Raw genomic sequence first — 115,343 nt, forward strand, 5'->3', positions numbered from 1 at the left:
CGAGTACCCGGTCCGACTCAGAAAATCCCCGATCAGCGACCTGGCCCACGACGGAGACGAGGCCCTGCTCCACTCACCCAGCTCCCAGAGCCTGAGGCTAGCGGCCGTGCTCCGCGATGAAGCCCTCTACAGTCTCTCTCACCTCCGGTGCAACAGGCTTTCCTTGGAAGTAATCCTCCAACTGCGAGCCGACGGAAGACCTTATCTGCTGCAGGTCTTCGTCCGAAACAATCCAGGACCGCCCTCCCCAGATGAACAAATGCATATTGGCAGGAATATCTGCCCACTGACCAAGGCCATTGTTTCCATAGGAGTAGTCAACCGTCGAATTCATCCCGGTGACCTGGATCTTCACCGTTGGAGCGAGGGTGCCACCACGCGAGAAATGACTACTCGTTCCCACGGAGTCGATGAACGACTCCACGAGCCCGCCCGGCATGACGTAGTGTGAGTACACCTCAAACTCGCCGGCCGGCTGATTGTCGTTGGGTGAGTACGGCCTGCCAGCCGGAAAATTCAAGTTCGTGGGGTTTCCGAGCGCAAGTCCGGAACCACCGTTCAATGGTTGGAAATCACTCCGGATACCATTGCCGACGAAAGCATAGACACCCTCCGGACCGTCCATCCCCGAGGCGAACGTCTGACGATGACTGATGGTGAAGAGATATGTTTTTCCATCTTTGAAAATAAACTGGGGGCGCTCGGTCTGATCGGTGACGCAGTTCGCCGACAGGATGGGTGGCAGAAACTCCCACTCGGTCAGCGCTTCATTTTTAGCCTTCGCCAATCCGATGTTACCGATCTGGTAGGTGGCACCAGACGCGTTTACCGCGTCAACGCTCTCGGCGAAAGGATCACCAGCCCCATAGCCGAGATCGTCCTTCGTGCATCGAGCCGCTTCTCGAGAAAAGGCCGAGTTCCCCTCGAATACCATGTATGTGTCGTTAGGGTGTGCTGGATCCTTGAAGGTGAACGGATCGCGAAAGTTGTAATAGCGGTTTTGTTGCGCGTTTTGATAGAAAGAACCGTCGGGATTGAGCAATTGCTGCACCTGATCGAATCCGCTGAACGATACACCGAAAGCGTCGGCCTGGACGTGACCCACGCTCAGGACGATACGGGAATCGTAGGGTTTGATGTCCCGACCGGCGCCATCCCGGTAAAAAGCGACGTCGGTGAAAAATAGGTTGACTTGACCATCCCTGGATATGCGCGCGGAGCCTGACCACTGGGTCTGCTGGCTGAAGGACCGGTCGGCGAAGATCTGATCCGTCACTCCGTTGCGGAAGACGAGACCGCCGTAGGTCCAACCGCCATTCTGCGGCCTTGCGGACTCGGGAAGATTCGCTGGACGGTAGAAGTACCCGATCTTGGCGGAAGTGTGACGGTCATCGAAGCGGATGCTGCGATCAGCGACGAGCGAATAAATGATCTCCCACCCGTTCACGGAATACTGGTTCCCGTTTTCGTCCGCCAGGGGCCACGTATCCCACACCCAAACTTTTCCGTTCGACATGTCTGGGAAGTCCTGTGGAACGGTCGGCATCGTCAACGATGTCGGCATGGAGTTCTCCCTCGGCGGGGCAGACGGGTCTGAGAGGCGCTTGATTTGGCGGGCATCCGCACGAGTCCATTTCGACGTGAAGTTGCCCTCTGGAGCAAAAGCCTGCTGTGAATGAACCGTCGGCTGCGGCCCCTTCTGAAGTGATTCCGCAGCCGCCCCCGGCCCGCCCCCGGCGAACACCGAAGCGCACAGCGCGCTACACGCAAAAATTACCAGAAGGGAACGACGTGGACGACGTTCCCTCATTTCCTTGGTCATGACCGACCCCTTCGATATTGAGCAGCGCAACCATAGTCGTCTCCGGCTAGAAGAGGGTCGTGGAATCTGCGATGACCCCAGCTGTGGGGGCGCCCGGTGCCGTTGCTGTCGGCCAGCCGGGGCCCGTGTCGACGGGCTGCCGGCGCTGGTAGGCGGTCGCGGCGTTTCGCGCGCGCACGTCGGCGGCCTCGTTCATCCGGTGGTTCGCGTGCCCCTTCACCCACTCGAAGGTGACGGCTCGGCCCCGCAGCTCCTCGTCGAGCGCCTGGATGATCTCGACGTTCATCACCGGTTTGCCGTCGGCCTTGCGCCAGCCCTTCCGCTTCCAGCCCGGTAGCCACTCGGTGCAGGCCTTAATCGCGTACTGGCTGTCGCAGAGGATGTGCAGCGGCTCCTCCTCCTGCGCGGTCGCCCGCAGCAGCTCGAGCACCGCGGTGAGTTCGCCGATGTTGTTCGTGCCGTGCGACCAGCCGCCCGCGGCCCAGCGCTCGTCGTCCACGTACCAGGCCCAGCCGGCGGGGCCGGGGTTGCCCAGTGCGGACCCGTCTGCGGCGGCGATGATGCTCACGTTCGTTTCTCCTCGTGCTCTCGGTACTCGCGCCGGTGCGGCGCCCTCCGAGGGTAGTCGGCCTCCACCCCGGGACGGGGAGGACGGCGTGTGCCGAGGGCGTCCCCGCGGTCGAGGAAGCCACAAGCGCCCGACTGCGCGCACTGACCCTGTCGGTGTGCATGACACACCGGCCGCATCGGTGTGAGTTCTTTCACGCCTTTTCTGGATCGAAAACAGGATTCTTTCCTACCTTCTTTGTATGGTCGCCGCTGCGCGGTGCTCGTCACCGGACAGCGACAGTAGTGAAGGAAATCGAAGGTGGAGTCAGGGGTTTCGATCAAAGTTGTTTGCCCACATCGCGTCGATCGCGATGGTAGGAGGTCTTCTCGCTCCAGCCGCAGTGGCGGACGAGAACAGTACGAGTGGCGAAGTGCGCATCGGAGTCATGATCGACGGCGTTCTGACTCCGGCCGACCCTGCTGACATCGCCGCGGCGACCGCCGGCCTCCCCGACCGGTCTTCTGGACAGGGCGGCGACGCGACGCCGCAGCTGATCGACTGGAACCAGTGGTTTGGCTGTTTCAGCCTGAACCATGAAGACGACGTGTTCGCGCAATACGTGCACTGGTGGGACGGGGAATCCCAGGACGTCAGACTGAAGTGTGGGACCGGCGGGGCGAAGACTGGGTGGGGTTATAAGCACATCCGGGGGGAGCACGAGCGGAACTGGCAGGATGAATTCGACGCGGCGCGAGCGGCGGGTTGGGATCCGAGGAACGATCGGATGGAGTCCTGGGACGATCTGATGTCCTTCTCCACGGGGCAGGCCATTCGCTATCCTGAGTTCCGCGGTGGAAACACTGTCAATAAGAGTCGTTGCGCGGTGAGTGAGGTCATTTTCTATCGTGTCAATTCCGGAGAGCGCGTGTATTCCTTTAGAGTACGCTCCGCCTGGGCGAGTGATAGCGACCGCTTGATTACCAGTTTCCCCCAGAAAAAGGAGATTTGCTGAATGAACGATAATTTCCGGGAAGTGCGATTCTTCCCCGACCTAACCGCTTCCTTTTGTCTCTGGGCGTCGAAGGTGGAGAACATCACCCCCACGGCGACCGAGCTCGGTGCGAGCCAGGAGCTCGAAGACAGGATCACGGCGTGGTATCAGGTGTGGGAGGATCAACGCCCTTGGGACGGCGGCTTCGACTCGCCTGACGTCGAACGCACCTGGGAAGAGGAGGGCGACCGGATCGTCCTCGAGCTACGGCGCGAACTCGAAGGAACGGGAATCACGATCGTCCCGCGCTTCGGCGGCAAGCTGACCTGACGAGCGCGACGCGATCACGCACTCGGGTGCGCGGGCCGCGAGCCGCACGAGGATCAGCTGCCGAAGGAGCGTCCGAGCCCGCTCATCGCTCATCCGCCGCTCGCGCGAGCACGTCCACCGCGTAGCCGTAGCCCGCGATGCCCGCCCCGACGATCACCGCGACCGCGATGTCCGAAAGGTAGGAGTGCTGCCGGAACGATTCGCGCCGGTGCACGTTGCTGACGTGCACCTCGACCATCGGCAGCTCGGTCGCGAGCACGGCGTCGCGGATGGCGATCGAGGTGTGCGTGTAGGCCCCCGCGTTGAGCACCACCCCCAAGGCGGTGCCGCGCGCCGCGTGCAGCCGGTCGATGATCGCGCCCTCCGAGCTGCTCTGGAAAGCCTCGATCGCCAGGCCGTGGCGCTCAGCGGCCTCGGCAGCGAGCGCCTCTGCGTCGGCGAGGGTGTCCGAGCCGTAGAGTTCGGGCTCGCGGGTGCCGAGCAGATTCAGGTTCGGGCCGTTGAGGACGAGGATCGGCAGCTTCACGCTCCGACCCTAGCGCCGGCCGTCCGCGCGAGTGGGAGCGGCCCCCGCGGGCCACAGGGTGTCCGGCCGGAACCGGCTCGGTTCGGGGTCAGGCCGCCAGCGGCAGCTTCTCGGCCAGCAGGCGCAGCCGCAGGGCCTGGAGCTCGGCGGTCAGCTCGGGCGGCAGCCGGTCGCCGAACTGCGCGAAGAACTCCTCGGTGAGCGCGCACTCCGCGAGCCAGGCCTCGACCGGGACGGAGAACAGCTCCTTTTTCTGGGCCGCGGTGAGTGGGAGCCCGTGCGTGTTGATCGCGAGCGGTAGGTCGCCGACCGGGCTGTGCCGCGCCTCCGCCAGCCCCTCCACCCGGCGGACGAGCCACTGGAGCACCCGCGCGTTCTCGCCGAATCCGGGCCAGAGGAAGTTGCCGTTCGCATCCTTGCGGAACCAGTTCACCTGGAACACGGCGGGCGCCCTGTCGCCCAGCTCGGCGCCGATCGCCAGCCAGTGCGCGAAGTAGTCGGCCATGTTGTAGCCGCAGAAGGGGAGCATCGCGAATGGGTCGCGGCGCAGCTCGCCGACCGTGCCCTCCGCGGCGGCCGTCTTCTCGGAGGCGATGGTCGCCCCGAGGAAGACGCCGTGCTGCCAGGAGGTGGCCTGCGTCACCAGAGGCACGTTGCTCGCTCGGCGGCCGCCGAAGACGATCGCGTCCAGCGGCACTCCGTCGTGGGCGTCCCAGTCGGCGGAGAGCGACGGGCACTGCACGGCCGGCGCGGTGAAGCGCGAGTTGGGATGCGCGGCGGGGGTGCCGGATGCGGGCGTCCACGGCTGCCCGCGCCAGTCGGTCAGCCGCTCGGGGACCTCGTCGGTCAGGCCCTCCCACCACACGTCGCCGTCCTCGCGGAGCGCGACGTTGGTGAAGATCGTGTTGCCCCAGAGCGTCTGGACGGCGTTCGGGTTGGAGCTCTTTCCGGTGCCGGGAGCGACTCCGAAGAATCCGGTCTCGGGGTTCATCGCCCAGAGCCTCCCGTCCTCGCCTCGGCGCATCCAGGTGATGTCGTCGCCGAGCGTCTCGACGCGCCAGCCGGGGATCGCGGGCTGCATCATCGCGAGGTTGGTCTTGCCGCACGCGCTCGGGAACGCCGCAGCCACGTGGTACCGACGCCCCTCGGGGGAGACGATGCGGATGAGCAGCATGTGCTCCGCGAGCCAGCCCTCCTCGCGACCCAGCGCCGAGGCGATCCGCAGGGCGAAGCACTTCTTCGCCAGCAGGGCGTTGCCGCCGTAGCCGGAGCCGAACGAAACGATCTCGCGGGTCTCGGGGAACTGCGTGATGTACTTCACCGGATTGCACGGCCAGGCGACATCGGCACGGGCGACCCCGTCGGCGTCACGGAGGGGCTGCCCGACCGTGTGCACGCCGCGCACGAAGACGGTGTCCTCGGTGAAGGCGGCCAGCGGCTCGGAGCCGACGCGCGCCATGATCCGCAGGTTGAGCACCGCGTACGGCGAGTCGGTGACCTGCACTCCGAGCTGCGAGAGCGGCCCGCCGACCGGGCCCATCGAGAACGGGACGACGTACATCGTCCGCCCGCGCATCGCGCCGTCCAGGAGCGGAGCGAGTTCGGCTTTCATCGCGGCCGGCTCGCGCCAATTGTTGGTGGGCCCGGCATCCGCCTCATCGGTCGTGCAGATGAAGGTGCGGTCCTCGACGCGGGCGACGTCGTCGGGGTCGGTGCGGGCGAGGAACGAGCCGGGCCGCCACTCCGGGTTCAGCGGGAGGAGCGTGCCGGAGGCGACGAGCCGCTCGGTCAGGCGGTACCACTCCGCGGGGGAGCCGTCACTCCACTCGATCGCGTCGGGCTTGAGGATTGCGGCGGTCTCGCGCACCCAGCGGCGCAGGGTCAGGGGCGCGGACGGCACGACGGGCGCGGGGACGGCGGTCGGCGCGGTCATGGTGCTCGGCTCGAGTCGGACGGTGTTGCTGAAGATGCTCATGCTGGCTCCGCTTTCGGTGGTCGTCGTCGACGGGGGTGGGGAGTCGCCGGCCGAGGCCGGGAGGGGCGCTCGGTGGCGCCTCAAGCCAGGATGGAGGAGGATCGAGGGGTATTCCCGGCGTAAAGGGCATCAAGAACCGTCATTTTTGCGCTTTCGTCACAACCGATCGCTGGAGCTCGCCGTGACCGATCCCTCAACCCCCGCCGCCGGCTCGGATGCCGTGCTGCTCGGGCAGCGCCTGCGCCACTTCCGCACCCGTCGCGGACTCACCCTCGGGCAGCTCGCCGAGCGGGTGGATGTCTCGGGGAGCCAGTTGTCGCTGATCGAGACCGGCCGACGCGAGCCGCGGCTCTCCCTCCTCCAGCGCCTCGCCGCCGCGCTCGGCGTCGAGCTGGCGGCCCTGCTCTCTGACGAGCCGCCGAGCGAGCGGGCCGCGCTCGAGATCGAGCTCGCCCGCGTGCAGAAGGGCTCGCTGTACCGCTCGCTCGGCCTGCCGGAGTTCAAGGTCAACAAGGGGCTGACCACTCCCGTGCTGGAGGCGTTCCTCGGCGTCTACCGCGAACTCGCCCGCCGTCGCAGCGAGGCGAGCGCCACCCCGGAGGAAGCGCGCCGGGCGAACACGGCGCAACGGCTCCAGTTGCGCGAGCGCAACTCCTACCTGCCCGCGATCGAGGAGGTGGCCGGAGAGATGCTGCGCACGGTCGGGCACCGCGGGGGAGCGCTGACCCACAGCTCCGTCTCGAAGATGGCCCGGCATCTCGGCTTCGAGATCATCCACGTCGGTGACCTGCCGCACTCGGCGCGCTCGGTGATCGACCTCGCGAACGGTCGGATCTACCTCCCGCCCGCTTCGATCCCGGGCGGGCACGGGCTGCGGGCGCTCGCGCTCCAGGCGATGGCGCACCGCCTCCTCGGCCACGAGCGGCCGGTGACCTACGCCGACTTCCTCCGCCAGCGTCTCGAGATCAACTACTTCGCGGCCGCCTGCCTGATGCCGCTGGAGCCGGCCGTCGCCTTCCTCCAGGAGGCCAAGCGCGAGCGGGACATCTCGGTCGAGGACTTCCGCGACGGCTTCGGAGTCACCCACGAGGCCGCCGCCCTGCGCTTCACCAACCTGCTTACCTCGCACCTCGACATTCGGATGCACTTCCTGCGAGTCCTCGGCGACGGCTCGATCCAGAAGGCCTACGAGAACGACGGGCTGCCGCTGCCGACCGATGTGACCGGAGCTGTCGAGGGCCAGGTCGTCTGCCGCTACTGGTCGGCGCGCTCGGCGTTCACCCGCACGAACCGCACCACCGAGTACTACCAGTACGTCGACACGCCGGCGGGCACCTTCTGGTCAGCGTCGCAGACCGGCACGACCGCGACGGAGGAGTTCTCGATCACAGTGGGCGTCCCGTTCGCCGAGGCCCGCTTCTTCCGCGGCCGCGACACCGACCGCCGCGAGCTCTCCCGCTGCCCCGACGAATCCTGCTGCCGACGCGCACCGTCCGATCTCGCCGCGCGCTGGGACGGCAACGCCTGGCCGAGCGCCCGCCTGCACGCGCACGTGCTCGCGCCCCTGCCCTCGGGCACCTTCCCCGGCATCGACGACGCCGAGGTCTACGAGTTCCTCGACATCCACGCCCGCGAGCCCTAACCGCCCTCCCCCCTCCTTCGCGAGATGCCACTTACGAGGCCTTTCCTCGGCGTGTCTTCGTCATAGGTGGCATCTCGCGGCGGGGGCTGTGGAGAACTCGAGCGGGGAGGATGGCGGATGGGGGACCCTGCGGGCATGAGTGAGCAGCAGCATTCCGGAGTGGTCAACGCGTCGACGAGTGGCGCGTCGCGGCACGGCCTCGTCCGGGACTATCCGGTCGCCGTCTTCCGTGGTGCACGTGCGGTCGTGGAGCCGCTGGACTTCGACGAGCGGATCACTGCATTCGCGGCTGTCATGCGGCCGGGGGAGTTCTTTTCGCACGGCACGGCGGCGCACCTGCTGGGTCTGCCGGATCGGAGGAAGACAGCGACGACTGCGCTCGACGTCGCGGTCGCCCCGCCGATGCGCGCCGCGCGTCGCGTGGGCGTCCGCTCGCACCACCTCTGGGACGAGGCGGTCACGGTCGTCCATGCCACCTACCCGACGGCCGATCCGGCGTCGACGTTCTGCCACCTCGCCGCGTCCAGGACTCTCGACGAACTCGTCGTCCTCGGCGACGCCCTCGTTCTGCCCGACGAGGAGGGGACCCGTCGGGGGCTCCGCGTCGACCTCACGATCCTGGCCGAGCGCGCCCGGTGCTTCCGCGGGCGGGGCGGTCGCCTGGCCCGCGAGGCGGTGGGCTGGGTCAGGTCAGGGGCGGAATCCCCGCGCGAGACACTGCTGCGACTACTGCTTCTGCGAGCCGGACTTCCGGAACCGGAGCTGAACGTGGAGCTGTTCGATGCTGACGGGCTCTTCGTCGCCCGAGTGGACATGCTCTACCGACGTGAGCGCGTCGTCGTCGAGTACGACGGTGATCAGCACCGTACGGACCGGGCGCAATACGAGCGGGATATTGCCCGGATCGAAGCGATCGAAGCGCTCGGCTACCGAGTCGTCCGGGTCCGCGCTTCCGGTCTCCTCGCGCCCGACGCGACCGTCGCCCGCGTCCGCCGCGCCCTCGCCGTGTGACCGACCCCGCGAGATGCCTCTTATGACGACGACACGCCGAGCGGATGCCGCACAAGTGGCATCTCGCGGAGGGAGCGGGACGGGGTGCGTCAGCCGGAGATGAGGGCGCGGGCGGTGCCCTCGTCGAGGATGAGGTCGGTGATCAAGCCGGCGGCGAGGGCGCCGCGCAGGCCCGGCAGCTTGGAGGCGCCGGCCACCACGCAGATCCGGCGCGACGCGCGACGCACGGTCGAGAGGTCCGGGCCGCTTGCACGTTCGTTCATGGGGATGTCGTCCCAGCTGCCGTCGGAGCGGTAGAACACCGTCGCGACGTCGCCGACGACGCCCGAGCCGCTGAGCGAGGTGAAGTCGCTCGGCTCCAGGTAACCGCCGATGTACACCTTCGAGGGGACTGCGGCGAACGGCGACCCGAGCCCGAACAGCGCCACGTCCATCCGCTGCTGCAGCTCCAGGACCCGACGGGTGGAGCGCTCGCGCCACACCGCCTGCTTGGTGGTCGGGTCGTCGAAGAATGCCGGCACCGGGAACTGCTGCACCTTCGCGGCGTACGCGTCGCCGAAACGGCGCAGGATCTCACTGGAGTAGTTGATGCCCGTCGTCTCGGTGTTCCCCGCGCCGTTCAGCTGCACGATCTGCGTGTTGTGCGTCTCCTTGGCGATCAGGTGGCGACTGATAGCGCTCATCGTCGACCCCCACGCGATGCCGACGATCATGTTGGAGTCGATGAACTGCCCGAGGATCCGCGCCGCGGACAGCGCCACCCGCTCCAGCCGGTCGATCTCGCTGGTGTGATCCGGCACCGGCACGATGTGCGCGGTGATGTCGAAGTGCGCGCGCACCTCGGCCGAGAGGGCGCTCGCCCGGTCGAGAGGGGAGCGGATCTGGATGTCGACCAGGCCGGTCGCGCGGGCGTGCGAGAGCAGGCGCGAGACGGAGGAGCGCGACGTGTGCAGCTCGTGCGCGATGGCGTCCATCGTCAGGTCTTGCATGTAGTAGAGCTGTGCCGCCCGCAGCGCGTCGCGCGTTTTGTCTGGATGGGTCGCGTGGGTCGTCTCGTCGAGTTCGACGACCGGTCTCACCGGGGTCATTACCACTCCCTGCACGGATTTCCACCCGTCTTGACCGGATGTGTTGTCGGGTCAAGGATGGCTGTATTCCTCCGCGAAATCAATCGTCCATCTCTTCGGTGCACGCTAGCGCGGGGGCCTCGACGACACCCCTACGACACGAAGGCGAGTACGAAGTGGCACAGTCCGACGGAACTCCCGGAAACTCCGCTCTGCGTGAGAGCGTCGCTGCTCTCCGCGACAACCCCCGAGCCACGGTCCTGGTCATCGGCGGTGGAATCAACGGCATCGGGACCTTCCGCGAACTCGCGCTGAACGGCGTCGACGTCGCCCTCGTCGAGCGCGGCGACTACGTCTCCGGTGCCTCGAGCGCCTCCAGCCACATGATCCACGGCGGCATCCGCTACCTCGAGAACGGCGAGTTCCGTCTCGTCAACGAGGGCGTGCACGAGCGCAACGGCCTGCTGAAGATCGCTCCCCATTACGTCAAGCCGCTGCAGACGACCATCCCGATCTACTCGACGTTCTCGGGCATCCTCGCCGCCCCCCTGCGCTTCCTGACTCACAAGTCGGGCAAGCCGCAGGAACGCGGTGCGCTGCTGATCAAGGTCGGGCTCACCCTCTACGACTTCTTCTCCCGCGACGGCGGCACCGTGCCGCGCCACCAGTTCCACGGTCGGAAGCGCTCGCTGAACGAGCTGCCTCAGCTCGATCCGAAGATCAAGTACACCGCCACCTACTTCGACGCCTCCGTGCACGAGCCGGAGCGCCTCGCGCTCGACGTCCTGCACGACGCGCTGATCGGTGGCAAGAAGGCCCGCGCGGCCAATTACGTCGAGGCCGTCGGCGCCGACGAGAAGGGTGTGGTCCTGCGCGATCGCGAATCCGGCGAAGAGTTCACCTTCGCAGCCGACGTTGTCGTCAACGTCTCCGGGCCCTGGACCGACTTCACCAACACCGCCCTCGGCACGAGCACGACGTTCATGGGCGGCACCAAGGGCTCGCACATCGTGCTCGACAACCCCGAGCTGGTCGAGGCCTGCGAGGGCCGCGAGATGTTCTTCGAGCACAGCGACGGCCGCATCGTCCTCATCTACCCGCTCAAGGGCCGCGTCATGGTCGGTACGACCGACATCGACGCTGACCCCACCAAGCCCGCGGTGTGCACGGAGGAGGAGATCGACTACTTCTTCGAGCTCGTCAGCCACGTTTTCCCCGCCATCCCGGTGGACCGCTCGCAGATCGTCTTCAAGTTCTCCGGCATCCGTCCGCTGCCCCGTCACGACGACGAGGCGCCCGGATTCGTCTCCCGCGACTACCGCATCGAGCCCTCGACCCTGCCCGGCAACGGCTCGCCCGTGCTCAGCCTGGTCGGTGGCAAGTGGACGACGTTCCGTGCCCTGTCCGAGCACCTCTCGAACGAGGTTTTCACGCGGATCGGCGTAACCCGTCGCGTCTCGACCGTGAAGACCCCCATCGGAGGTGGCAAGGGCTTCCCGCGCACCGACGCGTCCCGTGCGCAGTGGATCAGCCAGCACCGCTCCGGCCTGTCCTCGGCCCGCACCGGCCAGCTGCTCGAACGCTACGGCACCCGCGCGCAGGAGGTCATCGAGGCACTGGTCGACGGACACGACGAGGCACTCGACTTCGACAAGGACTTCACCACCGGCGAGGTCCGCTATCTCGCGAATCACGAGAGCGTGGTGCACCTGATCGACCTGGTCATGCGCCGCACGAACCACGCTTTCACCGGAGGCCTGAGCCGCGAACTCCTCGAGGAGCTCGCCGAGCACACCGGAGCCGTGCTGGGCTGGGACGACGCCACCCGGGCATCCGAAGTGGATGCGACCATCGCGCACCTCAAGGAGTACAACGGCGTCGAGGTCGGGGGCACGTCGGTGCAGGCCCCGACGGCCGTGCCCGCCTCCTGATCGGCCGAGAGGCTCGATCGGCGACAGCCCCGGAGTGAGGAATACCTCGCCCGGGGCTGTCGTCACGACAACGCACAAACGTGCACGCGCCGTTCCTTGTCGCTGGGACAGGGCGCCGATAACTTCACACACGGCGGGCATCGCAGCCCGCCGCGAACGCCTGCGCGCGTTCGTCTTACCCAAAGGAAAAGGTCAACGTGGACAATCTCGGAGTGGTGTTCCTCGCCGAAGTCGTGGGAACGGCGATGCTCGTGCTCCTCGGCTGCGGTGTCGTCGCCAACGTCGCACTCGTGAAGAGCAAGGGTCTCAACGGCGGAACCCTCATGGTCAACATCGGCTGGGGCTTCGCGGTCTTCGCCGGCGTGATCGTCTCGTACAACTCGGGGGCGCACCTGAACCCCGCGGTCACCCTGGGCCTGGTCGCCAGCGGAGCGACCGAATTCGGCTCGGGCGTCCCGGTGAACATCGCCTCGATCCTCGTGTACATCCTCGCCCAGATGATCGGTGCGATCCTCGGCGCCGTCTTCTGCTGGCTCGCCTACAAGCAGCACTTCGACGAGGAGCCCGACGCAGCCAACAAGCTCGGCGTCTTCTCGACCGGCCCGGCGATCCGCTCCTACGGCTGGAACTTCGTCACCGAGGTCATCGGTACGTTCGTCCTCGTCTTCGTCGTCATCGGCTTCGGCGGCGGACGTCAGGGCGACGGCGGCCTGGCCGCACTCGGCGCTCTCCCCGTCGCCATCCTGGTGATTGCAATCGGTGCCTCGCTCGGCGGCCCGACCGGCTACGCCATCAATCCCGCCCGTGACCTCGGCCCCCGCATCGCGCACGCGCTGCTGCCGATCAAGGGCAAGGGCTCGAGCGACTGGAGCTACGCCTGGGTGCCCGTGGCCGGCCCGATCGTGGGCGGTGTGCTCGCGGGCCTCGCCTCGCTCGCGCTGCTTCCGGTCCTCTAAAGCCGCCGCATTTCCTGCCACCCCCGTTACGAAGGAGTAATCATTCATGGCTGACTACGTCATCGCTATCGACCAGGGGACCACGTCGTCCCGCGCGATCATCTTCGACAAGAAGGGATCGATCGTCTCCACCGGCCAGAAGGAGCACGAGCAGATCTTCCCGCGCGCCGGCTGGGTCGAGCACGACCCGATCGAGATCTGGAACAACGTCCGTGAGGTGATCGGTCAGGCCCTCTCCCGCGCCGACCTGACCCGTCACGACATCGCCTCGGTCGGCATCACCAACCAGCGCGAGACCGCGGTCGTCTGGGACAAGACCACCGGCAAGCCCGTCTACAACGCCATCGTCTGGCAGGACACCCGTACCCAGTCGATCGTCGACCGACTCGCGGGCGACGAGGGCGCGGACCGCTTCAAGTCGATCGTGGGCCTCCCGCTCGCGACCTATTTCTCCGGTACCAAGATCGTCTGGATCCTCGAGAACGTCGAGGGTGCGCGCGAGAAGGCGGAGGCGGGTGACCTGCTCTTCGGCACCACCGACACCTGGGTTCTGTGGAATCTGACCGGCGGCATCGACGGCGGCGTCCACAAGACCGACGTCACCAACGCCTCCCGCACCCTGTTCCTCGACCTCGAGACTCTCGAGTGGCGCGACGACATCCTCGAGGCCTTCGGGGTTCCGAGGTCGATGCTCCCCGAGGTCTGCTCCTCCTCCGAGGTCTACGGCCAGGTCGAGTCCTCCTCGCTGCTGCGCGAGGTGCCGATTGCGGGCATCCTGGGCGACCAGCAGGCCGCGACCTTCGGTCAGGCGGCGTTCGATCCGGGCGAGGCGAAGAACACCTACGGCACCGGCAACTTCTTGATCTTCAACACGGGCACCGAGATCGTGCACTCGAAGAACGGGCTGCTCACCACCATCGGCTACAAGCTCGGCGACGGTGAGGTGCACTATGCGCTGGAGGGCTCGATCGCCGTCTCCGGCTCGCTAATCCAGTGGCTGCGCGACAACCTGGGCCTCATCGGCTCGGCCCCTGAGGTCGAGGCGCTGGCCGCCACGGTCGAGGACAACGGAGGCGCGTACTTCGTCCCCGCGTTCTCGGGCCTGTTCGCGCCGTACTGGCGCTCGGACGCGCGCGGTGCCCTCGTGGGCCTGACCCGCTACGTCAACAAGGGCCACATTGCCCGCGCCGCGCTGGAGGCGACCGCCTTCCAGACCCGCGAGGTCCTGGACGCGGTCAATGCCGACTCCGGTGTGCCGCTGCAGGAGCTCAAAGTCGACGGCGGCATGATCGCCAACAACTTGCTCATGCAGTTCCAGGCCGACATCCTCGGCGTCCCGGTCGTTCGACCGGTCGTCGCCGAGACCACCGCGCTCGGAGCGGCCTATGCGGCCGGTCTCGCGGTCGGCTTCTGGGCGAACCTCGACGACCTGCGCCAGAACTGGCAGGAGGACTCGCGCTGGACTCCCCAGATGGACCAGGACGAGGCTGCCCGCCAGTACCGCCTGTGGAAGAAGGCCGTCACCAAGACCTTCGACTGGGTCGACGAGGACGTGCAGTAATTTTTTCCGCGGCAGTCCCTGCCTGCCGCGGCGCGGTCGGCTCGTCGAGGCGGTCGCGTCTCGGGGAGCGGGTCGCGTCCGGCTAGCGGACAACGCGGGCACGTGTTCTCCCCGTTCGCCTTCTTCGGCGAGCGGATGACGTCAGTCCCTCACGGTGAAGCGCCCTGGTCGTCCCTCGGGTCGGGTGGGGCGCTTCGTTGTTCCGAGGAAGGCGCGGAGTCTGCCGGGCGGGAGGTCCGCGCCAGCGAGGGCGGAGGACGGGGCGGTTCTGCGAGTTGCGGGTGGGCTGCTCCTGGTGAGCGACTCCGGGTGAGCGCCGGCCGATCGCCGCGAACGAGGCCGTGCCGCTCAGCCCCCGGACAGCCCTAGCTGCGCGTCGAGTTCGTCGAGGCCGCCGATGCGCCGGACGTCCAGCGCCAGTGCTTCCGGCGGCAGCGCGCGGCCGTGCTCGGGGCCGCCAACGCGGTCGAGCCACACGCCGCGCAGCCCGGCAGCGGCCGCTCCGATCGCGTCGGTCCCGAGCCGGTCGCCGACATAGAGCGCGTCGGCCGGAGCGACGCGGAACCGCTCGCAGGCGATCGTGAAGATCCGCGCATCCGGCTTGGCGACGCCGACATCACCCGAGGCGATCACGTGCTCGACCCGGTCCGCGAGGCGCGTGCCCTTGATCTTGCCCAGCTGAAAATCGAGCACGCCATTCGTGATGATCCCGACCCGGACCCCGGCGGCGTCGAGCCGGTCGAGGACGGGCAGCGCGTCGTCGTGCAGGGTCCACGCGGCCACGTAGTGCGCCAGGTACCCGCGGAACCAGGAACTCGCCTCCTCCGGCGACAGCGCGACTCCGGCCTCTGCGGCGAAGTCTGTCGCGCGGGCCCGTCGCTGACCCTCGTAGTCGAGCTCACCAGCGAGGTAGCGGTGGTAGTGCTCCTCCTCGAGCAGGTGCCAGCGGTGCTGCAGGTCGAGCGGAGTGGCGGCGTACGCCGCTCCCAGCGACGCAGCGTGCGCGACGATGCCCTCCCGCACGGCGTGGGCATGCGCGAAGAGCGTGTCGTCGAGGTCGAAGAGCGCGAGCTGCAGCACGGTCGGCTCAGCGGACGCGGCGGAGCAGGCCGATGCGCTCGTAGACCGCGGCGAGCGTACGCTCCGCAGTCTCGGCGGCGCGGTCGGCGGCGCGGGAGAGGACACGGTCGAGCTCTGCCGGGTCGGCCAGTAGCTCGGCGGTCCGCGCGCGGATCGGGTCGAACCTCGTGGCGACCACCTCGACGAGTCCCTTCTTCAGGTCCCCGTAGCCACGGCCCGCGTACTCCTGCTCCAGCGACTCGACAGAGCGGTCGGCGAGCACGGAGTAGATGGTGAGCAGGTTCGAGACGCCGGGCTTCGCGGCGCGATCGAAGCGCACCTCGGACTCGGTGTCGGTCACGGCGCGCATGATCTTCTTGGCCGTCACCTTCGGCTCGTCGAGCACGCTGAGCAGGCCGGCATCCGACTCCGCCGACTTCGACATCTTGGCGCCCGGGTTCTGCAGGTCGAAGATTTTTGCGGTCTCGCGCACGATGTGCGGCTCCGGCACGGTGAACGTCTCGCCGAAACGCGAGTTGAAGCGCGCGGCAAGGTCGCGGGTGAGCTCGAGGTGCTGGCGCTGGTCCTCGCCGACCGGGACCGCGTCCGTCTGGTATAGCAGGATGTCGGCCGCCATCAGGATCGGGTAGGTGAACAGTCCCACCGAGGCGGCCTCGGTGCCCTGCTTCGCCGACTTGTCCTTGAACTGCGTCATTCGGCTCGCCTCACCGAACCCGGTCAGGGTGTTCAGGACCCAGGCGAGCTCGGCGTGCGCGGGCACGTGCGACTGGATGAAGAGAGTGGACCGTTCCGGATCGATGCCCGCGGCAATGTACTGCGCGGCGGTCGCGCGAGTGCGATCGCGGAGCTGCTGCGGGTCCTGCGGAACCGTGATCGCGTGCAGATCGACGACGCAGAAGTATGCGTCGAAGTCCTCTTGCATCGCGACCCACTGCGTCAGGGCGCCGATGTAGTTGCCAAGGTGCAGAGAACCGGAGGAGGGCTGCATGCCGGAGAAGATGACGGGCGCGGCGCCCGGAGTGCTGGGGGTCATGAAGGGCCTCGAGGGGTCGGGGTCGCGGGGGCCGCGAGGAAGGAGGGTTAGAGCGCGTAGTCGACGACCACGGGGGAGTGGTCGGACCAACGGGTGTCGTAGGCGTCGGCGCGGTCGACCTCGTAGCTGCGGGCGAGGGCGGCGAGCGCGGGGGTCGCAAGCTGGTAGTCCAGGCGCCAGCCGGTGTCGGTGTCGAACGCCTTGCCGCGCTGCGACCACCACGTGTACGGACCAGGGACCTCGCCCGCGAATCGGCGGCCGAGGTCGATCCAGCCCAGGCCGGCGCCGGCGTTGTAGTCGGGTTCGCCCTCCGCGCCGAGGAAGCGGTCGAAGTAGGCGCGCTCCTCCGGGAGGAAGCCTGCCTTCTTGACGTTGCCCTTCCAGTTCTTGATGTCGAGTGTGCGATGCCCGACGTTGAGGTCGCCCATCACCACCGCGAGCTCGCTGTGCGCCTGGAGTTCGGGGAGGCGGGCCGTCATCGCGTCGAGGAAGCGGTACTTCTCGATCTGCTTGGGGGTGCCCACTTCGCCGGAATGGACATAGGTAGAGACGACCGTGATCGACCGGTCGCCGACCTCGTAGTCGGCCTCGAGCCAGCGCCCGGCCGAATCGAAGTCGTCGGCGCCGAACGAGACCCGGTGGATGGTGGCGCGCTTGCGCGAGGCGATCGCGACTCCGGCCCGGCCCTTGGCGCTCGCCTCATCGTGCAGGACGTCCCACTCGTCGCCGAGCAGCCCGGTGAGATCCTCGGTGGAGGCGCGGACCTCTTGCAGGGCAAGGATGTCGACGTCGCGGCCGGCCAGCCAGTCGCCCATTCCCTTCCGGTAGGCGGCGCGAACGCCGTTCACGTTGACGGAGGCGATTCGGAGGGTGCTGCTTGTCACCACAGCATTCTACGGAAGGGGTACCGACGGCGACGGCCCGGCGGCGCTGCCCGGGGTGCCGTCTCTCCCGTCCGCCGTTCGATGTGCAGGGGATGCATGGGTCGGACGCCGTATCGTCCGGCAGGATCGCCCGGACCGCGCGGATCACCTGCTGATCGCGCGGACTCCTGCAGATCGTGCGGAGTCCTGCTGATGGCGCGGATTGCTGTAGGGGACAGGGCGGATGACCGCCCATCGCTCGGTGTGGGGTGCCGTGACCTGCACGAGCCGTTCGATGTGCAGGGGATGCGTGGCTTGAACGCCATTTCATCCGGCTCAATCGCGCAACCCGCTCGGATCGCCTGCTGATCGCACCAACTCCTGCACATGGCACCAACTCCTGCACATGGCACGGACTCCTGCACATCGCGCGGACTCCTGCACATGGCACGAACCCCTGCTGATCGCACCGGCTCCTGCACATCACGCGCGCGCCGCGAACGCAGAAGCCGGCGGCCGCCTCGCGCGCCGCCTCCCTCGGAGAGGGGAGGGGCACGGGGGTGGCCGCCGGCGGGACCGCTCAGGACGGTCGGTCGGTGGGAATCAGGCGGGGACGGCCCGCGCGGCGACGGGCTCGGGCACCTCGGCGACCACGGGGGCGCGCGCGATGCTCTTCGCGACAATCACGCAGACGGCCGTCACGACCATGCCCACCAGGATGGCGACCAGGTAGAGGATCGGCTGCCCGACGAGCCCGGTGACCCAGACCCCGCCGTGCGGCGCGCGAAGGGTCGAGCCGAACAGCGCGACGAGAGCACCCGTCACAGCCGAGCCGACCATTGCCGAAGGGATCACGCGCAGCGGGTCGACCGCGGCGAACGGGATCGCTCCCTCCGAGATGAAGGACGCACCCAGGAGGTAGGCGGCCTTGCCGTTCTGCCGTTCGGCATCGGTGAACAGGCGTTTGCGGAGCGACGTCGCCAGCGCGAGGCCCAGCGGCGGAGTCATTCCGGCGGCCATCACGATCGCCATCACCTTGAACTGCACCGAGTTCGGGTCGCCGTCGGCGGGGACGGAGGCGAGACCGGTGGTCGCGAAGGCGTACGCCACCTTGTTCACGGGGCCGCCCATGTCGAACGCCATCATCAGGCCGAGAATGATGCCGAGGATGATCAGGTTGCCGCCGGTGAGGCCGGAGAGCCACGCGGACAGGCCCTCACTCAGTGCGCGGAGCGGGGCTCCGAGCACGACGAACATCAGGAATCCGGTGATGAAAGTAGCGATCAGAGGGATGATCACGACGGGCATCAGCGACTTGAACGCCGCGGGGAGCTTGATCCGCGAGATGAAGAGGGCCGCGTAGCCGGCGATGAAGCCGGAGGCGAGGCCGCCGAGGAAGCCCGCGCCGACGGTGACCGCGACCGCTCCGCCGAGGAAGCCCGGCGCAATGCCGGGGCGGTCGGCGATGCCGAAGGCGATGAAGCCGGAGAGCACCGGCACCAGGAACGCGAAGGTCGCGCTTCCGATGAGGAACATCACCCCGGCCCAGTCGGTGATGTTCGCGACGCTGAAGCCCTCGTCAATGATCTGCTGAGCCGTGAAGTCCACGATCCGGTAGCCGCCGAAGAGGAACGACAGGGCTATCAGCAGACCGCCTGCCGCGACGAACGGGATCATGTACGACACGCCGGTCATCAGGTTCTGCCGGATGCGCGTGCCGACGCCGACCTTCTTCGGAGCGGCAGGAACCGCGGCCGGAGTCGATCGTGCGCCTGCCGAGCCGGTGCCGCGCAAGGCCAGCGCGCGATCGAGGACCTCGTCCGGCTTGGAGAGCGCCTCGGCGACGCCCACCTGGAGGATCGGCTTGCCGGCGAAGCGGTCCCTGCCCCGGACTTCGAGGTCGGCGGCGAGGATGACGACGTCGGCGTCGGCGATGTCGGCCGCGGTCATCTCGTCCGAGCCGGCTGCACCCTGCGTCTCGACGTGGATCGGATAGCCGCGCTTCTTCGCGGCCTGCTCCAGAGCTTCCGCCGCCATGTAGGTGTGTGCGATGCCAGCAATACAGCTGGTCACGGCGACGAAGCGCGGTTCGGAGGCGCGGCCCGCGGCGGGTGCGTTCCGCACCTGTGCGGCGGCGCGGTCGATGACGTCGGCGGCCTTCGCGAGCGCCTCCGACGTGCCCACTTCGAGGGTGGGCTTGCCGGCGAAGCGCTCCTTCCCGCGGACCTCGAGGTCGGCGGCGAAAATAACGACGTCGGCGTCGGCGATCGTCTGGTCGGTCATGGGGTCGGAGCCCGCAGCGCCCTGGGTCTCGACCTGAATCTCGTAGCCCTTTTTCTTCGCGGCCTGCTCGAGCGCCTCGGCCGCCATGTAGGTGTGCGCGATGCCGGCGATACAGCTCGTCACGGCGACGATCTTCACGAGACGACGACCTCTCGGGCGATGATGTCCGCGACCTCCTGGCCGCTGGCGGCGGCACGGAGGGACCCGGTGAAGGACTCGTGGATCAGCTTGCGGGCGAGCTGGGCGAGGATCTTGAGGTGCGCCTGGTCGGCGCCATCCGGAGCCGCGATCAGGAAGATCAGATCGGCAGGGCCGTCAGGGGCGCCGAAGTCGACGCCCTGCTTCGCGATGCCGACTGCGACACTGGGGGAGACGACGTGCGCGGAGCGGGCGTGGGGGATTCCGATGCCGCCGGGCATGCCGGTGGCCATTTGCGACTCGCGGTCGCGGACGTCGGCGAGGAAGCCGTCGAGGTCGGTGACGCGGCCGGCGTCGGCGAGCGTCTTCGCGAGCTGCGCGGTGGCCTCGTCCTTCGTGGCGGCGGTGAGGTCGACGATGACCGTCGACGCCTCGGTGAGAGCAGTCATGCGCTCAGTTCTCCAATCGGGAGGGTGGGGTCGGGGTTCTCGACGACGGTGACGTCGTCGAGGTGAAGGGAGTCGGGCCCCGGGGCTTCACTGCCCGGGAGCTGGACGGCGGCGGTTCCCCACGCGACTGCTGTCGCGAGGCGCTCCGCCTCCGTGGCGTCGACGGCCGAGAGATAGCCGGCGAGTGTGCTGTCGCCGGCGCCGACGGTGCTGAGGGGCACGACGGCGGGGGCGCCCGCCCACCACGACGCGTGCGCCGTGACGAGGAGGGCTCCGCGCTCTCCGAGGCTGACGAGCGCTCGCGCAGTCGGCAGCCCCAAGAGTTCACGGGCTCCGCTGACAACGTCTCCGACCGTCGTCAGGGAGCGCCCGAGGAGCTCCTCGAGCTCCTCGAGGTTGGGCTTGACCAGGGTGGCCGTGCCTGCCGCGACGATGGCGGTCAGGGGTGCTCCCGAGGTGTCAACGGCGAGGGGGACGCCGAAGTGCCGGGCGAGACGGCCCAGGGCGGGGTAGAAATCCGTTCCCAATCCCGGAGGGATGCTGCCGCAGGCGACGAGCCAGCGGGGTGAGGCCGAGACGTGGTCGGCGATCAGCGCGGAGAGGTCCTGCGCCTCCTCCTCCGTGACCGCAGGCCCGGGCTCGTTGATCTTGGTGGTGCGGCCGGTGCGGTCGTCGACCACGGTGATGTTGGTCCGGATCGGGCGGCCGATCGCGGCGCTGGCGGAGCGCACACCGGCGGCCTCCAGCATCGCGGAGAGGTCGAGGCCGGTGGAGGCGTCTGCGGGATACACCGCGGTGGCGTCGACTCCATTGCGGGCGAGGGCGCGGGCGACATTAACGCCTTTGCCGGCCGGGTCGCGCCGCACATCGTGTGCTCGGTTGACGTCGCCGAGGGCGAAGCCGCTGGTCGAGAGGGTGACGTCGATGCTCGGGTTTGCGGTGACGGTGACGATCATGCGCGGACGACCTCCGGGCCGGCCGACTCGATATCGTCGGCGAGCTGGTCGTCGACAGCGGTGTCGGTGATGACGGTGTCGACTGCGGACAGCGGGGCAACGTGCCCGAAGTCCTGCCGGCCGAACTTGGAGTGGTCGGCGAGAACCACGACTCGGCGGGCGGAGGCGATGATCGCAGACTTGACGACGGCCTCGTTGAGGTCGGGCGTCGTGAGCCCGCGCTCCAGGCTGAGGCCGTTCGTGCCGATGAAGGCGACGTCCACCGAGATCGAGGCGATGGCCTGCACGGCCCACGGTCCGACGGCGGCCTGCGTCACTCCGCGCAGGTGCCCGCCGATGAGGTGGAGCTCGATGGTCGGCCGACCGACGAGCGCCATCGCGACGGGGAGGGAATGGGTGACGACCGTCAGCCGACGGTCCAGGGCGAGCAACTCGGCCAGGCGCACCGTGGTGGTGCCGGCGTCGATAGCAATCGAACCGCCGTCGGGGACCTCGGCCAGCGCTGCGGTGGCGATGCGGTCCTTCTCGCCGGCGAGGTGTCCCTCGCGGGCGGCGACCTCGGGCTCGATGCCCAGGCGCTTGACCGGAATCGCGCCGCCGTGCGCGCGACGCAGGAGGCCGCGCTTCTCGAGGCTGGTGAGGTCGCGACGGATCGTCTCGGGTGTCACCGCGAGAGAGAGGGCGAGGTCACGGACCTCGACGCGCCCGTCGATGCGGGCACGGTCCAGGATCGACTGGTGCCGCTCCGGTGCGTACATATGGACTCCGTCGTCTCGCCGTGGGTGGTGCGCCTGATCCGCGGTGCCGTTGCCGACTTCAGATCTGCGTTTCCTTCTTTTTAGACCCGTTAGCGGAGAAAGTCAACAGAAACGGACAGAGGAGGCGCGCGCAAAGGGAGGGTTTGTCGCGCCGATGTCCGCAACCGAGGTGTTGCCGGTCAGGCAGCGAGCTGTTCGAGCTCCTCGTCGAGCTGTGCGAGCTGACGTTCGAGGCGGCGTCGCTTGAAGAGAGAGGCGTCCGGGAGTGCAGCGCTCAGTCGCTCGCGTTCGGCCTCGGCGAGGGTGCGGCGGGCTGTGCGGAGCTGCTCCTCCCGCTCCTTCTCGCGCTCCTGCGGAGTCAGCTTCCGCGCGGAGATACCGGCGTCGCTCATCCCGACGGAGATCCACGATGCGGCGATCAGGATCACCTGGCAGACGAGGTTGAACCAGATCAGGAGGCCGATAAGCACGGCGAAGGAGGCGAGCAGCGGGTTGCGGGACGCGCCGCCGAGCAGCTGCGTCCCGAGCACCTTGAGCGCTCCGAGCGCGATCCCGCCGAGCAGGGATCCCGCCCAGAGGTTCTTCCACGGGATCGAGATGCCGGAGAGGATGCGGAACGAGCCGGCGAGGGTGCCGGTGTCCAGCGCGAGCATGATCAGCAGGCCGACCACGCTGCCGGCCAGGCGCGCGAGCATCGAGTCGCTGCCGATCCCGAGGAAGTCGAACGCCACGTCGACCAGCGATGTGGAGAACACCGAGAGGCTCGCGGAGACCAGCAGCACCGCTCCGAAGACCAGCGCGAGCCCCGCGTCCCTGAGCTTGAGCAGCACGAAGGGGGTGGTCGGACCGGGGAGCGAGAACAGCAGGCGTACTGCCTGGCGAAGGCTCCCCAGGAAATTGAGCGCCGTCCCGAGCAGGCCGGTCGCGGCGATCGCACCGGTCCAGCCGAGGATCGAGGAGTCGAGTAGGTCCTCGACCGACACGAGGGCGTTCTTCCCGCCGATCAGCCCCGGCACCGAACGGGTGACCAGATCGAGCAGGGAGTCGCGCAGCACCGAGTCGTCGCGCACCCAGAATCCGAAGACGGCGAAGAAGACGAACAGCGCCGCGAAGACCGCGAACAGCGCTTGAAAGGCGAGCCCGGAGGCGAAGAGCGGCCCACCGGTCTCGGAGTAGTGCATCATCACCCGCACCGGCCGTGTCCGCATGATCCGCTCGACCAGTCCCGGGATCCCGCGGGGAGTGTCGGCCGCCTCGGTCATGCCTCCCAGCGTAGGACCGCGTGCCGTCCCCGGGTGCATGCTCGGCTCGCACGAACGCGTCCGGCTCGTCAGGCTCCCGTCGTCCGGCGAGCCGACGAGATTCTCGCGAGCCGAGGGGGAGGAGTGGCGTGCTCACCGTGGTCGTCCTCGCTCGAGGACTGCGCGGATGCTCGCGAGGGTCGCGGGCCAGTGGTGCATCACGTCGGAGTAGGTCAGGCGGATCGTCGTGTAGCCCAGGGCCGCGGCGGCTCGATCCCGGTGCCGGTCCCGCTCGAACGACGTCGCGTCGTCGTGCCACTGCCTGCCGTCGACTTCGATGATGGCCCAGTCGTCGATCACGAGATCGACCCGGCCGACGCCGGGGATCTCGACCTGCGACTCGCACTCGATCCCGGCGAGCGTGAGACCCACCCGCGTGACGGACTCCGGCCCTGATCCGGCGCGTGGATCGGTGAGTCGAGCCACACACGAGAGACGGCGGGGGAGTCGGCTGAGGACGTCTGCGAGAGCGGTCGGGCTGATCAGACGCAGGCGAAGGCAGGAGTCGATAACGGCTACGGCGAGCTCGATGCGCTGGCAGGTGAGGACGTGGCCCACCGCCTCCTCCCGAGTCGTTCGGATCGAGCGGTAGGGTGCCTCGCTGATCCGGTGACTCCAGTGGGTGACCACGTCTTCCGGCTGAGTCGCCGCTCGTGGGCGGGAACTCGATGTGATCGCGAGATGGAGCCGTGGATCCGGTGGTCGAAAAGCTCCGGCCTCGGCGAGGAGCGTGATGCAGGTCAGCGACCCGCAGGCGATCGCCGCGCGCAGCTCCTGGTCGGATGCGTTCGCGCCGGCGTACCAGCCTCGGCGGATCCGCCGGAGCGCCCCCGACCGAACGGCCGCCGGGGCGTCGACCCCGACAGCTCTGAGATACCCGATGTGGTGCACGCCGTACTGCATGCATCGAGCTTTGCCCGTCGGCCGCCGAGGCACCTGCCGCTCGCCGCTATCCGTGGAGAGCCCGCCCGTTCCGCCGCCTGTGGAGGGACTCCCGCCCGCTCCTCGGCTCGCAGAAACGCGTTCGGCTCGCCGGATCCGAGGATTCCGACGAGCCGAACGCGTTCTCGCGAGCCCGAGCTGCGGGTCAGGCGCGGCCGCGGATGACGGCCTGCTTCACCTCGGCGATCGCCTGGGTGATCTGGATGCCGCGCGGACACGCCTCCGTGCAGTTGAAGGTCGTCCGGCAGCGCCACACGCCCTCCTTGTCGTTGAGGATGTCCAGGCGCGCCCCGCCCGCGTCGTCGCGCGAATCGAAGATAAAGCGGTGGGCGTTCACGATCGCGGCCGGCCCGAAGTACTGACCGTCCGTCCAGAACACCGGGCACGACGAGGTGCACGCGGCGCAGAGGATGCACTTGGTGGTGTCATCGAAGCGAGCACGGTCGGCGACAGACTGCACGCGCTCCTTGCCCTTGGGCGCCGGAGTGTTGGCGACCAGGAACGGCTGCACCTCACGGTAGGAGGCGAAGAACGGCTCCATATCCACGACGAGATCCTTCTCGAGGGGAAGACCCTTGATCGCCTCGATGTAGATCGGCTGCGAAATGTCGAGATCCTTGATCAGCGTCTTGCAGGCCAAGCGGTTGCGGCCGTTGATCCGCATCGCATCCGAGCCGCAAATACCGTGCGCGCAGGAGCGGCGGAAGGTCAGCGATCCGTCCTGGTCCCACTTGATGCGGTGCAGGGCATCGAGGACGCGGTCGGTCGAGTACATCTCAACGTCGAAGTCCTGCCAGCGCGGCTCGGCGTCCACCTCGGGGTCGAAGCGGCGGATGATGAACGTGACGGTGAACGCCTCCGGTGCCGCGGGGGCGGCGGGCGGCTGCTCGAGGGTAGCGGTGGACATGGCTAGTACTTCCTCTCCATCGGCTGGTACCGGGTGATCACGACGGGTTTCCAGTCGAGCCGGATGTGGTCACCGGCATCGGAGGAGTGGGCGTCACCGGAGAGGTACGCCATCGTGTGCTGCATGTAGTTCTCGTCGTCGCGCTTCGGGAAGTCGTCGCGCATGTGTCCGCCGCGGCTCTCCTTGCGGTTGCGCGCCGAGTAGACGACGACCTCGGCGAGGTCGAGCAGGAAGCCCAGCTCGACGGCCTCGAGGAGGTCGGTGTTGAAGCGCTTGCCCTTGTCCTGCACAGAAATGTTGCGGAACCGGTCGCGCAGGCGCTGGATCGTGTCGGTGACCGACTCCAGCGACTCATCTGTGCGGAACACCTGGGCGTTCTTGTCCATCTCGTCCTGCAGCTCCTTGCGGATCGAGGCGATCCGTTCGGTGCCGGTCGCGGAGCGGAGCGAGGTGAGCATGTCCCGAATGGCGCCGGCCGGGTCGGCCGGCAAAGGGGTGAAGCCGACCGTCGTGGCGTAATCGGCCGCATTGTTCCCGCTGCGCTTGCCGAAGACGTTGATGTCGAGAAGGGAGTTGGTTCCGAGGCGGTTCGAGCCGTGCACCGAGACGCAGGCGCACTCGCCTGCGGCGTAAAGACCGGGGACGACGGTCGTGTTGTCGGAAAGGACCTCCGCCTTCACGTTCGTGGGAATGCCGCCCATCGCGTAGTGCGCGGTCGGCATCACGGGCACCGGCTCGACGACTGGGTCGACGCCGAGGTAGGTGCGGGCGAACTCGGTGATGTCGGGGAGCTTGGTCTCGAGCACCTCGGCGCCCAGGTGCGTGCAGTCCAGCAGCACGTAGTCCTTGTGCGGGCCGGCACCGCGGCCCTCCGCCACCTCCTGGACCATGCAGCGGGCCACGATGTCGCGCGGCGCCAGGTCCTTGATCGTCGGGGCATAGCGCTCCATGAAGCGCTCACCCGAGGCATTACGGAGAATCGCGCCCTCGCCCCGCGCCCCCTCGGTGAGGAGGATGCCGAGGCCGGCGAGGCCGGTCGGGTGGAACTGGAAGAACTCCATGTCCTCCAGCGGCAGGCCCTTGCGCCAGATGATGCCGACGCCGTCGCCCGTGAGGGTGTGCGCGTTGGAGGTGGTCTTGTAGATCTTGCCGAAGCCACCGGTCGCGAAGATGATCGCCTTCGCCTGGAACACGTGCAGTTCGCCGGTCGCCAGCTCGTAGGCGACGACGCCGGACGGCTTCGACACGCCGTCGACCTCGGTCATGACCAGGTCGAGCACGTAGAACTCGTTGTAGAAGTTGATGCCGAGCCGGACGCAGTTCTGGAACAGCGTCTGCAGGATCATGTGGCCGGTGCGGTCGGCCGCGTAGCAGGCTCGGCGGACGGGCGCCTTGCCGTGGTCGCGGGTGTGCCCGCCGAAGCGGCGCTGGTCGATCTTGCCCTCCTCGGTGCGGTTGAAGGGCAGGCCCATGTTCTCGAGGTCGATAACCGCGTCGATGGCCTCCTTCGCGAGGATCTCCGCCGCGTCCTGGTCGACGAGGTAGTCGCCGCCCTTGACGGTGTCGAAGGTGTGCCACTCCCAGCTGTCCTCCTCGACGTTCGCCAGGGCCGCGGCCATACCGCCCTGCGCCGCTCCGGTGTGGGAGCGGGTGGGATACAGCTTCGAGATGACGGCCGTCTTCGCCTTCGGGCCGGCCTCGATGGCCGCGCGCATCCCGGCGCCGCCGGCGCCGACGATCACCACGTCGAACTGGTGGTAGTGCACGCCGTCGGGTCCGACGGTCTGCGCGAAGGCGCTCTGGTCGGCGCCGGTGTGGGAGTGGCCTGGTGTGCTCACGGGGTGGATGCTCCGTCGTACGGGGATGGGAGGGGGAGATGCCGGGTCCGGGAGCCGCGGGGCAGGAGCGACGCGCGGCCGACTCCGCTCCGCGGCAGCACGATCACGCCGCGCAGAACGAGGGCAGCAGGTCGGCCGCTGTACCGGCGGGGCACGGGTCGAACGCGAAGACAACCCAGGTGCCGAGCGCGATCAGCGCGACGACGGCGACGAGGATGCCGCCCTTGAACGTCTTGGCCAGCAGCGGCGAGGTGGCGTAGTCGTTGACCAGCGTGCGCATGCCGTTGCCGCCGTGGATCAGCGCGAGCCAGAGCATCAGCACGTCCCACCACTGCCAGAACGGATTGGCCAGCTTCCCGCCGACGAAGCCGAAGTCGATCGCCTTGATGCCATCGCCGAGAAGCAGGTTGTAGATCAGGTGCCCGAAGATCAGGACGATCAGCACGACGCCGGAGGCGCGCATGTAGATCCAGCCCCACTTCTCCCAGTTGGTGCCGGAGGAGCGGGTAGGAGTGTGGGGAGTCCGCGGTGCCGCGACGGTCGTCATTCGGCCCCTCCCTCGCTGAAGACATTGATCAGGTGGCGCGGTGCGAAGCCGAGCATCAGGACGACCCAGAGGCCCATCACCACCCAGAAGAGCACGCGCTGGTTGCGAGTGGCCCAGCTCCAGAAGTCGACCAGGATGATCCGCAGGCCGTTCAGCGCGTGGAACGCGATCGCACCGACGAGGCCGGTCTCGCCGAGTCCCATGATCGGGTTTTTATAGGTGCCGATGACCGCGTTGTACGCCTCCGGGCTCACCGCGATGAGAGCCGAGTCGAGGACGTGCACGAGGAGGAAGAAGAAGATGGCGACACCGGTGATCCGGTGCAGCACCCACGACCACATGCCTTCGCGACCGCGGTACAGGGTGCCGGCCGGACGCCGGATCTTCCCCTGCTTCCGGGGTGCGAGGGTTTGAGCAGTTTGAACTGACACGAACAACCCTCCCTGGTTGTGCTCCGACGGCCTGACCGATTCCCGCGTCTCAGGGACGGGGGCGGGGCGGGGAGCGACGAGAAACTCGCCTGACGATTCTAAGCGAGCGCGCAGGTCGGCGCGGCTTAGGCGAGCCTTAGCTGCGGGGTAGTGCGAGGGAGGGTGCCCCCGCCGCGGCGTAGTGGACGAGGAGCTCGTCGGTGAGCGCGCTCCAGGTGCGGTGCAGCACTCGGCGGCGGCCGGCCTCGGCGAGACGGGCGCGCAGCCCGGGGTCGCGCACCAGCCGCTCCACCTGGCGGCGCAGATCGGAGTCGCTCTCGGGTGCGTAGAGCAGGCCGTCGACCCCGTGCTCGATCAGATCGGTGGGGCCGCCTGCGTGCGGGGCGACGACCGCGGTACCGGATGCCTGCGCCTCCTGCACCGTCTGGCCGAACGTCTCCTCCGTGCCTGTGTGCACGAAGACGTCGAGCGCGGCGAAGACGGCGGGGAGCCGCTCGCCGTCGAGCCGACCGAGCATCCGCGCCGTCGGCCCCAGGGCAGCGGCCACTCGGGAGGCGGAGGGACCGTACCCGCCGACGACGAGCTCGGCGCCGGGGAGCGAGGTGAGTGCCGCCATCCGCTCGACTCGTTTCTCGGGGGAGAGGCGGCCGATGTAGCCCACGAGCGAGCCGCCAGGGCCCAGGTGAGCGCGCACGGCCTGCGCGTAGGGGGAGGAGCGGCTGCGCGGGTGGAAGCGCTCACTCTGCACACCGCGGCCCCACAGTGCGGTGCGCTCGATACCGGCGGCGGCCAGATCGTCGAGGGCGCTGCTGGAGGGGGCGAGGGTCAGATCCGCTCCGGCGTGGATCTGCCGGATGATGCGCCAAGCGAGGGCGCGGGCACCGCGGATGCCGTAGCGGGCGGCGAACCGGGCGACGTCCGTCTGGTAGATCGCGACACTCGGCACGCCGAGCCGCCCGGCCGTCGCAATGGCGCGGGCGCCGAGGAGGAAGGGGGAGGCAACGTGGACGACATCGGGTTCGAAGGCGGCCAGCTCCCGAGTGAGCGCGAGCGTGGGGATCCCGACCGGGAAGTCGCGGTAGGCGATCGCCGGATGCTCCACCACGCGATGCCCGGCGTAGTGCCCGGGCGCGCCCGCCGCCGGGCAGATGACGAGCGCTTCGATCCCGCGCTCGGCGAACTCATCGAGCACCCGCAGCACGCTCGTGGTCACACCGTTCAAGGACGGCAGGAAGCTCTCGGTGACGACCGCGACTCTCACGCCCCGGACGCTACGGCGCTCGGGTGAACGGCGGCGCGCGCCGGGATGAACGGACGGTCGCACTCGGGCTCCCTTGTATCCTGGGGACATGACATCACCTGAGACCGATGGCCGCGCCCCGCTCGACCGCTTCTACAGCGTGATCCCGGCCGGCGGGATCGGCTCGAGGCTGTGGCCGCTCTCCCGGGCCGACGCCCCGAAGTTCTTGCACGATCTGACGGGATCGGGTCAGACGCTCCTCCGCGACACCTGGGACCGCCTGGCGCCCCTCTCCGGTGCCGACCGGATCATGGTTGTGACCGGCCGTGCGCACCGCGCCGCCGTCGAGGAGCAGCTCGAAAGTCTCGAGGACCTCAACGTCGTCCTCGAGAGCGAGCCGCGCGACTCCTCCGCCGCGATCGGATTGGCCGCCGCGATCCTCGAGCGCCGCGAGCCGGGCGTGATCATCGGCTCGTTCGCCGCCGACCACGTCATCAGCGGGCAGCAGCTCTTCCACGACGCGGTCGCCGAGGCCGTCGTCGCGGCGGACGCGGGCTACATCGCAACGATCGGCATCACCCCGACGGAGCCGGCGGTCGGCTTCGGCTACATCCGCACTGGGAAGCACCTCGGGATCGACGGAGCGACGCACACCCGCGCCGTGGACTCCTTCGTCGAGAAGCCGGACGCGGAGACCGCGCGCGCCTACCTCGCCAGCGGTGAGTACCTCTGGAACGCGGGCATGTTCATCGCTCGCGCCGACCGCCTCCTCGAGGAGCTCGGCCGTGCGAAGCCGAAGCTGCTCGCTGGTCTGCTCGAGCTCGCCGCCGCCTGGGACACCCCGGAGCGGGGCGCGGTGGTCGACCGTATCTGGCCGGGCCTGGAAAAGATTGCGATCGACTACTCCGTGGCTGAGCCCGCCGCGGCGGCGGGCAGGCTGGCCGTGGTGCCGGGGCACTTCTCGTGGGACGACGTGGGCGACTTCGCGTCCATCGCGAAGCTGCACTCGAGCGGGCTCCGCTCCGACCTCGCCATCCTCGGTGAGGATGCGCGCGTGTTGGCCGACTCCGCGACGGGCATCGTGGTCAGCGGCGGCAACCGCACCATTGCCCTCATCGGAGTAAAGGACATCGTCGTCGTGGATACCCCCGACGCGCTCCTGGTCACCACGACCGAGAACGCGCAGAAGGTCAAGGGCGTCGTCGACGCCCTCCGCCTGTCCGGCCGCACCGACGTCCTCTAGTCCCCGCGGCACCCCGCCGAAGCGCGGCCCTCCCTCGGAGGCGCCGCGCTTCGCCGTTCCCGCCCGCCCAGCGCCCCCGAGGTGCGTCCTCGACCTCAGGTACGAGGACCCGCCCGACGTCACCCGCTCTGCGGTGGCGCACCACGCATCACAGGAAGATCAACACTGTGTAACGCTTCCTGACCGCCACCGTCCAGGCGGCTGAGTGGCTTGTCATAGTGGGTAACGTGTGAGGATCGACGCCCTGCTGTGCTCGTCGCGCAGGGCCGCATTCCTGGAGGACGACATCTTGACTATCACCACGCGCACGGCCGCGTTCGGCGCACTCGCCGCCCTCGGCGTCACCACGCTTCTCGCCGGCTGCGCCTCCGCCCCCGAGCAGAGCGGCTCCAGTGCCGCCGCCGGTGGCGGCTTCCTGCCCTGCATGGTCTCCGACGCGGGCGGGTTCGACGATAAGTCGTTCAATGAGCTCGGCTACACCGGCCTCGTCAAGGCCTCGGAGGCCCTCGGCGTCACCCCGAAGACCGTCACGTCGGAGTCCGAGACCGACTACGCCCCGAACCTCACCAGCCTGGTCGACCAGGGCTGCAACCTGATCGTCACCGTCGGATTCGCGCTGGCGGAGGCGACCTCGGCCGCGGCCGAGGCGAACAACGACATCGACTTCGCGATCATCGACGACGCGACGATCGACCTGCCGAACGTGAAGCCGATCACCTTCGACACCTCGCAGGCAGCGTTCCTGGCCGGCTACGCGGCGGCGTCCTACTCAAAGACCGGTGTCGTGGGCACCTACGGCGGCCAGCAGTTCCCGACCGTCACGATCTTCATGGACGGCTATGCGGACGGCGTGAAGTACTTCAACGAGCAGAAGGGGAAGGACGTCACGGTCGTCGGCTGGGACGTCGACGCGCAGACCGGCTCCTTCACCGGCGGTTTCGCAGCGGGCGTCGAGGCCAAGTCGGCCGCGCAGTCGCTGATCGACCAGAACGCGGACGTCATCCTGCCCGTCGGCGGTCCGATCTTCCAGTCGGCGATCGAGGCGATCCGCGACTCCGGCAAGGACATCGCGATGGTCGGCGTGGACGCGGACCTGTACGAGACCTACCCGGACGGCGGCGATCTGTACCTGACCTCGATCCTCAAGGGCATCGAGGCCGGCACGACCGATGTCACCAGCTCCGCCGGAGCCGACGACTTCGACGCCACGCCGTACGTGGGCACCCTGGATAACGCGGGAGTCGGCATCGCGCCGTTCCACGACTTCGAGTCGAAGGTGTCCGGCGACCTGAAGGGCGAGCTCGACACCATCACGGCGGGCATCATCGACGGATCGATCACCGTCACCTCCCCGTCGGCGCCGAAGGCGTCCTAGTCGCCTGATCGACGAGGCCGGCGGGCCCGAGCATCTCTCGGGCCCGCCGGCCTCGTCGTTGCTCCGGCGCGCGAATCGATTCCGTGGCGACCGTCCGTCCCCGTCGAGCGCGCATCGTGGCGCGACCCGAAAGTTAGATTGGTCCCATGAAGCTCGAACTGCGTGGCATCACGAAGCGCTTCGGCGCGCTCGTGGCCAACGACCACATCGATCTCACGGTCGAACCCGGGGAGATCCACTGCCTCCTCGGCGAGAACGGCGCGGGGAAGTCGACGCTCATGAACGTGCTGTACGGCCTGTACCAGGCCGAGGAGGGGGAGATCCTGCTGGACGACGCGGTCCAGCACTTCTCCGGTCCGGGCGACGCCATGAAGGCGGGCATCGGGATGGTCCACCAGCACTTCATGCTCGTCCCCGTGTTCACCGTCGCCGAGAACGTCATGCTGGGCCACGAGGAGACGAAGGCCGGCGGACGCCTGGACCTCGTTGCCGCGCGAGCCCGGGTGCGCGAGATCTCGGACCGGTTCGGCTTCGACGTCGACCCGGACGCTCTGGTCGAGGATCTGCCCGTCGGCGTGCAGCAGCGGGTCGAGATCATCAAGGCGCTCTCGCGGGACGCCCGTGTGCTCGTCTTCGACGAGCCGACCGCCGTGCTGACCCCGCAGGAGACCGACGAGCTGATCGCGATCATGCGCCAGCTGCGCGCGTCGGGGACGGCGATCGTCTTCATCACGCACAAGCTGCGCGAGGTGCGCGAGGTCGGTGACCGCATCACGGTCATCCGCCTCGGCAGAGTCGTGGGGGAGGCGTCGCCGACGGCGAGCAACGCCGAGCTCGCCTCCCTGATGGTCGGCCGGGCCGTCGAGCTGACCGTGCAGAAGGAGCAGGCGGCGCCGGGCGACGAGGCCCTGGTCGTCTCGAACCTCACGGTGCGCGACGGCACTGGCCAGGCCGTCGTCGACGACGTCTCCTTCGAGGTGCGCCGCGGCGAGATCCTCGCGATTGCGGGCGTGCAGGGCAACGGCCAGACCGAGCTCACCGAGGCGATCATGGGCCTGCAGGAGCGGGTCGAGGGCTCGGTGACCCTCGACGGGCGCCGCCTCGACGGCTTGTCCGTGCGCCGGGTCCTGGAGTCGGGAGTCGGATTCGTGCCCGAGGATCGCACGGAGGACGGGCTGGTCGCCGAATTCACCATCGCCGAGAACCTCATGCTCGACCGCAGCGATAGGGGTCCCTTCGTGAAGGGCCTGGGTGTGCGGCTGAAGGAGCTCGAGCGTTTCGCCGAGGAGCGGGTGCGCGAGTTCGACGTGCGCGCGCAGGGCATCGGCACCCATGTCGGGCGGCTCTCCGGAGGCAACCAGCAGAAGGTGGTGCTCGCGCGCGAGCTCAGTAGGGAGTTGCGCCTGTTCATCGCCGCACAGCCGACCCGCGGAATCGACGTCGGCTCCATCGAGTTCGTGCACAAGCGCATCGTCGAGACCCGCGACACCGGCGTCCCCGTGATCGTCGTCTCGACCGAGCTCGACGAGGTCGCGGCGCTCGCCGACCGCATCGCGGTCATGTACAAGGGCGGGATCATCGGCATCGTCCCCGCCGACACCCCGCGCGAGGTGCTGGGACTCATGATGGCCGGGCAGACGCCCGCCGAGAAGGGAGCGGCGGCGTGAGCGACGCGCAACTGCCCGCGGTCGATCCCGATGCGGAGACCGAGAAGGCGACCGGGCTCGAGCCCGGTCAGAAGCCGGGTCAGGAGGCGCGCCTCGGCCCGATCGAGAGCGGCGCCTCGCGCGTGCTGCGCGAGATCCTCTCCGGCACCGCGCTGATGTCGGCGCTCGCCGTGCTGCTCTCCCTCATCGCGGGCGGAGTGCTGATCGCCGCGACCGACAAGGACGTCCAGGCGGCGTCGGGCTACTTCTTCGCCCGGCCGCTGGACACCCTGCAGGCGATCTGGCAGTCCGTCTCGGGCGCCTACTCCTCCCTCTTCCAGGGCTCGGTGTACAACCTCCGCCGCGACGGTTTTGCCAACGGCATCAAGCCGCTGACCGACACGCTGGCGTTCGCGACTCCGCTGATCGCGGGCGGGCTCGGAGTGGCACTGGCGTTCCGCGTGGGCCTGTTCAACATCGGCGGCCGCGGCCAGATGCTGATCGCCGCCGCCTGCGCGGGCTGGGTCGGCTTCTCCTTCGACCTGCCGTGGGGCGTGCACCTGCTGGTGACCCTCGCCGCCGGCATCCTGGGCGGCGCGCTCTGGGGCGGACTCGTGGGCCTGCTCAAGGCCCGCACCGGCGCGCACGAGGTGATCCTCACGATCATGCTCAACTACGTCGCCTTCTACCTGATCTCGTACCTGCTGCGGACGCCCGGAGCGCTGCAGGCGCCCGGGTCGAACAACCCCAAGTCGCCCGGGATGAAGGAGACCGCGGTCTTCCCGGCCCTACTCGGCCCCGGCTACTCGCTGACCCTGGGCTTCGTCTTCGCGGTCCTGGCGACAGTGTTCGTCTGGTGGCTGCTGAACCGCTCGACGATCGGCTTCAAGTTCCGCGCGGTGGGCGAGAATCCGCACGCCGCGCGCGTCGCCGGCATCGACGTGAAGAACAGCTACGTGTTCGCGATGCTGCTCTCGGGCGGCCTGCTGGGTCTGGCCGGCAGCGCCCAAGTGATGGGCACGGTGACCACCGGCTTCACTTCCGGGATCGACGCGGGCATCGGCTTCGACGCGATCACGGTCGCGCTCCTGGGCCGCTCGCGGCCGTGGGGCGTGTTCTTCGCCGGCATCCTCTTCGGCGCCTTCAAGGCCGGCGGCTACTCGATGCAGGCCGCCGAGGGCGTGCCGATCGACGTCGTCCTGGTCGTCCAGTCGCTGATCGTCCTGTTCATCGCCGCACCGCCGCTGGTGCGCGCAATCTTCCGCCTCCCGACGCCCGGAGCCGCCCCGACGCGCCGCACCCGCCGCACCTCGGAGGCGTCCGCATGAGCACCGCCGTTGCCACCGCCTCCGATCGGATCATGATCCGCAGCTGGAAGGCGCCGATCGCGTTCGGGATCTTCGCGCTGCTCGCCGTCGTCCTCTTCGTGGCCCTGGGGCGCGACGGGACGAGTTCGTTCCGCCTCGCCGCGGGTACCGACTTCTTCGCCCTGCCGGACATCCCGTTCCCGACGCGGGGCACGGGCGTGGTCGTCGCGGTCCTCCTGGTCGCGCTGGCCGTCGTGGCGGCCGCGCTCACCCGCGCCGGCCGGCGGATCCCGCTCTGGCTCTCGGCGGTCTTCGCCCTGGTGTTCCTGATCGGGTTCCTGGTCTGGGCCTCGGCCGGGGCCGCCCTCCCCGTCTCCGGGCTGCTGCTGGGGACTGTCGGGCTCGCCACTCCGCTGATCTTCGGCTCCCTCGGCGGAGTCATCTCGGAGCGGGTCGGAGTGGTGAACGTCGCGATCGAGGGGCAGCTGCTCGCCGGCGCCTTCACCGCGGCGATGGTCGGCTCGCTGACCCGACAGCCGGTGCTCGGCCTGCTCGCGGCGATGGTTGCGAGCGTCCTGGTCTCATTCGTGCTGGCGGCCTTCGCGATCAGGTACCTGGTCGACCAGGTGATCGTCGGCGTCGTGCTCAACGTGCTGGTGACGGGCCTGACGAGCTTCCTCTACTCCCAGGTGCTCTCGGCGGACGCGTCGACCTTCAACTCGCCGGTGAAGTTCGATCGGCTGCCGATCCCGGTGCTCAGCCAGGTGCCGATCGTGGGCGCGGTGCTGTTCAACCAGACGGTGATCGTCTACCTGATGTACGTCGCGATCGTCGCCGTCTGGTGGGGGCTGTTCAGGACGAAGTGGGGACTGCGCCTGCGCGCGGTGGGTGAGCACCCGCAGGCCGCGGATACTGTCGGGATCGACGTCGCGCGCACGCGCTTCTGGAATGTCTCGCTGGCCGGAGCGATCGCCGGAGTCGGCGGCGCGTACTACACGCTCGATGCGGTCGGCGCGTTCGGCAAGGAGATGACCGCGGGCGCCGGCTTCATCGCCCTGGCCGCCGTGATCTTCGGCCGCTGGGATCCGATCAAGGCAACGCTCGCCTCGCTGCTGTTCGGCTTCGCGACCAACCTGCAGAATGTGCTCGGCGTCATCGGCTCGCCGGTGCCGAGCGAATTCATGCTGATGCTGCCCTACGTCGTGACGATCTTCGCGGTCGCCGGCCTCGTCGGTCAGTCCCGCGGACCGGCGGCCGCCGGCAAGCCGTATCTGAAGTCGTGAGAGGAGTCGCCGTGACCGATATCGACTGGGAGATGCTGCGCACCGCCGCACTCGAGGCCATGAGCCACGCCTATGTGCCGTACTCGACGTTCCCCGTGGGGGCGGCCGCGCTCGTCGACGACGGCCGCGTGATCTCGGGCTGCAATGTCGAGAACGCCTCCTACGGACTGACGCTCTGCGCGGAGTGCGCTCTGGTGTCCGCGCTGCACATGACGGGCGGCGGACGACTCGTCGCCTTCACCTGCGTGGACGGCAAGGGCGGCGTACTGATGCCGTGCGGGCGCTGCCGTCAGCTGCTCGTCGAGCACTCGGCCGACGGGATGCTGCTCCAGACCGTGTCGGGCGTGAAGACGATCGACGAGGTCATCCCCGACGCGTTCGGCCCGCGCACCCTCGAGGCCTACGCGGCGCAGTAGCACCACACCCTTCCACTCGTGAACCGAGGACTCCGCATGACCCGCTCCACACCCGTCGAAGCCTTCGACGCCGTCGAGATCATCCGCACCAAGCGCGACCGGGGCACCCTCTCGACCGCCCAGATCGACTGGCTGATCGACGCGTACACCCGCGGTTACGTCGCCGACGAGCAGATGGCGGCGTTCGCGATGGCCGTGCTGCTGAACGGGATGGAACGCGACGAGATCCGCGACCTCACGCTCGCGATGATCGCCAGCGGCGAGCGGATGCGCTTCGACGGGCTCGGCAAGCGCACCGTCGACAAGCACTCCACCGGCGGGGTCGGCGACAAGATCACGCTGCCGCTCATGCCGCTGGTCGCCTCCTTCGGAGTGGCGGTACCGCAGCTCTCGGGGCGCGGGCTCGGGCACACGGGCGGCACCCTCGACAAGCTGGAGGCGATCCCTGGCTGGCGGGCCGACCTCGGCAACGAGGAGATGCTGGAGCAGCTGCGCACGGTCGGCGGAGTGATCTGCGCGGCTGGCTCGGGCCTCGCTCCGGCCGACAAGAAGCTCTACGCGCTCCGCGACATCACGGGAACGGTCGAGGCGATCCCGCTGATCGCGTCCTCGATCATGTCGAAGAAGATCGCCGAGGGGACCGACGCCCTGGTGCTCGACGTGAAGTTCGGCTCCGGCGCGTTCATGGTCGACATCGAGCGCTCGCGCGAGCTCGCCCGGGCGATGGTCGATCTCGGCAACCACGCGGGGGTGCGCACGACCGCGCTTCTGACCAACATGCATGTGCCGCTGGGATTGGCCATCGGCAACGCGAACGAGGTGCGGGAGTCGGTCGAGGTACTGGCCGGCGGCGGACCCGCGGACGTCCGAGAGCTGACCCTGGCCCTGGCCCGCGAGATGCTCGCGCTCGCCGGGCAGCCCGACGCGGACGTCGAGCGCGCCCTCGACGGTGGCGCGGCGATGGACACCTGGCGCGCCGTCATCCGCGCCCAGGGCGGAGACCCGGACGCGGCCCTCCCCGAGGCGCGAGAGGCCCACGTCGTGCTCGCCGAACGCGACGGTGTGCTCGTGGAGCAGCAGGCGCTGCCATTCGGAATCGCCGCCTGGCGACTGGGTGCCGGGCGCGCACGTCAGTCGGACGCCGTGCAGCACGCGGCGGGGGTCGACCTGCACGCGAAGCCCGGCGACGCGGTCCGCGCGGGTCAGCCGCTGTTCACGCTCTCGGCCGACGAGCCGGAGCGCTTCGCGCGAGCCCTGGAGGCGCTGGACGGCGCCTACCGGATCGGCGACGAGGGCGACGAGGTGCTCGACGGTGGGCCCCTTGTGGCGGAGCGCGTCTCGTGACCGGGACCGGCTCCGCCTGAGCGCCGGTCCCGCGGCGAGAACGTGGGCTCGCAGAAACGGGTTCGGCTCGCGAGACCTGGCGAGTCCCGCGAGCCCAACGGAATTCGACGAGCCGAGGGGCTCGGTCGCGCCGTTGTCGGCCGGGAAGCGCCGCTCGGTGAAGCGCCGTCGCCCACCCTCTAAGGTGGTCCGGGAACCACCGACCCGTGAGGAGCACCGTGACCGATCACACTGAGGAGTACCTCCTCCCGGGCGAGGGAATCCTCATCGACGGGCTCCCCAAGGTGTCGCTGCACGACCACCTCGACGGCGGCCTGCGCCCCGCGACGATCATCGAGATCGCTCGCGAGACGGGCGTGCCGCTGCCGGCCGAGGAGCCCGAGGCGCTCGCCGAGTGGTTCCGCGCCACCGCCGACTCCGGGTCCCTCACCGACTACATCGCCACCTTCGAGACGGCGGTCGCGGTGATGCAGACGGCCCCGTCCCTCGAGCGCGTGGCCCGTGAGTTCGTGCTCGACCTCGCCGCCGACGGTGTCGTGTACGGCGAGGTGCGCTGGGCGCCCGAGCAGCACCAGCGCGCAGGACTCGCACTCGACCAGGCCGTCGAAGCGGTGCAGGAGGGCCTTCAGCAGGGCGTCCAAGAAGCGGCCGCCCAGGGACATCGGCTCCGCGTCGGGCAGCTGATCGCCACGATGCGGCACGCCGACCGCTCGCTCGAGATCGCGGAGCTGGCGCTGCGGCACCGCGAGCGCGGCGCCGTCGGCTTCGACATCGTAGGAGCGGAGGCGGGTTTCCCGGCCTCGCGCCATCGCGCCGCCTTCGAGCTGCTCGCGACGGCGCACTTCCCGGCCACTGTGCACGCCGGAGAGGCGGACGGCCTCGACAGCATCCGCTCGGCCCTGCTCGACGGACGCGCGCTGCGCCTGGGCCACGGCGTCCGACTCGCCGAGGACATCCGCATCGAGCGCCAGGACGACGACGCGAGCTACGTGACACTCGGCGAGCTCTCGGAGTGGGTGAAGGACCGCGAGATCGCGCTGGAACTCAGCCCCTCCTCCAACCTGCAGACCGGCGCCATCGCCGCGTGGGGCGCGGAGCTGATCGACCACCCCTTCGACCTGCTCTACCAGCTCGGCTTCCGGGTGACGGTGAACACCGACAATCGGCTGATGAGCGCGACCACCCTGAGTCGCGAGCTCGCCCTCCTCTCCGACGCGTTCGGCTACGACCTCGACGACATCGAGGCCTTCCAGCTCAACGCGGCCCACGCCGCGTTCCTCCCGCTCGACGAGCGCCGAGACCTCGTCGAGACGATCAGCGCCGGCTTCGAGGCGGTCTGAGCGTGCCGCTGGACGCCCTGCCCGAGGAGGCGGTGGCCCTGCGCCACTCCGCTGGATCCTGGCGAGAGGCCGTGCTCGAGGCGGGCCGCGCCCTCGAACGCACCGGGGCGGTGGACGCCGCCTACTCCCGGCGGATGGTCGAGCAGGTCGACGTTCTCGGCCCCTACATCGTCATCGCGCCGGGGCTCGCCCTCGCGCACGCCCGGCCGGGGAACGACGTGCTCGCCGACGGCCTCTCCGTCGTCACTCTCGCCGAACCGGTCGCTTTCGGACACAGCACCAACGACCCGGTCTCGGTCGTCATCGGCATCGCGGCCACCCGGGCGCACGGTCACCTCGGCTTCGTCTCCGGGCTCGCCGACGTGCTCAGCCGCCCGGACGCGGTCGCCGCGCTTGCCGCCGCCCGCACCGTCCGCAGCATCAACGCGGTCCTCACCGACGACACCCCGCACCACCCGTACCACCCGCACCACGGAAGAAGCGCATGAAGATCATCACCCTGTGCGGCGCCGGAATCGGTACCTCCGCCATCCTCAAGCTCGGGGCCGAGCGCGCACTCGAAACCCTCGACCTCGAAGCCGACGTCATCGCCTCCGACCTCAGTTCCATCGCCGCGCTCGCCGCCGACGCGCAGGTGATCCTCACCTCCCGCGAACTCGTCGACCACATCGGCCGCACCTTCGCCGAGGTCGTCGTCATCGACAACTACCTCGACCAGAACGAGATCACGGCGAAGATCGAGAGGGCGCTGGGCTGAGTCGTTTCTGACCGCTCCCTGGCAGGGGGCGGTCAGGCGAGCAGGGCGGCGGCGCCGGCGCGGAGGGCGGCGAGGCGGGACGAGACGGCGAAGCGGCGGGCGGCGGGGTCGGGGTCGTGCGACCAGGCGTCGAGGTAGAGCTTCACCTTCGGCTCCGTGCCGCTCGGGCGCGCGATGAGGCGGGCGCCGTCGAGCGAGAAGCGCAGCGCATCCGTCGGGGGCAGCGCGCCACCCGTGGCGAGGACGTCCTCGCTCCGCTCGACGGCGAGCCCGCCGATCGCGGTGGGAGGGGTCGCCCGCAGCCCGGCCATGATCCGGCCGATCTCGGTGAGGTCGGTCACCCGGAGCGAGATCTGTTCCGAGCTGAAAAGCCCGAACCGCTCCGCGAACGCCGCCAGCTCATCATCGACGGTGCGTCCCTCCGCGGCGAGAGCACTGGCGAGGGAGAGGAAGGCGAGAGCGGCCGAGATGCCGTCCTTGTCGCGGACGGTGCCGGGGTTCACGAGGTAGCCGAGCGCCTCCTCGTAGCCGAAGACGAGGCCGGGGACCCGCGAGATCCACTTGAAGCCCGTGAGCGTCTCGGCGAAGTCGAGACCGTAGTCGGCCGCGACGGCGCTCAGAGCGGGGGAGGAGACGATCGAGCAGGCGAGCGCCCCGCCGGCTCGGCCCTCGCGGCGGGCCTGCTCAGCGGCACGCCAGCCGAGCAGCGCGCCGACCTCGTTGCCGGTGAGTCGACGGAAGCCCTCGGGTGCGGACGCGTCGGGCACGGCGGCGGCGAACCGGTCGGCGTCGGGGTCGTTCGCGACGATCAGCTCGGCACGGCCGGAGCGCGCGGTCGCGAACGCTAGATCCAGCGCACCCGCCTCCTCCGGATTCGGGAACGCGACCGTGGGAAACGCCGCATCGGGCTCGATCTGCTCGACGACGACGGCCGGCTCGTCGAAACCGGCGGCCGAGAGCACCCGGTGCGCCGTCTCCCAGCCCACCCCGTGCATCGCTGTGTAGACGACGCGCAGCGGAGCCGACTGACGGCCGACCGCAGCGGTCGCCTCGACGTAGGCGGTCACCACCGATTCGTCCGCGAGCCGGTACTCGCCGCGCGGCAACTCCGGGACCCGCCTGTCCCGCGCGACCGCGAGGATCCGCTCGGCGATCTCGGAGTCGACGGGCGGCACGATCTGCGAGCCCTCGTCGGCGCCGCCGAGGTACACCTTGTAGCCGTTGTCCTGCGGCGGGTTGTGGCTCGCCGTGACCATGACTCCGGCGTGCGCGCCGAGGTGACGCACGGCGAAGGCCAGCACAGGAGTGGGCAGCAGGCGCGGCAGCAGCACCGCGTCGACCCCGGCGCCCGCCATCAGCGTGGCGGAGTCCTCGGCGAAGACCCGCGAGTTCTTCCGGCCGTCATAGCCGATCACGACGACCGGCCGCTCCAGGCTCTGCGCGAGGAGGTGGTCCGCGAGGCCGACGGCGGCCTGCGAGACCAGCACGCGGTTCATCCGGTTGGATCCCGCTGCGATCGCGCCGCGCAGACCTGCGGTGCCGAAGGCCAGACGGGCGCCGAAGCGGTCCTCCAGCTCGGCCCGCGCTGCGGCGTCACCGGAGTCGGAGGCGCTCAGCAGGCCGACCAACTCCGCGCGCGTCTCGGGGTCGGGGTCCTGCGCGAGCCAGTCCTCGGCGAGGTCTCGGACGTCGGCGCTCACAGGGCGCCCGTGATCCCGGCGAGCAGGCGGGCGAGGTCGTCCTCGGCGTCGCGACCGGCCTCCAGGACCTCCTCGTGGCTCAGGGGCGTCTTCTGGATACCCGCGGCGAGGTTCGTGATCAGCGACATACCCAGCACCTCCATGCCCGCCTCGCGCGCGGCGATGGCCTCGAGCGCAGTGGACATGCCGACAATGTGCCCGCCGATGATCTTCGCCATCTGCACCTCGGCCGGGCTCTCATAGTGCGGGCCGCGGAACTGCACGTACACGCCCTCGTCGAGTTCCGGCCGCGTCCCGCGGGCCAGCTCGCGGAGCCGGGCGGAGTAGAGGTCGGTGAGGTCGATGAACGTCGCGCCCTCCAGCGGGGAGTCGGCGGTGAGGTTGATGTGGTCGCTGATCAGCACCGGCGTTCCCGGCGTCCAGTGCTCCTTGATCCCGCCGGCGCCGTTGGTGAGGATCATCACCGAGGCCCCTGTCGCGGCGGCGGTGCGGACACTGTGCGCGACGCGGCGCACGCCGTAACCCTCGTAGTAGTGGGTGCGCGCGCCGATGAGCAGTGCGCGCTTGCCGGTGGGCAGTAGCACGGAGCGCAGAGTGCCGCCGTGACCGTGCACGGCCGGCTTCGAGAACCCGAGGATCTCGGTGGCCTGGACTGTCGCGGTCGTCTCGCCGATCGCGTCGGCGGCCTTGCCCCAACCGCTGCCGAGGGTGAGGGCGATGTCGTGCTTCTCGACACCCGTTGCTTCGGCGATCTGTGCGGCGGCACGGGCCGCGATCTCGAAGGGATCGGCGTGGGGAGCGTCGAGCGGATGCAGAGTCTGGTCGGCCATCCCTCCACCCTACCGAGGGGTCGTGCCGGGTCGGGGGCGACTCCCGCGGGCGCTCGGACACCCCGCGATTGGGTGAACACTCAGTCAGAGGGGACAATGGGACTCATGGCTTACGAGTTCGAGCGCGCGCAGAGAATCGCTGTACTCGGAGGGGGGCCAGGAGGCTACGAGGCCGCCATCGCGGGGACGCAGCTCGGCGCAGAGGTCACTCTGGTCGAGCGGGTCGGAGTGGGCGGCTCGGCTGTGATCACGGACGTCGTTCCGTCGAAGTCGCTGATCGCGACGGCCGAGGCCACGAACGCGATCGGCGAAGCTGCCGACCTCGGTGTGCAGTTCTTCACCCGCTCGGAGCAGAACAAGCCGGTTCGTCCCGACGTGGCGGTGAACCTCGCGACGGTGAACAAGCGCCTGCTCGGCCTCGCGCGTCAGCAGTCCGAGGACATGCGCGCGAATCTGGTGCACCACGGCGTGCGCATCGTGCAGGGCGACGGTCGCCTGGACGGCTCCACTGCGCTGATCGTATCGACGGCGGCCGGCGGCGAGGGCATGGACTTCGACCGCATCGAGGCGGACACCATCGTCGTGTCGGTCGGCGCCAGTCCGCGAGTGCTGCCGACGGCCGCTCCCGACGGCGAGCGGATCCTCAGCTGGACCCAGCTCTACACCCTCAAGTCCGTCCCCGAGCACCTCATCGTGGTCGGCTCCGGAGTGACCGGTGCGGAGTTCGCCTCCGCCTACCGCGCGCTCGGCGCCCGCGTGACCCTGATCTCCTCCCGCGACCAGGTGCTGCCCGGCGAGGATGCCGACGCGGCCGCCGTGATCGAGAACGTGTTCAAGCGCAACGGCATGGTCGTGCTCTCGAAGTCCCGCGCCGATCGCGTCGAGCGGACCGAGAAGGGCGTGCAGGCCGTGCTCTCGGACGGACGCGTCGTCGAGGGCTCGCACTGCCTGATGGCCGTCGGCTCGGTGCCGAACACGGCGGGTATCGGCCTCGAGGACGCCGGAGTGCAGCTGACGGAGTCGGGTCACATTCGCGTCAATCGCGTCGCCCGCACCAGCGTCCCCTCCATCTACGCGGCCGGCGACTGCACCACGTTCCTCCCGCTCGCCTCCGTCGCCGCCATGCAGGGCCGCACGGGCGTGTTCCATGCGATGGGGGATGCCGTGAACCCGACCGAGGTGCGCAATGTCGCGGCGAACATCTTCACGCAGCCCGAGATCGCGACCGTCGGCTGGAGTCAGCGCGAGATTGAGGAGGGGATCGCGCAGGGCGACATCTACAAGCTCCCGCTCGCCGCGAATCCGCGGGCGAAGATGATGGGCATCCGCGACGGTTTCGTGAAGCTGTTCGCGCGTACCGGCTCCGGCACCGTCATCGGAGGCGTCATTGTCGCACCGAAGGCGAGCGAGCTGATCTTCCCGCTGGCCCTCGCCGTCGAGCACCGACTGACCGTCGACCAGGTCGCCCGCGCCTTCACCGTCTACCCGAGCCTCACCGGCTCGATCTCGGACGCCGCCCGCGCCATGCACATCGTCTCCTAGGCCACTCCCCGCGTCGGCTAGGGGCTGACGATGTGCAGGAGCACGTGGCCGGCGGCGACGGTGGAGCCGGCCTCCGCGTTGAGGGCGGTGACGGTGCCGTCCTTGTGGGCGGTGAGCGGCTGCTCCATCTTCATCGCTTCAAGGACGACGACGAGGTCGCCGGTGACGACGGTGTCGCCCTCGGCGACGGCGACCTTGACGATCGTGGCCTGCATCGGCGAGGCGACCGAGTCGCCCGTGACCGTGCTGACGGAGGAGGAGCCGCGGCGCTTCGGGGTGGCCGCGGCGGCTCCGCGCGCGGGGGCGGAGCCGACGAGGTCGCCGGGCAGGGTGACCTCGACGCGGCGTCCGTCGACCTCGACGACCACGTTCTGGCGGGCTGCTGCCTCGGGGGTCGCTCCGGGCTCGCCGCTCCAGGCCGGGATCGTGTTCTCGAACTCGGTCTCGATCCAGCGGGTGTAGATCGAGAAGGGGGCGCCGCCCTCAGGGGCGAAGGCCGGGTCCTCGACGATCGCGCGGTGGAAGGGGAGCACCGTCGGCAGTCCGGTGACCTCGAACTCGGCCAGAGCGCGCCGCGATCGCTCGAGCGCCTGCTCGCGGCTATCGCCGGTGACGATCAGCTTCGCGAGGAGCGAGTCGAAGGAGCCGGAGATCACGTCGCCCGCGACGACACCGGAGTCGACGCGGACACCGGGTCCGCCGGGCGCCTTGAAGACGTGCACCGGGCCGGGGGCGGGGAGGAAGCCGCGGCCCGCGTCCTCACCGTTGATCCGGAACTCGAAGGAGTGGCCGCGGGGCGCCGGGTCGGCGTCGTCGAGCGCGCCGCCCTCCGCGAGCCGGAACTGCTCGCGGACGAGGTCGATACCGGTGACCTCCTCCGACACGGGGTGCTCGACCTGGAGGCGCGTGTTGACCTCGAGGAAGGACACCGTGCCGTCCTTGCCGATCAGGAACTCGCAGGTGCCGGCGCCGAGGTAGCCGACCTCCTTCAGGATCGCCTTCGAGGCGCGGTAGAGCTCGGCGTTCTGCTCGTCGGTCAGGAACGGCGCAGGCGCCTCCTCGACGAGCTTCTGGTGGCGGCGCTGGAGGGAGCAGTCGCGAGTGGAGACGACGACGACGGTGCCGTGCGCATCGGCCAGGCACTGGGTCTCGACGTGGCGCGGCTGATCGAGGTACTTCTCGACGAAGCACTCGCCGCGACCGAAGGCGGCGACGGCCTCGCGGGTAGCGGAGGCGAAGAGTTCCTCGACCTCCTCGCGTTCGCGGGCGACCTTGAGGCCGCGCCCGCCGCCTCCGAACGCCGCCTTGATCGCGACGGGGAGGCCGTGCTGGTCGACGAACTCGAGCACTTCGGCGGCGCCCGAGACGGGGTTGAGGGTTCCCGGAGCGAGTGGAGCGCCGACCTTCTCGGCCACGTGGCGGGCCGAGACCTTGTCGCCCAGGCGTTCGATCGCGTCGGGACCGGGGCCGATCCAGATCAGTCCGGCGTCGATCACGGCGCGGGCGAAGTCGGCGTTCTCGGCGAGGAAGCCGTAGCCGGGGTGCACGGCGTCGGCGCCGGAGCGGCGGGCCACCGAGAGCAGCTTGTCGATGACGAGGTAGGTCTCGGCGCTGGTGGTCCCGCCGAGGGCGTAGGCCTCGTCGGCGAGGCGGCTGTGCACGGCGTCGCGGTCCTGGTCGGCGTAGACGGCGACGGAGGCGATCCCGCTGTCGCGGGCTGCGCGGATGACTCGGACGGCGATCTCGCCTCGGTTGGCGATGAGCACCTTCGTAATCTTCGGCATGGTTCCTAACCCTAGGGGGCGCCTGCGCGCGGCCCGTCGCGGCTCACGACAAAGAAGCGGGGGGCGTTCGTCGGATCCTCACAACGGCGCGCGGGCGCTCACCGGTTCCAGAGTGCGGTCCAGTCGACGCCGAGACTGCGCACGAGCGAGCGGAGGGTCGGCACCGACATCCCGATCACGGTCGAGGGGTCGCCCTCGATCGCGGTGATGAACCCGGCGCCGCGGCCGTCGATGGTGAAGGCGCCGGCCACCTCGAGCGGCTCGCCGGTGGCGACGTAGGCGTCGATCTCGGTGTCCTCGATGTCCGCGGCGAACGTGACGGCGGCGGACGTGACCGCACCGGCCTCCGCGACGATCCGTCCGCCGCGGTGGTCGATCAGCCAGTGACCGGAGTGGAGGCGGCCGGTGCGTCCGCGCTGAGCCCGCCAGCGCTCGCGGGCCCGTTCCGGCTGGTGCGGCTTGCCGTGGACGACCCCGTCGAGCACGAACGCCGAGTCGCCGCCGAGCACCAGTCCATCGACCTCGGAGCTCAGCACGGCGTGCGCCTTGGCATGCGCGAGCAGCGACACGGTGGCGTCCGCATCCAGCACCGCGCCCCGCTCCTGCTCGGAGCGGGCGACGGCCGCGGGCTCGTCCACCTCGGAGGGGACGACGACGGGCTCGATCCCTGCGGCCCGCAGCAGCGCGAGGCGCGCCGGGGACGTGGAGGCGAGGTAGAGGCGCACGAAGGCTCCCTGCGGCCGGGCCCACGCTGTGGGATGCTCGACGGATGGCACAGACCCCGCCCCGAGCATCCGCCCGCTCCGATGGAGCCGACGACGCACTCGGGACCGAGATCGAGCTCGACATTAGCAACGTTGCTCACGGCGGCGTGTTCGTCGCCCGACACGAGGGCCGCGTGGTCTTCGTCCCGGATGTCCTCCCCGGTGAGCGCGTCCGGGTCCGGATCAGCGAGGTGCGGCACGACAGCTTCTGGCGCGGCGAGGCCCTGGAGGTACTGGAGGCGTCGGAGCACCGGGTCGAGCACATCTGGCCCGAGGCCGCTCTCGGCCGTCGTCCCGAGGAGCGGGTCGGAGGCGCTGAGTTCGGCCACGCCGATCTGGCCTATCAGCGCGAGCTCAAACGCCTGGTGCTGGTCGACTCCTTCGCCCGCTTCGCCCACCGCGACGTCGGGGTGGAGGTCGCGCCGATCGCCGGCGACGACGCCTCCCACGGGCTCGGCTGGCGCACCCGCAACCGCCTGCACGTCGACGACGCTGGCCGTGTCGGCCCCTACGCCGCGCGCAGCCACCACGTCGTCACGGTGCGGACGCTGCCATTAGCGACCGCCGATTCGTCGCTGGTCGCACCCCTCGGCGAGCGCCTCGCGCCCGGATCCGTCGTCGACCTCGTGGACGCCGCCGGCTCCGAGGGCGCCGCGGTGCTCGTGCACGACCCCGCCGACAAGCGCGCGCGCCGCGACCGCACTGTGGTGAGCGAGTTCGTCGCTGGCCGCACCTTCCGGGTCGATCGCACCGGCTTCTGGCAGGTGCACCGCGGAGCGGCCGCCACGCTCTTCGAGGCCGTTCAGGCCGCCGTCGATGCGGAGTCGGCGGATCCGGATGCGGCGAACCACGACCTCTATGGCGGTGTGGGCCTGCTTGCCGCCGCTCTGGCCGACCGCCTCGGAGCCGGAGTCCGTGTGACCAGCGTCGAGAGCGACTCCCGCGCCACCGAGCACGCGCTCGAGAACCTTGCCGACCACGTCGGCGCCCGGGCGGTGACAGCCCGGGTGGACCGTTACCTCCGCGACGTGCTCGCCCAGGCCGATGCTCGCGAGCGGGGGCGGTGGCGGGCGGCCACCGTCGTCCTCGATCCGCCCCGCTCGGGCGCTGGCCGCGCGGTCACCGAGGCGCTGGCGCAGCTGCGACCGGCCCAGCTCGTCTACGTCGCCTGCGACCCGGTGGCGCTCGCCCGCGACGTCGGGGCACTGACCGCTGAGGGTTACGAGCTCGCGACTCTCGACGGCTTCGACCTCTTCCCGCACACCTCGCACGGAGAGGCCGTCGCGCGTCTGGTCCGCCAAGGGGACTGACCGCGGCCTCGCGCCTGCGTAGCATGGGTTGGATGGAGTTCCCTGCCGACCATGATGCAGCCGAGGGTCCGCGGGTGCGGGTGGCGATCGTGGACGACCACGAATCGGTGCGCCTCGGCGTCGCCGCTGCCGTCCACAGTGCGGGGATGCAGGTGATCGCCGCCGCCGAGACGGTGCAGGCGCTCGAGTGCACGATCGGCAGTGCCGAGATCGATGTGCTCGTCCTGGATCTGTCCCTGAACGACGGGTCGAGTATCACCAGCAACGTGAAGTGGGGGCAGGTGCGCGGCTCCGCCGTCCTCGTGCACAGCATTGCCGATCGTGTGGTGGCGGTGCGGGAGGCGCTCGCCGCCGGTGCCGCCGGGGTCATTCCCAAGTCGTCGCCGATGTCGACCGTGGTCGCCGCCATCCGCACCGTCGCCCGCGGCGAGGTGCTGAACAATCTGGAGTGGGCGTCAGCGATCGACGCCGATGACGACTTCGCCCGGGCCGTGCTCGGCCGCCGCGAGCGCGACGTCCTGCACCTCTACGCTTCGGGCCTGCCGTTGAAGCGGGTGGCCGAGCGGCTCCAGATCTCGGTGTCGACGGCGAAGGAGTATCTCGACCGGATCCGCGAGAAGTACGTCGAGATCGGCCGTCCCGCGCCGACGAAGGTCGATCTGTTGCGGCGTGCGGTCGAGGACGGCATCCTCCCGGGCATCGACCCGGATGACGGCGATGGCGGGCGCTGAGGCTCCGGTCGCCCGCCGGAACGCCGGGCGCGAGCGGATCGACACGATCATCAGCACGGTCGTGTCCTTCTTCGGCTTCGGTTTCGGCGTGCAGACCGTCCCGCCGATCCTCGCCCAGCTGCCGTTGCTGCGCCCCGAGGTCGCCTGGCCGGTGCTGGTACTGGTGTTCGGGTCGCTCAGCGGCGCCGTCGTCACTGCCGTGCTGCGGCGCGGTTCCCGGATCACTGCGGTCCTGGTCGCCGTCGGGGTCTTCGTCTCGGTGGTGACCTGGCCGGCGGCCGTCGCTCCCGGGGTCGCCAGTCGCGAGACGCCCTGGGTCTGGTACCTGATGACCATCGGCACCGCCTTCTGCACCATCGCGGCACCGCTGCGCGTCGCCATCGCCTACGCCGGCGTGACGACGGTGCTGTTCGGGGTGCTCCGCGTGCTGCCCGCCGGAGGTGGAGCGGAGCCGACTCGCGCGATCCTCGACGCCGCGTACGTCGGCATCGTCGGGTTCGTGATGCTGGTGCTGATCACCGTGCTCCGGCAATCGGCCGATCAGGTCGACCGCGCTCAGACCACGGCCACACAGCAGTACGAGGCCGCGATGCGCCAGCACGCCGGCGAGGTGGAGCGGGTCGAGGTCGACGCGCTGGTGCACGACAACGTGCTCGCCACCCTCCTCTCCGCCGCGTCGGCCGAGTCGCCGGCTGAGCGTGCTCTCGTCTCGTCGATGGCTCAGCGCACACTCGGAGTGCTCCTGCCGGATCACGAGCCCGACACGCTGGAGGGCATGATCCCGCTGGAGCGCTTGCAGCGCCGACTCGCGCACGCCGCGTCCACCTTCGGGACCGAGATCGCTGTAAAGACGGCCGAGGGTGTCGATCCGCGGCGGACGACCCTGCCCCGCTCGGTGGCCGAGGCCTTGCTCGGAGCCGTTTACCAGGCCCTCGCTAACAGCGTCCAGCACGCCGGGCCGAGCGGCAGAGTGCACCGCGTCGTCCACGGGGTGCTCGGCGACGGCGTGGTGGAGATCGTGGTGGAGGACGACGGCCGCGGCTTCCAGCTGGCCGATGTGCCGCGTGAGCGGCTGGGCATCCGGCTGTCCATCCTCGAGCGGGTGCACAATGCCCGGGGCGTCGCCCGGATCGATTCGACACCGGGCGAAGGGACGCGGGTCGTCCTCACCTGGCGCCCGGACGCGGGCGGTGCGCGATGATCGCGTACCCGCGGCCTCTGCTCCAGGGGCTCGGCGCCGGCTTCTCGCTCTATCACGTGGTGCTCGCGTTCTTTTCGTTCCGTCTCTCCCCGGCCACTACGGCCGACCTGGTCGCGGTCGCGCTCTACGTCGCGGCGACGGTCGTCGCCCTCTGGCCCGGATCGACCACCCGGCTCGCGCTCCCGGTCGCGATCGGGATGGCCGTGGTCGCCGTCGCCCTGCCCCTGCTCGTGTCGCCATCGCTGGACCCGGCGGCCTCCAACGGCTACTCCACCTGGTACATCGCCGCCGTCGGAACTCTGATGACGATCGTCTGCGCCCGGCGCCGGGCCATCTGCGCGTGGATCGGCGTTGGCTTCCTGATCGTGCACACCCTGGTCTGGGCGGGTCCCGCCGCGCTCGCCACCCTCGGCGTCGTCGGCGGAATCGCCTGGGTCGCGATCGCGCAGCTGCTCATCGTCGAGCTGGGTCGGGCGGGATCGGAGGCGCGTGTGCTCGAGGCGGCCGAGCGCGCGGCCGCGTCGTGGCGTGCGGCGGAGGAGGCGCACCTCACGGAGCGCGAGGTGCGCCTCGAGCAGACCCGCGCTCTCGCCTCCGACATGCTGCTGCGCATCGCGCAGCCGGGGCCGGGTCTGACCGACGACGAGCGGCGCGAATGCCGCCTGCTCGAGGCGGCGGTGCGCGACGAGATCCGAGGCAGGCGATTGCTCGACGACGAGGTGCGGCGCCTGGTGCTCGACGCGCGGCGCCGCGGGGTGAGCGTCTCGGTGCTCGATGACGGCGGACTGGACCGCAGCTCGGAGAGCGAGAGCCGCCGGGTACTGGGCGAGCTCGCTCGGGCGCTCGACGGCATTCGCGAGGAGGTGGACCGGGTGGTTGTGCGGACCGCGTCGGCCGATTCGGCATCGGCGGTGACCGTTGTGGGGTTGCGGACGGCGGGTGACGGCAGTGCGGGCGCTCTGGGTTCCGATGACCCGGGCGACGAGGTGGACGCGTGGGTCGAGATCCGACGCGGCGGACCGGGCGAGCGGGACGCCTGAGCAGTCGCGGTCGGCCGGCCGCGGAGAAATCCAGCCGCTTAACGGAGTGCGGCGGGCCGTCCACTCCTCCGAAGAGGGGGCCCGGCCCGCCGTCAAACCCCGAGTGAGGGTAACAACCCGAATATTACCCTCACTCGCCCCCAACACACCCGCCTGCTTACCCTGGTCGGCGAGTGATTGGCGGCGCCCCTTCTGAAGGAGGAGCACCGTACATCGACAAGTGTGCTCGCTCCCTTCGAAGGCGCATAGTCAGCACTTTAGGGGACTAATCGGGGGACAAAGTTCACCTTCGGTCGCACGGTTCGCGCCATCGGCGGCCGGGTAACCCCACGAGTGCGATCAGCCGGAGAAGGAGCGCCACGCTCCGGACGCCGGACGCAGCGGCGAGCGCACTGCGCTGGCGCGGTCATTCCACCCTCCGCTGAGCTCGCGGGGTGTCTCCGGCTCCGCCTCGGTCCGTGACGCCAGCGCGGCGACGACGGCCGTGATCGCGGCGATGTCGGCGGTGCCGAGGCCGGGGGTGGAGATGACGACAGCGGGGGCGGACTCGGTGGCGACCATGCCGTGACGCTATCGCATGCCGTTCACGGCGTGGTCCAGCGGTGCATGGCTATGCTGACGCCGGATGGCGCCGGAGCGTCGTCCGTCCGTTGTGAACAGGAGCCTCCCGCATGCCGACCTGGTTCCCGAGGAGCGGCGCCGCGGCCGTGCGTCCCCTGCGGCTGCTGATCCGGAGATCCCCGGCCGCCGTGGGGATCGTCCTGGTCCTCCTGACCGCGAGTGCGGTCGCCGGCACCCTCACCGCCCCCGCGGAGGCGATGACCGCGGCCTGGTGGGCGGCCGGCGCGACCACGACGCTCGACGGCCGCCCGTGGACGGCGGTTACGGCGCTGGTGATCGCCGCCGATCCGCTGCAGCTGCTCCTCGATGTCGCCCTGGCGCTGCCGATGCTCCTCGCGGCGGAGCGCCGCCTCGGCTGGGCCCGGACCGTCCTCGCCTTCCTCGTCACCGGAGTGATCGGCGTGGTCGTCGGCACATCCCTCCAGTCGCTTGGCGCTCTCGCAGGCGAGTGGTGGGCGGGTGACACGGTCGGCGACCGCACCTTCGACCCCCTGATCGGTGCGGTCGGAGCCCTGATCGCCTCGACCGCGGTCATGGGCGCGCTCTGGCGGCGCCGCCTCCGAGTGAGCGTGTTCGCTGTCGTGCTGATGTTCGTGCTCTACGCGGGCGACTCCGCCGACGCTTATCGGCTCCTCGCGGGGGCGGCGGGCCTCGTGGTCGGGTCGGTGCTGGCGAGAGGAGCGTCGGGGCTGCGTCCTCAGCGGCCGGCGCCGAGCTCGCACCGGGAGTCGCGGGCCCTGCACGGGGCCGTCGTCGCCGTCACCGCGATCGGCCCGCTCGTCGCCGTCCTCTCTGACTCGGGCTACGGGCCGTTCTCGTTCCTCGGCCGCCTGCTGCAGAGCGCCTTCACCGGCACGACCGATCTCGAGGACCCCTGCAGCCGCGCCGTGCGGCACTGCGCCCACCACGTGAAGCTGAGCCTCGTCGCACCCGGGCCGATCCTGCTGACCTTCGTTCCGCTGATCCTGCTGCTGGTCGCGGCCTACGGCCTGCGCTCCGGGCGCCGCCTCGGCCTGCTCCTCGCGGTCGGCGTCAACGTCGCCATCGCGGTCCTCAACATCTTCTCCTTGCAGCGCGCGGCTCGGCACCCCGAGTTCCAGTACTACGCCGAGTACCTGCTCTGGGTGGCGACCACCGTGCTCGTGCCGCTGGCGGTCGTGGCGATGCTCGTGATCGGGCGCCGGCACTTCCGCATCCGCGCTCCTCGCGCCGCCTCGCGGCTGTGGACGCGAGTCGTGGCGTCCGCCTTCGTGGTCCTGCTCGGCAGCTACCTCGTGCTGTCGGCGGGCGTGCGCACCAGCTTCGAGCCGCTGCTGGGGTTCGGACGGCTGCTGCTGGACGGCCTGCTTCGCTTCGTTCCGGTGAGCTTCCTGGGCGGCGCCGGCCTGCTCGCCGTGCCGCGCGATCCCGCGGCGCGAATCGTCTTCGAGTGGGCCGGTCCGGTGTTCTGGCTGCTCGTCATCGTGGCGATCGTCTCGCTGCTCCGCGCGACCGATGTGCAGCGCGTCCGCGGCGACGAGGCCCGCTACCGCGCGCTCCTCTCGCAGCACGGGGCAGGCAGCCTCGGCCACCAGGGGACCTGGGCGGGCAATGCTCACTGGATCTCGGCCGACGGGACCGGCGGAGTCGCCTACCGGGTGATCGGCGCCGTGGCGATCACCCTGTCCGACCCCGCCTGCGCCCCCGAGCGGCGGGCCGCGATCGTGGCCGAGTTCGTACGGTTCTGCGACGAGCGCAGCTGGACCCCCGTCTTCTACAGCATCCACGACGAGGTGCTGCCCGTCTTCGACGACCTGGGCTGGTCGCGCCTCTCGGTGGGCGAGGAGACGATCATCGAGCTGTCCTCGTTCGAGCTCACCGGCAAGCAGTGGCAGAAGGTCCGCTATCCGCTGAACCGGGGCATCAAGCTCGGGATCGAGGCGCAGTGGACCAGCTGGCACGAGCTCTCCCTCGGCATGGCCAACCAGATCGTCGATCTGTCGGAGCGGTGGGTCGCCGAGAAGGCGCTACCGGAAATGGGTTTCACCCTGGGCGGGATCGACGAGGTGCGCGATCCCGACGTCGCCCTCCTGCTCGCGGTCGGACCCGACGGCGCCCTGCAGGGCGTCACGAGCTGGCTGCCGGTGCACCGTGAGGGTCGGATCGTCGGCTGGACGCTCGACTTCATGCGCCGGTCCGACGACGCGATGCCCGGCATCATGGAGTTCCTGATCGCGTCGGCGGCGCTGCGCGTGAAGGAGGAGGGCGCCGAGTTCCTGTCGCTGTCCGGCGCGCCGCTGGCCACCGCCCCGATCCAGGAGGGGCAGGAGACGCCCGATCCGACCGTCCTCTCGCGGCTGCTCGAGTTCCTCTCGCGCACGCTGGAGCCGGCCTACGGCTTCACGTCGCTCTTCCGCTTCAAGGCGAAGTTCCACCCGCGCTACGCGGGTCTGTGGATGACCTACCCCGATGCCCTGCAACTCCCGCGCATCGGAGCCGCCCTGGGGCGCGCCTACCTGCCGGACCTCTCCGCGTCGCAGGCCCTCGCCTTCGCGCGCGTGGTCGGCGCGAAACCGGAGGAGAAGGCCCCCGCGCCCGCGCAGCCGGTGGCGCAGCCGGCTCCGCCACGCACCTCCGACTGACCCGCTCGAGACACCATCGGTGCGACGGGACACCGCGGCGGACGTGGCGTCTCCGCCCCGGTGTCTCGGCGGCCGGGGATCAGAGCGGGATGTTGCCGTGCTTCTTCGCGGGGAGGTTGGCGCGCTTGGTGCGCAGCGCCCGCAGCGCCTTGACGATGGACACGCGGGTCGCCGACGGCTCGATCACGCCGTCGAGCTCGCCGCGCTCGGCGGCGAGGAAGGGGCTCGCGACGTTGTAGGTGTACTCGCTCGCGAGGCGGGCCCTGACGGCCGCGACGTCCTCGCCGGCCTCCTCCGCCTTGCGGATCTCGGGGCGGTAGAGAATGTTGACCGCGCCCTGGCCGCCCATGACGGCGATCTCGGCGGTCGGCCAGGCCAGGTTGATGTCGGCACCGAGCTGCTTGGAGCCCATCACGATGTACGCGCCGCCGTAGGCCTTGCGGAGGATCACCGTGACCAGCGGCACGGTCGCTTCGGCGTAGGCGTAGAGCAGCTTCGCCCCGCGGCGGATGACGCCCGTCCACTCCTGGTCGGTGCCGGGCAGGTACCCCGGAACGTCGACCAGGGTGAGGATCGGCAGCGAGAAGGCGTCGCAGAAGCGCACGAAGCGGGACGCCTTCTCTCCGGCCTCGATGTTCAACGTGCCGGCCATAGCGCTCGGCTGGTTGGCGATGATCCCGACCGAGCGGCCCTCGACACGGCCGAAGCCGATCACGATGTTCGGCGCGAACAGCGGCTGCACCTCGAGGAAATCGCCCTCGTCGACGATGTGCTCGATCACGGCCCGCATGTCGTACGGCTGGTTCGGGCTGTCCGGGATGACCGTGTCGAGGAAGCGGTCGGCGTCGGTGGTCTCGAGGTCGACCTCGGTCTCGAAGACGGGCACCGGCGACAGGTTGTTGTCGGGGAGGAAGGAGAGGAGTGTCCGCGCATAGTCGAGCGCGTCGTTCTCATCGCTCGCGAGGTAGTGCGAGACGCCCGAGATCTTATTGTGCGTCAGCGCGCCGCCCAGCTCCTCCATACCCACGTCCTCGCCGGTGACGGTCTTGATCACGTCGGGGCCGGTGACGAACATCTGACTGGTCTTATCGACCATGATCACGAAGTCGGTGAGGGCGGGGGAGTAGACCGCACCGCCCGCAGCCGGACCGCAGATGATCGAGATCTGGGGGATCACTCCGCTCGCCGCTGTGTTACGGCGGAAGATCTCGCCGTACTTTCCCAGGGCGACCACGCCCTCCTGAATGCGCGCTCCACCGGAGTCGAGGATGCCGATGATCGGCACGCCCGTCTTCAGGGCGAGGTCCATCACCTTGATGATCTTCTCGCCGGCCACCTCGCCGAGCGAGCCGCCGAAGATCGTGAAGTCCTGCGAATAGACGGCGACCTGTCGGCCGTGGATGGTGCCGGTTCCGGTAACGACCGCGTCGCCGTAGGGGCGCTTCTTCTCCATGCCGAACGCATGCGTGCGGTGCCGGACGAACTCGTCCAGCTCGACGAACGAGCCCGGGTCCAGGAGGGTGTCGATCCGCTCGCGCGCGGTCATCTTGCCCTTGGCGTGCTGCTTCTCGATCGCCGCCTCGCCGCTGGCCGTGACGGCCTCGTGGTAGCGGTTCCTGAGGTCCGCGATCTTCCCCGCGGTCGTGTATCGATCGGGCGCGGGACGTTCGGTGTTCGCGGTCACCCGCTCACCCTACCGGCGGCGCGGACGGCGCCTCTTGTCGCACGGGTACAGGGAGCAGTGGCCCGGGCGGGAGGATCCGGACAAGGACGGGCGGGCGGAACAGCCGGGCGAAACAGGCAGATGACCGGCGCAGGCGGGCCGCTGCGACGTGCCGCTCGGAGCGGCCTCGCGGGAGCCGCCGCTACCGTTGCCGGATGCAGCTCCCGCTCTCCGCAGCCGTCTCCCCCCGCATCCTCGTGCTCGAGTCGGCGGGGTCGACGAACGACGAGCTCCGCGAGCGGGCCTGTGCCGAGCCCGCCGCGTGGCCGCACCTCTCGGTGATCGCGACCGACGACCAACGGGCGGGCCGCGGTCGTCTGGGGCGTGTCTGGCAGGCTCCCGCGGGCCGGACACTTGCGGCCTCGACCCTGGTCGACGCCTCCGCGCTCGGTGGAGCCGCCACCGGCTGGCTGCCGCTCGTGGCGGGTGCCGCCCTGGCCCGCGCGCTCGCGCCGCTGGTCGACGGGGACGTCGCGGTGAAGTGGCCGAACGACGTCCTGATCGACGGGAGGAAGGCCGCCGGGATCCTCGCCGAGCGGCTGCCCGACGGCCGGGTCGTCGTCGGCACGGGGGTGAACCTCCTGCTGAGCGAGCAGGAGCTGCCGGTGCCGACCGCCACCTCCCTCGCCCTCGCCGGAGCGTCGCGGACGAGCGCGGACGCCGTGCTCGCCGCGTTCCTCGCCGAGTTCTCCGCGCTCCTGAATCCGTTGCTCGCCCGGGGCGATGCCGAGTCCTCCGGCGCGGCCGCCGCGGTGCGCGCCTCCTGCACCACGCTCGGGACTCGCGTGCGGCTGGAGCTGCCCGACGGCACACAGGAGGAGGGCACCGCCGCCGCCCTCGACTCCGACGGCTCGCTCGTGCTCGAGCAGGGCGGCGTCCGCCGATCCTTTCTCGCGGGCGACGTGACACACCTGCGCTCCTGATGGCCCGCTCCGATCCCGGCGACCGCGAGCTGGCGCGGCTGACCCCGCGGGCCCGGCACGCCGTCGCGCCGGCCATCGGGTTCCTCGTGCTCACCTGGACGGGCTTCTACTTCGCGGCGCAGTTCGAGCTCGCTCTGCAGCGCTGGATCATCGCGCTCGGAACCGCCGTGCTGGTGCTGCTGCTGTGCGCGCCGGGAGTCGCGGGCTGGGCGAGTGTGCGGTACCGCGTCACCGCGACCGGCCTCCGTGCGCGCCGGGGGGTGGGGGCGGTCCGTCGCGCCGAGGTCATTTTCGACCGGCGGATGGACGTCTCGGTCCAGCGCTCGCTCGGGCAGCGCCTGGCCCGCTGCGGCGACGTCCGGATCGGGCAGGCCGGCGCCGAGGTCTTCGTGCTGCGCGATCTGCCCGACCCGGAGCTGACGGCAGACCTGCTCCGGGAGGCCATTTCCGCGGCCCCGGCCCTCGAACCGGAGTGGCCGCCGCCCGCGTGACGCCGGTGGCCTCTCGCTAGCATGGAGCCGCCCCGCGTCAGCGGGCGGAGATGGAGGCGTGTCATGCGCGTCGGCGTGATCGGAGGCGGCCAGCTCGCCCGGATGATGATTCCTGCGGCGGTGGAGCTCGGTATCGAGATCGCCGTGCTCGCCGAGAACGAGGGGGCGTCGGCGTCGCTCGCCGCAACCCGGGTCGGCGACTACCGCGACGAGGCGACGGTGCTCGCCTTCGCCGAGACCGTGGACGTGGTCACCTTCGACCACGAGCACGTGCCCCAGCCGATCCTCCGCGAGCTCATCGCCCGCGGCGTCGCGGTGCACCCCGGCCCCGATGCGTTGCTCTACGCGCAGGACAAGCTGATGATGCGGCGCCGTCTGAGCGCTCTGGGTGTCCCGGTGCCGGAGTGGGCCGAGGTGTCCTCCGCCGACGAGCTGGGCGAGTTCCTGGCCGGGCACGGCGGCCGCGCCGTGGTGAAGACCGCGCGGGGCGGCTACGACGGCAAGGGCGTTCGCGTGGTGCGCGGTGCCCATGAGGCGGACGACTGGTTCGCTGCCCTCGCCGAAGACGGCCGCGGCGGGTCCCTCCTGGTCGAGGAGCTGGTCGATTTCCGCCGTGAGCTCGCGCAGCTCATCGCCCGTCGGCCCTCCGGCGAGAGCATTCTGTGGCCCGTCGTGGAGTCGGTGCAGCGCGACGGCGTCTGCGCCGAGGTGATCGCGCCGGCCCCGGCTTCGGCCGGACGCCTCGCGGGAGCAGCCGCCGAGATCGCCCAGACCATCGCCGACAGCCTCGGCGTGACCGGCGTCCTCGCCGTCGAGCTGTTCGAGACGACGGACGAGCGGATCCTCGTCAACGAGCTCGCGATGCGCCCGCACAACAGCGGGCACTGGACGATGGACGGCTCGACCACCTCCCAGTTCGAGCAGCATCTGCGCGCTGTCCTCGATCTTCCGCTCGGAGCGACGGGCTGCCGCGATCGGTGGACGGTGATGGTCAACGTGCTGGGCGGACCGGCGGGGGAGTCGCTGACCGACCGCTACTCGCGGGTGCTGGCCGATTACCCCGCCGTGAAGGTGCACAACTACGGCAAGCAGCCGCGCCCTGGGCGCAAGGTCGGGCACGTGAACGCCACGGGAGACGAGCTCGACCTCGTGGTCTACGAGGCGCGCGCGGCGGCGGCGGTTCTCACGGACTGACCCGTACGATGGTCGCCGTGACACGCCTGCCGACCTACCCGATCCCTGCCGGAGCCCTCTCGTGAGCGCGGACGCGCTCGTGAACGGCTCGGCGCCCCTCGTCGGCGTCGTGATGGGCTCGGACTCGGACTGGTCGGTGATGCAGGCGGCGTCGACGGTCCTCCGCGAATTCGGCGTCGCGCACGAGGTGCGCGTCGTCTCGGCGCACCGCACTCCGGAGGCGATGATCGCTTACGGCCGGGAAGCGCGCGACCGAGGGCTGAGAGTCGTCATCGCGGGTGCCGGCGGTGCCGCGCACCTGCCGGGCATGCTCGCCGCCGTGACTCCGCTTCCGGTCATCGGTGTGCCGGTGCCGCTCGCCCGTCTCGACGGGCTCGACTCCCTTCTGTCGATCGTGCAGATGCCCGCCGGTGTCCCGGTCGCCACCGTCTCCATCGGTGGAGCCCGCAACGCCGGACTGCTCGCCGTGAAGATCCTGGCGACGGCGGACGATGCTCTCTCCACGGCGCTCGAGGCGTTCGCAGCCGACCTCCAGGAGCAGGTCGCCGCGAAGAACGACGCCCTGGTGGCAAGCCTGTGACGGCCGTCGCTCTGCCGCTGCGGCACCCGGACGTCGCCTCCCGAGCGTTCATGACGCGGCGGGCGTGGTGGCTGCTGATCGTCAACGTCCTGGTACCCGGGTCCGCGCAGATCCTGGCGGGCAACCGCCGACTCGGGCGGCTGGGGCTCGGCTTCACGCTCGGACTCTGGGTCGCCCTGCTCGTGGCTGTGTTTCTCTACTTCGTGTTCCCCACGGGTCTGTACACGCTCGCCACCTTCGACGTCTCGATGCTCGCGCTCCAGGCCGCGCTCGTCGTGTACGGCGTCGTGTGGGCCGTGTTGACCCTGGACACCCTCCGCCTGATCCGCGTTGTGCGCGTGCGCCCTCGGATGCGCGGGGTGCTCGCCTTCGCGACGATCGCGGTGATGGCGGCGTCGGTGGGCACCACCGCCTACGGCACCTACCTGGTCGGCGTCACCCGCGGAACGCTCTCGTCGATCTTCGGCGGCGGAGCGATCGAGCAGCCCATCGACGGCCGCTACAACATCATGCTGCTGGGCGGCGACGCGGGGGAGGACCGCGACGGATTGCGTCCGGACAGCATCTCGGTGGTGAGCATCGACGCGTCGACCGGCAAGGCCGCGATCATCGGAGTGTCGCGCGAGTTCCGCAACCTCCCCATCCGCTCTGACAGTCCGATGCATGCTCGCTACCCCGACGGCTACAACTGGGGCGCGTGCGATGTCGACACGTGCAAGCTGAATTCGATCTACACAGAAATGCAGCTGAAGCATCCGGACTACTACCCCGATGCCGTCGCTCACGGCAGCGAACCCGGCATCGAGGCGATGCGCGACGCCGTCGAGGGCATCCTCGATCTGAAGATCCAGTACTACGCGCTCATCGACATGGAGGGCTTCGCTCAGCTGATCGACGCGCTCGGTGGCATCGACATCGACTACGTGGCCAACGATCCGCTGCCGCTGGGTGGCCTGCCCGATGATGACGGCGTGATGCAGGGCGTGAACCAGTGGATTCAGCCGGGCCACTGGCATTTCAACGGTGAGCAGGCGCTCGCCTATGCGCGCTCGCGGTACACGACGAGCGATTACGACCGGATGGCGCGTCAGAGGCAGGTGCAGGAAGCGCTTCTCGCCCAGTTCGATCCGGGCAACGTGCTCGCGAAGTTCCAGGACGTCGCGGCCGCCGGCTCGCAGGTGATCAAGACGGACGTGCCGCAGGGGATGCTCGGCTACTTCGTGCAGCTCGGGCTGAAGACGAAGTCGCAGCCGGTGGATCCGATCGAGCTCGTGCCGCCGGATGTGGATCCGGAGAAGCCGGACTACGACGTCGTGCACTCGCTGGTCAAGGCGGGACTCTCGGGCGACTCCGCGCAGTAGGGGCGCTCCCCGAGCACCGCGGTGACGGCTGCGCTCCGACGCGCCGGAACCCGGGACCGTGCCGACCCGGGACCGTGCCGACCCTGGACCGTGCCGACCCGGGGTCGGAGGGCGCCATGTCATCGCCGTGGGTACATTTCCGGCTAACGTGAGTGAATCTCTACTGGGTTCTCGTTCTCTGGGCCCATCCCTACCGGGAGGTTCTCATGCTGCGATTCGACCAGGCGCAGGCCGCCGCGCTCGTGCGAGGCTCTCTCGCAGCGCGAGGCGCCGTCCAGTGCCACCAGATCGCGCTCCACGACGCGGCCGGAACGGCGCTGGTCGACTTCGCCGGCCCGTACGCCGGTGTCTTCCGCGAGAACGTCCTCCGTCACCTGGACGACTCCGGCCAGCTCTCCCGCGCTCTGGGCTCGCTCGCGGACGACGTGGAAGCCGCGTGCTGGCAGGCGCACCAGGAGCTCGAGCGGCTCGAGGAGCTGGCGGCGTGGCAGGCGCGGGAGGCCGCGCGGGAAGACCGACGACGCCAGAGCGCCGCGGTGGGCGTGGTGAGCGTGGACGAGGCAGTCCTGGACCGGATGCCCTCCACCTCGCCGTTCGCCGTGCCGGAGGTGTCGGCGGTCTTCCTCCCGCTCCCTCATCGACGCGGCAGCGGAGGCGGTTCGTCGGGGTCGAGCTCCGCCGATCCGGATCGCCTGCGGATGTTCGTCTCCCGCGCGCAGTCCTCCGCGACCGATCTCGAGGCGGCGCTCTGCCGCGTGCGGTCGGACTGGGCGGGCTTCGTCGACCGGTGCGGTTGGGCGCGGACGGGGTCACCCGAGTTCCTCACCGGGTTCGCCCTGTTCATCGAGGAGTGCCGCGCCGATGCCCTCTGGATCGAGTGGATAGCGAGCGCCTTCGAGGCGGCGGGTGGAGGGACGCTCTCGGTCGGCGCTCTCGACCTCGCGGCGACGACGAAGGCGGATCTCAGCGAGCGGGACCTGCTCCAGGCGCTGGCGTCTGTCCCCGCCGGCGAGCTCAGCACGATGGTCGCGGGGTCACCCGAGCTCGCGGCGCGCATCGCGGGCCTGCGCCCCGAGCTGGTGGCGGACTGGTGGGCGACGTTGGATCCGCAGGACGAGGAGTCGGACCTCTCCGAGCGGCAGGGGCTGCTCCTGGCGACTCTTCCGGCGCTGCTCGGGAATCTCGAGGGGCTGCCCTACGGAGCCCGAGACAAAGCGAACAGGATCGCGCTGCGACGCGGCCTCGAGTCGGTCGAGCGCGAGATCGCGACGACGCAGCGGCTGGTGCTGCACACCGCGCTCCTCCCGACCGGCCCCGTGGCGCTGCCGCTGCTGATGGCGCGACTGGATGAGCTGAAGGAGAGGCAGGCCTGCTTGGCGAACGTCGATGAGACGCTCGGCTCGGCCGTTGACGGCGTACCGCGCTTCCTCCTCTCGCTCACCAGCGACCAGCCGCCGCTAGCGGCGGTCTCGATCGGCGATCTCGACACGGCGACGAACGCCTCGTTCGTGGTTCCCGGGATGGGGACGACGACGCAGGACATGAGCACGCTGGCCACCGGGGCCCAGGCGGTCCAGGCGCAGCGAGGGAGCGACAGCGCTGTCGTCGCGTGGATCGGCTACGAGACACCACCCGTCCCCTTCTCTCCGGAGCCGGACCTCAGCGTCTTCGGCTTAGCGGACGCGGAGAAGGGCGGTGCCGCTCTGGCCTCGGCTCTGAAGGGCTTCGACGCGGTTCGTCGCGAGTCGCCGCCCGAGCTCGGGGTGGTTGCCCACTCCTTCGGCAGCACCGCGGCGTCGATCGCGCTGACCGATCCGGACGTCCATGTCGACAGCTTCACCACCCTCGGGTCGGCCGGTCTGCCGAACTGGATCACGAGCGCGAGCCAGCTGCACGCCGACCGGGTGTACGCCGGTCAGGCCACCGACCGGTCGCTCATCGATCCTGAACCCGGAGACAGGTACTCGTGGGTGGGCAGGTCGTTCAGCCCGTGGCACAGCGTCGACCCCACGGACCCCGCCTTCGGCGCCTGGGTTTTCGGCGTGGAGACGGGCGGCGACGCGGGACTGCCGGTGACGACCCACGACCTGGTCGTCGGCGAGGCGTCGGAGGACCGGGGGTACCTCGATCGAGGGACGGAGTCATCCCGCAACGTCTCGCGGGCGCTGGGCGGCGAGGAGGAGAAGCTGACTCCGCCGTCGCCGCGTCGGGAGTCGGTGCCGCATCCGCGTCCTCAGGACCCGCCGGAGGTGCCGAAGCATGACTGAGCGGCGGCGAGCGGGGAGTCGGTGGCGGTTCGTTCCGATGATTGTCGCGGTGGTGCTGCTCTGTGCCTGTGGTGATTCAGCGTCGGTGACGCCGGAGGAGAACCGGCTGGGGGTGGTCGAGTTCGTGAAGGGGTCCGCCGCAGTCGTGCCGGGGGACGGCTGGTCGACGATCGAGGGATCGCCGCGGGCCGATCGGTGCGGGCTCGGCTGGGGGAGCAAGGGTGCGCGGTTCGCTTACACCTACTGGGCGCGTCCCGGGGCGGACGTGGACGGGGACGCGCAGCGGGTGGCGGAGTACTGGCGGTCACTCGGGATGTCGGTGCGGGTCACGGACTCGACGCCCTGGCCCACCGTGTACGGGGAGGGCGGCCCGGTGCAGCGCGCGAGCTTCGACACCTCCTCGCCGTGGAACGACCGGTACACGATCGATGCGGTCTCGTGGTGCCAGCCGGGGGACTGGGCGGAGTTGAACCGCTCCTACCGGCGCCGAGCGCAGGAGGGCGAGGTCCAGCCCGGCGATGAACCGCGGATGAGCGACGAGGACCGGGCCTGGACGCCGCCTCCGACGGCGGAGCCGACCCCCGAGCCGCCGTCCGCTTCGCCGACCGCCGGGTCTGAGGTTCCGGCGGAGTGACCGCACGCCTGCTCACCAGCGAGACGTCGCAGCGGCCGGCCCAACCGCTCAGAGGTCGGCGTGCAGAGCCCAGACGCGCTCGGCCGAGTCGCGCCAGCTGAAGGCGCGGGAGCGGTCGCGGCCGGCCACGGACATCCGCTCGCGCAGCCCGGTATCGGCGAGCACGCTGCTCATCGCCAGGGCGAGACGCTCGGGGTAGTTCTTCGCGTCGGCGCGCTCGACGGCGACCCCGGCGTCCGCGGCGACCTCCATCAGCGCGGGGTCGTCCGAGTGGACCACCGGCACGCCGAAGTGCATCGCTTCTAGCACCGGTAGGCCGAACCCCTCGGCGATGCTGGGATACACGAAGAGCGTCGCGCGAGAGAGGACGACGGCGAGGTCGGCGTCGCTGAGGACGCCGAGCGCGCGCACCCGCGTCTCGTCGAGGCCCTGCTCATCGGCGACCGAGGCCACGTCGAGGTCGCCCCAGCCGGTCGGTCCGACCAGGAGGAGCGGGATCGTCGGCGCCGACGCTCCGCCGAACGCCGCGATCAGCGAGACCAGGCCCTTGCGGGGTTCGAGCGTGCCGACGCTCAGGACGTATTCGCCCGGGAGCGTCAGGGCGGCAGCGCGCTCGTCGGCGTCCTCCGGCAGCACCAGGCCCGAGCCGACCGCTCCGCCGATGACGCGCAGGCGGTCGCCGAAGTCCATCACCTGCGAAAGCTGGTCCGCGACCGCGTGGGTGGGTACGACGACGGCGTCCGCGTGCTTGTGAGCGCGCTTGGCCATCGCCCGGTGCCACTTCGCCCCGTGCGGGGTGAGCGTCTCCGGATGTGTCCAGGGCACGGTGTCGTGGATGGTGACCGCGATCTGCTCGCCCTCGCCGCCGTCGTGGCCGCGCAGCGGGGCGAAGAGGCTCGGAGCGTGCATCATGCCGCCACCGGCCGGGATCCCGATCCCGTACTGCCAGGCACGCGAGAGTTCCCGGCGGCCGAGGGGGAGCCGGTGGATGCGCGCGAGGCCGGGCAGGCGCAGGCGCAGTTCCTCCTCCTTCTCGGGCGGGTGAGCGGAGACCACCGCCTCGACCTCGCAGTCGCGCGGTGCGGTGGCGATGAGCTCGCGGGTGAGCTCCTCGGTGTAGCGGCCGATGCCGCCGGGCACGCGGGCGAGCATCTGGTCGACGACGACGCGGAGGGTGGTGGTCACGGAGTCACCGCCAGGAGGGGAGCGGCGGCGAGGGCGTCCTGCCAGGGGCGCAGCGGAGCGAGCGCCGCCCGGCTCCAGCCGTCATGCCCGAGCACCGAGTAGGCGGGGCGCGGGGCGGGGCGGACGAACGAACCGCTGTCGGTCGGCCGCAGACGCTCGGGGTCCAGGCCCACCTTGGCGAAGACGGCGCGGGCGAAGCCGAGCCAGGTCGTCTCGCCGGCGTTGGTGCCGTGGTAGACGCCGGCCGGGGCGAGCGAGTCGACCAGCTCGACCAGGCGCGCGGCGAGGTCGGCCGTCCAGGTCGGCTGGCCGTGCTGATCGTCGACGACGGCGAGGGTGTCGTGGCTGCCGGCGAGGCGCACCATCGTCTTGGCGAAGTTCTGGCCGTGTTCGCCGTAGAGCCAGCCCGTGCGGACCACGTAGCCGCGCTCCGGGTTTGCTTCGAGCACCAGCCGCTCCCCCTCGGCCTTGGTGCGGCCGTACGCCGAGAGCGGGTGGCGCGGATGGTCCTCGGAGTAGGGGCTCGTGGCGGAGCCGTCGAAGACATAGTCGGTCGAGACCTGCACGAGCGCCGCTCCGGTCTCGGCCGTGGCGAGCGCGAGGTGGTGTGCGCCGACGGCGTTGACCCGGTGCGCCTCCTCTTCGTCGGTCTCCGCGTCGTCGACCCGCGTGTAGGCGGCGCAGTTCATGATCGCGTCGTGGCCCGCCACGGCGGCGCGCACCGCGTCGAGGTCGGTGACGTCGAGATCGCTGTGCCTGAGGGCGGTGCAGGGGCGGGAGCCGAGGACCGCCCGAAGGTCGGTGCCGAGCATGCCGGAGGCGCCCGTGATGAGGAAGGTCACCTCCTCATCATGCCGGAGGGCTGCACCGGTGGGCGGGTGGCGCACCGGTCGCCGGGCGGTCCTCCCGCAGAGACAGGCCGTCGTTACACTGGCGATTGTGCAGATCCGAGAGCTCGCCGTTCCCGATGCCTATGAAGTGACTCCGCGCCAATTCCCCGACGATCGCGGAGTCTTCTACGAGTTCTACCGCTTCGATCACCTGGCCGAGAAGGTCGGGCATCCGCTCTCGCTCCGCCAGGGCAACACCTCGGTCTCCCGCCGCGGCACGGTGCGGGGGATCCACTTCGCGCAGTTCCCTCCGTCGCAGGCCAAGTACGTGTCGTGTTTCTCGGGTGCGGTGCTCGATTACATCATCGATGTTCGAGTGGGTTCGCCGACCTTCGGGCGGTGGGAGTCGATCCTGCTCGATGACGTCGACCGCCGCTCCGTCTACATCGCCGAGGGGATCGCGCACGCCTTCGTCGCGCTGACGGAGCGCGCCGTCGTCTCCTACCTCGTCACCGCCACCTTCGATCCCGTGCGCGAGAAGGGGATCGACCCGCGTGACGAGCAGATCGGCCTCCGCTTCCCGGCTGAGGCCGGCGAGTTCCTGCTCTCCCCGAAGGACACCGACGCGCCGACCCTCGCCGAGGCCGAGGGGCAGGGCCTGCTGCCGACGTGGGACGAAGCACGCGCGTTCTACGCGCAGCTCGACGCCGCCACCTGATCGGGGACGTCGGCCGTTCAGTTCCGGGAGCGCAAGCGCATCAGCGCGACGCGCGCGCCCAGCCCGACGCGGACGGCCGCGCGGACCGGCGCCTGGTACCAGGCTCCGTACTTCTGTGCGAGGTACAGGTACGCGCTGCGGTGGTGCACGGCGAGCATCCGGGCCGAGGCCAGGCGCGTCGAATGCCCGCCGAGGTGGGACACAACGGCATCCGCGAGGTAGACGTTGATCCAGCCGCGCTGCCCCAGCGAGTCGCCCAGCTGGACGTCCTCGAAGTACATGAAGTAGCGCTCGTCGAAGCCGCCGATCTCCTCGAAGGCCGTGCGTCGCACCATGACGCAGGCGCCGGAGAGCCAGCCCGCCTCCATCCGGCCGTGCTGGAGCGTGCCGACCGCGCGGGAGCGCCGGTACGTCGCCGACCACGGGTTGCCCGGCCAGACGTGGGCGAAGAGCGCGTGGCCGACACCCGTGCCGAGTGAGGGGAGGGCGCGGGCCGAGGGGTAGATCGTGCCGTCGGAGTCGAGAATCCGCGGCCCGATCGAGCCGATTCGCGGTTCCGCCATTGCCGCGTCGTAGAGCGCGTCGATCGAGCCGGGCAGGAAGACCGTGTCCGGATTGGTCACGAGGATCCACTCGACCTCGGGACCGAGGCGGTCGACCGCGTAATTCACGGCCCGGCCGTAGCCGAGGTTCTGCCCGGTCTCGTGGAACTCGACCCCGGGCAGTCGCTCGACCACGCTGCGCACGGAGTCGTCGGTGGTGAGGTTGTCGACCACCACGACGCGCACGTCGTGCTCCGTCGCCTCCGGCACCGACTCGAGGCACGCACGCAGGACTTCACCCGAGAAGTGGGTGACGACGACCACTGCGATGGGCAAGGCCGAGCGGGCGATGGGAGCCTCCGGGAAGTGCGGCGTCGACGGGAGGGGTGCCCCGTGGGAAGAACTCGACGAGGCTAGCATGCTGCTCCGCCGGGTCTCAGCGGGCTGAGGAGCCGACCTCGTCGACGATCTCGCCGAGTTCGGTTGCGACATCGGCGGTGACAGCGGGTTGACGGAACACCACAAATTTGTAGAGGCAGAAGTTCCAGACCAGGCCCACGAGCACAGCGACCGCCTTGGCGACGTTGATCGCCAGGAACGCTTTCTCGCCGGGGCTGGGCAGGAAGAGGAGAGACGTGCCGAAGCGGGTGTCGAAGAAGACCTCGAACCCGTAGATGATCAGTGACTGCAGGACCAGGGAGCTGAAGCCGGTGACGAGGAAGAACTGGCCGAAGCTCCGCAGGGTGGGGCGGTCGGGGTGGCGGAAGACGAAGAAGTGGTTGAGGAAGTACGAGATCGAAATCCCGACCGTCACCGAGACCACGTTCGCGAGGAGTGTCGGCAGGCCGACCATCAGCGACAGTGCGTTCAGGATCAGGAAGTCCAGCGCCGTGTTGAGTGAGCCCGCGACAAGGAACCGCACCTTCTGGGATTCCAGCCAACGCGCCACGGGTACTCCTCCTGCCGACGACCGCCCGGAGGGACGACTCTGGCTGAGGGTACGCGGTCGATCTGTGCGGCGGCCCCCCTGCGGGCGAACTCTTCCTGAGAAAGCACGGCGGTGGCGCGGATGCCCTTCCCATCTGGAGACGGCGCGCGCCCGGCGCTCCTCACGGCCGATGGTGCACGCTGGTACTGTTCCACCGCCTCCGCCCCGGCGCGAGCGTGCCCGACGCCGCTCCGCCACCGCCCGAATCGGATCGTCATGCTCTCCCTCACCATCGTCACTCCTACGTACAACGAAGCGGACAACATCGGCGAACTGCTGCGCCGGCTGGCCACCGCCGCCGCAGCCGAGCCGGATGTGCTCGTGCGTTCGGTCATCGTGGACGACTCCTCGCCCGACGGCACGGCCGATCGGGCGCGTGCGCTCGGTGCCGAGCTGTCCACAGGAACGTTCTCAGTCGAGGTACTCTCGCGCGCGGCGAAGGAGGGGCTCGGCGCCGCCTACCTCTGGGCCTTCGAGCAGGTGCTCGGGCGTGAGGACCCACCGACGCACATCTTGCAGATGGACGCCGATCTCTCGCACGACCCGGCCTATCTCTCCGACTTCCTCCGCGAGGTCCGCGCCGGTGCGGACCTGGTGGTCGCCTCGCGCTACATCCCCGGCGGAGGGACGCCCGACTGGACGCTGGATCGCAAGATCCTCAGTCGCGGCGGCAACCTCTACTCGCGGGCACTGCTCGGCTCGCGGCTCACCGACTGGACGGGCGGTTTCAATCTCTTCAGCCGCGAGCTGCTCGAGCGGATCCACTTCGAGACCGTCGATGCGACGGGCTACGGCTTCCAGATCGCGCTGAAGCATCGAGCGTCGGTCGCGGCGCGACGCGTTCGCGAGATCCCGATCGTGTTCCTCGACCGCACGGAGGGGACCTCCAAGATCCCGGGAAACACGATGCTGCGCAGCCTCCTACTGGTCGTGCGGATCCGGTTCACGCGCGACTCGTCCCGGTAGCGTTTCCGCTGGAACGGCGGTTCGCCTGCTCGGCCGGGCTCGCGGCCGACGGTGGGACCGTGCGATCAGGAGCCGGTGCGGAAGAGCAGCCAGCGCCGATCCGAGTCCGTGCTGACGACGCTGGGCCGGTCGGGGTCGGCCACCGCGTCGACGAAGGGCTTCCAGCCGTCGAGGTCGTCGACGTAGGCGAAGGTGTCGACCAGGACCGCGCAGGCTCCTGACGCGTCGTACTCGCGCTCGAACGCCCGGGGCGTGCTGGCGCGATTCCAGTCATCGGCCGATCGGGTGCCCCGGACCGCGCCGTAGCTGTAGCGCAGGCCGCCGTCGTCCGAGGAGTAAAGGTAGGGCAGGGCCTCGTCGTAATCGCCCATGTTCCCGATCGGGTCGGTCTCGGGGAAGTCCTTGAGCGGGAGCTGCACGATCCCGCAGCCGTCGGCGAGTCGGCGCTCGGTCTCCTGAGCGAACGCGCGAACGGAGGAGTCGCTGGTCGGAGCGAGCGGGATCGCTGCCGCCGTTCCCGCCACCTGGTCGATCAGTCCGACCGCGGCGACGACCGCCAGCGCGGGGAAGAGGAGCCGCCGGCGACGAACGAGCGTCTCGAGGGCGATGCCCGCGACGCCGAGCGCGAGAACGCTGAGCACGATCGACATCCGTGACCACGCTCGAATCTCGGGGCTCACGACGTACGAGAGGATGGCTCCGAGTCCGGCGACGATGAAGAACAGCAGTGCGACGACGAACGCCTGACTGAGCAGCCCGACCCGAGCGTCCATGACCAGCAGGGCGAGGCGCGAGCGCGGAGCTGCGCCGGTGCGTCCCGCCCGGCCGAGCGCCGACAGCACGATCAGCAGGACGAGCAGGAACGCGGCAGAGACGACCACGGCCGTCGAGGGGTTCTCGGTCGTCGGGAGGATCGCGCTCGAGCGGGCGTACCCCTGCGCGAGTTCGGCCAGCGAGGAGAACCCGCTGGTGGGCGAGGGTAAGAGCAGGCTCTGCATCTTGCCGCCGTAGAACTCCGACTCCTGCGCCGAGCGGCCCTGGAAGTACTTCTCGTAGCGATCGCCCTGGTCGATGGAGAGCACGGCGAGCTGGACGGCGATGAAGCTCAGGAATGAGCCCAGCGCGAGCGTGGGCCAGGCGAGGCTGCGGACGGGGGATCGGCGTATGAGGGCCGCGAGCACCGCGAGAACCCAGGCCGAGCCGAGCACGATCGCACCGAAGACGAAGTAGTACGACTGCGTCCACGCGATCGCCAGCGCGAGGGCGACGACGATCCCCGCTCGCACAAGGCGACGACGGCGCCGGCCTGCGATGCCCGCGGTCCACCGGTTCAGCGGATCCGTCTCCCGCCCGCCGATGACCAGCAGCAGCACGCCGATGAGCGGTACCGCCCAGTACTGCGCGAGGAAGGGGTGGCCGAAGGATAGTTGCACGAAGTGGTAGGGCAGCACCGCCGTCAGCACACCGAGCACCACGGACGTGACGCGGCGCAGACGCAGGGCTCGGAAGAAGACGTAGGCGGTGGCTCCCACGGCGGTGAAGCCGGCGATGCTGTAGAGGTTGAGCAGCCAGACGCCGTCGGGCGTGAGCGGCCCGACGACAGCGACGAAGACGGCCGACCAGGGATCGAACAAGGGCGCGAAGAAGAGATTCTGCGCCGCGGGGAACCCGAGCCTGCCGTTGGGGAGGAACGGGAACACCTCGCGTGCACTCGAGAAGATCGTGTAGTGCAGCACCTGGTCCGGGCCGCCGAACGTCCACCTCTTTTCCAGGATCTTCGGAGTGATTCTGAGCGCGAGCATCCCGAGCGCTGTCGAGAGCACGGCGGTGACGGCGGCGAACCCTGCGTCGAGGAGGATCGCCGGACGGTGACGGCGCTGTCGGCCCTCCACAGGTTTGCTGACGGCAGCCTCCTCGATGATCATCCGATCGTGGTCCTTCCGATCCGCGGACGCGCCAGGTGTGCCAGGCGCGACCGAAACCCTATGGTAATTTCTTCGGGTTCCGCCGGGATGTCGCCGCCCAGCACACATGCTCGACGAAAGCTCTTCTATGACACGCACTGTTCTCCTCGCCGGTGGCGCCGGATTCGTGGGATCGAATCTGGCCACCGAACTCCTTCTCCGCGGCGACCGGGTAGTCGTCCTCGACTCCCTGCTGACCGGCTCGACCCGCAACGTCGCCGCCCACCTCGGCCACCCCGCACTCACGGTGATTCAGGAGGACGCGGCCAACGCACGCGACCTCGACGGTCCCTTCGACGTGGTGCTGCACTTCGCCTCGCCGGCGTCGCCACCGCGGTACCTCGCGCATCCGATCGAGACGCTGCATGCGGGGTCCGTGGTCACAGAGGCGCTGCTGGATGTGGCACGCCGCGACGGTGCCCGATTCGTGCTCGCTTCCACGTCGGAGGTCTACGGCGATCCGCACGTGCACCCGCAGCACGAGGAGTACTGGGGCAACGTCAACCCGAACGGTCCGCGGAGCGTCTACGACGAGGCGAAGCGGTACGCGGAGGCGTTGACGTTCGCCTACCGTCGCAGCTTCGGGGTCGACACCGGAATCGTCCGGATCTTCAACACCTACGGCCCGAACATGGATATCGACGACGGGCGTGCGGTGCCGGCGTTCGTGAAAGCCGCACTCGCGTCTTCTCCGCTACCGATGCACGGCGACGGCACCCAGACCCGCTCGCTCCTCTACGTCGACGACCTGGTCGAGGGCGTCCTGCTGATGGCGGAGTCCTCCGAGCCGGGGCCGATCAACCTGGGATCCGTCGAGGAGCTGGAGCTGGGCGAGATCGCCCGTCGCGTCGTGGAGCTCGTCGGAAGCGACTCCGAGGTCCACTACGGTCCTCGCCCGGTCGATGACCCGGAACGTCGTCGCCCGGACATCACGCGGGCCCGCGAGGTCCTCGGCTGGGAGCCCGCGGTGTCGATCGAGGAGGGCCTGGCGCGCACGGTGCGCTGGTTCTCCGAGGGCATGTCGAACGAGAGAGGCGCGCTGTGAGACTGTCGATCCTGATGCCCGTGTACAACGAGGAGGCGACGCTGCGCAAGGCCGTGGGGCGTGTCCTGGCGGTGACGTTCCAGGAGGGCGTCGAGGTCGAGTTCGTGATCGTGAACGACGGCAGCCGTGATGGGACCCGCGAGATCCTGGACTCCCTGGACGATCCGCGAATCCGGGTGTTCCACCAGCCGCGCAACCAGGGCAAGGGAGCGGCGATCAGCCGGGCCGTCCAGGAGGCGACGGGCGACTACGTGATCATCTGCGACGCCGACGAGGAGTACCGGCCGAGCGAGATCCCGTCGCTGCTGCAACCGGTTCTGGACGGCGAAGCGGAGCTCGTCTATGGAAGCCGCACGTTCGGAAGCCACACCTCGTTCTCATACTGGTACGTGCTGGGCAACAAGGGCGTGAACCTGATCACGAATATCCTCTTCAACGCCTACATTTCGGACGTCGAGACCTGCTTCAAGCTGATGCCGTTGAGCCTCTACCGCTCCCTCGGCATCACGGAGAAGGGGTTCGGCATGGAGGCGGAGGTCACCGGGAAGCTCCTCGCGCGCGGCTACCGCCCGTACGAGGTCGCTATCAGCTACAAGGCCCGCACCCGCGAAGAGGGCAAGAAGATCACCGTCAGGGACGGCTTCGAGGCCCTGTGGATTCTCGTGCGGATCCGCCTGCGCGAGGGCTCCCGTAGCCGCCCGCCGAAGACGCTCGCCTCCTGATCCCGTGGTTGACTCCCGCGTGATTCCCGCCGCGACTCCGCCTCGCCGGGGCCCGATTGCGCTCCTGCGCGTGGTCTCCTCCGGTTTCATCTCGTACGCACTCAAGTTCGGCGTGGTCGGGATCATCGGCCTGGTCGTCGACGTCACGGTGTTCAACCTCCTGCGGGTCGGCGGGATCGGCGGCGAGCACCTGCTCTCCGGCCCCATCGGCGCGAAGGTGGTCGCCGTTGCAGCCGCAACCGTCGTCACCTGGTTCGGCAATCGCTACTGGACCTTCCGTGAGCACCGTCGAGCGAACTACCTGCTCGAACTGGCCGAGTTCAGCGTTGTCGCCGTCGCGGGCATGCTGGTCAACCTGCTGCCCCTGTATGTGTCGCACTACGTGCTCGGTTTCGACAATCTGGTGGCCGACAACATCTCGGCCAACGTCATCGGCCTCGGCCTGGCGACAGCCTTCCGCTTCATCCTTTACCGCTTCTGGGTGTTCGGTCACCACCGCTCCGGGGGAGTGATCGATCGCCGCGAGGCCGAGATGGCTGCGGCAGCCCTGTTCGAGGACGACGTCGCCGCCGTCGCGGACACCTCCGGAATTCGGCACCCCCGCTCCTGAAGGCCCCGAGCCCCGAGGTGGGGTGGCGCGGTCAGCGTCGGCCGGAGCGCCGCGGGACGGACTCGGCGAAGGCGAGGTCGAGGAGTGCCTCCGCCGTGATCCCCCAGCTCGGGATCGGCCGGAGTGCGATCCTCCGCGGCGCGCGCAGCGCTTGCTCGATCGCGGCGGTCCACCCCGCTCCGTCACCCGGATCGGTGAACACGGCGTCCGCCTCCCGCCCGGCGAGGGCGTCGCGCAGGCCCGGGATGTCGGCGGCGAGCACGGGGGTGCCGCAGGCGACCGCTTCGAGCGCCGGGAGTCCGAAGCCCTCGTGCCAGGAGGGCATCGCCACCGCGTCGGCGCCCGTGAGCAGGGCCGGGAGGTCTTCGTCGGGCACGTACGAGAAGGCGAATCGCACGTCGGCACCCGCCGCGACGGCGCGCGCGACTGCCGCATGGACGTCCTCGTTGTCCCAGCCGTCCCCGCCTACCAGGAGCAGGGTATGTCCTTCGGGTCGCTCCGCGAGCCGGTAGGCGTCGACCAGCGTCACCAGATTCTTGCGCCGCTCGATCGAGCCGACGAAGAGGAGGTAGGCGCCGAGCGCGTGCGCCGTGCGGACGCGAGCCACCTCGTCCGCTCCGCGCGGGTGGAAGAGTTCGGCGTCGATCGTGGTCGGCAGCACCCGGATTCGCTCGGAGGAAACGTCGAGCGCGCGCGCGACCTCGACGGCGGAGGACGGCGTGCCGGTGAGGACGACGTCGCTCCGAGCGATCCACCGCGGCACCGAGCGCGCGAGCAACTCTCGGCGCTCCCGCGGGACCAGCTCCGGCATCACGGCGTAACAGACGTCGTGTACAAAGGTGAGCGAGCGGGAGCGGGCGAGCGGCCAGCTGCGGAAGTTCGGGAAGAAGTACGCGCCGCGCCCGAGCAGGAGGTCGATCCCGGGCGCCGGGAGTCGCGTCAGCGCACTCCAGACCCGTCGGGGAACGGGGACGGGCCGGATCTGCAGGGTGCGGAAGCCGAAGCGTGCCAGCGACCGCGCCTCGCTCGCGGGGACGACGAGGCGGATGTCGGCGCGCCGGGCGAACTCCTCGGTGTCGAGCGCCCGCATCAGGCCGAGCAGGACCCGGCCGACACCCGTCAGCCGGGGTGCCGCGAGCGGTGTGGCATCGACGAAGAGGCGGCGGCGCCCCGCGGTCACGGTCGGCTGAGGCGGACGGTGGAGTCGATGTCGACGACGCCGTCGTGCACGGAGGCGCGCTCGACCGTGAAGGTGGCAGCGACCGGTATCCGCATGGTCTCGCCCTGCGAGAAGGTGGCCGACGAGGCGTGCACGGCGTAGTTGCCGGCACCCAGGTGGAGGTCGGGGAGGGTGAACGTGACCGTCATCTCTCCGTCGACCGCGCTCAGAGGCGTGCCGATGCGCTCGGTGTTGGTGCCGAAGACGCGCTGGCCGAGCGGGGTGTCGATGCCCATGCCGATGTTCCAGTCGTCGACCGCGCGGTTGGTGCGCACCGTGACGTCGAACTCGAGGGTCTCACCGCTGCGGACGACCGTGCCGCCGTGCTCGATGGAGCCGCCGCGCAGTCGGCAGCCCAGGATCTCGATCAGCTGGGGAGCGGGCTCGTCGACGGCTCCGGCGGCCGCCGCCTCGCGCTCCTGACGGGCGGCGCGACGGTCCTCGAAACTCTCGCGCAGGACCTGGAGTCCCTCGGAGGTCTCGCCGTCGAAGACGACGGTGCCCTTCTCGAGCACGATGGTGCGGTCGCAGAGCTCGCCGACCTGCTCGAGGGAGTGGGTGACCAGCACGATGGTCTTGCCCGCGCGCTGGAAGGCGCGGATGCGGTCCATGCACTTGCGCTGGAACGGCTCGTCGCCGACCGCGAGGACCTCATCGACCAGCAGCAGATCCGGATCAGTGTGGATTGCGATCGCGAAGGCGAGTCGCACGTACATGCCGGAGGAGTAGAACTTGACCTGCGTGTCGATGAACTCGGCGATCTCGGAGAAGTCGACGATCGACTCGAACTTGCTGTCGAGCTCGCTGCGCGAGAGGCCGAGGATGGCGCCGTTGAGGTAGACGTTCTCGCGGCCGGTGAGGTCGGGGTGGAAGCCCGCGCCGAGTTCGAGGAGCGCGGCGAGGCGTCCGCGGCGTTCGACCGTACCGGTCGTCGGCTGCACGATGCCGCCGATGAGCTTGAGGAGCGTGCTCTTACCTGAGCCGTTCGCACCGATCAGGCCCACCGTCGAGCCCAGGGGGATCTCGAGGTCGACGTCGCGCAGGGCCCAGAACTCGTCGCGGTGCTTGCGCCCGCGACCGAAGTTGACGAGCCGCTCCTTGAACGACTTGTCCTTACGGATGACAAAGCGCTTGGAGGCGTTCCGCACTCGAACGACCGTCGGACTGCCGGAGGCGGCGGGGGTGGCCTCCTGCTTGCTGGTGAGGGTCATGATCAGATCTCCTGGGCGAAGTTGCCCTCGAGGCGGCGGAAGATCCGGTGGCCGATCCACACGAACACCACCCCGACGACGAGGACGAGGACAAGACGCAGCTGCATGTCCGGCGGCCAGACCTGAGGGCCGATCTCCCGGCCGTCGATGATGCTCACGCGCGAGCCGTCGCCCCAGATCGCGCGCTGGAAGGCGAGGATCGCATTCGAAATCGGGTTGATCAGGTACAGCTGCTCGGCCCAGCCGTGACCGGCGCCCGAGGAGGCGGCGACGACGAAGTTCCACGCGTAGACGATCGGGGAGAGCCAGAAGAAGATCTGCAGCCCGACCTCGACCAGGAACTGGACGTCGCGGAGGTAGACGTTCAGGGCGGAGAGCGCCAGCGCCAGGGCGAGGCCGTAGACGAGCACGATCGCCAGCGCTGGAACGATGTAGAGCAGGTGGATCCCGAAGATGAGCGAGCCTGTGATGACGGCGCCCGCAATCAGGACGATGAACTGCACCCCGAAGTTGAACAGTGCCGAGCCGATGGCGGCCACCGGGAAGATCTCGCGCGGCAGGTAGACCTTCTTGATCAGCCCGCCGTTGCCGAGGATCGACGTGGTCCCCGCGGTCACGATCTCGCTGAACAGACCCCACAGCGTGAGTCCGGAGAACACGAAGATCGCGAAGTTCGGGACGCCGCGCGAGGCCCCGAGGATCTGGCCGATCGCCACGTAGTAGATCAGCAGCATGATCAGCGGCCGAACGAGGCTCCACACGAAGCCGAGGCTGCTGTCTTTGTAGCGCGACTTCAGCTCGCGGCCCACGAGGAGCCGGAGCAGCTCGCGGTGCCGGAGGATCTCGGCCAGGGAGGCGAGGAAGCCGCCGGAGCCGCCGCCGACGGCCGATGTGGTGCCGGCGGTCTGGAACGGCTCGTCGGCGATCGCGCGCGCACGATCCACAGCTTTGCTGGGCATGGAACTCCAAGCTCTCGGCCTCCGCCGGGCGACGGACCGCCTCATTATACGTGCGAGGTCGTCTCGGCCACCCGGGATGGCGTGTCCGAGCTGGTGCTATCGCGGGTAGTCTTGCTCCCGCTCGCCGATCGACCGACACGAACAAGGGGTCCGCCTTGCCCATGCAGCCATCCGACGTCCCGCTGGAGCCTGCCCCCCAGAGTGCTGGGGATCCTGCTCCTATTCTGAGCAGCGCCGGCGAGAGCGCTCCTTCCTCTCCCGACCCGAGTCTTGAATCGGCCATTGACGAGGCCGCTGAGCCCGACCCGGTCGCTCCGGCGCCCGCCCCCATTCGAGTGACGTCCGCTGCGACTGCTGCCACCGTGGTCCGCGAGCCCGAGTCCGAGACGGCCGAGCTGGCGCGACTGCGTGCGCAGGTCGACGCCCTCCTCAACGACCCCTTCGACGAGTGGGTCGAGCGGATCCAGGTGGGCGGCGTCACCGCCTCCGGCTTCGAGCGCACCCTCTCGTGGCGGATCACCAAGCCCCTTCGTCTGGTGCGCACCTTCCAGATGCGCGTCGACCAGCTCGGTCTCCCCGGCGCGGTCCGCCACAGCGCACGCTTCGTCAAGCGCCGCCTGTCCGGACGGGTTCGATGAGCGAGCGGTCGGCCTCCCCGAGTGCGAGCGCTGTCGCCGCGCGCGCCGAGCGCACCGAGGCCATGCTGCAGCGCCTCGAGCAGATCGGCGCGCTGCTCTTCGACGAGGAGCGACGGGCGTCCCTGCGCCGACGCGGAGCCGGGCGCTACCTCGACGACGTGGCCCGCGAGATCCGCTTCCGCCAGGACGACGAGCTGACCTGGGTCGCTCTCGTGTCCTTCACCGCCGCCTACCCGACGAGCGAGCTCTTCGACTGGTTCCGCCGAGCCCTCGAACTCGCGCCCGAGGAGTCGGCGCTACGGATCTTCCTCGAGGCGGGCTCCCGCACCGCGACCGGCTTCGCCGATCTGGACGCCCGCGTCGAGGTCGTCACGGGAGCCGTCGTGGTCGACGTCGACTTCCCCGCGCGGCACTCGCACAACACCGGTGTCCAGCGCGTGGTCCGTCAAACCGTCTCGCGCTGGGACGCCGAGCAGGAGATCGTGCCGGTCGCCTGGGTGCACGGCTCGATGTCGTTCCGCCGTCTCAGCACCATTGAGCACGAGCGGGTCGTCGACTGGTCCTCCTCCGCCCGCCGTGAGTGGGAACACGGCGACCCGGAGCGGACGGAGTTCGTCGTCCCCTACCGCAGTGTCGTGGTGATCCCCTCCGTGCCCGACTACAACCAGTGCGGGCCGCTCTCGGCTCTCGCTGAGTACTCCGGGAACGAGGTCGTCGTCCTCGGCCACGACGCCATTCCGGTCGTCAGCGCCGACACCGTGCCGCCGGAGGAGACGGTGCGCTTCGTCAACTTCCTCTCGGTGGTCAAGCACTCCGAGCGCGTCGCTACGGTCAGCGCCGCGGCCGCTCTCGAGTTCGACGGCTTCGTCCGGGCGCTCCCGGCGCAGGGCCTGACCGGCCCGTCGGTGGTGCCCGTGCCGCTGCCCGTGGAGCTGCCCGACGGCCTCCGCTCGGAGGGTCGCGGTGCCGGGGGATTGCCGCTCGTGCTCTGCGTCGGCAGCCAGGAGCCGCGCAAGAACCACCTCGCGGTGCTGCACGCCGCCGAGGTCCTCTGGCGCGAGGGCCTGCGCTTCCGGGTCCGCTTTATTGGCGGGGCCAATCCCTGGGCGCACCAGGTCTTCGATCCGCGAGTGCGCGAGCTGGTCGCGGCCGGCCGCCCCGTGGAGGTGCTCCGCGGCGCCGACGACGACGTCCTGGTCGCGAGCTACCGGGAGGCGCTGTTCCTGGGATTTCCGTCGCTGCACGAGGGCTACGGCCTGCCGGTCGCCGAGGCGCTGGCGATCGGGCTCCCCGTGCTGACCTCGCGGTACGGGAGCACCGCGCAGATCGCCGAGCACGGCGGCTGCATCCTGATCGACCCCGAGTCCGACGAGGAGATCACCGACGGCATGCGCCGCCTGCTGACCTCTCCGGAGCTGGTCGAGACGCTCCGCCAGGAGGCGGCCGCGCGGCCCGAGCGCACCTGGGACGACTACGCCCGGGAGCTCTGGGCGGCCCTGATCGGCCCTTCGGCCCTCATCCAGCAGGAGGAGACGCCCCGTGCGCTCTAAGCAGTATCTGGTCGACCGCCTCGCCACCCTGGTGCGCACCCTGGCCCCCTCCGTGGAGCCTCTGGCTACCGTCGACGCGTTGACGGGTCAGCTCAGCGTCTTGCTGCCCGCACCGAGCGACCGCGAGGTCTGGTTGGTGCTCGCGGTGCTTCGCGGTACGCTCCCGCGCCGTGAGGATGTCGTCGACGGCCGCCGTCGGGCCCGCCTGGACGGCACGGCCGCCCTGCTCGCCCACGCCGCGTCGACCATCGTCTCGAACCGTGTGTTCGCCCGCTTCCACCACCCGGACGTCGAGGTGGTCGTCGGCGCGGTCGTGGTGGATGTCCACCACACAGCGCGCACAGGTCTGGCCACCGGGATCCAGCGCGTGGTGCGCCAGAGCCTGGTCCGCTGGACGCGGGACCACGAGATCCTGCTCGCAGGCTGGGACTCGTCCCACGAATCGCTCGTCGAGCTCACGTCGGAGCAGAGCCGCAATGCGGTCTCGGGCGATGTGCCCGACGCCGCTGAGGACCGCTCCCGCGTGATCGTGCCCTGGCAGGGCACCTACCTCCTGCCCGAACTCGCCGTCGAGGACGAGCGGACCTCGCGCGTCTCGGCGCTCGCGGAGTTCAGCGGGAACCGCACGGGCACGATCGGCTTCGACTGCGTTCCGGTCACCACGGCCGAGACGGCGAGTACCGGCATCAGCGCCGCGTTCTCGCGGACGCTGGTCGCGGTGTCGCACATGGACCGCATCGCGACGATCTCGGAGGCCGCTGCGACGGAGTACTCCGGCTGGCGCCACATGCTCGGCAGCGTCGGGATGCAGGGGCCGGACATCCGTCCGATCCTGCTGCCCTCGCAGTCCGAGAGCGTGTCGGACGAGGAGCTGGCAACCGCCGCGCGCTCACTGGTGACCGGGGAACTCCCGCTCATCGTCTGCGTGGGCAGCCACGAGCCGCGCAAGAACCACCTCGCCGTCCTGCAGGCTGCCGAGCTGCTCTGGCGGCGCGGACTGGAGTTCAGTCTGGTCTTCATCGGCGGCAACGCCTGGAGCAGCGCGGAGTTCGAGTACCGCCTCGAGGTGCTCGAGGGCTTCGGACGACCGGTCCGCTCGCTCTCGAAGATCACGGATGCGCTGCTCTGGAGCGCCTACCGACTGGCTCGGTGCACGGTGTTCCCCTCGATCAACGAGGGCTACGGGCTCCCGATCGTGGAATCGATCTCGGTCGGCACGCCGGTCGTGACCTCCGGCTTCGGCAGCATGCGCGAGGTGGCCTCGAGCGGCGGCGCGCTGTTCGTCGACCCGCACGACGACCACGACATCGCCGCGGCCCTCGAGCGCCTGCTGACCGACGACGAGCTGCACGCCCGCCTCAGCGCGGAGGCGCTGGCCATCGACGGCGGCACCTGGGACGAGTACGCCGAGCGCATCTGGTCGTATCTGGTCGAGGGGGAGGGAGCCGACGAGGACGCCCGCCCCGAGCAGGCCGGAGTAACCGCCTGAGCGTCCTCGCCCGATCGCACGACGAAGGCCCCCGCTCCACGAGCAGGGGCCTTCGTTGTCAGCGCCGGTGCCGCCGGGAATCAGTCGATGCGGCGCGCCAGCTCGAGGTCGTTTCCGACCATCCGGGCGACGATCTCCTCGAAGCCGACGGTCGGCGTCCAGCCGAGCACCTCGTGGGCCCGGGAGGCGTCCCCGCGCATCTCGGGAGCGTCCACCGGGCGGGCGAAGCGCGGGTCGATCGTGACCCGCTGCTCCCAGTCGTCGATGCCGGCGGCAGTGAAGGCGGCACGGACGAAGTCGCGTACCGAGTGCGCGACTCCGGTGGCCACGACGTAGTCGCCGGGCTCGTCGGCCCGGGAGGCGCGGACGAGCGCATCCACGTAGTCCGGGGCCCAGCCCCAATCGCGGCGTGCGTCGAGGTTGCCCAGCGAGAGCTCGGACTCCGTTCCCGCGGCGATTGCGGCGACGCCCGCGGTGATCTTGCGGGTCACGAAGCTGAGCGGGCGACGGGGCGACTCGTGGTTGTAGAGGATCCCCGACGAGGCGTGCAGTCCGCGCCCCCGGTAGACCGCGACGAGGTGATGCGCGAACGCCTTCGCCGCCCCGTACGGCGAGACGGGGCGCAGCGGTGTCCGCTCGGTCTGCGGGTTCTCGGTCGCGGCGCCGAAGATCTCGGAGGAGGAGGCCTGGACGAAGCGGACCTCGCGGCCGGCCGACTCCTGTAGCGCGAGCGAGGCCTCCAGGAGCGCGGCCACCGCAGTGCCGGTCACCTCGGCGGTGAGCACCGGCTCCTGCCAGGAGAGCGCAACGGAGGAGAGGCCCGCGAGGTGGAAGACCGTGTCCGGCTCCGCCTCCACGACGAGGCGGCCGAGGCCGACGGCGTCGCGGAGGTCGCCTTCGAAGCAACGGACGGCGGCGGGCAGAGCGGTATCGTCGGCCTCGCGCACGAGCGCGGAGACCTCCCAGCCGTCGACGAGCAGGCGCTCGACGAGGTAGCCGCCGTCCTGTCCGCTCGCTCCGGTAACGAGAGCGGCAGGCATGACTACTTGATCAGCGCGGACTGCTCCGCGAGGTCGTTCTCGACCATCATCGCCACGAGCTCGGGGAACGAGACCTTCGGCTCCCAGCCGAGGACGTCGCGCGCCTTCGCAGGGTCGCCGATCAGGAGATCCACCTCGGCCGGACGCATGAACGCGGGGTTCTGCGTCACGTAGGGGGCCCAGTCCTCGATGCCGACGTGGCGGAAGGCGATGTCGAGGTACTCGCGGATCTCGTGAGTCTCGCCGGTCGCGACCACGTAGTCGTCGCCCTCGGGCTGCTGCAGCATGCGCCACATCGCGTCGACGTAGTCGCCGGCGAAGCCCCAGTCGCGCTTCGCGTCGAGGTTGCCGAGCTCCAGGGTCTCCTGGAGGCCGAGCTTGATCCGCGCGACCGCGAGGCTGATCTTGCGCGTGACGAACTCCGGGCCGCGGCGGGGCGACTCGTGATTGAACAGGATGCCGGAGGAGGCGTGCATGCCGTACGACTCGCGGTAGTTGATGGTCATGTAGTGGCCGAAGACCTTGGCCACACCGTAGGGCGAGCGCGGCCAGAGCAGCGTCTCCTCGCTCTGCGGGACCTGCTGCACCTTGCCGAACATCTCGGAGGAGGAGGCCTGGTAGAACTTCACGCGCGACATGTCGGCGCCGGCGTAAAGGCGGGTCGCCTCGAGGATGTTGAGCACACCCTTGCCGGTCACGTCGGTGGTGAGCGAGGCGTTTTCCCACGAGTAGGCGACGAACGAGATGGCGCCGAGGTTGTAGACCTCGTCGGGCTGAGCCGCGGCGAGCACGCGCACGAGGCTCGACACGTCCGTCAGGTCGCCGGTGAGCAGGGTCACCTCGGGCACGGTGCGGCGGACCAGCTCGTACTTGGGGTTGTTCTGCCCGCGGACGAGTCCGAACACCTCGTAGCCCTTCGAGAGAAGGAGCTCGGCGAGGTAGAGGCCGTCCTGGCCGGTGATTCCGGTGATCAAAGCGCGGGGCACGTGGTGGTCCAATTCGTCTGGGGTCGATGACAGCGGAACACATACTACCCGCGGGCACGGCCGAGCACCGGGAGCAGTGCGGCCCGCCGGTATCCTGGCCCCCGCCGGAACCGATTGGACGCCATGCCGCACTCCCGCCCCGTCACGCTCGCCGTGCTCACCGTCGATCCGGGCGGGATGGGCGGCGGTGAGACCTACGCGCGCGCACTGACCCGCCTCCTGGCGCCGCGAGTGGGGGAGGACGGACCGGAAGTGCAGGTGCTCGTCCCCGAGAACGCGCGCGGCTTCAGCGAGGGCGTGCCCGAGGTCGTCGCCGACGGTGTGGTCAGCGGCGCGGGTCACCGACGGCGGGCCATAGGCATGCTCCAGGCGCTGCTGCGGACGTCGCGCCTGCGCCGCCTGATCGGCCCGGACGCCGTGCTCTACTTCCCCTTCACCGTGCCGCTGCCCTGGCCCTCGCGCCGCCAGGGTCACGTGCAGATGCTGTTCGACCTCCAGCACCGCGACCTCCCCGAACTCTTCCCCCGCATCGAGCGCGTCTTCCGCCGTCTCGCCTACGAGGCCACCGCCCGCCGTGCCGACGCGGTCATCACCATCAGCGCCTTCACGAAGGGGCGGATCGTCGAGCTGCTGGGCATCCCCGAGGAGCGGGTCCACGTGTCGCACCTCGGCGTGGACACCGAGCGCTTCGTCGCGAATCTGGGGACTCGGGAGGACTTTGTCCTCTACCCGGCGCGCGCCTGGCCGCACAAGAACCATGCCCGGCTCTTCGAGGCGGTGCGCCTGCTGCGCGAGGAGGGGCACCCGCTCCGGCTGGTGCTGACCGGAGGGGATCTGGACCGGCTCGGCGCGCTGCCGGACTTCGTCGAGTGGCGCGGCCACGTCACTCCCCAGGAGCTCGCCGATCTTTATCGACGCGCCGCAGTGCTGGCGTTCCCGAGTCTCTACGAGGGCTTCGGGCTGCCGCCGATCGAGGCGATGGCGTCGGGCTGCCCCGTCGCGGTCTCAGGCTCGGGGTCGCTGCCGGAGATCTGTGCAGACGCGGCGGTCTACGTCGACCCGCTCAAGCCTCGCTCGATCGCGGACGGGATCCTCGAGGCGATCGAGCGCACCACCGAGCTCGGGCCGCTCGGGGTCGAGCGGGCGCGGACGTTCAGCTGGGAGCGCTGCCGCGAGGAGCATCTCGCCGTCTTCCGCGCGGTCGCCGAGCGCCGCGCGCGCTGAGGCGGGTCAGCCCGGGGGGTGCAGGAGGCGGCGCCAGCTCAGCCCCTGCGCCGCCCGCATCGCGCAGAGCACCACGAGCAGCCAGCCCGCGTCGAGCAGGATCGAGCTCTCGGCCAGCGCGGTGACGATCAGGACGCTCAGCACCAGCACCGGCCAGACGTGCACGACCGCCTTGCGCTCGGAAGCGATCAGCCAGGAGCGCCAGAGTGCGAGGCCGATCAGCACGACGAAGAGCACGACCCCCACCGCGCCGAGCTGCAGCGCCACGTCGAACAGCGCGTTCAGGCTCGACGAGTGCGGGCGGCCGGAGAGGTAGTCGATCGCGGTGAAGGGGTAGAGGTCGGGGCGCCAGTAGCCCACCCAGCCCCAGCCGATGATCGGCGTCAGATCCGTGAACCGCCAGACCTGCTGCCAGAGCCGCAACCGAAACTCGAACTCACTGCCCGCGTTCAGCAGCTCGATCACCCGGTAGCGCAGGAGCCAGGCGGTCACAGCGGCGGCCGCGGCGACTCCGAGCACCGTGAACTGTCGCCGTCGCCGACGAGTGCCGTCGGCGCGGCGCACCCAGCGCAGGGCCAGGGCGACGACGGCGGCCACCGCGAGCACGCCCGCGCTCACGGCCGAGCGCGTGAAGAGCAGGGTCAGCGCGGCGAGGGTGATCGAGGCGATCGCCGGTCCGCGGGTGACCGAGCGGGTCGCCAGCTCGACCGAGAACGTTACGATCGCCAGGAGGCAGACCAGCCCGAGCTGGTTGCGCGTGCCGACCAGACCCTGGATCGGCCCGCCGACGGCGAGCAGCCCCTCGACGCCGACGAAGCGCAGTGGCCGGTCGATCAGCACGCCCGAGAACACCTCCACGGCGACCGAGGCGATCAGCACCACCCGCAGCACGTCGCCGACGGAGCGGATGATCTGGATGATGTCGCGCGTGAGTCCGATCGCGATCGCCAGAAACGCCAGAGCGAACTGGTAGACGACGCTCGAGACCGTCGCCCAGGTGTAGTCGCTCCACAGCACGCTGAGCGCGACCCAGCCCAGGAACACCAGGATGCTCGTGGGCAGCAGGCCCTCCCAGTCGAGCAGGCCGCGACGCAGGACGAGCACGACCGCGGCGAGGGCGGTCAGCGTGGCCACGGCGGCGAGGTAGCCGGGCCAGCCGATCAGGCCGCGGACCGCCGGAGCGCAGAGCACCGTGACGAGGGTGGTCTGCGCGAGGGCTGCGGCGAACTGCGGGGACGCCGTCGCGTCGGCGACGGAGGCGGGGAGGGAGGGGCGGCGCGGCCTCATCGCCTCGGGGAGGCGTCGACGAGGGGCAGCGGAGTCGCGGTGAGGACCTCGGGCGACTCCGTCGCCGGCTGCTTGGTCTGCACGGCGAGCACGACCAGGAGCAGCCAGCCGCCCTCGATCAGGATCCGGCTCTCGAAGAGCGATTGCGCCAGCAGGGCGACGACGATCAGCAGCGGTGCGAGGCCGACGGCGGTGTAGGGGAGGATCGAGGTCGCATCCCGCCGGGGGCGGTCGACCGCCCGGAACCATGAGCGCCAGAGGGTCGAGACCGCGAGCGCCGCGAAGAGAACGAGTCCGACCACTCCGAGCTGGAGGGCGACGTCGAGCCAGGCGTCGTGCGCCTGCAGGTAGAGCACGCCGCGGCGCTCGGCGAGGGTGTCGAAGGGAGCGACCCACGGCGCCCAGTAGCTGACCCAGCCCCAGCCGAGGACCGGCCGCTGGAGGGCGAGTCCGATCACCGAGTCCCAGATGTCCAGGCGCCCCGTCGCATCCTCGCTCTTGCCGAGCAGGCCGAGGAGGGCGCCCCAGCCGGCCGCTGCTCCGGCGACCGCGGCTACCGCGAGGCCCGCTGCGCTCAGGTAGACGGGTCGGCGGCCGGACTCGCCCCTCCGGCGGGCCCACAGGGCGAACACGGCGGCGAGGACGACGGCGACGAGGCAGAGCAGGACGGTGGCGGAGCGCGTGAGCAGGAGGGTCGCGGTGAACAGGGCGATCCACAGCGCTCCCCAGCGACGCCGGATCGAGCGGGCCGCCAGCTCGATCGCGATCACGATCAGGCCGAGCAGGGCGAGGAAGCCGAGGAGGTTGCGGTTGCCGACGATCCCCTGGACGGGCTCGCCGGTCAAGAGCGCGGCCTGCGACCAGTAGAAAGCGTCGGGGGTCGGTCCGTCGGCCGGCCGCTCGACGCCGACCGGCAGGACAGGCTGCCGCACCACGACCGCGATCACGAGCTCGAACAGCAGCGACACTCCGACGCAGAGGCGCAGGGCTCGGCCGAGCGCCGTCAGGAGCTCGTGGCTGCTCAGCGTGACAGCGAGGACCGCGCCGCCGAGGGTGGTCGCCAGCTGCGCTGCGACTCCGATCGCGCTCGCGCCCGGATAGGCCGACCAGAGCAGCGAGAGCACGGCGAGGCCGAGGAAGAGGACCAGCGACTTCGGCGTGCGGGCCCAGCGCAGGCGCGGGCGTGCGCGGACCAGCACGGCGATCGAGGCGGCGAGGAGCACCGCAATGACCAGCCCCCAGCCCCACCAGCCGACGAGATTGCGCAGCGACTGACCCGCCAGCAGCACGGCGAGCACCGCCACCGCGAGCGCTCGGGGAGCGGCGGGCGCGGAGCGATGGATCATGGCGACCAGTCTAGGGAGCGACCCCGGCGCGCCGGGCGCCTCCGTCTGCTGCCCGGCCGACGCCCGGGGTGCGGCCCCGCGAGGGATCAGACGAAGGCGGCCGTTCCCGTGATCGAGCGGCCCACGATCAGTGTGTTCATCTCGCGAGTGCCCTCGTAGGAGTAGAGCGCCTCCGCGTCGGCGAAGAACCGCGCGACGCCGTAATCGAGCACGATGCCGTTACCGCCCATCACCTCGCGGCACCAGGCGACGGTCTCGCGCATCCTCGCCGTGGTGTACGCCTTGGCGAGAGCGGAGTGCTCATCGCGCTGCTCGCCGGCGTCGAGCATCTCGGACAGGCGGGTCGCCAGGGCGATGCTCGCGGTGATGTTGCCGATGCTCCTGACGAGCAGGTCCTGCACCAGCTGATGCCCGACCAGGGGCTTGCCGAACTGCACGCGCTCCTTCGCATAGCGCAGGGCCGCGTCGTAGGCGCCGATCGCGACTCCGATGGCCTGCCAGGCGACCTCGGCGCGGGTGAGCCGCAGCACCTTCGCGGTGTCGCGGAACGAGTTCGCGCCCTGCAAGCGCAGCGACTCCGGGATCCGCACGCCCTCGAGCACAATGTCGGCGTTCTGGACGGTGCGCAGGCTCTGCTTGCGCGCGATGGCGGTGGCCCGGTAGCCCGGGGTGGAGGTGGGGACGAGGAAGCCCTTCACCTGGCCGTCCTGCACGTCCTTGGCCCAGATCACGGTGACGTCGCTGAAGGTCGCGTTGCCGATCCAGCGCTTCTCGCCGTCGAGGACCCAGCTGTCGCCGTCGCGCCGCGCGGTCGTGCGCAAACCCTGAGCGGAGTCGGAGCCGGAGTGCGGCTCGGTCAGCCCGAAGGCGCCGATCACCTCGCCCGAGGCGAGCTTCGGCAGCCACTCGGCGCGCTGCTCCGGGGAGCCGGCGACGCCGATGGTGCCCATCACCAGGCCGTTCTGCACCCCGACGTAGGTCGCGATCCCGGCGTCGACCCGGCCCAGCTCAAGCGCCACCCAGCCGCGGAACACCGCCGAGTTCTCGATCGCGCGCGTCTCGGGCCAGGAGAGTCCGATGATGCCGGTGGCGTGGATACCGGGGATGAGCTGCCGCGGGAACTCTGCGCGCTCCCAGTACTCATCGGCGATGGGCCGCACCTGCTCCTCGAGGAAGGACCGCACGCCGACCAGCAGCTCCTTCTCGGCGGCGGTGAGCGCCGCCTCGAACCCGTAGAAGTCGGCCCCCAGGGCCTCGAAGGTCGTGCTGTCCATGCTCTGTGCTCCTCGCTCGTCGGACGCGGCACGGTGACCGCTCTAACGGCGACAGTGCTGCGGCTCTCAGAGTACGAAGGCATCCTGCGATCGCCGCGTCCTCTGGCGGAGAGCGCCAACAGGCGGCCCTGCTCCCGGGCCCGTGTTGTGGATCCTGCTAGCGTCGCAGCGGAGCGGCCCCCGCGGACCGGGGCGAGCGGCTCCGATCCCACATCCTTGGACGGAAGGCCAGCGCTCCCGTGTTCATCCCGATCGGCAACACGCCCCGCGACTACGCCTGGGGCTCGCTCACCGGCATCTCCGAGGCGCTCGGCACCGCACCCTCCGGCGGCCCCGAGGCCGAACTCTGGCTCGGGGCGCACTCGGGCTCACCCGCGCGCATCCTCGACCCCTCCTCCGTCGGCGCCGCGACGCTCGCCGAGTGGATCGCGCAGGAGCCCGCCGCGGCGCTGGCCGGGGTCGAGGGCTCGGTCGATCCGGTCTCGGGCGCCCCTCGCCTGCCATTCCTGCTCAAGATCCTCGCCGCGGGCGGACCGCTCTCGCTCCAGGCGCACCCCTCGGCCGAGACGGCGCGGCGCCGCTTCGTCGAGGAGGAGGAGGCGGGGATCGCCCGCGATGCGGCCGAGCGCAACTACAAGGACCCGTTCCACAAGCCCGAGCTGATCTACGCGCTCAGCGAGAGCTTCGACGCGCTCTGCGGGTTCCGCGAGCCGGCGCACGCCCGCGCCCTGCTCACCGAGCTGGCCGGACGCGCCGCGGGGGAGGAGGCGGCCGGGATCATCCGCTTCGCCGACACCCTCGACGGGGAGCCCGCTGCGGTGCTGCGCCGAGCGGTGTCCTGGCTGCTCGCCGACGGTGACCGAGCCGAGGTCGCGAGCCTGGTGGCGGCCGTCGTCGGAGCCTGCGCGGGCGATCACCGTCTCGAGACGACCACGGTCAGGGAGCTCGCCGCGAGCTACCCCGGAGACCCCGGGATCGTGCTCTCGCTGCTGCTCAACCGCGTCCGCCTCGCCCGCGGCGAGGTGCTCTACCTGCCGGCCGGCAACATCCACGCCTACCTCGCGGGTACCGGTGTCGAGCTGATGGCGGCCTCCGACAACGTGCTGCGCGGCGGACTGACCCCCAAGCACATCGACGTGCCCGAGTTGGTGAGCGTGCTCGAGTTCTCACCCCTGCCTGTGCCGTACCTGCCCGCGGAGCAGTCGGGGCCGGGCGTGCGCGTCTACCGGCCCGACGTCCCCGATTTCGTTCTCGCCGTTGTCCAGCCCGAGTCGGAGGAGCCCGCTCGTGTCGCCCTTCGCGGGCCGGCGATCGCGATCGCGACCGAGGGCTCGTTCTCGCTCGCGGGCGCCGAGGGGTCGGTGCGCGTCGAGCGCGGCGCCAGCGTGTTCGTGACCCCCTCGGAGGGCGACCTCGCGGTCACCGGGCGCGGCACGCTCTTCGTCGCGACGGTGTGAGCCCCGGGCCGCGCTTCGGGCGGCATCGGGGCGGCGCACCGAGAGAGGGCGCCGAGGGGCGGCACGACCTCCCGCAGCGGCGTCGTCCGGCGGATCGGTGCCGTCGATCCGCGCCGCTAGGGTGGCTTCCGGCGCGCGCAGTCGCGGGCCGAGCACCGAGGAGGATCGACATGGCATGGCTGGTCACCGGGGGAGCCGGGTATATCGGGGCACATGTGGTGCGCGCGTTCTCGGAGCAGGGGATCGACCCCGTCGTGCTCGATGACCTCTCCTCGGGGCACGCGTCGTTCGTGCCCGAGGGGATCCCGTTCCACCGGGGCTCGATCCTCGACGACGCGCTGCTCGATCGCGTTGTCGCCGAGCACGACATCGAGGGCGTCGTGCACGTTGCGGGGTTCAAGTACGCCGGAGTGTCGGTTCAGCGCCCGCTGCACACCTACGAGCAGAACGTCACCGGTACGATGCGCGTGCTCGCGGCGATGCAGCGCGCCGGAGTCTCCTCGATCGTGTTCTCCTCCAGCGCGGCCGTCTACGGCGCGGTCGACGTCGAGATCGTCACCGAGGACACTCCGAAAAGACCGGAGTCGCCCTACGGCGAGTCGAAGCTGATCGGCGAGTGGCTGCTCGCTGACGCCGGGCGTGCGCACGACGTGCGGCACGCCTCGCTGCGCTACTTCAACGTCGTCGGCTCCGGTTACCCCGACGTCTACGACACCAGCCCGCACAATCTGTTCCCGCTCGTATTCGAGGCGTTGCTGGCCGGGCGCACGCCGCGGATCAACGGCGATGACTACCCGACCCCGGACGGCACCTGCGTGCGCGACTACATCCACGTCGCCGACCTCGCCCTCGCCCACGTCGCCGCGGCTCGACGTCTGGCGGCGGGCGAGCCGATCGACCCGGTCTACAACCTGGGCAGCGGATCCGGCGCCTCCGTCGGCGAGATCATGCGGGCGATCGCGGACAGCACGGGTATCGCGTTCACTCCCGAGGTGGTCCCGCGTCGGCCGGGCGATCCCCCTCGGATCGTTGCGTCCGGGGAGACGGCGGCGCGCGATCTGGGCTGGGAGATGCGGCACACCGTGGCCGAGATGGTTGAAAGCGCTTGGCGCGCGCGGAGTGCCGCGACGGCGTGAGCGGAGTTCACCTTCGCGACACGCCGGTGTGTCGTAAACCCTCCACGGCGGGTTGAGGGTTTATGGTCCGCGACTTGACCTGAGCGAATGACACCGCTGTAATTACCTAGGCAGTGGCTCCGCGAGGGGCGGCTTCCGTTCATCAGTTCGCAGGCGGGGTAGGAGACGGCATGACGCTTCCGGAACAGCACTCCGGAGTCCCCGAGGACTGGTTCGTCGACCCCGTGCGCCTGGGCGTTCCCGGGGTCAGGCCCGGCATCGACACCGAGCTCGAGGCGCCGGGGGGCGCGCTGTCCTGGCAGGTCGACTCGCTCTGCGCGCAGACCGACCCCGAGGCGTTCTTCCCCGAGAAGGGCGGCTCGACCCGCGACGCGAAGAAGATCTGCACCTCGTGCGAGGTGCGGGCGCAGTGCCTCGAGTACGCGCTCGAGAACGACGAGCGGTTCGGCATCTGGGGCGGCCTCTCCGAGCGCGAGCGCCGGAAGCTGCGCCGTCGCGCCTGAACTGTCGCGCCCGAACCGCCGCGCCCTCACCATCGCGTCCGAACCGTCGGGCGTACGTCATCGCGTCTGTGTCATCGCGTCTGCGCCAGCGTGGTTCTGCCACCGCGCCTGAGTCGCCCCTCGTCGAGGCGCGTTCCGAGCGCCGACCGGCGGGGCGGCGAGCCGCAGGCGGGCGGCACGGCGGCATCGCTTAGGGTGGTCCGCGATGTATCCACGAGTCACCGCCGTCCTCGTCGCGCGTAACGGCGCGGCCTATTTGGAACGAACCCTCGCGGCACTGCGGGCACAGACCCGCCTGCCCGACGCGACGGTGTTCGTCGACGGCGCCTCGAAGGACTCCACCGGTGAGCTCCTCGCCTCCTGGGGGCCGACACAGCTCGTCCAGGTGGCCGAGAACCTCCCGTTCGGCCAGGCGGTGGCGCGCGCGGTTCGGGTGATGCAGCCCCCGGCCGGCGATGACGAGTGGCTGTGGCTGCTCGCCCAGGACTCCGCCCCCGAGCCCGGTGCCCTCGCCGCCCTGCTCGGAGCCGTCGAGGTCGCTCCCTCCGTCGCCGTCGCCGGGCCGAAGATCATGGACTGGACGCGCTCCGGCTACATCCGCAGCTACGGCGAGTCGGTCACCAAGCACGGCACCACGGTCCACCTCGTCGAGGACGAACTCGACCAGGGTCAGCACGATTCCACCCCCGACATCCTGGCGGTCGCCGCCGGCGGCATGCTCGTGCGCCACTCCCTCTGGGAGGAGCTCGGCGGCTTCGACCCCGGCCTGCCGGTCGTAGACGACGCACTCGACTTCTCGATCCGGACCCGCCTGGCCGGGCACCGCGTCAGCCGCGTGCCCGACGCCCGCGTCACCACCGCCCGGATCGGCCTGCAGCGTCCCGACGGCCGCCGCATCGACAGTGGGGAGCGGCGCCGTGCGCGCCAGCACCGCACCGCGCAGTTGCACCGCCGGCTCGCCTACGCTCCCGTCGCATTCCTGCTGCTGCACTGGCTCTCGCTCGTTCCGCTGGCCGTCGGTCGCGCGGTCGTGCGCCTGCTGCGCAAGCAGCCGGGATTGGTCGGCGGTGAGCTGCTCGCCTCCCTCGTCGTCGCCTTCGGTGGCACGAAGGTCTTCCGGGCTCGCACGGTGCTGCGCTCGTCGAAGAACGTGGGCTGGAAGGCGATCGCTCCGCTGCGCATCCCGCTCGACGTGGTGCGGCAGCTGCGCTCGGTGCGCCACGATGCGGTGCGCGTTCAGGCCGGGCGGGGGCGCCACCCCCTGCACTTCTTCCAGGGCGGAGGAGTGTGGGTCGTCCTCGTCGCCGCGCTCGCGGGCCTGGTGATCTATGCGCGGCTCCTGCCCGCTACCGCGCTCAGCGGCGGAGGGCTCCTGACACTCTCGCCGACCGTCGGCGAACTCTGGCGCAACGCGGCTTACGGCTGGCGCGACCTCGGCCCCGGATTCATCGGAGCCGCCGATCCCTTCACGGCCGTCCTCGCCGTGCTGGGCTCGCTGACCTTCTGGTCACCGAGCTACGCGATGGTGCTGCTCTATCTCGTCGCGCTGCCCGCCGCGGCGATGGGCGCCTGGCTGATGATCGCGCGACTGACTCCGCGCGCCATCGCCCGTGCCGCCGGAGCCCTCGTCTACGTCCTCGCTCCCGCCTTCTTCGCGGCGCAGGCCGACGGGCGTCCCGCGCCGCTGCTGGTGCACGTGCTGCTGCCGTGGCTCTTCTTCGCCGGCTTCGGCGCGTACCGCTCGTGGTCCGCCTCCGCGTCCGCGTCGATCCTGGCTGCCGCCGTCGTCGCCTGTGCGCCGGTGCTCGCCGTGCCGCTCCTGGTGATCTGGCTCGTGGTCGTCGCCACGTCCGGCCGTCGGATCGGACGCTTCCTCGGCCTGCCGATCCCTGCGGCCGTCCTGCTCTTCCCGCTGGTGCTGGCCCGAGCCCCCCGCGGCGACTGGCTCGCGATCCTCGCCGATCCGGGCGTGCCGCTGCCGTCGGCGCAGTCCGACCTCGTCGCGCTGCTGGCCGGATCCCCATCCGGGCTGCCCGCGGGCTGGCTCGCGTTCCTCGGCGGGTTGGGGGTCGACGCCTCCGCCGCCGGGTTGGTGACCGCTGCGCTCGCCGTCCCGCTGATTGTCGCGGCACTGGCCGCTCTGCTGCTCCCGAACAACCTCGCGGCGCTCGGCGGAGTCGGCGTTGCCGCGAGCGGCCTGGTGACGGCCTCGCTCGCCCAGGGCGTCCAGGTCGCCACCACGGGCTCCGAGACGGTGTCCGTGTGGAGCGGGACCGGCCTCAGTCTTTACTGGCTCGGTCTGGTGATCGGCGCCTCGCTCTCGATCGCCGCGATCCGCTCGGTCCGCGTCGTTCCGGCGCTCGTCGTGACCGCTGCGGTCGCCGCTCTCGTCGGCCCGCTCGCGGTCGCTTTCCCGGCGGGTACCGGCACCTCGGTGTCGACGACCTCGGACCGCTCGCTCCCCGCGTATGTTGCCGCCGAGGCGCAGAACGACCCGAGGGTGGGCACTATCGTGCTCGTCCCGCAGGCCGACGGGGGAGTCCTCGCGCGCCTGGAGCGCGGGGCAGGCGCAACACTCGACCAGCAGTCCACCCTCGCGAGCACCGGCGCAGAGCGCACCGATGCCATCGACGAGCTGGCCGGCAACCTCGTTTCGCGCACGGGCTACGACGTCCCTGCCGCCCTTGCGCAGCTCGGCGTGCGGTTCGTCGTGCTGACCCAACCCGCCGGTACGCAGGTCGGCGACGCCGCGGCGGCCGTCCGGGCGCGCGCCGCCGTCTCCCTCGACGGCAATGCGGCCTTCTCGGCCATCGGCGACACCCGCTACGGGCTGCTCTGGACGGCCGTCGACGCCGGGGCGACTCGCACCGAGGCGGCTCCGTCGGGCGTCGTCGGGCCCTTCGGGATCGCCTACACGATCGCCCTGCTCCTCGTCTTCGTCGTCGCCCTGCTGCTGGCGGTGCCCACCGGTCTCTCGCTCGAGCGCGGCCGCTCCAGCGCCGCTGTCGCCGGGATCGACGACGAGCCGGGCGAAGCCACCGGCCAGTTCGACGACGGGAACGACGATGTCTGACCCGGCCGATCAGGAGAAGCAGATGCCCGAGTCCTCCGCCCGCCGCTCCCGCGCCGAGCGCCGAGCCGGCCGTGCCGCCGCAGCGACACCGCAGCCCGCCCCCTCGGCCGCGCACCGGCGCCGCACCGCCCTGCGCAGTGTCGTCGGAGTCGCCGGAGTCGTCATCGCTGCCGCCGCCGTGGCCGTGCCCCAGCTCGTCCCGACGCCCCTGGCCTCCCGGGCTGCCCAGGGGGTGGTCGTGTCCCCGGTCGCCGCCGACGCCTCGCTCGTCTGCGGAGGCGACCTGATCGACGCGAGCGAGCCGGAGCAGTTGCGCGCCCTGGACGGCTCGACGACCGCGCTCTGGCCCGACGGCTCGACCTCTGGCTCGAGCGTCCTCGGCGAAAACGACATCGCCGCCCCGAGCACGGGCATCACCGGCGTCCAGGTTCCCGCCGACTCCGCGCCCACCCCCGGCGGGGCGAGCGTCCAGGTCATCGCCACAGCCACGCTCTCGGGGCTCTCTGCCCGCGCCTGCGCCGAACCCTCCGCCGACAGCTGGCTCGTCGCCGGCTCGACCGACGTCGGACGCACCTCCGTGCTGATCCTGGCGAACCCGAGCGCGGTCGCGGCGACCGTGGACCTCACCCTCTTCGGTGAGAACGGCAGGATTCAGGCCACCGGAGCCACGGGCATCGTCGTCCCGGCCGGCGCCGTCCGCGCCCTCCCGCTCGCGGGACTCGCCCCCGGAGTCGTCCAACCCGTCGTGCATGTGACCGCGCGCGGCGGCGAGGTGGCCGCCAGTATGCAGAGCAGCGCCATCTCCGGGCTCACCCCCGAGGGTGTCGAGACCACCGGCCCCTCCGCCGGCCCGGACACGCTCGCCGTGATCGCCGGCCTCGAGATCACCTCACCGCCTACCCAGACCGCGAGCGACGACGGCAGCGGAGGGGCGGGCACCCCGGTGCTGCGCATCCTGACCCCCGGCGACGCCGACAGCACCGTCTCGGTCGAGGTGACGAACGCGGATCCGAGCGGCTCCGGCACTTCCACCCAGGTCGTCGTCCCGGCAGGGCTGGTCGGCGAGGTCCCGCTCACGGGCCTAGCGGACGGCTCCTACCGCGTGGTGTTGCGCGCCGACCAGCCGATTGTGGCGGCGGGGCGGACGACGTCCACCGGCCCCGCAGGGACCGACTTCGCCTGGTTCGCCTCCGGCTCCTCGATGACCAGGCCCTTTGGGATCGCAAACACGGGCGAGGGCGGCGCGCGGCTGCACCTCATCAACGGCAGCGATTCGACCGCCTCGGTCGTGATCGCGGGGGCGAGCGGCTCGCGGACGCTGGAGCTCGGTCCGTTCGGGGCCCTCGCGACTCCGCTCGGCACGGACTCCGTCGTCGTCACCAGCACGCAACCGGTGCAGGCGTCGGTCTCGATCGCGGGCGACGGGAAGATCGCCTCCTACGCGGTCGTGCCGCCGGGGCCGCTGTCGTCGCCGATCACCGTGTATTCGCACTGATCCGCCTGCCTGGGCTGGTCTGCCTGCTGGCACGGGTCAGCCTGGGCACTGGGCCGTGCGGGGCGGCGTCTCAGGGGTGGCGGTAGCGGTCCGGGGAGATGTCCCACGGATCGCGACCGAGCAGCTCGGCAACGGCGCGGAACACGTAGCTCTCGATCAGCATCCGCTGGTGCCACTCGTCGCGCCGATGCAGTTTCGCGAGGCGCTCGATCGGGACGCGGTACAGCGTGATGCTGCGTGCAGCGTGATCGACGCGCCAGCGCGCGATGCCGGTGCCCCGGAGGAGGTCGGGGTCGACGTCGGGGGTCGCGGCGACGCCGACGCGGATTCCGGCGAGCTCCTCCGGCCAGCTGCCGCGGAGGTAGTCGATCGCCGAGCCGATCGTCACCTCGAAGAAATCGGTGCGCGTCTGGAGCGGTGGCAAGTGCGGCCCCGTGATCGGGCCGCGCGCCCCACGGCCGTGCCGGTCGCGGGAACCGCCGCGCGACTCGCTCGTCGAGCGAGCGGCGGAACGGCGAGCGCGGGGCATACCTCCAGCCTATTGCTACTGTGGGCGGCGATGACCGGACGGCACTGCTCGCGGACGGGCTGCCGCGCGGAGGCCGTCGTCACGCTGACCTACGACTACCGCGACTCGCTGGTGGCGGTCGGGCCGCTCAGTCCTGCGCCTGACCCGCACGGCTACGACCTCTGCGCCGAGCACGATCGGCGGCTGCTCGTGCCGCGCGGCTGGCGGAGCGTCCGCTACGGTCCGACACCTCCGTAGGAGCCGACCGGGCGGCGTTCACGGGCGCTCGGGGAAGCCGCGCGGGGTGCTGGAGAGCACCGGAGCCAGCCGCTCGAGGCGCTGGTCGGCGAGGTGCAGCGCCCGCTCCTCCCGAGCTCGGCGGAGGGCGGCGACGGCGAGGAGGAGGTCTTCGGCGGGCGCGGCGGGCAGCGGAGAGACGTGGGCTGCGGTCTCGTCCGCCAGCGCGGCGGCCAGCTGCGAGCGTGAGGGCTCGGTCATCCCGTGGCGCTGACGGAGGAACTGCGCCAGGCGGCGCGCCAGGGCGTCGGGGAGGCGCGCGGTGTCGGCGGTGACCGCCCAGCCCCGCAGTGGCTCCGGGACCTCAACGACCAGCGGCTGAACCCGGGGTACGCGCTCGAGCTGGCTGTGCGTGCCGGCGAGGACATCGCCGAGGCGGCGCGAGCGGCGGGAGAGCAGGCCGACGACGGCGGCCAGGCCGCCGACGGTCATCACACTGTCGAGCACGCCGGTGAGACCGCGCACCAGTGCGTGCCGGAAGCCGATCGACCCGCCGTCGTCGCGGACCACGCGGGCACCGACGGCCAGCTTGCCGAGCGAGCGTCCGCGGCTGGCAGTCTCGACGGTGACGGGCACGATCACCACGGCGACGACCAGCGCCACGATCGCGACGGCGGCCGACGCGGCCGGGTCCAGCCCGCCGTCGCCCGAGAGAACGGTGACCACGAGGAACAAGCCGAGCGCGAGCAGGAACTCCGCGACGAGATCGATGATCGCGCCGACCGCACGGAGGACGAAGGAGGTGACCGGCACCTCCAGCGCGATCGCCTCGCCCGTGACCAGGTCGGCGTCGTCGAACTCGCTGCGCTGCTCCTCCACGGTGCTCCTCCCGGATGCTCGGCCTCGGCGGCATGCCTGGCTATCCTGTCAGGAGATGGACATCGACGCTCTCTCGGCCGCGCGCGCTGCGCAGTGGACCCGCCTGGACGAACTCTCGCGCCGGCGCCGACTGAGCGGAGCCGAGGCGGACGAGCTGATCGAGCGCTATCAGGCCGCGTCCGCGGATCTCGCCGCGATCTCCGCCACCGCCGGATCGACGGCCGTCGGCGCGAGACTGGCCGTCTCGCTCTCGCGGGCACGGGGGCGGCTGACCGGGACCCGCGCGGAGCCGCTGGCCGCTGTCTCCCGCTTCGTCGTCCTGTCCCTCCCGGCGGCGCTGTATCGGCTCCGCTGGCTGACGCTCACCGTGGCCCTGGCGACCGCGGTGGTGGCGACGCTGTATGCGGTCTGGATCCTCGGCGACCCGCGCGTGCTCGCGGCGCTCGGTGACGACGAGGAGCTGCGGCGCTTTGCCCGCGGCGACTTCATCGACTACTACTCCGAGAACCCGGCCGCGTCATTCGCCGGCCAGGTGTGGACCAACAACGCCTGGATCGCGGCACAGTGCGTGGCTTTCGGGATCGTCGGCGTCTACGTGCCGTACATCCTGCTGCAGAATGCGCAGAACCTCGGCACCTCGATCGCGGTGATGTTCCACGTGGGCGAGGGCGACACCTTCTTCCTCTACATCGCGCCGCACGGGCAGCTCGAGCTGACGGCCGTGTTCGTTGCGGCGGCGGCGGGCCTGCGGATCTTCTGGGCCTGGATCGCTCCGGGACCGCGCACCCGCGGGCAGGCGCTCGCCGAGGACGCGCGCAGTCTGTTCACGGTCGCGATCGGCCTGGTCTTCGTGCTGGGGGTCTCAGGCGTGATCGAGGGTTTCGTCACTCCCGCGCCGTGGCCCTGGTGGCTGAAGATCGGGATCGGCTCGCTCGCGCTGGGCGCTTTCCTGGTCTACATGGTCGTCGTCGGGGGCCGGGCCGCCCGGGCGGGCGAGACGGGCGACCTCGACCGCTTCGAGGCCGGGTCGCGGAGCATCGCGGCCGGCTGACCACGGCGGAGCGACCTCGGTGTGTCAGAGCCGCCCGGCGGCCTTCAGCGCGAGGTAGCGGTCGGCGAGCGCCGGCGGCAGTGCGGACGGGCTGCCGAGCACCACGTCCCCGCCGAGGCGGCGGACGGCCGCGGAGAGTCGCTCCACGTCGGCGAGTGCGCGCTCTGCGGCGGCAGCGGAGTAGATCGCGGCCCGGTCACCGCGGTCGGCCGCCATCCGTTGCAGCTCAGGATCGAGCGCGCAGGCGACCACGACGGTGTGCACTCGGGTGAGCTGCGGGAGCACCGCGAGCAGTCCCTCCGCCGAGCCGACCGAGTCGAGTGCGGTGAGCAGCACCACCAGGGAGCGCTGGGAGGCGAGGGTGCGCACCTGCGCGGGGACGGCCGCCCAGTCGGTCTCGATCAGCCGGGGCTGCACGGGGACGAGGGCGTCGACCACGCGGGTCAGCACCTCCGATCCGGTGGCGCCGTGGACGCGAGCGCGGCGGGCGCGGTCGAACGCCAGCACGTCGACCCGGTCGCCGGCGGAGGCGGCCAGGGCGGCCAGCAGGAGCGAGGCCTCGATCGCCGTGTCCAGGCGCGGCTCGTCCTCGATCCGGGCGGCGGAGGTGCGGCCCGTGTCGAGCACGACGATCACGCGCCGGTCGCGCTCGGGGCGCCAGGTCCGGACGACCGGCTCCCGGCGACGCGCGGTCGCCCGCCAGTCGAGCGAGCGGACGTCGTCGCCACGGACGTACTCGCGCAGGCTGTCGAACTCCGTCCCCTGCCCGCGGATCATGACGCTGGTGCGTCCCTCCAGCTCCCGCAGCCGCGCGAGACGCGACGGCAGGTGGCGACGGGAGCGGAAGGCGGGGAGCACCCGGACGACCGCCGGCGCGGCCCGCGTGGCCTGGCGCCCGGCCAGGCCGAGCGGCCCGAGGGAGCGGATCGTCACGTGGACCGCCCGGCGCTCGCCGCGGCGGCGCGGCTCGAGCACGGTGACGACTGCGCGGCGCTCGCCCGGAGGCAGACGCACGGGCGACCGGGTCTCGAGCGCACCGGCCGAGGGCTCCCAGGCGTCGCGAAGGACTCCCGTGACCCTTCTGGGCCCGGTGTTCGTGACCAGGAGGGTCGCCTCGGCCCGCTCGCCGAGCCGCACTCGGTCCGGCGCCCGCCGCTCAAGTGCGACGGCGCGCGGCGAGCCGGCGACCGCGACGTCGACTCCGACCAGGACCGCCCAGACCAGGAGCCAGAGCCCGAGCACAGCGAAGGCGACCTCGGCGCGGCCGCCGAGCAAGACGACCGGCACGAGGCCGACGAGGAGGACGAGGACACTGCGTCCGGTGAGGTGCACGGGCTCAGACCGGGACGCGGACCTGCTGCAGGATCCCGCCCAGGACCGCCTCGGTGCGCACGCCCTCGAGCTCCGCCTCCGGCTCCAGCTGAATGCGGTGGCGCAGCACCGGCAGGACCATCGCCTGCACGTGGTCGGGGGTGATCGAGCCGTAACCGTTCAGCCAGGCCCAGGCGCGAGACGCGGCCAGCAGCGCTGTCGAGCCGCGGGGGCTGGTGCCGAGCTTGACGCTCGGGCTTTCGCGGGTGGCTCGGGCGAGGTCGACGATGTAGCCGAGGACGTCGGGGCCGGCGCCGACTCGGCGGGCCGAGGCCTGCGCGGCGCGGAGCCGGGCGGCGTCGAGTACGGGGCGCACGCCTGCTGCACCGAGGTCGCGCGGATCGAATCCGGCGGCGTGGCGCGAGAGGACCTCCACCTCGACGTCGCGCGGCGGGATGTCCAGCACGAGTTTCAGGAGGAACCGGTCGAGCTGGGCCTCCGGGAGCACGTAGGTGCCCTCGTACTCCACCGGGTTCTGCGTCGCGGCGACGAGGAAGGGATCCGGCAGCGCGAGCGTGCGCCCGTCGACGCTGACCTGGCGCTCCTCCATCGCCTCCAGGAGCGCGGCCTGGGTCTTCGGCGGGGTGCGGTTGATCTCGTCCGCCAGCAGGAGATTGGTGAAGACCGGGCCCTCGCGGAAGGCGAAGTCGGACGTCGATGCGTCGTAGACCAGCGAGCCCGTGATGTCGCCGGGCATCAGGTCAGGGGTGAACTGCACGCGCCGGGTGTCGAGCCCGAGCGAGACGGACAGCGCGCGCACCAGGAGCGTCTTCGCGACTCCGGGGACGCCCTCCAGCAGCACGTGGCCGCCCGCGAGCAGAGCGATCAGCAGCCCGGACACAGCGCCGTCCTGGCCGACGACCGCGCGGCCGACCTCGGAGCGGACACGGTCGAGTTCGGCGCGCAGATCGTCGTCGGAGACCGGCGCTCCGTGCCGGGCAGAGGGGGTGGTGTCGCTCATCGGGAGGGGCCTTCCGGTCGTCGGGCGGGAGTCGGGGAGAGGGCGGCGCGCAGCGCGCTCTCGAAGCGCAGGAGTTCGTCGGAGGCGGCGACGAGCGCGGTGTCGTCGCCGGGCACGTCGTCGATCAGGAGCCGGCGCAGCGCGGCCGGATCCCGGCCGAGGCGCTCGGCCGCGACCGCCACGATCTCGTCGACTCCGGTCGCTGGAGCCAGGCCCAGGAGCGCGGCCGTGCGCCGGAGGGTGGCGATGCGCAGGGCGTCGAGAGCGCGCGGGCGCAGCGCACCGCGAGCGTACAGCCGGGCCCGGCCCCGGGCGGTCTCGCTCGCGTGCACGATGACCGGCAGCGGCTCGACCGCGAGCGGGCCGAAACGGCGCCCGCGCCAGAGTGCGGAGGCGACGACGACGGCGACCAGGAGCAGGAGGGCCGGAGTCACCCAGCCCGGCGCGAGGTCGGCGGTCGAGGGGACGGCGCTCGCCGAATCCGCTGGCTGTGCGCGGTACCAGACCAGCCGGTCCTCGCGGCCGAGCAGGCCGAGCGCGAACGCGGCCCGGCCTTCCTGAGCGATGGTGCCATTGCGGAGCAGATCGGCGTCGCCGATCGCCGTGACCTGCGCACCCTGGGGGAACGTGCTGCTCACCACGAGAAATCCGTCGTCGCCCGAGGGAAAACAGCCCACGGCACCCCCCTCGAGGATCCGAAAGGCGTTCCCTCCGGAGGGGAGCGTGCCGGCGCGCTCGGCCGCGGGCAGCGTGCACTCGGCGCGGAGCGGGCCGTCGTCGGCGGGTGAGCCGGCGAAGCGGACGTCCGGCAGCAGCGCGTCGAGCGCGGCTCCGCCGGGGGCGACCAGTACCAGTGCAGCGGAGGCTCGGGCGAGCCGGCGGTACTGGGACTTGTCGAGGGCGACGTCCGGGTCGTCGACGAGCAGGGTCGCGCCGGGGGAAAGGGCGGCGAGGGCGGAGTCAAGGTCGTCGGCTCGCACGACGTCCACGCCCTGATCCCGCAGCACCTGCGCGAGCGCGCGGGCGCCGTCCGGAGTCGCGCTGTCGACGTCGAGGTCCGGGGCGGCCACGCGGGCGCCGGTGGCGACGGTGATCAGCAGAGTGCCGACCGCGACGATCACCAGCAGCAGCGCCCACACCCGCCCCCGCCGCAGCAGCGCACCGAGAGTCGGGGTCGATACCGCGGCAACGCTCACCGGGTCGCCCCGAGGGCGTCCAGGATCGGCGAGGCGGCGGCGAGCTCGCGGTCCAGAGCCGCGACTCGCTCGTACTCGGCGGATCCGCACGGCTGCCCGAGGTAGCGGACGCGGTCGAAGTCGTCGGCCGCGCGGCGCAGCGCGGCGGTGGAGGAGGGGAACGCGGCCGAGGCCCGTGAGGACAGTCCGAGCGCAGTGGTGCCGGGCGAGACCCGCAGGACCGTCCGCTCGTCGAGCGAACGCACCAGAGCGCGGAAACGCTCGACCAGCGCCTCATCCCAGTCCCCGCGAGCGGCGGCGGCCTCGGCGAGCGATCGGAGCGCCGCGGCCGAGCGGGTGTCGTCGTCGGCGAGCACCGCTCCGGTGACAGCGCTGCGGCGTGCGACGCGCGGGCGCCCGGCGATCAGCAGTGCCGCGACCACGAGCGCCACCAGCACCAGCACACCGATCACCGCGGCGACCGGCACCGGCGGCCCGTCGCCCGGCAGGGTGAGCGAGGTGAACCAGTCGCGGATCGCCTGCACCACCCGATCGAAGAGAGTCGGCTCGGCCGCGCGGTAGCGCGGGTCGGCGAGCTCCTCGAGGAGGAGGCGGCGGGCCTCGTTCGCGTCGGGGTCGAGGGGAACCGCGGCCAGGGTCACGGGCGTTCCGGCACGGGGAAGGGATCGGGCGACGGGCGCCCTGCGGCGCGTTCCTCGACGTGGCGCAGCAGCACCAGGTCGAAGCCCTCCCGGCGCATCCGCCGGTCGAGGTAGACCAGGCCCGTCAGCGCCGACTGCAGCACCGTGCCGACAGCGCCGATCACCAGGCCCAGGGCGACGGAGGCGATGGAGACCACCAGCGAGGAGACGACCTGCGCCTCCGGGTCGGTCGGAGCGATCAGGGCACCGGCGATCGGGATGAGCAGGCTGAACGGGAGGGCCACGATCTGGCCCGCCGTCTGGATGATCGCCGTCATCAGCGCGAGCGAGCCGAATGTCCGCCAGAATCCCCCCGTCACCAGGCGCCAGGAGCGGGCGACCGCTCGGCGCAGCGGTCGCCGCTCCAGGACGATCAGAGTCGGCACCAGGGCCAGCTTCGTCGAGAGCCAGACGCTGAGGGCGAGGGCCGTCAGGCCGGATCCGATGAGGACCAGGATCCCGCCGATGATCGCGCTCGAGGAGTCGTTCTGCGCCCCGATGAGGAAGAGCGGCACGGCCAGCGCCACGGCGAGGAGCACCAGGAGCAGGTAGCCGACACCCTGCAGGACGGTCCAGCCGATCAGCGCCCAGAAGCGGCCGCGGAGCCGGGCGAGCAGCTGCCGGAGAGTCGAGCGCTCGCCGAGGACCCCGCGCGAGACCTCCAGCACGACCACGCCCTGAACCAGGGCGCCGGTGGTGAGGGAGACGGCGAGGGGGATCAGCGCCGCGAGGATCACGACCGCCAGGGAGCCCGCGCCGACCGCGTCGCGGTCCGCCGCCTGTGCCTGCGCGATACGCCCGACGGCGAGCACGGCGATCAGGCCGTACACCGCCAGGGCGAGCACGGAGCCCAGGCCCTGCACCAGCAGGGCGACCCCGAGAGTGGTGCGGGGACTGCGGCGGAGGACCTGGAACGGGGCCCCGAGCAGGGTGCCGAAGCCGAGTGGGCGCAGCGGCACGAGGCCGGGCCTGGGCGGGGGAGTCCAGCCCGCAGCGGAGCGACCGGGGCCGCTCGTCTCCGAACCGGCTGCGGGAGACCAGGGGCCGGCGGCGGGGGTCGGCGACCACGGCCCGGCGACCGGCGGCGCGGGCGACCAGGACGCGGGGGCGGGCGCTGCCGGCGGTGCGGCGGGTGCTGTCGGCGGGTGCCGGGAACCGTCCTGCGCCGGGGCGGCCGCGTCATCCGGGCGCCCTGCGGGCGGAGGCCAAGGAGGTGCGTCGGTCATCCCTCCCATGCTGTCACAGGCGTGCGGCCGGGGACCTCCCCTCGCGGGCCTTTCCCGCTCCCGCCCGGAGCGAGGTGCGTCGGTTAGCCTGGAGCGGTCACCGTGTGCGCCGTCGGCGGGCGCGACCCGAGACGAGGAAGAGCAGACCGATGAGCGCGCGCATTCTGGTGGTCGACGACGACGCCGCCCTGGCCGAGATGATCGGCATCGTGCTCGGCGCGGACGGCTACGATGTCTCCTTCTGCGCCGACGGCTCCGGCGCGCTCGAGGCCTTCCGTCACAGCCGTCCCGACCTGGTGCTGCTCGACCTGATGCTCCCCGGCATCGACGGCATCGAGGTGTGCCGCGCGATCCGTGCCGAGTCCGGCGTCCCGGTCATCATGCTCACCGCCAAGTCCGACACCGCCGACGTGGTGCAGGGGCTCGAGTCCGGCGCCGACGACTACATGGTCAAGCCGTTCGACCCCAAAGAGCTCGTCGCGCGGATCAAGACGCGCCTGCGCCCGTCCACCGCCGCCGCCAACGCGGTGCTGCAGGTCGGCGACCTGAGCCTGGACGTCGCCGGGCACGAGGTGCGCCGCGGCGAGACTCGCATCGGCCTCACGCCGCTCGAGTTCGACCTGCTCCTCGCTCTCGCCTCGAAACCGCAGCAGGTCTTCACCCGCGAGATGCTGCTCGAGCAGGTCTGGGGCTACCACTACAAGGCCGACACTCGGCTGGTGAACGTGCACGTGCAGCGTCTGCGGGCGAAGGTCGAGAAGGACCCGGACGATCCGCGCATCGTGATGACCGTGCGCGGAGTCGGCTACCGCGCCGGTGCCGTGCTGCCGAGCTGACCGTGCCTCGCTTCGCCGCTCCCCGCCTGCGCCGCTGGCCCCGTCGCGTGCTCGGGGTGTGGCGCACCTCGCTGCAGTTCCGGGCCGTCGCCATCACCGTGCTGCTCAGCGGCATCGCGATCGGCTCCACCGGCGTCTACCTCTCGTACAGCATCAGCGACAACCTGTTCCAGTCCCGGCTGACCCAGGTCACGGGCGACACCTCGCGTGCGACCCGCGCGGCACAGGCCTACCTCGACGCTGCCACCGTCTCCACCCGGCAGGACATGGAGGAGGTGATGAGTTCGGTGCGTACCGCCGTCCGCGATGCGTCCTCCTCCGCGCTGATCGCCGTCGTGCGCTCGCCCGACCAGGAGGCGTCCTCGCTCGCACCGCAGGACATCTACAACCGCGAGCTGCAGAACGGCGTGATCAGCGACGAGCTGCGGGAACGGGTGCAGGCCGGCTCGGACGGTCAGTACTGGCAGTCGGTGACGCTCAGCGCCTCCGGTCAGCAGCGGCCGGGGATCCTGGTCGGCTCGACCCTCCAGCTGCCCAGCTCTGCCGGCCGCTACGAGCTGTACATCGGCTACTCCCTCGCGGACGCGGAGCGCACCCTGCAGTTCGTGCAGCAGGTGCTCAACGTGGCCGGGATCCTGCTCATCCTCCTGATCGGCGCGGTCAGTTGGGTGGTGGTGCGGATCGTCGTCGCACCGGTGCGCGTCGCGGCCGAGACGAGCCAGCGTCTCGCCGGCGGCGACTTCGACGTGCGGATCCCGGAGCGCGGCCAAGATGTGATCGCGACCCTCGCCCGCTCCTTCAACGGCATGGCCGACAGCCTCCAGGACCGGATCAGCGAGCTGGCGACGCTGAGCCAGGTGCAGCAGCGCTTCGTCTCGGACGTCTCGCACGAGTTGCGCACCCCGCTGACGACGATGAAGCTCGCGGGCGACGTCCTGTACGACCAGCGCGAGGGCTTCGCGCCGGTCGCCGAGCGCACCGTCGAGTTGCTGCACAGCCAGATCGGCCGCTTCGAGAGCCTGCTGGCCGACCTGCTCGAGATCTCCCGGCACGACGCGGGCTCGGCCGAGCTGGAGCTCGAGCCGGTCAACCTGGTGAAGCTCGCGGGCGAGGAGATCGACGCGATGCGCGGGATCGCCGAGGCCAACGGCTCCCAGCTCACCCTCTCCGCTCCCGGCGGCTACTTCGATGCCGACCTCGACCCGCGCCGCATCCGCCGGATCGTTCGCAACCTGCTCGGCAACGCGATCGAGCACGGCGACGGCCGCGAGATCGTCGTCACTGTGGACAGCAACGCCAGCGCCGTCGCCCTGGCCGTCCGCGACTACGGCCACGGCATGAGCAGCGAGGAGGTGGTGCGCGTCTTCGACCGCTTCTGGCGTGCCGATCCGTCCCGCCGCCGCACCCTCGGCGGCACCGGGCTCGGCCTCTCGATCGCCCAGGAGGACACCGCTCTGCACCACGGCTGGCTCCAGGTCTGGTCGATGCCCGACCGCGGTGCCTGCTTCCGCCTCACCGTGCCCCGCCACCGCGGCGAGCGGATCGAGGCCTCCCCGCTCCCGCTGCCCCCGCTGGACGCGGGCGAACAGGCCTACAGCGGCCTGATCGTCCTCCCGCCGGTTCAGGAGCCGCCGGTCCCCGCGGCAGGTGTGCTCCCGTGAAGCGCGGTGCTCTTCGCGCGGCCGCGGTCGCCGCCTTGCTCGCACTCGGGTTGACCGGCTGTACGGGGATTCCGCGCGACGGCGACGTCGGGGTGGGACGGCCAGACGTGGCCCCGCAGGACCTGCAGTACGACTTCCTCCCGTCGGGACCCGCCGTCGGAGCGTCGCAGCGCGACATCCTCACCGGCTTCATCGACGCCGCGTCGAGCCCGCAGAACAACTACAAGATCGCGCGCGAGTTCCTCTCCACCGGAGCCGACTGGACCCCGGGCGAGCACGTGACGGTCGACGAGGGCCAACGCTCCGCCTCGCCGCAGTCGGCATCCACCCTCTCGCTGACCATCACCCCGGTCGCCGAGGTCGACGCGACCGGCGTGTACACCGACGTCGCCACCACCGCTGCCCTCAGCCTGGACTACGGCTTCGTGCAGGAGAACGGGCAGTGGCGTATCAGCGCGCCGCCGAGCGGTGTCGTCATCGACCGCACCACCTTCGAGCAGGTCTTCTCGACGCACGCCCTCTACTTCTTCGACCCGAGCTACCGCTACCTGGTGCCGGATCTGCGCTGGTTCGCTTCGCGCGCCGACAGCTCGACCAGTACCACGATCGTCACGGAGCTCCTGCGCGGGCCGACGCCCTGGTTGCGCGACTCCGCCGCCGTCGTCTCCGCGTTCCCGACGGGGACGACTCTCGCGGCCGAGACGGTGCCGGTCGAGTCGCAGCGCGCGGTGGTCGATCTGAACTCGGCCGCGCTCGAGGCCGATCAGGCGCAGTGGAGGCTGATGGCGCTCCAGCTCAAGCGGAGTCTCGCGAAGGTCTCCAATGTCACCGCAGTCGCGCTCTCGGTCGAGCAGAATCCGATCGAGGTGCCCGCTGAGGTCACCGGACTGCCGACCTCGCCCCGCGTCGACACCCGGCCGCTCGTCCTCACGGACGACGCGTTCGGCTTCCTCGGCTCCTCCGGACTCGTCGGCATCGGGGTCTCCGACCGGATCGAGGCCTTGCGGCCGCAGGCGGCGGTCCTGGGCGGGCAGCGCGGGGCCGACTCCGACGCGGCGGCCGCGGTGCTCACCTCCGCGGGCGTGAGCCTGATCGACTCGGGCGGGGGCGACGTCCTGCTCGATGCCCGCTCGGCTCTCCTCGCGCCGACACTCGATCCGCTCGGCTACGTCTGGTCGGTGCCGTCCGCTTCTCCGGGCCAGCTGGTGGCCTACTCCGCCGACGGCTCCCGATCGCTGCAGGTCGCGACCGCCTGGAGCGAGGTCGAGTCGCTCGCCTCGATCGCCGTGTCACGCGACGGCACCCGGATGCTCGCGCTGGCGCAGGACGGCCAGCAGGCGACGGTTCTCGTGGCCGGGATCACTCGCTCCCGCGACGGCGATCCTGTCGCGGTCGGCGAGCCGGTGGTCCTGCGCTCCACGCTCGGGACCGCGGTCGCCGCCGCCTGGACGGACGAGCTGGACGTCGTCTCGGTCGTCCGCGCTTCGACGGGGGAGGACGCCGTGACGATGAACCTGATCGGCGGAGGAGCGACCGCGCTCGGCACGACGACCGGCACCGTGCAGATCGCCGCAGGCAACACCGCGACTCAGATCCGCATCCTGGCGGAGGGCGGCGAGCTGCGGCAGCAGCGCGGCTCGGCCTGGCAGACGATCGCGACCGAGATCCGCCTGCTCGCCGGGCAGACCGGCATCGGGTCCTGATCGGTCCGATGCCGGGTGGTCCGGGAATCGGCTGCTCCGGGTGCCGGGTGCTCCTCCACAGGCGCCGACGGGCCCCCAATCGTCCCGATCAGGTCGTTTCGCCCCCGGGGCCGGCGAGGGAGCGGCGACTGTAGAGGCATGCTCTCCGCTCACCTCCTCGACGCCCTCGCCGTTCTCCTTCCGCTCGACTGCCCCGCCTGCGGAGCCGCCACCAGCCGAGCGCCCTGCTCGGGCTGCCGCGCCGAGGCCGCCCGCGCCGGGGGCGTGCGGACGCGCGTGCTCGGGCCGCCGGAGGATCCGCTCCTGGTCGCCGTCGGCGCTGCCTACGCCGGGACGGTGCGCCGTCTCCTCGTGGCGTTCAAGGAGGAGGGGCGCACCGCGGCCCTCGCCCCGCTCGCCGCCCTCCTGCGCCCGGCGCTCGGAGCGGCGCTCGCCGGAAGTGCCGCCGCGCTTGTCGTGCCGCCAGGCTCGTGGGCAGCGCGAGTGCGGCGCGGGGCCGACCCCGTCGCGCTGCTGGTCGCCGCAGCGGGCGGGCGCGCCATGCATCCGCTGCGGCGGTCCCGGGTGCTCCGGGACCAGGTCGGTCTCGGCCGCGCCGACCGGCACGGCAACCTCGACGGCGCCTTCCTCGCCCGTCGGCCGCTCTCCTGCTGGCCGCCGGTGGTGCTCGTGGACGACGTGGTCACCTCCGGAGCGACTCTGCTCGAGCTGCGGCGCGCCGTGCGCGCGGCGGGCGGCTCGGTCCGATCGGCGGCCGCGCTCGCAGGCACAGAGAGACGGGCGGGTGACGTACCAGCAGAATCCCGTGGAACTCCCGGTGACGATCGGGTGACCGGGGTCTACGGTGGGGGCACGGCGTGAACGGTCCGCCCCGGAGCAAGGCGGCACGCCGTACTCGACTGGGAGGTTGTCATGGACATCGACATCACAGGACGCAACATCGACATCACCGATCGCTTCCGCGCGTACGCGACGGAGAAGTCGGACAAGGTGGCGCACCTCGCCGATCGTGCTCTCGCACTCGAGATCAAAGCGAGCAGGCACGCCGAGGGCAAGGGCTCGGCCGGCGGCGACCGAGTGGAGCTCACGCTGATCGGCAAGGGGCCCGTGGTGCGGGCCGAGGCGAGCGGAGCCGACAAGTACGCGGCGTTCGACGTCGCCATCGGGCGGCTCCTGGAACGCGTGCGACGAGCCAAGGACCGCAAGAAGGTCCATCGGGGCCAGCATCGGCCGACCTCGCTCCGCGACGCGGCCGCCGACGACTTCAGCGTCGTCGCCATCCAGCCCGCCGACGCCGCGGTGCTGGAGCAGCTGAGCACGGGTGTCGTCCCGGTTCAGGAGGCGCCGGAGCCCGCAGAAGACGAGGCCGAGGAGCCGTACTGCCCCGTCGTGATTCGCAAGAAGGTCTTCGCCTCCGTCTCGATGAGCGTCGATGATGCGGTCGACTACATGGAGCTGGTCGGCCACGACTTCTACCTCTTCATCGACTCCGACACGAACCGCCCGAGCGTGGTCTACCGCCGCAAGGGCTGGGATTACGGCGTGATCGGCCTCGGCGACGAGGCCGACGAGCTGGCCGAGCAGGCCGCCGGCTGAGAGTCGACCCTCGGGCCCCGGAGCACCGGCTCCGGGGCCCTCCCCGCGCCCAGGCGAGAAGTCCGCCCGTGCCCTGCCAGGGAGTCCGCCCAGGGCGGACACGTCGTCCGGACCGCTCGCCGTCCGCCCCGGCTAGGCTGGTCGCGGTCCGCGCTCCGGCGCGCGACTTCGATCTTCTACTTATTTGGAGTACCCCGTGGCCTCTGTCCTCGAAAAGGTCCTTCGCGTCGGGGAGGGGCGGGTCATCCGCCGCCTCGAGAACTACGCGAAGGCCGTCAACGCCCTCGAAGAGGACTTCACGCACCTCAGCGACGAGGAGCTGAAGAACGAGACCGTCGAGCTGCGCGAGCGCTACTCGAACGGCGAATCCCTCGACGACCTGCTGCCGGAGGCGTTCGCCGCCGTCCGCGAGGCGTCGCGCCGGACGCTGGGCCTGCGCCACTTCGACGTGCAGCTGATGGGCGGTGCCGCCCTGCACCTGGGCAACATCGCCGAGATGAAGACCGGAGAGGGCAAGACCCTCGTCGCGACTCTCCCCGCGTACCTGAACGCGGTCGCCAGCCGCGGCGTGCACATCGTCACGGTCAACGACTTCCTCGCGTCCTACCAGTCGGAGCTGATGGGCCGAGTGTTCCGCGCCCTCGGCATGACAACCGGCGTGATCCTCTCCGGTCAGACCCCGGAGCAGCGCCGCGAGCAGTACGCAGCCGACATCACCTACGGCACGAACAACGAGTTCGGCTTCGACTACCTGCGCGACAACATGGCCTGGCAAGCGCAGGACATGGTCCAGCGCGGCCACTTCTACGCCATCGTTGACGAGGTCGACTCGATCCTCATCGACGAGGCCCGGACGCCGCTGATCATCTCCGGACCCGCATCGGGCGAGGCGAACCGCTGGTTCGCGGAGTTCGCCAACCTCGCCAAGCGCCTCGACGAGGGCGAGGACTTCGAGGTCGACGAGAAGAAGCGGACCGTCGGCGTCCTCGAGCCCGGCATCGAGAAGGTCGAGGACTACCTCGGCATCGACAACCTCTACGAGTCCGCGAACACCCCGCTGATCTCCTTCCTCAACAACGCGATCAAAGCGCGTGCTCTGTTCAAGAAAGACAAGGACTACGTCGTGCTGAACGGCGAGGTCCTGATCGTCGATGAGCACACCGGCCGCATCCTGGCCGGTCGCCGCTACAACGAGGGCATCCACCAGGCCATTGAGGCGAAGGAGGGCGTGCAGGTCAAGGCCGAGAACCAGACTCTCGCGACCGTCACGCTGCAGAACTACTTCCGCCTCTACTCCAAGCTCTCCGGTATGACCGGAACGGCCGAGACCGAGGCCGCCGAATTCATGTCGACCTACAAGCTCGGCGTCGTCCCGATCCCGACCAACCGCAAGATGCAGCGCATCGATAACGCCGACCTCGTCTACAAGAACGAGCAGGTCAAGTTCGCGCAGGTCGTGGAAGACATCGCGGAGCGCCACGCGGCCGGGCAGCCGGTGCTCGTGGGCACGACCAGCGTCGAGAAGAGCGAGTACCTCTCCCGCCTGCTCGCCAAGAAGGGCGTCCGGCACGAGGTGCTCAACGCCAAGAACCACGCGCGGGAGGCGGCCATCGTCGCTCAGGCCGGTCGCCTGGGCGCGGTCACCGTGGCGACGAATATGGCTGGTCGAGGCACCGACATCATGCTCGGCGGCAATGCGGAGTTTCTCGCCGTCGCCGAGATGACGGCGAAGGGTCTGAACCCCTCCGAGACGCCGGAGGACTACGAGGCCGCCTGGGACGACGTCTTCGCCACGGTCAAGGCGACGGTGGCCGAGGAGGCCGAGAAGGTGCAGGCCGCCGGCGGTCTGTATGTCCTCGGCACCGAGCGCCACGAGTCGCGACGAATCGACAACCAGCTTCGCGGACGCTCCGGCAGGCAGGGTGACCCGGGGGAGAGCCGCTTCTACCTCTCGCTCACCGACGATCTGATGCGCCTGTTCAACTCCGGCGCTGCGGAGACGCTGATGGGGCGTGGCAACGTTCCGGACGATATCGCGATCGAGTCGAAGGTCGTCTCGCGCGCCATCCGCAGCGCGCAGTCGCAGGTGGAGGCGCGCAACGCCGAGATCCGCAAGAACGTCCTCAAGTACGACGACGTCCTCAACCGCCAGCGCGAAGCGATCTATTCGGACCGCAGGCACATCCTCGAGGGCGACGATCTCCACGAGCGCACCCAGACGTTCCTGGTCGATGTGATCGACGAGATCCTCGAGGTGCACACCGGAGACGGCAACGGCGATGACTGGGACTTCGACGCCCTCTGGACCGAGCTGAAGACGCTCTACCCGGTCAGCCTGACCATCGACGAGGTGGTGCAGGAGGCGGGCAGCCGCGGCCGCATCAACAAAGAGTTCATGCGCCGCGAGATTCTTTCGGACGCGAAGCTCGCCTACCAGGGCCGCGAGGAGCAGCTGGGTTCTCCGGCCATGCGCGAACTCGAGCGCCGCGTCGTTCTCTCGGTGATCGACCGCCGCTGGCGCGACCACCTCTACGAGATGGACTACCTCAAGGACGGCATCGGCCTTCGCGCGATGGCGCAGCGCGATCCGCTGGTCGAGTACCAGCGCGAGGGGTTCGCCCTGTTCCAGCAGATGATGGGACAGATCCGCGAGGAGACCGTCGGCTTCCTCTTCAACCTCGAGGTCGAGGTGACGCAGCAGCAGGGCGAAGTCGCCGCAGTCGCGGCCAAGGGTCTCGCACAGCCGGTTGCCCCGGCCGAAAAGCTCAGCTACTCGGCTCCGAGCGACTCCGGCGGTGTCGAAGTCCGCAACCAGCGCGGCCAGGTGCAGCAGGCGGCGACCGCCAAGGCCCGGGCCGAGGAGGCGCGCGCGGCGCTCCCCGAGGGCCAGGCGGACGAGGCTCCCACGGTGACCGGTGCGTTCGGCCAGAAGACGGGCGGCTCGGAGGCGACGCCCGCCAACCGCGAGGAGCGCAGAGCGCAGTCCAAGCGCCGCTGAGTTCTCCCGGACGACGTCCGACGGCCCCGGTTCCGCAGCAGCGGGAACCGGGGCCGTCGGCGTTCAGCAGGAGGGAGGCGCTCGGCCGGGCGACCCCGCCGCCGCCTTCCCGTGGCGCGCGTAGGAGACCAGACCCGGCTCGAGGAATGGGAGGCACCGCGACGACCATGAGTCCCACCCCCCTCCGCTGTGTCCTGAGGCGACGGTGCAGGGCTGCGGAGCGGTCTCCGACCACGGCCTCGCCCCGGATCGAGGACGATGCCGGTGTCGACACGATCGGCTCCGCGCTCCTCGGCCGCTAGCAGCTCGCGGGAGGAGGCGATCCGCGGCAGAAGCGTCGAGATCATCCTGCCGGCCGCGCGAGACCGCGACCGCTGACCACCTGGTCAGAGAACGTTGATCGCGGTCGCCCGCCAGCGCGCATCCGTGCCCTCGAGTCGAATCGCGACGGCCCGCGTGCGGGCGCGATTGTGCACCAGGACCACCCCCTCGACGACGCCGTCCCGCGGCTCCGTGATCACCACCCGGCCGACCGTGAACGGGACCCGCTGCCCCGTCTGCTTGCCCAGGGCTCGCGAACGAGCGGAGAGCACGACGCGCTTCTGCAGATGGTGGTAGACCTCGTCGCTCAACCAGCGGGCGATCTGGTCGATCTCGCGTGAGCCCTCGAGGATCTCGACGACCAGGAGGGTGAGGCGCGCGAGCACAGGAGCCGGATCGGGCAGTTGCGCCCGGGTCGCCGGCTGCGGGGCGAAGAACTCTGCGGTGCTCGGCGGCTCGTCCTTCGGCTGGGGCTCGACGGGCAGGGTGCGGTAGTCGAAGGCGTGGAGGGGATGGCTCATGCGGCGATCTCCAGGGGCAGGACGAGCTGTTCACGGGTCCGGGTCACCTCTCGGCTCGATTGGGCGGAGCGCACTGGGTGTAGCGCGCAGGGACGCCCTCATCGAAGCAGTCGAGGGAAGCTCATAGCGTATTACCGGCGAGACTGTGGATAACCCGGCGCATCAGGTGACAGTGCGGTGCTCCCGCGGCGCCGGCGCACCGAGCGCACCCTAGGCTTGACCGGTGTCGACCCTCAGTGACCTCGTCCTCTCCCACGGCCGATCCGACGAAGCGGATGTCGAGTGGCTGCACCTGCTGGTCGGCGACCTGCAGCTGCTCGCCGACCTGGCCTTCGCCGACATCGTGCTCTGGGTCCCTACCGCCGAGGACAGCTTCGTCGCGGTCGCGCACGCCCGTCCCTCCAGCGCAGCGACCCTGTTCTACCGCGACTTCGTCGGCCAGCGGATCAAGTCGGAGTGGCGCGCCCAGGTCGTCGAGGCCTTCGAGACGGCGCGCATCGTCGACACCTCCGCCCCGGACTGGTTCGAGGAGACGCCCACACGGGTGCGCGCCGTCCCCGTCCTGCGCCGGCTCAGCTCCTCCGACAGCGGCACCACCGACCAGCCGATCGCCGTCGTCACGCGCCACACCAACCTCAGCGAGACGCGCACTCCGAGCCGTCAGGAGTTGACATTCAACGACTGCGCGAACGATCTCTTCTCGATGATCGCCTCCGGGGACTTCCCCGACCTCGGGGCGCCGACCGGTCCGCGGCGCGGCGCCCCGCGAGCGTCCGACGGGCTGATCCGCCTGGACGTCGACGGCATCACCACGTTTGCGAGCCCCAACGCCCTCTCAGCGTTCAATCGCATCGGGTTCGCCGACGAGCTCGAGGGGGAGTCGCTCGCCGAGGTCACCACGACGCTGATCGCGGGCAAGGTCGTTATCGACGAGTCCCTGCCGCTGGTCGTCACCGGGCGGGCTCCGTGGCGCACCGACATCGAGGCCCGCGGAGTGACGGTCTCGCTGCGCGCGATCCCCATCCGGGACCGCGGCGAGCGGGTCGGCGCCGTCGTGCTCTGCCGCGATGTCACCGAGCTGCGCCACCAGGAGCGGGAGCTCATCACGAAGGACGCGACGATTCGGGAGATCCATCACCGCGTCAAGAACAATCTGCAGACCGTCGCGTCGCTGCTGCGGATTCAGGCACGGCGCACCCACTCCGATCTGGCCCGGGAGGCGCTCACCCAGGCGATGCGGCGTGTCGCCGCCATTGCGGTCGTGCACGACACTCTCTCGGAGGGACTGAACCAGAACGTCGACTTCGACGCCGTCTTCGACCGGGTGCTGCTGCTGATCGCCGAGGTCGCCTCGACCCACAACACCACGGTGCACCCCAAGCTCACGGGTAGCTTCGGCAACCTGCCCAGCGAGTACGCGACTCCGCTGGCACTCGCCCTGACCGAGCTGGTCACCAACGCCGTCGAGCACGGCCTGGCCGGTCGCGAGGGTGACGTGGAGATCGTGGCCTCGCGCAGCGACGACGAGCTGACCGTGAAGGTTCGCGACACCGGCGTCGGGCTGCCCGAGGGCAAGGTCGGCTCGGGACTGGGCACGCAGATCGTGCGCACGCTGATCCAGGGCGAGCTCGGCGGCACCATCGACTGGCACACGCTGGTCGGGCGCGGCACCGAGGTCACTATCGAGGTGCCGCTGCGCTGGCTGGAGCGCGCTCGCTCCTGAGCCGGAAACGACGAGACCCCCGCTGCCGTGAGGCGACGGGGGTCGTGGTCGTCCAGCCGGGAGCGGCCGGTGCGCGTTTAGGAGGCGCGGCGGGCGCGGGCGGCGCGGCGCTTGAGGGCGCGGCGCTCGTCCTCGCTGAGGCCGCCCCACACACCCGAGTCCTGACCGGTCTCGAGGGCGTATTGGAGGCAGACCTCGGTGACGGTGCAACGACCGCACACCGACTTCGCCTTCTCGATCTGGTCGACGGCCGGGCCGGTGTTACCGACGGGGAAGAAAAGCTCGGGGTCTGCGGTGAGGCAAGCGGCCTTGTCGCGCCAGTCCATGCGGATGCTCCTTGTGTGAAGGCGTGCGTAGAGGAACCACGCAGTGTTCGGGTGGGATGATCGATTCACGCCGACGATCACGACCAGTACTCGATCGTCGCGCCGTCACCGGTGCACGCCGCGAGGCCCCGCGCGAGCGCAGGGTGAATCGGGTGGTGGTCGAGACGACGCTCGGTTCTTGCCGGTGCACTCGGTGCGATGCGAGAGCACTGCGCCGGCCACCCGACTCCAGTGCTGATCATCCGGTTCGCCCCCACGCCTGACGGCGCGGCGGGATCGGATGTTCACATCGGCGGAAACCCACGACCCTGTGAGCGGTGAAACGAACTGGACTAGCCTGTCACGGGTATGAGCCCGAATCAAGAGTCCTGGATGGGATGTGGCTGTGATCGCTGACGCGAACGGGTCCCGCGAGCCCCGCTCGGGCGGCTTGAGACCGCTTGGTCTGCTCGTGCTGATCGCAGTCTTGGCTCTGGAGACGCTCGCCGTCGCCGCGGTCGCGATCTGGTTGATCCTGGAGCTGCTGACGACCAGGCCCGACACGCTGGGAGGTGGGATCGCCATCGTCGTCCTCGCGCTGATCGCGGTCGGCTGGGCCGCAGCGACGACGCTCGGCGCCGTCCGCCGCCGCGGCTGGATGCGCGCCTCCGCCCTGACGATGCAGCTGGTGCTGATGGCCGTCGCACTCGGAGCATTCCAGGGCCAGTACGCGGTCCCCGATATCGGCTGGGCCCTCCTGGCGCCGGCCGTGGTGGCCGTCGTCGCGCTGTTCCTCCCGAGCGTCGTCGCCCTCACCCGCCGCGATTCCGGCGCCTAGGGGAGCGGCTGGCGCGCCGCCGCTCGCGGGTGCAAGGCTTGGAGTGACCCGCCATCGACACGGAAGCGACACGCATGGACTCCATCCGACTCGGCTCCAGCGGCCTGCAGGTCTCCTCG

At 70.5% G+C, this 115,343-nt stretch carries 102 protein-coding genes (1 of these 102 only partly in view); 55 read left to right on the forward strand and 47 right to left on the reverse strand.

The window, feature by feature from the left end:
* Positions 1–97: 97 nt before the first annotated feature.
* A complete protein-coding gene (locus tag C5D07_RS07605; protein WP_249028193.1) occupies positions 98–1,822 on the reverse strand; it encodes a glycoside hydrolase family 68 protein in 1,725 nt (574 codons plus the stop codon).
* Between the two features lie 46 nt (positions 1,823–1,868).
* Positions 1,869–2,390, reverse strand: a complete 522-nt coding sequence (locus tag C5D07_RS07610) for a ribonuclease H family protein (RefSeq protein ID WP_068254579.1) — start codon at positions 2,388–2,390, stop codon at positions 1,869–1,871.
* Positions 2,391–2,802: 412 nt separating this feature from the next.
* On the opposite strand from C5D07_RS07610, the gene C5D07_RS07615 reads away from it, so the two are divergent.
* Together C5D07_RS07615 and C5D07_RS07620 are read left to right on the forward strand one after the other, a co-directional pair.
* A complete protein-coding gene (locus tag C5D07_RS07615) occupies positions 2,803–3,384 on the forward strand; it encodes a hypothetical protein (RefSeq protein ID WP_104268155.1) in 582 nt (193 codons plus the stop codon).
* Positions 3,385–3,693, forward strand: a complete 309-nt coding sequence (locus tag C5D07_RS07620) for a hypothetical protein (RefSeq protein ID WP_068254573.1) — start codon at positions 3,385–3,387, stop codon at positions 3,691–3,693.
* Between the two features lie 82 nt (positions 3,694–3,775).
* Here C5D07_RS07620 and aroQ read toward each other — a convergent pair whose 3' ends face one another.
* Both aroQ and C5D07_RS07630 read right to left on the reverse strand, forming a co-directional pair.
* A complete protein-coding gene (aroQ, locus tag C5D07_RS07625; protein WP_068254570.1) occupies positions 3,776–4,219 on the reverse strand; it encodes a type II 3-dehydroquinate dehydratase in 444 nt (147 codons plus the stop codon).
* An 88-nt stretch (positions 4,220–4,307) separates the two neighbouring features.
* Positions 4,308–6,194 (reverse strand): phosphoenolpyruvate carboxykinase (GTP), encoded by a 1,887-nt coding sequence (locus C5D07_RS07630; RefSeq protein ID WP_373408354.1) that lies wholly within the window; start codon positions 6,192–6,194, stop codon positions 4,308–4,310.
* 181 nt (positions 6,195–6,375) lie between these two features.
* On the opposite strand from C5D07_RS07630, the gene C5D07_RS07635 reads away from it, so the two are divergent.
* Positions 6,376–7,836 carry a helix-turn-helix domain-containing protein gene (locus tag C5D07_RS07635; protein WP_249028194.1) on the forward strand — a complete coding sequence of 487 codons (1,461 nt, stop codon included), beginning with the start codon at positions 6,376–6,378 and terminating at the stop codon, positions 7,834–7,836.
* A gap of 135 nt (positions 7,837–7,971) precedes the next feature.
* Positions 7,972–8,847 carry an endonuclease domain-containing protein gene (locus tag C5D07_RS07640; RefSeq protein ID WP_068254568.1) on the forward strand — a complete coding sequence of 292 codons (876 nt, stop codon included), beginning with the start codon at positions 7,972–7,974 and terminating at the stop codon, positions 8,845–8,847.
* 89 nt (positions 8,848–8,936) lie between these two features.
* Here C5D07_RS07640 and C5D07_RS07645 read toward each other — a convergent pair whose 3' ends face one another.
* Positions 8,937–9,935 (reverse strand): sugar-binding transcriptional regulator, encoded by a 999-nt coding sequence (locus C5D07_RS07645; protein ID WP_068254565.1) that lies wholly within the window; start codon positions 9,933–9,935, stop codon positions 8,937–8,939.
* A gap of 155 nt (positions 9,936–10,090) precedes the next feature.
* Between C5D07_RS07645 and C5D07_RS07650 the strand changes: the two genes are divergently transcribed.
* The 3 genes from C5D07_RS07650 (at position 10,091) to glpK (ending at position 14,362) form a co-directional block, all read left to right on the forward strand.
* Positions 10,091–11,845, forward strand: coding sequence for a glycerol-3-phosphate dehydrogenase/oxidase (locus C5D07_RS07650; RefSeq protein WP_249028195.1), 1,755 nt, complete (start codon positions 10,091–10,093; stop codon positions 11,843–11,845).
* A gap of 197 nt (positions 11,846–12,042) precedes the next feature.
* Entirely contained in the window at positions 12,043–12,801 is a 759-nt protein-coding gene (locus C5D07_RS07655; RefSeq protein ID WP_084415957.1) for an MIP/aquaporin family protein, read from the forward strand.
* Positions 12,802–12,847: 46 nt separating this feature from the next.
* On the forward strand, positions 12,848–14,362 hold the full coding sequence (gene glpK, locus C5D07_RS07660) for a glycerol kinase GlpK (RefSeq protein ID WP_068254562.1): 1,515 nt from the start codon (positions 12,848–12,850) through the stop codon (positions 14,360–14,362).
* 348 nt (positions 14,363–14,710) lie between these two features.
* Here the strand turns inward: glpK and C5D07_RS07665 are convergent, their stop codons facing one another.
* The 14 genes from C5D07_RS07665 to C5D07_RS07735 all read right to left on the reverse strand — a co-directional run bounded on the left by C5D07_RS07665 (position 14,711) and on the right by C5D07_RS07735 (position 29,149).
* Positions 14,711–15,442, reverse strand: a complete 732-nt coding sequence (locus tag C5D07_RS07665) for an HAD family hydrolase (RefSeq protein ID WP_249028196.1) — start codon at positions 15,440–15,442, stop codon at positions 14,711–14,713.
* Between the two features lie 7 nt (positions 15,443–15,449).
* Positions 15,450–16,475, reverse strand: a complete 1,026-nt coding sequence (trpS, locus tag C5D07_RS07670; protein ID WP_084415956.1) for a tryptophan--tRNA ligase — start codon at positions 16,473–16,475, stop codon at positions 15,450–15,452.
* A gap of 47 nt (positions 16,476–16,522) precedes the next feature.
* Complete coding sequence (locus C5D07_RS07675; protein ID WP_104259053.1) at positions 16,523–17,359, reverse strand: exodeoxyribonuclease III; 837 nt, start codon at positions 17,357–17,359, stop codon at positions 16,523–16,525.
* A gap of 582 nt (positions 17,360–17,941) precedes the next feature.
* Entirely contained in the window at positions 17,942–19,759 is a 1,818-nt protein-coding gene (locus C5D07_RS07680) for a PTS fructose-like transporter subunit IIB (protein WP_211286362.1), read from the reverse strand.
* Positions 19,756–20,208: a PTS sugar transporter subunit IIA gene (locus tag C5D07_RS07690; protein WP_068254557.1), complete on the reverse strand. Its 453-nt coding sequence runs from the start codon at positions 20,206–20,208 to the stop codon at positions 19,756–19,758. Before C5D07_RS07690 ends, C5D07_RS07680 begins: the two co-directional genes overlap by 4 nt.
* Positions 20,205–21,164 carry a 1-phosphofructokinase family hexose kinase gene (locus C5D07_RS07695; protein WP_104259054.1) on the reverse strand — a complete coding sequence of 320 codons (960 nt, stop codon included), beginning with the start codon at positions 21,162–21,164 and terminating at the stop codon, positions 20,205–20,207. The genes C5D07_RS07690 and C5D07_RS07695 overlap by 4 nt, the downstream gene beginning before the upstream one ends.
* Positions 21,161–21,922 carry a DeoR/GlpR family DNA-binding transcription regulator gene (locus tag C5D07_RS07700; RefSeq protein ID WP_068254551.1) on the reverse strand — a complete coding sequence of 254 codons (762 nt, stop codon included), beginning with the start codon at positions 21,920–21,922 and terminating at the stop codon, positions 21,161–21,163. The genes C5D07_RS07695 and C5D07_RS07700 overlap by 4 nt, the downstream gene beginning before the upstream one ends.
* 179 nt (positions 21,923–22,101) lie before the next feature.
* Positions 22,102–23,184, reverse strand: coding sequence for a YihY/virulence factor BrkB family protein (locus C5D07_RS07705; protein ID WP_068254548.1), 1,083 nt, complete (start codon positions 23,182–23,184; stop codon positions 22,102–22,104).
* Between the two features lie 132 nt (positions 23,185–23,316).
* Entirely contained in the window at positions 23,317–24,126 is an 810-nt protein-coding gene (locus C5D07_RS07710) for an endonuclease domain-containing protein (RefSeq protein WP_068254545.1), read from the reverse strand.
* Positions 24,127–24,310: 184 nt separating this feature from the next.
* On the reverse strand, positions 24,311–25,072 hold the full coding sequence (locus C5D07_RS07715; protein WP_068254543.1) for a succinate dehydrogenase iron-sulfur subunit: 762 nt from the start codon (positions 25,070–25,072) through the stop codon (positions 24,311–24,313).
* A gap of 2 nt (positions 25,073–25,074) precedes the next feature.
* Positions 25,075–26,838 (reverse strand): succinate dehydrogenase flavoprotein subunit, encoded by a 1,764-nt coding sequence (gene sdhA, locus C5D07_RS07720; protein WP_249028202.1) that lies wholly within the window; start codon positions 26,836–26,838, stop codon positions 25,075–25,077.
* Positions 26,839–27,013: 175 nt separating this feature from the next.
* On the reverse strand, positions 27,014–27,457 hold the full coding sequence (locus C5D07_RS07725; protein WP_104259056.1) for a succinate dehydrogenase hydrophobic membrane anchor subunit: 444 nt from the start codon (positions 27,455–27,457) through the stop codon (positions 27,014–27,016).
* Positions 27,454–27,888 carry a succinate dehydrogenase, cytochrome b556 subunit gene (sdhC, locus tag C5D07_RS07730; protein ID WP_258061860.1) on the reverse strand — a complete coding sequence of 145 codons (435 nt, stop codon included), beginning with the start codon at positions 27,886–27,888 and terminating at the stop codon, positions 27,454–27,456. The genes C5D07_RS07725 and sdhC overlap by 4 nt, the downstream gene beginning before the upstream one ends.
* Before the next feature lie 136 nt (positions 27,889–28,024).
* Positions 28,025–29,149, reverse strand: a complete 1,125-nt coding sequence (locus C5D07_RS07735) for a glycosyltransferase family 4 protein (protein ID WP_068254533.1) — start codon at positions 29,147–29,149, stop codon at positions 28,025–28,027.
* 88 nt (positions 29,150–29,237) lie between these two features.
* Here C5D07_RS07735 and C5D07_RS07740 point away from each other — a divergent pair, with 88 nt between their 5' ends.
* From C5D07_RS07740 to C5D07_RS07785, 10 genes are all read left to right on the forward strand, one after another.
* Complete coding sequence (locus C5D07_RS07740; protein WP_068254530.1) at positions 29,238–30,371, forward strand: mannose-1-phosphate guanylyltransferase; 1,134 nt, start codon at positions 29,238–29,240, stop codon at positions 30,369–30,371.
* Between the two features lie 289 nt (positions 30,372–30,660).
* A complete protein-coding gene (locus tag C5D07_RS07745) occupies positions 30,661–31,746 on the forward strand; it encodes a BMP family lipoprotein (RefSeq protein ID WP_068257478.1) in 1,086 nt (361 codons plus the stop codon).
* A gap of 146 nt (positions 31,747–31,892) precedes the next feature.
* Entirely contained in the window at positions 31,893–33,413 is a 1,521-nt protein-coding gene (locus tag C5D07_RS07750) for an ABC transporter ATP-binding protein (protein WP_068254525.1), read from the forward strand.
* Positions 33,410–34,720 carry an ABC transporter permease gene (locus C5D07_RS07755; RefSeq protein ID WP_249028197.1) on the forward strand — a complete coding sequence of 437 codons (1,311 nt, stop codon included), beginning with the start codon at positions 33,410–33,412 and terminating at the stop codon, positions 34,718–34,720. The genes C5D07_RS07750 and C5D07_RS07755 overlap by 4 nt, the downstream gene beginning before the upstream one ends.
* Positions 34,717–35,982 (forward strand): ABC transporter permease, encoded by a 1,266-nt coding sequence (locus C5D07_RS07760; RefSeq protein ID WP_068254523.1) that lies wholly within the window; start codon positions 34,717–34,719, stop codon positions 35,980–35,982. Before C5D07_RS07755 ends, C5D07_RS07760 begins: the two co-directional genes overlap by 4 nt.
* A gap of 11 nt (positions 35,983–35,993) precedes the next feature.
* Entirely contained in the window at positions 35,994–36,398 is a 405-nt protein-coding gene (locus C5D07_RS07765; RefSeq protein WP_084415951.1) for a cytidine deaminase, read from the forward strand.
* Positions 36,399–36,434: 36 nt separating this feature from the next.
* The gene (locus C5D07_RS07770) at positions 36,435–37,742 is read left to right on the forward strand and encodes a thymidine phosphorylase (RefSeq protein ID WP_104259059.1); all 1,308 of its coding nucleotides are present in this window, start codon (positions 36,435–36,437) and stop codon (positions 37,740–37,742) included.
* 218 nt (positions 37,743–37,960) lie between these two features.
* The gene (locus C5D07_RS07775) at positions 37,961–39,082 is read left to right on the forward strand and encodes an adenosine deaminase (RefSeq protein ID WP_068254517.1); all 1,122 of its coding nucleotides are present in this window, start codon (positions 37,961–37,963) and stop codon (positions 39,080–39,082) included.
* A gap of 2 nt (positions 39,083–39,084) precedes the next feature.
* On the forward strand, positions 39,085–39,570 hold the full coding sequence (locus C5D07_RS07780) for a PTS sugar transporter subunit IIA (protein WP_104259060.1): 486 nt from the start codon (positions 39,085–39,087) through the stop codon (positions 39,568–39,570).
* Entirely contained in the window at positions 39,567–39,839 is a 273-nt protein-coding gene (locus C5D07_RS07785) for a PTS sugar transporter subunit IIB (protein ID WP_068254510.1), read from the forward strand. Before C5D07_RS07780 ends, C5D07_RS07785 begins: the two co-directional genes overlap by 4 nt.
* A 32-nt stretch (positions 39,840–39,871) precedes the next feature.
* Here C5D07_RS07785 and C5D07_RS07790 read toward each other — a convergent pair whose 3' ends face one another.
* Both C5D07_RS07790 and C5D07_RS07795 read right to left on the reverse strand, forming a co-directional pair.
* Positions 39,872–41,539, reverse strand: a complete 1,668-nt coding sequence (locus C5D07_RS07790; protein ID WP_104259061.1) for a phospho-sugar mutase — start codon at positions 41,537–41,539, stop codon at positions 39,872–39,874.
* Positions 41,536–42,369, reverse strand: coding sequence for a purine-nucleoside phosphorylase (locus C5D07_RS07795; protein WP_104259062.1), 834 nt, complete (start codon positions 42,367–42,369; stop codon positions 41,536–41,538). Before C5D07_RS07795 ends, C5D07_RS07790 begins: the two co-directional genes overlap by 4 nt.
* 105 nt (positions 42,370–42,474) lie before the next feature.
* On the opposite strand from C5D07_RS07795, the gene C5D07_RS07800 reads away from it, so the two are divergent.
* The gene (locus tag C5D07_RS07800) at positions 42,475–43,911 is read left to right on the forward strand and encodes an NAD(P)H-quinone dehydrogenase (protein WP_068257470.1); all 1,437 of its coding nucleotides are present in this window, start codon (positions 42,475–42,477) and stop codon (positions 43,909–43,911) included.
* A gap of 17 nt (positions 43,912–43,928) precedes the next feature.
* Here the strand turns inward: C5D07_RS07800 and C5D07_RS07805 are convergent, their stop codons facing one another.
* Together C5D07_RS07805 and C5D07_RS07810 are read right to left on the reverse strand one after the other, a co-directional pair.
* On the reverse strand, positions 43,929–45,695 hold the full coding sequence (locus C5D07_RS07805) for an acetyl/propionyl/methylcrotonyl-CoA carboxylase subunit alpha (RefSeq protein ID WP_068254502.1): 1,767 nt from the start codon (positions 45,693–45,695) through the stop codon (positions 43,929–43,931).
* Positions 45,696–45,793: 98 nt separating this feature from the next.
* Complete coding sequence (locus C5D07_RS07810) at positions 45,794–46,420, reverse strand: Maf family protein (protein ID WP_068254499.1); 627 nt, start codon at positions 46,418–46,420, stop codon at positions 45,794–45,796.
* A gap of 44 nt (positions 46,421–46,464) precedes the next feature.
* Here C5D07_RS07810 and C5D07_RS07815 point away from each other — a divergent pair, with 44 nt between their 5' ends.
* Genes C5D07_RS07815 through C5D07_RS07830 form a run of 4 tightly spaced genes read left to right on the forward strand, consistent with a single transcriptional unit; the run spans position 46,465 to position 50,741 of the window.
* The gene (locus C5D07_RS07815; protein WP_084415950.1) at positions 46,465–47,769 is read left to right on the forward strand and encodes a class I SAM-dependent RNA methyltransferase; all 1,305 of its coding nucleotides are present in this window, start codon (positions 46,465–46,467) and stop codon (positions 47,767–47,769) included.
* 32 nt (positions 47,770–47,801) lie between these two features.
* The gene (locus C5D07_RS07820; RefSeq protein ID WP_237358165.1) at positions 47,802–48,500 is read left to right on the forward strand and encodes a response regulator transcription factor; all 699 of its coding nucleotides are present in this window, start codon (positions 47,802–47,804) and stop codon (positions 48,498–48,500) included.
* A complete protein-coding gene (locus C5D07_RS07825; protein WP_104259063.1) occupies positions 48,487–49,701 on the forward strand; it encodes a sensor histidine kinase in 1,215 nt (404 codons plus the stop codon). The genes C5D07_RS07820 and C5D07_RS07825 overlap by 14 nt, the downstream gene beginning before the upstream one ends.
* Positions 49,698–50,741 (forward strand): hypothetical protein, encoded by a 1,044-nt coding sequence (locus C5D07_RS07830; RefSeq protein WP_104259064.1) that lies wholly within the window; start codon positions 49,698–49,700, stop codon positions 50,739–50,741. The genes C5D07_RS07825 and C5D07_RS07830 overlap by 4 nt, the downstream gene beginning before the upstream one ends.
* Before the next feature lie 339 nt (positions 50,742–51,080).
* Here C5D07_RS07830 and C5D07_RS07835 read toward each other — a convergent pair whose 3' ends face one another.
* Positions 51,081–51,302 (reverse strand): acyl-CoA carboxylase epsilon subunit, encoded by a 222-nt coding sequence (locus tag C5D07_RS07835; RefSeq protein ID WP_068254489.1) that lies wholly within the window; start codon positions 51,300–51,302, stop codon positions 51,081–51,083.
* Between the two features lie 110 nt (positions 51,303–51,412).
* Here C5D07_RS07835 and C5D07_RS07840 point away from each other — a divergent pair, with 110 nt between their 5' ends.
* Positions 51,413–53,983, forward strand: coding sequence for a bifunctional lysylphosphatidylglycerol flippase/synthetase MprF (locus tag C5D07_RS07840; RefSeq protein ID WP_068254486.1), 2,571 nt, complete (start codon positions 51,413–51,415; stop codon positions 53,981–53,983).
* 79 nt (positions 53,984–54,062) lie between these two features.
* On the opposite strand, the gene C5D07_RS07845 is transcribed toward C5D07_RS07840, so the two are convergent.
* Complete coding sequence (locus C5D07_RS07845) at positions 54,063–55,667, reverse strand: acyl-CoA carboxylase subunit beta (RefSeq protein WP_104259065.1); 1,605 nt, start codon at positions 55,665–55,667, stop codon at positions 54,063–54,065.
* 194 nt (positions 55,668–55,861) lie between these two features.
* Here C5D07_RS07845 and C5D07_RS07850 point away from each other — a divergent pair, with 194 nt between their 5' ends.
* The 7 genes from C5D07_RS07850 (at position 55,862) to C5D07_RS07880 (ending at position 63,156) form a co-directional block, all read left to right on the forward strand.
* A complete protein-coding gene (locus C5D07_RS07850) occupies positions 55,862–56,629 on the forward strand; it encodes a biotin--[acetyl-CoA-carboxylase] ligase (protein WP_068254481.1) in 768 nt (255 codons plus the stop codon).
* The gene (locus tag C5D07_RS07855) at positions 56,629–57,120 is read left to right on the forward strand and encodes a PH domain-containing protein (protein ID WP_104259066.1); all 492 of its coding nucleotides are present in this window, start codon (positions 56,629–56,631) and stop codon (positions 57,118–57,120) included. The genes C5D07_RS07850 and C5D07_RS07855 overlap by 1 nt, the downstream gene beginning before the upstream one ends.
* A gap of 63 nt (positions 57,121–57,183) precedes the next feature.
* A complete protein-coding gene (locus tag C5D07_RS07860; protein WP_068254475.1) occupies positions 57,184–58,314 on the forward strand; it encodes a 5-(carboxyamino)imidazole ribonucleotide synthase in 1,131 nt (376 codons plus the stop codon).
* 112 nt (positions 58,315–58,426) lie between these two features.
* On the forward strand, positions 58,427–58,894 hold the full coding sequence (gene purE, locus C5D07_RS07865) for a 5-(carboxyamino)imidazole ribonucleotide mutase (protein ID WP_068257464.1): 468 nt from the start codon (positions 58,427–58,429) through the stop codon (positions 58,892–58,894).
* Positions 58,891–60,255: an LCP family protein gene (locus tag C5D07_RS07870; RefSeq protein ID WP_249028198.1), complete on the forward strand. Its 1,365-nt coding sequence runs from the start codon at positions 58,891–58,893 to the stop codon at positions 60,253–60,255. The genes purE and C5D07_RS07870 overlap by 4 nt, the downstream gene beginning before the upstream one ends.
* A gap of 206 nt (positions 60,256–60,461) precedes the next feature.
* A complete protein-coding gene (locus C5D07_RS07875; RefSeq protein ID WP_068254472.1) occupies positions 60,462–62,522 on the forward strand; it encodes an alpha/beta hydrolase in 2,061 nt (686 codons plus the stop codon).
* On the forward strand, positions 62,515–63,156 hold the full coding sequence (locus C5D07_RS07880; protein ID WP_146076668.1) for a hypothetical protein: 642 nt from the start codon (positions 62,515–62,517) through the stop codon (positions 63,154–63,156). Before C5D07_RS07875 ends, C5D07_RS07880 begins: the two co-directional genes overlap by 8 nt.
* A 48-nt stretch (positions 63,157–63,204) precedes the next feature.
* Here the strand turns inward: C5D07_RS07880 and C5D07_RS07885 are convergent, their stop codons facing one another.
* Both C5D07_RS07885 and rfbD read right to left on the reverse strand, forming a co-directional pair.
* Positions 63,205–64,341, reverse strand: coding sequence for a glycosyltransferase family 4 protein (locus tag C5D07_RS07885; RefSeq protein WP_237358163.1), 1,137 nt, complete (start codon positions 64,339–64,341; stop codon positions 63,205–63,207).
* Positions 64,338–65,183: a dTDP-4-dehydrorhamnose reductase gene (gene rfbD / locus C5D07_RS07890; RefSeq protein WP_104259068.1), complete on the reverse strand. Its 846-nt coding sequence runs from the start codon at positions 65,181–65,183 to the stop codon at positions 64,338–64,340. Before rfbD ends, C5D07_RS07885 begins: the two co-directional genes overlap by 4 nt.
* A gap of 97 nt (positions 65,184–65,280) precedes the next feature.
* On the opposite strand from rfbD, the gene C5D07_RS07895 reads away from it, so the two are divergent.
* Entirely contained in the window at positions 65,281–65,889 is a 609-nt protein-coding gene (locus tag C5D07_RS07895; RefSeq protein ID WP_104259096.1) for a dTDP-4-dehydrorhamnose 3,5-epimerase family protein, read from the forward strand.
* A gap of 17 nt (positions 65,890–65,906) precedes the next feature.
* Here the strand turns inward: C5D07_RS07895 and C5D07_RS07900 are convergent, their stop codons facing one another.
* Both C5D07_RS07900 and C5D07_RS07905 read right to left on the reverse strand, forming a co-directional pair.
* Positions 65,907–66,767 (reverse strand): glycosyltransferase family 2 protein, encoded by an 861-nt coding sequence (locus tag C5D07_RS07900; protein WP_249028199.1) that lies wholly within the window; start codon positions 66,765–66,767, stop codon positions 65,907–65,909.
* A gap of 100 nt (positions 66,768–66,867) precedes the next feature.
* Positions 66,868–67,380: a GtrA family protein gene (locus tag C5D07_RS07905; protein ID WP_068254464.1), complete on the reverse strand. Its 513-nt coding sequence runs from the start codon at positions 67,378–67,380 to the stop codon at positions 66,868–66,870.
* A 255-nt stretch (positions 67,381–67,635) separates the two neighbouring features.
* On the opposite strand from C5D07_RS07905, the gene C5D07_RS07910 reads away from it, so the two are divergent.
* On the forward strand, positions 67,636–68,385 hold the full coding sequence (locus C5D07_RS07910; protein ID WP_068254462.1) for a polyprenol monophosphomannose synthase: 750 nt from the start codon (positions 67,636–67,638) through the stop codon (positions 68,383–68,385).
* Between the two features lie 65 nt (positions 68,386–68,450).
* Here the strand turns inward: C5D07_RS07910 and C5D07_RS07915 are convergent, their stop codons facing one another.
* Positions 68,451–70,310, reverse strand: coding sequence for a hypothetical protein (locus tag C5D07_RS07915; protein ID WP_068254460.1), 1,860 nt, complete (start codon positions 70,308–70,310; stop codon positions 68,451–68,453).
* 127 nt (positions 70,311–70,437) lie between these two features.
* On the opposite strand from C5D07_RS07915, the gene C5D07_RS07920 reads away from it, so the two are divergent.
* Genes C5D07_RS07920 through C5D07_RS07930 form a run of 3 tightly spaced genes read left to right on the forward strand, consistent with a single transcriptional unit; the run spans position 70,438 to position 72,726 of the window.
* Entirely contained in the window at positions 70,438–71,394 is a 957-nt protein-coding gene (locus C5D07_RS07920; RefSeq protein WP_068254457.1) for an NAD-dependent epimerase/dehydratase family protein, read from the forward strand.
* Positions 71,391–72,116, forward strand: a complete 726-nt coding sequence (locus C5D07_RS07925; RefSeq protein ID WP_068254454.1) for a glycosyltransferase family 2 protein — start codon at positions 71,391–71,393, stop codon at positions 72,114–72,116. The genes C5D07_RS07920 and C5D07_RS07925 overlap by 4 nt, the downstream gene beginning before the upstream one ends.
* A 4-nt stretch (positions 72,117–72,120) precedes the next feature.
* Positions 72,121–72,726, forward strand: a complete 606-nt coding sequence (locus tag C5D07_RS07930; RefSeq protein ID WP_068254451.1) for a GtrA family protein — start codon at positions 72,121–72,123, stop codon at positions 72,724–72,726.
* A 31-nt stretch (positions 72,727–72,757) separates the two neighbouring features.
* Here C5D07_RS07930 and C5D07_RS07935 read toward each other — a convergent pair whose 3' ends face one another.
* From C5D07_RS07935 to C5D07_RS07945, 3 genes are read right to left on the reverse strand one after another with little or no spacing between them, the layout of a single operon-like run.
* Entirely contained in the window at positions 72,758–73,906 is a 1,149-nt protein-coding gene (locus tag C5D07_RS07935) for a glycosyltransferase family 4 protein (protein WP_104259069.1), read from the reverse strand.
* Positions 73,903–75,156, reverse strand: coding sequence for an ABC transporter ATP-binding protein (locus tag C5D07_RS07940; protein ID WP_068254446.1), 1,254 nt, complete (start codon positions 75,154–75,156; stop codon positions 73,903–73,905). Before C5D07_RS07940 ends, C5D07_RS07935 begins: the two co-directional genes overlap by 4 nt.
* Positions 75,157–75,158: 2 nt before the next feature.
* A complete protein-coding gene (locus tag C5D07_RS07945) occupies positions 75,159–76,115 on the reverse strand; it encodes an ABC transporter permease (protein WP_068254443.1) in 957 nt (318 codons plus the stop codon).
* Between the two features lie 362 nt (positions 76,116–76,477).
* On the opposite strand from C5D07_RS07945, the gene C5D07_RS07950 reads away from it, so the two are divergent.
* The 3 genes from C5D07_RS07950 to C5D07_RS07960 are packed head-to-tail and all read left to right on the forward strand — an operon-like array spanning position 76,478 to position 79,792.
* A complete protein-coding gene (locus C5D07_RS07950; protein WP_068254440.1) occupies positions 76,478–76,753 on the forward strand; it encodes a hypothetical protein in 276 nt (91 codons plus the stop codon).
* Positions 76,750–78,303, forward strand: a complete 1,554-nt coding sequence (locus C5D07_RS07955; protein WP_068254436.1) for a glycosyltransferase — start codon at positions 76,750–76,752, stop codon at positions 78,301–78,303. The genes C5D07_RS07950 and C5D07_RS07955 overlap by 4 nt, the downstream gene beginning before the upstream one ends.
* Entirely contained in the window at positions 78,293–79,792 is a 1,500-nt protein-coding gene (locus tag C5D07_RS07960) for a glycosyltransferase family 4 protein (RefSeq protein ID WP_068254433.1), read from the forward strand. The genes C5D07_RS07955 and C5D07_RS07960 overlap by 11 nt, the downstream gene beginning before the upstream one ends.
* An 80-nt stretch (positions 79,793–79,872) precedes the next feature.
* Here the strand turns inward: C5D07_RS07960 and C5D07_RS07965 are convergent, their stop codons facing one another.
* Positions 79,873–80,832 (reverse strand): GDP-mannose 4,6-dehydratase, encoded by a 960-nt coding sequence (locus C5D07_RS07965; RefSeq protein WP_068254430.1) that lies wholly within the window; start codon positions 80,830–80,832, stop codon positions 79,873–79,875.
* A gap of 2 nt (positions 80,833–80,834) precedes the next feature.
* The gene (locus C5D07_RS07970; RefSeq protein WP_068254427.1) at positions 80,835–81,818 is read right to left on the reverse strand and encodes a GDP-mannose 4,6-dehydratase; all 984 of its coding nucleotides are present in this window, start codon (positions 81,816–81,818) and stop codon (positions 80,835–80,837) included.
* A gap of 123 nt (positions 81,819–81,941) precedes the next feature.
* Here C5D07_RS07970 and C5D07_RS07975 point away from each other — a divergent pair, with 123 nt between their 5' ends.
* Complete coding sequence (locus C5D07_RS07975) at positions 81,942–83,042, forward strand: glycosyltransferase family 4 protein (RefSeq protein ID WP_068254424.1); 1,101 nt, start codon at positions 81,942–81,944, stop codon at positions 83,040–83,042.
* A 6-nt stretch (positions 83,043–83,048) separates the two neighbouring features.
* On the opposite strand, the gene C5D07_RS07980 is transcribed toward C5D07_RS07975, so the two are convergent.
* The 3 genes from C5D07_RS07980 to C5D07_RS07990 form a co-directional block, all read right to left on the reverse strand.
* Complete coding sequence (locus C5D07_RS07980; RefSeq protein WP_068254422.1) at positions 83,049–84,329, reverse strand: O-antigen ligase family protein; 1,281 nt, start codon at positions 84,327–84,329, stop codon at positions 83,049–83,051.
* Positions 84,326–85,675: an O-antigen ligase family protein gene (locus C5D07_RS07985; RefSeq protein ID WP_104259070.1), complete on the reverse strand. Its 1,350-nt coding sequence runs from the start codon at positions 85,673–85,675 to the stop codon at positions 84,326–84,328. Before C5D07_RS07985 ends, C5D07_RS07980 begins: the two co-directional genes overlap by 4 nt.
* A gap of 86 nt (positions 85,676–85,761) precedes the next feature.
* Positions 85,762–86,949, reverse strand: a complete 1,188-nt coding sequence (locus C5D07_RS07990) for an acyl-CoA dehydrogenase family protein (RefSeq protein ID WP_104259071.1) — start codon at positions 86,947–86,949, stop codon at positions 85,762–85,764.
* A gap of 239 nt (positions 86,950–87,188) precedes the next feature.
* On the opposite strand from C5D07_RS07990, the gene manA reads away from it, so the two are divergent.
* The 5 genes from manA (at position 87,189) to C5D07_RS08015 (ending at position 94,613) form a co-directional block, all read left to right on the forward strand.
* Positions 87,189–88,406 (forward strand): mannose-6-phosphate isomerase, class I, encoded by a 1,218-nt coding sequence (gene manA, locus C5D07_RS07995; protein ID WP_068254413.1) that lies wholly within the window; start codon positions 87,189–87,191, stop codon positions 88,404–88,406.
* A gap of 170 nt (positions 88,407–88,576) precedes the next feature.
* Positions 88,577–89,542 carry a UDP-glucose 4-epimerase GalE gene (galE, locus tag C5D07_RS08000; protein ID WP_068254410.1) on the forward strand — a complete coding sequence of 322 codons (966 nt, stop codon included), beginning with the start codon at positions 88,577–88,579 and terminating at the stop codon, positions 89,540–89,542.
* Positions 89,543–89,712: 170 nt separating this feature from the next.
* Positions 89,713–90,045: a WhiB family transcriptional regulator gene (locus tag C5D07_RS08005; protein ID WP_084415948.1), complete on the forward strand. Its 333-nt coding sequence runs from the start codon at positions 89,713–89,715 to the stop codon at positions 90,043–90,045.
* 205 nt (positions 90,046–90,250) lie between these two features.
* On the forward strand, positions 90,251–93,118 hold the full coding sequence (locus C5D07_RS08010) for a glycosyltransferase family 2 protein (RefSeq protein WP_104259072.1): 2,868 nt from the start codon (positions 90,251–90,253) through the stop codon (positions 93,116–93,118).
* Between the two features lie 22 nt (positions 93,119–93,140).
* On the forward strand, positions 93,141–94,613 hold the full coding sequence (locus tag C5D07_RS08015) for a DUF5719 family protein (RefSeq protein WP_104259073.1): 1,473 nt from the start codon (positions 93,141–93,143) through the stop codon (positions 94,611–94,613).
* Between the two features lie 70 nt (positions 94,614–94,683).
* On the opposite strand, the gene C5D07_RS08020 is transcribed toward C5D07_RS08015, so the two are convergent.
* The gene (locus tag C5D07_RS08020; protein ID WP_068254400.1) at positions 94,684–95,142 is read right to left on the reverse strand and encodes a metallopeptidase family protein; all 459 of its coding nucleotides are present in this window, start codon (positions 95,140–95,142) and stop codon (positions 94,684–94,686) included.
* A 30-nt stretch (positions 95,143–95,172) separates the two neighbouring features.
* Between C5D07_RS08020 and C5D07_RS08025 the strand changes: the two genes are divergently transcribed.
* Positions 95,173–95,379: a DUF3499 family protein gene (locus tag C5D07_RS08025; RefSeq protein WP_068254396.1), complete on the forward strand. Its 207-nt coding sequence runs from the start codon at positions 95,173–95,175 to the stop codon at positions 95,377–95,379.
* Positions 95,380–95,397: 18 nt separating this feature from the next.
* Here C5D07_RS08025 and C5D07_RS08030 read toward each other — a convergent pair whose 3' ends face one another.
* Complete coding sequence (locus C5D07_RS08030; RefSeq protein ID WP_104259074.1) at positions 95,398–96,237, reverse strand: RDD family protein; 840 nt, start codon at positions 96,235–96,237, stop codon at positions 95,398–95,400.
* 55 nt (positions 96,238–96,292) lie between these two features.
* On the opposite strand from C5D07_RS08030, the gene C5D07_RS08035 reads away from it, so the two are divergent.
* Positions 96,293–97,288, forward strand: coding sequence for a stage II sporulation protein M (locus C5D07_RS08035; protein ID WP_104259075.1), 996 nt, complete (start codon positions 96,293–96,295; stop codon positions 97,286–97,288).
* Positions 97,289–97,312: 24 nt separating this feature from the next.
* On the opposite strand, the gene C5D07_RS08040 is transcribed toward C5D07_RS08035, so the two are convergent.
* The 5 genes from C5D07_RS08040 to C5D07_RS08060 are packed head-to-tail and all read right to left on the reverse strand — an operon-like array spanning position 97,313 to position 102,455.
* Positions 97,313–98,620 (reverse strand): DUF58 domain-containing protein, encoded by a 1,308-nt coding sequence (locus C5D07_RS08040; RefSeq protein ID WP_104259076.1) that lies wholly within the window; start codon positions 98,618–98,620, stop codon positions 97,313–97,315.
* 4 nt (positions 98,621–98,624) lie between these two features.
* Positions 98,625–99,620, reverse strand: a complete 996-nt coding sequence (locus C5D07_RS08045; RefSeq protein ID WP_104259077.1) for an AAA family ATPase — start codon at positions 99,618–99,620, stop codon at positions 98,625–98,627.
* A complete protein-coding gene (locus C5D07_RS08050; RefSeq protein ID WP_170063523.1) occupies positions 99,617–100,816 on the reverse strand; it encodes a DUF4350 domain-containing protein in 1,200 nt (399 codons plus the stop codon). The genes C5D07_RS08045 and C5D07_RS08050 overlap by 4 nt, the downstream gene beginning before the upstream one ends.
* On the reverse strand, positions 100,813–101,457 hold the full coding sequence (locus C5D07_RS08055; RefSeq protein WP_104259079.1) for a DUF4129 domain-containing protein: 645 nt from the start codon (positions 101,455–101,457) through the stop codon (positions 100,813–100,815). The genes C5D07_RS08050 and C5D07_RS08055 overlap by 4 nt, the downstream gene beginning before the upstream one ends.
* Positions 101,454–102,455, reverse strand: coding sequence for a hypothetical protein (locus C5D07_RS08060; protein ID WP_104259080.1), 1,002 nt, complete (start codon positions 102,453–102,455; stop codon positions 101,454–101,456). Before C5D07_RS08060 ends, C5D07_RS08055 begins: the two co-directional genes overlap by 4 nt.
* 416 nt (positions 102,456–102,871) lie before the next feature.
* Between C5D07_RS08060 and mtrA the strand changes: the two genes are divergently transcribed.
* The 6 genes from mtrA to secA all read left to right on the forward strand — a co-directional run bounded on the left by mtrA (position 102,872) and on the right by secA (position 111,516).
* Entirely contained in the window at positions 102,872–103,558 is a 687-nt protein-coding gene (gene mtrA, locus C5D07_RS08065) for an MtrAB system response regulator MtrA (RefSeq protein WP_068257444.1), read from the forward strand.
* Between the two features lie 2 nt (positions 103,559–103,560).
* A complete protein-coding gene (mtrB, locus tag C5D07_RS08070) occupies positions 103,561–105,219 on the forward strand; it encodes an MtrAB system histidine kinase MtrB (protein WP_237358161.1) in 1,659 nt (552 codons plus the stop codon).
* 107 nt (positions 105,220–105,326) lie between these two features.
* Positions 105,327–106,922 carry an LpqB family beta-propeller domain-containing protein gene (locus C5D07_RS08075; protein WP_170063524.1) on the forward strand — a complete coding sequence of 532 codons (1,596 nt, stop codon included), beginning with the start codon at positions 105,327–105,329 and terminating at the stop codon, positions 106,920–106,922.
* 138 nt (positions 106,923–107,060) lie between these two features.
* Positions 107,061–107,783 (forward strand): ComF family protein, encoded by a 723-nt coding sequence (locus C5D07_RS08080; RefSeq protein ID WP_104259082.1) that lies wholly within the window; start codon positions 107,061–107,063, stop codon positions 107,781–107,783.
* A gap of 51 nt (positions 107,784–107,834) precedes the next feature.
* Entirely contained in the window at positions 107,835–108,518 is a 684-nt protein-coding gene (gene hpf / locus C5D07_RS08085) for a ribosome hibernation-promoting factor, HPF/YfiA family (protein ID WP_104259083.1), read from the forward strand.
* A 196-nt stretch (positions 108,519–108,714) separates the two neighbouring features.
* Positions 108,715–111,516 (forward strand): preprotein translocase subunit SecA, encoded by a 2,802-nt coding sequence (gene secA / locus C5D07_RS08090; RefSeq protein WP_104259084.1) that lies wholly within the window; start codon positions 108,715–108,717, stop codon positions 111,514–111,516.
* A 386-nt stretch (positions 111,517–111,902) separates the two neighbouring features.
* Here secA and C5D07_RS08095 read toward each other — a convergent pair whose 3' ends face one another.
* Entirely contained in the window at positions 111,903–112,358 is a 456-nt protein-coding gene (locus C5D07_RS08095; protein WP_219817263.1) for an Rv3235 family protein, read from the reverse strand.
* Between the two features lie 223 nt (positions 112,359–112,581).
* On the opposite strand from C5D07_RS08095, the gene C5D07_RS08100 reads away from it, so the two are divergent.
* Entirely contained in the window at positions 112,582–114,081 is a 1,500-nt protein-coding gene (locus tag C5D07_RS08100) for a sensor histidine kinase (protein ID WP_068254365.1), read from the forward strand.
* A 77-nt stretch (positions 114,082–114,158) separates the two neighbouring features.
* On the opposite strand, the gene C5D07_RS08105 is transcribed toward C5D07_RS08100, so the two are convergent.
* A complete protein-coding gene (locus tag C5D07_RS08105) occupies positions 114,159–114,407 on the reverse strand; it encodes a WhiB family transcriptional regulator (protein WP_068254363.1) in 249 nt (82 codons plus the stop codon).
* 451 nt (positions 114,408–114,858) lie between these two features.
* Here C5D07_RS08105 and C5D07_RS08110 point away from each other — a divergent pair, with 451 nt between their 5' ends.
* Positions 114,859–115,224: a hypothetical protein gene (locus tag C5D07_RS08110; RefSeq protein ID WP_237358160.1), complete on the forward strand. Its 366-nt coding sequence runs from the start codon at positions 114,859–114,861 to the stop codon at positions 115,222–115,224.
* 74 nt (positions 115,225–115,298) lie between these two features.
* On the forward strand, positions 115,299–115,343 hold the 5' portion of the coding sequence (locus tag C5D07_RS08115; protein ID WP_104259085.1) for an aldo/keto reductase. 933 nt of this gene lie beyond the right edge of the window; the window shows 45 of its 978 coding nt (coding positions 1–45); the start codon lies at positions 115,299–115,301; its stop codon lies off the right edge, out of view.

Origin of the sequence: Rathayibacter tritici, from assembly GCF_002932875.1 — a bacterium.
In the GTDB taxonomy this organism is placed as follows: Bacteria; Actinomycetota; Actinomycetes; order Actinomycetales; family Microbacteriaceae; genus Rathayibacter; species Rathayibacter tritici.

Excerpts from the sequence above, each read along its gene's own strand:
- C5D07_RS07605 (WP_249028193.1), bottom strand. The coding sequence starts at position 1,822 with ATGACCAAGGAAATGAGGGAACGTCGTCCACGTCGTTCCCTTCTGGTA.
- C5D07_RS07620 (WP_068254573.1), top strand. The coding sequence starts at position 3,385 with ATGAACGATAATTTCCGGGAAGTGCGATTCTTCCCCGACCTAACCGCT.
- C5D07_RS07630 (WP_373408354.1), bottom strand. The coding sequence starts at position 6,194 with ATGAGCATCTTCAGCAACACCGTCCGACTCGAGCCGAGCACCATGACC.
- C5D07_RS07640 (WP_068254568.1), top strand. The coding sequence starts at position 7,972 with ATGAGTGAGCAGCAGCATTCCGGAGTGGTCAACGCGTCGACGAGTGGC.
- C5D07_RS07645 (WP_068254565.1), bottom strand. The coding sequence starts at position 9,935 with ATGACCCCGGTGAGACCGGTCGTCGAACTCGACGAGACGACCCACGCG.
- glpK (WP_068254562.1), top strand. The coding sequence starts at position 12,848 with ATGGCTGACTACGTCATCGCTATCGACCAGGGGACCACGTCGTCCCGC.
- trpS (WP_084415956.1), bottom strand. The coding sequence starts at position 16,475 with ATGACCCCCAGCACTCCGGGCGCCGCGCCCGTCATCTTCTCCGGCATG.
- C5D07_RS07690 (WP_068254557.1), bottom strand. The coding sequence starts at position 20,208 with ATGACTGCTCTCACCGAGGCGTCGACGGTCATCGTCGACCTCACCGCC.
- C5D07_RS07695 (WP_104259054.1), bottom strand. The coding sequence starts at position 21,164 with ATGATCGTCACCGTCACCGCAAACCCGAGCATCGACGTCACCCTCTCG.
- C5D07_RS07700 (WP_068254551.1), bottom strand. The coding sequence starts at position 21,922 with ATGTACGCACCGGAGCGGCACCAGTCGATCCTGGACCGTGCCCGCATC.
- C5D07_RS07705 (WP_068254548.1), bottom strand. The coding sequence starts at position 23,184 with ATGACCGAGGCGGCCGACACTCCCCGCGGGATCCCGGGACTGGTCGAG.
- C5D07_RS07710 (WP_068254545.1), bottom strand. The coding sequence starts at position 24,126 with ATGCAGTACGGCGTGCACCACATCGGGTATCTCAGAGCTGTCGGGGTC.
- C5D07_RS07715 (WP_068254543.1), bottom strand. The coding sequence starts at position 25,072 with ATGTCCACCGCTACCCTCGAGCAGCCGCCCGCCGCCCCCGCGGCACCG.
- C5D07_RS07725 (WP_104259056.1), bottom strand. The coding sequence starts at position 27,457 with ATGACGACCGTCGCGGCACCGCGGACTCCCCACACTCCTACCCGCTCC.
- C5D07_RS07740 (WP_068254530.1), top strand. The coding sequence starts at position 29,238 with ATGACATCACCTGAGACCGATGGCCGCGCCCCGCTCGACCGCTTCTAC.
- C5D07_RS07750 (WP_068254525.1), top strand. The coding sequence starts at position 31,893 with ATGAAGCTCGAACTGCGTGGCATCACGAAGCGCTTCGGCGCGCTCGTG.
- C5D07_RS07760 (WP_068254523.1), top strand. The coding sequence starts at position 34,717 with ATGAGCACCGCCGTTGCCACCGCCTCCGATCGGATCATGATCCGCAGC.
- C5D07_RS07770 (WP_104259059.1), top strand. The coding sequence starts at position 36,435 with ATGACCCGCTCCACACCCGTCGAAGCCTTCGACGCCGTCGAGATCATC.
- C5D07_RS07785 (WP_068254510.1), top strand. The coding sequence starts at position 39,567 with ATGAAGATCATCACCCTGTGCGGCGCCGGAATCGGTACCTCCGCCATC.
- C5D07_RS07795 (WP_104259062.1), bottom strand. The coding sequence starts at position 42,369 with ATGGCCGACCAGACTCTGCATCCGCTCGACGCTCCCCACGCCGATCCC.
- C5D07_RS07800 (WP_068257470.1), top strand. The coding sequence starts at position 42,475 with ATGGCTTACGAGTTCGAGCGCGCGCAGAGAATCGCTGTACTCGGAGGG.
- C5D07_RS07805 (WP_068254502.1), bottom strand. The coding sequence starts at position 45,695 with ATGCCGAAGATTACGAAGGTGCTCATCGCCAACCGAGGCGAGATCGCC.
- C5D07_RS07815 (WP_084415950.1), top strand. The coding sequence starts at position 46,465 with ATGGCACAGACCCCGCCCCGAGCATCCGCCCGCTCCGATGGAGCCGAC.
- C5D07_RS07820 (WP_237358165.1), top strand. The coding sequence starts at position 47,802 with ATGGAGTTCCCTGCCGACCATGATGCAGCCGAGGGTCCGCGGGTGCGG.
- C5D07_RS07825 (WP_104259063.1), top strand. The coding sequence starts at position 48,487 with ATGGCGGGCGCTGAGGCTCCGGTCGCCCGCCGGAACGCCGGGCGCGAG.
- C5D07_RS07830 (WP_104259064.1), top strand. The coding sequence starts at position 49,698 with ATGATCGCGTACCCGCGGCCTCTGCTCCAGGGGCTCGGCGCCGGCTTC.
- C5D07_RS07835 (WP_068254489.1), bottom strand. The coding sequence starts at position 51,302 with ATGGTCGCCACCGAGTCCGCCCCCGCTGTCGTCATCTCCACCCCCGGC.
- C5D07_RS07840 (WP_068254486.1), top strand. The coding sequence starts at position 51,413 with ATGCCGACCTGGTTCCCGAGGAGCGGCGCCGCGGCCGTGCGTCCCCTG.
- C5D07_RS07850 (WP_068254481.1), top strand. The coding sequence starts at position 55,862 with ATGCAGCTCCCGCTCTCCGCAGCCGTCTCCCCCCGCATCCTCGTGCTC.
- C5D07_RS07855 (WP_104259066.1), top strand. The coding sequence starts at position 56,629 with ATGGCCCGCTCCGATCCCGGCGACCGCGAGCTGGCGCGGCTGACCCCG.
- C5D07_RS07860 (WP_068254475.1), top strand. The coding sequence starts at position 57,184 with ATGCGCGTCGGCGTGATCGGAGGCGGCCAGCTCGCCCGGATGATGATT.
- purE (WP_068257464.1), top strand. The coding sequence starts at position 58,427 with ATGGGCTCGGACTCGGACTGGTCGGTGATGCAGGCGGCGTCGACGGTC.
- C5D07_RS07875 (WP_068254472.1), top strand. The coding sequence starts at position 60,462 with ATGCTGCGATTCGACCAGGCGCAGGCCGCCGCGCTCGTGCGAGGCTCT.
- C5D07_RS07880 (WP_146076668.1), top strand. The coding sequence starts at position 62,515 with ATGACTGAGCGGCGGCGAGCGGGGAGTCGGTGGCGGTTCGTTCCGATG.
- C5D07_RS07910 (WP_068254462.1), top strand. The coding sequence starts at position 67,636 with ATGCTCTCCCTCACCATCGTCACTCCTACGTACAACGAAGCGGACAAC.
- C5D07_RS07915 (WP_068254460.1), bottom strand. The coding sequence starts at position 70,310 with ATGATCATCGAGGAGGCTGCCGTCAGCAAACCTGTGGAGGGCCGACAG.
- C5D07_RS07920 (WP_068254457.1), top strand. The coding sequence starts at position 70,438 with ATGACACGCACTGTTCTCCTCGCCGGTGGCGCCGGATTCGTGGGATCG.
- C5D07_RS07940 (WP_068254446.1), bottom strand. The coding sequence starts at position 75,156 with ATGACCCTCACCAGCAAGCAGGAGGCCACCCCCGCCGCCTCCGGCAGT.
- C5D07_RS07945 (WP_068254443.1), bottom strand. The coding sequence starts at position 76,115 with ATGCCCAGCAAAGCTGTGGATCGTGCGCGCGCGATCGCCGACGAGCCG.
- C5D07_RS07955 (WP_068254436.1), top strand. The coding sequence starts at position 76,750 with ATGAGCGAGCGGTCGGCCTCCCCGAGTGCGAGCGCTGTCGCCGCGCGC.
- C5D07_RS07965 (WP_068254430.1), bottom strand. The coding sequence starts at position 80,832 with ATGCCTGCCGCTCTCGTTACCGGAGCGAGCGGACAGGACGGCGGCTAC.
- C5D07_RS07975 (WP_068254424.1), top strand. The coding sequence starts at position 81,942 with ATGCCGCACTCCCGCCCCGTCACGCTCGCCGTGCTCACCGTCGATCCG.
- C5D07_RS07980 (WP_068254422.1), bottom strand. The coding sequence starts at position 84,329 with ATGAGGCCGCGCCGCCCCTCCCTCCCCGCCTCCGTCGCCGACGCGACG.
- C5D07_RS07985 (WP_104259070.1), bottom strand. The coding sequence starts at position 85,675 with ATGATCCATCGCTCCGCGCCCGCCGCTCCCCGAGCGCTCGCGGTGGCG.
- C5D07_RS07990 (WP_104259071.1), bottom strand. The coding sequence starts at position 86,949 with ATGGACAGCACGACCTTCGAGGCCCTGGGGGCCGACTTCTACGGGTTC.
- galE (WP_068254410.1), top strand. The coding sequence starts at position 88,577 with ATGGCATGGCTGGTCACCGGGGGAGCCGGGTATATCGGGGCACATGTG.
- C5D07_RS08005 (WP_084415948.1), top strand. The coding sequence starts at position 89,713 with ATGACGCTTCCGGAACAGCACTCCGGAGTCCCCGAGGACTGGTTCGTC.
- C5D07_RS08010 (WP_104259072.1), top strand. The coding sequence starts at position 90,251 with ATGTATCCACGAGTCACCGCCGTCCTCGTCGCGCGTAACGGCGCGGCC.
- C5D07_RS08015 (WP_104259073.1), top strand. The coding sequence starts at position 93,141 with ATGCCCGAGTCCTCCGCCCGCCGCTCCCGCGCCGAGCGCCGAGCCGGC.
- C5D07_RS08020 (WP_068254400.1), bottom strand. The coding sequence starts at position 95,142 with ATGCCCCGCGCTCGCCGTTCCGCCGCTCGCTCGACGAGCGAGTCGCGC.
- C5D07_RS08025 (WP_068254396.1), top strand. The coding sequence starts at position 95,173 with ATGACCGGACGGCACTGCTCGCGGACGGGCTGCCGCGCGGAGGCCGTC.
- C5D07_RS08035 (WP_104259075.1), top strand. The coding sequence starts at position 96,293 with ATGGACATCGACGCTCTCTCGGCCGCGCGCGCTGCGCAGTGGACCCGC.
- C5D07_RS08045 (WP_104259077.1), bottom strand. The coding sequence starts at position 99,620 with ATGAGCGACACCACCCCCTCTGCCCGGCACGGAGCGCCGGTCTCCGAC.
- mtrA (WP_068257444.1), top strand. The coding sequence starts at position 102,872 with ATGAGCGCGCGCATTCTGGTGGTCGACGACGACGCCGCCCTGGCCGAG.
- C5D07_RS08080 (WP_104259082.1), top strand. The coding sequence starts at position 107,061 with ATGCTCTCCGCTCACCTCCTCGACGCCCTCGCCGTTCTCCTTCCGCTC.
- hpf (WP_104259083.1), top strand. The coding sequence starts at position 107,835 with ATGGACATCGACATCACAGGACGCAACATCGACATCACCGATCGCTTC.
- C5D07_RS08095 (WP_219817263.1), bottom strand. The coding sequence starts at position 112,358 with ATGAGCCATCCCCTCCACGCCTTCGACTACCGCACCCTGCCCGTCGAG.
- C5D07_RS08105 (WP_068254363.1), bottom strand. The coding sequence starts at position 114,407 with ATGGACTGGCGCGACAAGGCCGCTTGCCTCACCGCAGACCCCGAGCTT.